A 115,343-nucleotide genomic window follows, 5' to 3' on the forward strand; every position below is an offset into this window, starting at 1 on the left:
ATGTTGCCAGATACATTGTTGCCAATCCGATAAGGGCTGGGTTGGTCAGCAGGGTGGGCGATTATCCGCATTGGGATGCGGTCTGGTTGTGAATGAATGATCGCGCGGGCGGCGCTCGGTCTCCCAGGCGCCACACATCCCACGTCGAACCCTGCGCTCACTTGTCCCAGGTCTCAGGGCACCCTTTGCATTCCTCCATATTGGCCTCCTGAAAATTCCCATAATGCTGCCGCGCCCCGCGCAAATCCGCACGCGCCAGGTTGCTCTGGCCAAACTTGGCTTCCTGCAGGTTGGCGTCGCCCAGGTTGGCCCCTTGCAGATCGGCCTTGCTCAACCAGGCCATCTCCAGGTCCGCCGCCTGCAAGTTGGCCTGTTCCAGCTTCGCCCCGGACAGCCTGGCAAACTGCAGGTAGGCTGCACTGAGGTCGGCCTTGGCAAACTGTGCCCCCTGGGCGAACAACCCCCAGCCCTGAATGGCCACCAGCTTGCTGTTGCTCAGGTCGGCCAGGCGCAGGTTGCTCTGTTGCAGGCTGGCGCGGGTCAGGTTGGCGCCTTGCAGCCGGGCCTTTTCCAGGTTGGCCAGGTCCAACTGGGCATGCCGCAGGTCGGCATCGCGCAGGTCGGCACCGGCCAGGTTCATCTTGCGCAGGTCCTGGTTGGCCAGGTTGGCGCCGCGCAGGTTGGCCCCTGGGCACTGGCTGGCCTCGGCAATCACGCAGCCGTTGATGGTCAAGGGCGTATCGTTGCCAGCGTCGTCGGCAGTCTCGGCCATGGCCGGAGACAGCACCAGCAGCAAGGCAAATGGCAAGTAGTTCATGGCGAAAGGCTCTCGGCAGAAAAAGGGCAGAAACGGGGAGGGGCGCAGGCCCGCTCCCCGCCGCAGGTCAACGCTGTGCAGTCTTGTTGTCCCAGCTAGGGATCTTGAACACCCAGAATGAGCCGCCCTGTGCCACGGGTTTGGTCAGCTCGGCCATGTCGCCGCCCCACAGCGGCACCGCGCCGCCATAGCCCACGGTCACACCGATGTACTGCTCGCCATCCTGCTCCCAGGTGATGGGCGGCGAAACGATGCCGCTGCCGGTCTGGAACTTCCACAGCTCCTTGCCCGTCTTGGCGTCGAAGGCCTTGAAGAAGCCGTCGCCGGTGCCGGTGAATACCAGGTTGCCCTTGGTGGCCAGCACGCCGGCCCACAGCGGCAGGTGCTCTTTGTGTTCCCACACCAGCTTGCCAGTAGTCGGGTCCATGGCGCGCAAGGTGCCGACGTGGTCGTCGTACATGCGCTTGATACGGAAGCCCATGCCCAGGTAGGCCGAGCCTTTCTTGTAGTTCACTTCTTCGGTCCAGTATTCCTCTTTCCACTGGTTGCCGGGGATATAGAACAGGCCGGTATCCTGGCTGTAGGCCATGGGGTTCCAGTTCTTGCCACCGAGGAACGGCGGCGAAACCTCCACCGGCTTGCCCTTGGTTTCACCCGGCAGTGGCTTGGCCGGGCGTTGGCCGGGGTTTTCCACCGGGCGCCCGGTCTTCAGGTCGATATGGCTGGCCCAGGTGATGTTGTCGACGAAAGGGAAGGCGTTCTGCAGCTTGCCGTTGTTGCGGTCGACCACGTAGAAGAAGCCGTTGCGGTCGGCGTGGGCGGTGGCCTTGACCACCTTGCCGTCCTTGTCTTTGTAGTCGAACAGCACCAGCTCGTTGTTGCCGGAGAAGTCCCAGGCATCGTTGGGGGTGTGCTGGTAGAACCATTTGACCTCGCCGGTGCTCGGGTCGACGCCGACCTGGCCGGAGGTGTACAGGCTGTCGAAGTCATGCGGGTTGCCGTCCTTCGACGTGCGCGCCCAGGTATTCCACGGGCCGGGGTTGCCCGCGCCAACGATGATGGTGTTGGTCTCGGGGTCGAAGCTGGCGCTTTGCCAAGGGGCGCCGCCGCCGTGGCTCCAGGCCTCGACCTTGCCGGTTTCGGTGGTCGGGTCGTCTGGCCAGGACGGCGCCTTGACGTCGCCGGTCGGGGTGCTGTCCTTGCCGTTCAGGCGGCCCATGTGGCCTTCGACGAAAGGCCGCATCCACACTTCTTCGCCGGTGTCCGGGTCGCGGGCGAACAGTTGGCCGACCACGCCGAATTCATCGCCGGAGCTGCCGTGAATCAACAGCACCTTGCCGCTGGTCTTGTCCTTGATCAGCACCGGTGCGCCGGTCATGGTGTAGCCGGCGCTGTGGTCGCCGAACTTCTTGTTCCACACCACTTTGCCGGTGTGCTTGTCGAGGGCGATGACCCGCGCGTCCAGGGTGCCGAAGTAGATCTTGTCGCCGTAGATCGCCGCCCCACGGTTGACCACGTCGCAGCACGGGCGAATGTTGTCGGGCAGGCGGTGGTTGTAGGTCCACAGGCGTTTGCCGGTCTTGGCATCGAGGGCGAATACCCGTGAGTACGAACCGGTGACATAGACCACGCCGTCGCTGACGATGGCCTGGGACTCCTGGCCGCGCTGTTTTTCGTCGCCGAACGAGTAGGACCAGGCCGGGGTCAGCTTGAACACGTTCTGGTCATTGACCTGAGCCAGCGGGCTCCAGCGCTGGGCGTTGGTGCCCATGCCGTACTGCAGCACGTCCTGGGTGGTCAGGTGGTCATTGGCGATGTCTTCCCAGGTCACGTTCTTGCTGGCAGGTGCCGCAGGGGCGGTGGCCGCTGTTGCCACATTGCCCAGGGCCAGGCTACCGGCCATCAGCAGGACGCGCACGCTCAGGGCCAGAGGGGAAAGGGCGGGTAGCGATCTTATTGTCATGGTTGCAGTTCCCAGTGGAGGTTTTGGCCTGCACAGGGTGGGGCGCGGTGGCGGTGGTGGGATACGGAAAATATCCCGCCCTTGCCGGGAAGAGTTCCCGTACGGCACCTCATTTGGCCCTTCGCCACAAGCCCTACTACCAAGGGAGTAAGGCCCGGCCACCAAAGCAGCATTCGGCCGCCCGTGGGCTGTTTCTAAGATGGCGGCACGGCCTCTGTGGTTGAGGCTTTGCGTGCAATGGTGAGGGCATAACAATGACAAAAAAACGCGATGTGTTGCTTGCTGCAGGGTTGCTGGCCGCGGCTGTGCTGACCGGCACGGCCTGGGCTCATGGCAACGTGGTGCCCCAGGCCGTGGAGACCAAGGGCCTGACCCCGATCAAGGACGCTGGCGTGAGCCTGGACGGCGACGGCTGGGCGGCAGTGAACCCTTACCGTAGCTCACCCGAGCACGACAAGGCGGTGGAAATCGGCGCCTCCGCCTACAACCAGAACTGCGCGGCCTGCCATGGCCTGGAAGCAAAATCCGGTGGTATCGCCCCCGACCTGCGCATGCTCGATGCCGGTGATGCCGGCGATGAATGGTTCGTCGAGCGGGTACGCCACGGCGCGGTGCGCGACGGCCGCGTGTACATGCCGAAGATGGCCGATTACCTCAGCCAGGAAGCCCTGTGGGCGGTGCGCACCTACCTGGACAGCGTGCACGTCGAGGAGTGACGGCCATGCGTCTGTGGGCGGTGCTGTTGAGTGGCCTGCTGCTGTGTTGCGCGGCGGCCCAGGCGCAGGTGCGCAACTACGACACGATCATCGCCGCCGGCGAGTTGAAGGTAGCGGTATACAAGGACTTCGCACCCTACAGTTTCGAGGACCACGGCCAACCGCGTGGCGTCGATGTGGAGCTGGCGCAGGCCCTGGCCACCGCCTTGGGGGTGCGCCTGCAACTGATCTGGGCACCGCCTGGCGAAAAGCTCGACGATGACTTGCGCGACTACATCTGGCGCGGCAGCCCGCTGCGCCACCAGCAGTTGGCCGACCTGATGATGCGGGTGCCCTACGACCACGATTACGCGCAGAAACGCAATGAACTGGGCGAGCTGGAAAACGCCCAGGTGGTGATGTTCGGCCCCTATCAGCAGGAGCGCTGGCAGGTGGCCTATGACCGCCGGCGGCTAGCCTCGGTGGCCAGTGTGGCGGTGTTCCAGCAGCACCCGATCGGGGTCGAGGTGGACAGCGTGCCGTCGTTCTACCTGACCTCGGTGTTCAAGGGCATGCTCAGCGCCAAGACCCACCATTACCCCAGCGTGCAGCAGGCATTCGGTGCAATGCAGGCCGGCCAGGTGGACGCTGTGATGGCGATGCGCGGCGAGGTCGACTGGCAGTTGCACCAAGCCGCCGACCCGCAATTGGCCCTGGCGGAAAACGCCTACCCAAACCTTGGCAAGCAAGCTTGGGAAATCGGCATGGCCGTGCATGAAAGCAACCGGCAGCTGGCTTATGCGGTGGAGGAGGCCCTTGAAGCGATGATCCGCGATGGTCGACTCAAGGCGATGTATGCCGCTTACGGCCTGCGTTACGAGGTCCCGGAGATGTATCAATAGCGGATCGCCAACCTGCCCTGTGGGAGCGGGCATGCCCGCGAAGAAGGCCACGCGGAGTCTGGCACCGGCTTTGCCGGTGTTCGCGGGCATGCCCGCTCCCACAGGATCCTGCCAAGTCAGTCGTTTATATGTTGTTCAATCAGGAGTAGGCCATGAACTGGCGAGCAACGTTCCTGCTGGCCTGCTGGATGCCCTGGGCAGCCCAGGCCGCTACGCAAGGCACCCACACGGACCCGGTGCCCTCGGTGATGTGGGACTTCTACCACAAACAGATACTGGGCCAGGCAGCGTTCGTCTTCGATGACCGTGTAAAACTGCTGGCGCCGCCCTTTGCCGAGGACGCGCGGCAGGTGCCGCTGGAGATCGACGCCCGGGCGTTCACCGGCGAAGTGGTGCGGATCATCGCCTGGGCCGAACTCAACCCGCTGCCGCGTATCGTCGACTTCCAGCCTGGCGAGCGCGTGCTGCCTTGGTTGTCGATCCGCATCCGTATCGAACAGGCCACGCCGCTGCGTGCCGCCGTGCTAACACGCGATGGCCTGTGGCACGTCGGCTCGACCCTGATCGATGCGGCGGGTGGCGGTTGTACCGCGCCTAGCGTGGTGCGCACCCAACCCGGCTGGGAGGAGCACCTCGGCGAAGTGCTGGGCGGGCGCTACCCACGTGGCGACAGCAGCCGCCTGCGCCTGCAGGTGGCCCACCCGATGGACAATGGCCTGGTCAGCGGCATTCCCGAGTTCTTCCTCAACCATGCCGAACTGCAAGACGCGGACGGCCAGCGCCTAGCCAGCCTGGAGCTGTACCCGGCGGTCAGCGAAAACCCCAACCTGGGCTTTGACATCCAGGGCTCCGGGCCCACCCGGCTGCTGTTGCAGGACAACAGCGGCAACCAGTTCGAGGCGGCGGTGCCCTGAGCGCATGCCCGACTTCCCCCAGACCAGAGGCGCCGTCATGCGTTGGATTCTGCTGTTGCTGCTGTGCCTGGGGCTGCCGGCCCAGGCTGACCTGGAATACCGGCTCACCCCCCGGCAGATCGCCGAGGGCACCTGGCTGCTGGAGGGCAGCACCGACAATTTCGCCAAGGCCAATGGCGGTAACGTGGTCAACACGGCGTTCATCGTCACCGACAGCGGTGTGGTGGTCATCGACAGTGGGCCGTCGAAGCGCTATGGCGAGGCGATGCGCCAGGCGATTGCCGCCGTCACCGACAAGCCGGTGCTGGAAGTGCTGCTGACTCATCATCACCCGGATCACGTGCTGGGCAACCAGGCTTTTGCCGATGTGCCGATTGGCGCCTTGGCCGGTACCCGTGACTTGCTGCGCCAGCAGGGCGATGCCATGGCCGAGAACATGTATCGCCTGGTGGGTGACTGGATGCGCGGTACCGAAGTGGTTCTGCCGACTCGGGTGCTGCAACCGGGTGTGCATGAGGTGGGCGGGCACCGCCTGCGGCTGCTGGGGCTTGGCGGGCACACCGGCGCCGACCTGGCGATTCTCGATGAAAGCACCGGCGTGCTGTTCGCCGGCGACCTGGTGTTCTACGAACGTGCCCTGACCACGCCCAACAGCCCGGGGTTGGATGTGTGGCTGAAGGACCTGGATAGCTTGCAGGCATTGCCCTGGAAGCAACTGGTGCCCGGGCATGGCCCGGTGGCCAGTGATGCGCGGCCGTTCGTGCAGATGCGTGACTACCTGGGCTGGTTGGATGGCCTGATGCGTGATGGCGCGGCGCGTGGCGACGACATGGCAGAGATGATTCGCAGGCCCATCCCTGAGAGGTTTGCCGGAATCAGCTTGACGCGGTATGAGCTGATTCGCAGTGTCAGCCATTTGTATCCGCGTTATGAGCGACAGCAGCTGCGGCGGGTGGATGGGGGCGGTGGGGTTTTTTAGGGTTTGTCGTGGCATTTTTTGCGCCTGTGAGATCGAGCGCCGCCCGCGCGGCGCATCGCGAGCGAAGCTCGCTCCTACATTTGTTTCGGGCCAGTATCGCCTGTGGCAGGCGCGCGCGACCGCCTTGTTTGTACGACGCGATATCGAGCCATGCGCCAAGGGGATCGCGCGCAAATCCCACAGGCATAATTGGCCCGAAACAAATGTAGGAGCGAGCTTCGCTCGCGATGCGCCGCGCGGGCGGCGCTCGATCTCTGCCCCCAAACAAATCCCAAGCCGATACCAAGGAACTAGAAATCTCCGCACTGCGGCCAATTGTTGGTAACCGGGTAGGCACCAAGAATTCTCGGCACACCGGGAAATTTTCCCGGGCACAACAAAAAAACCAAAGGTAGCCGTCATGACCCGATCCCCACGTCGCCCCTCGTTCGCCGTGAGCCTGGTGCTCAGCGCCATGCTGCTTGCCGGCGCGGCTCACGCCGCTGTCAGCAATGAAGAAATCCTCCAGGACCCGAAGAACCCGCAGCAGATCGTGACCAACGGCCTGGGCGTACAGGGCCAGCGCTACAGCCCGCTGGACCTGCTCAATGCCAACAACGTCAAGGAACTGCGGCCGGTCTGGGCGTTCTCCTTCGGCGGTGAAAAGCAGCGCGGCCAGCAGGCCCAACCGCTGATCAAGGACGGGGTGATGTACCTGACTGGCTCCTATTCGCGGGTGTTCGCCGTGGACGCGCGCACCGGCAAGAAACTGTGGCAATACGATGCTCGCCTGCCGGATGACATCCGCCCGTGCTGCGATGTCATCAACCGCGGCGTGGCCCTGTACGGCGACCTGGTGTTCTTCGGTACGCTGGACGCCAAGCTGGTGGCCTTGAACAAGGACACCGGCAAGGTGGTCTGGAGCAAGAAGGTGGCCGACCACAAGGAAGGCTACTCCATCAGCGCCGCGCCGATGATCGTCAACGGCAAGCTGATCACCGGCGTTGCCGGTGGCGAATTCGGCGTGGTGGGCAAGATCCAGGCCTACAACCCGGAAAACGGCGAGTTGCTGTGGATGCGCCCCACCGTGGAAGGGCACATGGGCTACGTGTACAAGGACGGCAAGGCGATCGAGAACGGCATTTCCGGCGGCGAGGCGGGCAAGACCTGGCCCGGCGACCTGTGGAAGACCGGCGGTGCGGCGCCATGGCTGGGCGGGTACTACGACCCGGAAACCAACCTGATCCTGTTTGGCACCGGCAACCCGGCACCGTGGAACTCGCACCTGCGCCCCGGTGACAACCTGTACTCCTCGTCGCGCCTGGCGCTCAACCCAGACGACGGCACCATCAAGTGGCACTTCCAGAGCACGCCCCATGACGGCTGGGACTTCGACGGCGTCAACGAGCTGATCTCGTTCAACTACAAAGACGGCGGCAAGGAGGTCAAGGCGGCCGCCACGGCCGACCGCAACGGCTTCTTCTACGTGCTGGACCGCACCAACGGCAAGTTCATCCGCGGCTTCCCCTTCGTCGACAAGATCACCTGGGCCACCGGCTTGGACAAGGACGGCCGACCGATCTACAACGACGCCAGCCGTCCGGGCGCACCGGGCAGCGAGGCCAAGGGCAGCTCGGTGTTCGTCGCCCCGGCCTTCCTCGGTGCCAAGAACTGGATGCCGATGGCCTACAACAAAGACACCGGGCTGTTCTACGTGCCGTCCAACGAGTGGGGCATGGACATCTGGAACGAAGGCATCGCCTACAAGAAGGGCGCGGCGTTCCTCGGCGCCGGCTTCACCATCAAACCGCTTAACGAAGACTATATCGGCGTGCTGCGCGCCATCGACCCGATCAGCGGCAAGGAAGTGTGGCGCCACAAGAACTACGCGCCGCTGTGGGGCGGGGTGCTGACCACCAAGGGCAACCTGGTGTTCACCGGCACACCGGAAGGCTTCCTGCAGGCCTTCAACGCCAAGACCGGCGACAAGGTCTGGGAATTCCAGACCGGCTCCGGCGTGCTCGGCTCGCCCGTCACCTGGGAAATGGACGGCGAGCAATACGTATCGGTGGTTTCCGGCTGGGGCGGCGCGGTGCCGCTGTGGGGCGGCGAAGTGGCCAAGCGGGTCAAGGACTTCAACCAGGGTGGCATGCTCTGGACCTTCAAATTGCCCAAGCAGTTGCAGCAAACGGCGAGCGCCCAGCCATAACGCCTGACCCTACTACCAAATGACGAGAGCCCCGCTGCCAACGATGCATTCGCCCGGCACGCGGGGCTTTTTACCATCGATCCATCGCCTGTCGTGGGACAGGCATCGACCCGCAGAGGCTCAGCATGATCTACGCACAACCCGGAACTCCAGGCGCCGTCGTGTCCTTCAAGCCACGTTATGGCAACTTCATCGATGGCGAGTTCGTGCCGCCGCTGGCCGGCCAGTACTTCACCAACAGCTCGCCGGTCAATGGCCAGCCGATTGCCGAATTCCCGCGTTCCACTGCCCAGGACATCGACCGCGCCCTGGACGCCGCGCATGCCGCCGCCGACGCTTGGGGCAAGACCTCGGTACAAGACCGCGCCCTGGTGCTGTTGAAGATTGCCGATCGCATCGAACAGAACCTGGAAGTGCTGGCCGTCACCGAAAGCTGGGACAACGGCAAGGCCGTACGCGAAACCTTGAATGCCGACGTGCCGCTGGCGGCGGACCACTTCCGCTATTTCGCCGGTTGCATCCGTGCACAAGAAGGTGGAGCGGCCGAGATCAACGAAGGCACCGTGGCCTATCACATCCACGAGCCGCTGGGCGTGGTCGGGCAGATCATCCCGTGGAACTTCCCGCTGCTGATGGCCGCCTGGAAGCTTGCCCCAGCCCTGGCCGCGGGCAACTGCGTGGTGCTCAAACCGGCTGAGCAAACGCCTCTGTCGATCACCATTTTTGCCGAGCTGATCGCCGATTTGCTGCCTGCCGGTGTGCTGAACATCGTCCAGGGCTTCGGCCGCGAGGCCGGCGAGGCCCTGGCGACCAGCAAGCGCATTGCCAAGATCGCCTTCACCGGCTCCACCCCGGTGGGTTCGCACATCATGAAATGCGCGGCCGAGAACATCATTCCGTCCACGGTCGAGCTGGGCGGTAAATCGCCGAACATCTTCTTCGAAGACATCATGCAGGCCGAGCCCGCGTTCATCGAAAAGGCCGCCGAAGGCCTGGTGCTGGCATTCTTCAACCAGGGCGAGGTGTGCACCTGCCCGTCGCGGGCGCTGATCCAGGAGTCGATCTACGAGCCGTTCATGGCCGAGGTGATGAAAAAAATCGCCAAGATCACGCGTGGCAACCCGCTGGATACCGAAACCATGGTCGGTGCCCAGGCTTCCGAGCAGCAGTACGACAAGATTCTCTCGTACCTGCAGATTGCCAAGGAGGAGGGCGCGCAGTTGCTTACCGGCGGCGGTGCCGAGCGGCTGCAGGGCGACTTGAGCAGCGGGTACTACATCCAGCCGACCCTGCTCAAGGGCCACAACCAGATGCGCGTGTTCCAGGAGGAAATCTTCGGCCCGGTGGTGGGCGTGACCACCTTCAAGGACGAAGCCGAAGCGCTGGCGATCGCCAACGACAGCGAGTTTGGCTTGGGTGCCGGCTTGTGGACCCGCGACATCAACCGTGCCTACCGCATGGGCCGTGGGATCAAGGCCGGGCGGGTGTGGACCAACTGCTATCACCTGTATCCGGCGCATGCGGCCTTTGGGGGCTACAAGAAGTCGGGGGTTGGGCGGGAGACGCACAAGATGATGCTTGACCACTATCAACAGACCAAGAACCTGCTGGTGAGCTACGACATCAACCCGCTGGGCTTCTTCTAGACCGCGTCGCTTGCTTCGCAGCACAAGGCTGCTCCTACAGGGACCGCACATCCCTGTAGGAGCAGCCTTGTGCTGCGAAGAGGCCGGCAAATCCCTACGACCAACGCACCCCGCAAGCTCGTTCCAAAGTAGCATTCGGCCCAGTCCGCCCCCGTGCATTAATGCATCTACCGGAATCCTCCGGCACAAGAAGAGGACTTGCCCTATGTGGAACAAACCCGCCTATACCGACCTGCGCATTGGCTTCGAAGTGACGATGTATTTCGCCAATCGCTGATGCCCGCCCGGCCACCGCTGCGGTGGCCGGCTCTTGATTGCCGATGCCCCCGTGAAGCTGATCGATCACGCGCAAACCCTGGCTTTGGGCAAAGGCTTTCGCCTGCGCTGGGAGCCGCTGCAGGCTTGCCATGTGCTGCTGTACCCCGGGGGCATCATCGAGCTCAACGCCAGTGCCGGCTGGGTGCTGGAGCTGCTGGACGGCCAGCGCAGCGTGGCAACCGTTATCGACCGCCTGGCACGGCGCTTCCCCGGCGTAGCGGGGCTCGAAGAAGACGTACTGGCGTTCCTGGAGGTGGCCCGCGCCAAGTCCTGGGTCGAATGAGCCGTGGCCCGCTTTGGTCTGGTTGCTTTCGCGGCGGGATGCTTTACGCTGGCGGTTACCTTCCAGAACAATAAGAACAGGCTTTCCGATGAGCCAGAGTTTCAGCCCACTTCGCAAGTTCGTTTCGCCTGAAATCATCTTCGGTGCCGGTTGCCGGCACAATGTCGCCAATTACGCCAAGACCTTCGGAGCACGCAAGGTACTGGTGGTCAGCGACCCCGGTGTGATCGCCGCCGGCTGGGTGGCGGATGTCGAGGCCAGCCTGCAGGCCCAGGGCATCGACTACTGCCTGTACACCGCCGTTTCACCCAACCCACGGGTCGAAGAAGTGATGCTCGGCGCCGAAATCTACCGGCAGCACCACTGTGACGTGATCGTCGCCGTCGGTGGTGGCAGCCCGATGGACTGCGGCAAGGCCATCGGGATCGTGGTCGCCCACGGGCGCAGCATCCTCGAATTCGAAGGCGTGGACATGATCCGCGTGCCCAGCCCGCCGCTGATTTTGATCCCGACCACCGCCGGCACCTCGGCGGACGTGTCGCAGTTCGTGATCATTTCCAACCAGCAGGAACGCATGAAGTTCTCCATCGTCAGCAAGGCGGTGGTACCGGACGTGTCGCTGATCGACCCGCAAACCACCCTGAGCATGGACCCGTTCCTGTCGGCCTGCACCGGCATCGATGCGTTGGTGCATGCCATCGAAGCCTTCGTGTCCACCGGCCACGGCCCGCTGACCGACCCCCATGCGCTGGAGGCCATGCGCCTGATCAATGGCAACCTGGTGGAGATGATCGCCAACCCCACCGACATCGCTCTGCGCGAGAAGATCATGCTCGGCAGCATGCAGGCGGGGCTGGCGTTCTCCAATGCGATTCTGGGTGCAGTGCACGCCATGTCGCACAGCCTGGGCGGGTTCCTCGACCTGCCCCATGGCTTGTGCAACGCGGTGCTGGTGGAGCACGTGGTGGCGTTCAACTACAGTTCGGCGCCGGAGCGCTTCAAGGTGATTGCCGAGGTCTTCGGCATCGACTGCCGTGGCCTCAACCACCGGCAGATCTGCGGGCGCCTGGTGGAGCACCTGATTGCCCTGAAGCACGCCATCGGCTTCCATGAAACCCTCGGGCTGCACGGGGTACGCACCGCGGACATCCCATTCCTGTCGCAGCATGCGATGGACGACCCGTGCATCCTCACCAACCCCCGCGCGTCGAGCCAGCGTGATGTCGAGGTGGTCTATGGCGAGGCCCTCTGACGAGCAGCAGCGGGCGCTGGCGGGGCTGCTGGGGCTGGGCGACCACTCAGCACGCAAAAGCCACTACCCGGAGCTTTCCGCCCGCCTGGACGAGCTGGAGGCTGAGCGCAACCGCTACAAGTGGCTGTTCGAAAACGCCGTGCACGGGATTTTCCAGGCCAGCCTGCAAGACGGCATGCGTGCCGCCAACCCGGCGCTGGCGCGCATGCTCGGCTACGACGACCCACAGGCGGTGCTGTTTTCCCTGACGGACCTGGCCGCCAACCTGTTTGACGGCGGTGCCGAGGAGTTGCAGGCGATAACCGCGATCCTCGCCCGCGAGCGCAGCCTGCACGGCTACGAAACCCGTTTGCGGCGCAAGGATGGCAGCCATCTCGATGTACTGATGAACCTGCTGCTCAAGCCCGGCCAGGAAGGGTTGGTGGAGGGGTTCGTCGCCGACATCACCGAGCGCAAGCTGGCTCAGCAGCGCCTGCAACAGCTCAATGACGAACTGGAGCAACGGGTTGCGGCGCGCACCGATGAACTGCTGGAGGCGCGTGATGCCGCAGAGGCTGCCAACCGCAGCAAGGACAAATACCTCGCCGCCGCCAGCCATGACCTGCTGCAACCGCTGAACGCCGCGCGCCTGCTGATCGCCACCTTGCGCGAGCGGCCCTTGCCAGAGGCCGAGCATGTGCTGGTGGAGCGTACCCACCAGGCCCTGGAGGGCGCCGAAGACCTGCTGACCGACCTGCTGGACATTTCTCGGCTCGACCAGGCCGCGGTCAAGCCGGACGTGGCTGTGTACCGGCTCGACGAGCTGTTCGCGCCGCTGGTCTCGGAGTTCAGCTCGGTCGCCGATGCGGCAGGCCTGAAGCTGCATGCACGCATAGCCGACTACGCCATCAGCACCGACCTGCGGTTGCTGACGCGCATCCTGCGCAATTTCCTCAGTAACGCTTGCCGTTACACGGACGAGGGGCGAATCCTGCTCGGGGCAAGGCGCCGCGGCGGCCATTTGCGGCTGGAGGTGTGGGATACCGGGCGGGGCATCGCACAGGATCGGCTGCAGGCCATTTTTCTCGAATTCAACCAACTGGACGTTGGCCGCGCCGCCGATCGCAAAGGCGTGGGGTTGGGGCTGGCCATCGTTGAAAGGATCGCCAAGATCCTCGGTTACCGGATCGAAGTGCGCTCGTGGCCGGGGCGTGGTTCGCTGTTCAGCATCGAGGTCCCGCTGGGCAAAGAGGTGCCGCTGGCCGTTCATCAGGCCGTGCCGCTGCCAAGCGTCGGCAACCCGCTGCCCGGCCGCCGCCTGCTGGTGCTGGACAACGAAGTGAGCATCCTTCAGAGCATGGGCGCGTTGCTAGGGCAGTGGGGCTGTGAAGTGGTGACCGCAACCGACCAGGAAGGTGCCTTGCTGGCCTTGCAGGAACGGGCCCCGGAACTGATCCTGGCCGACTACCACCTGGACCACGGCGTGGTGGGTTGCGAGGTGGTCAGGCATTTGCGTGAACACTTCGCCGCGCCGATACCGGCGGTGATCATCACCGCCGATCGCAGCGATCAATGCCGGCAGGCCTTGCACAAGCTCGGCGCGCCACTGCTGAACAAACCGGTAAAGCCGGGGAAACTGCGCGCAGTGTTGAGCCAGTTGCTGGGGTAGTTCGCCCAAGTAGCGGCGCGAGCTTGCAGCTACGGCTATTGATCGTTGGCCAGCAACTTGTAGGTACTGGGCGCCACGCGCAGGAATTTGGCGGCGGCGCCCTTGTTGACGTTGTAGCCGCCTGCGCCGCTGTGCGCGTCACGGGCATAGTTGGCGATGGTGGTGCCGATGGCTGTCTTCATGAAGAATTCGAAACCGATCCGATACTTTTCGACCAGCTCTGGCCCATCCGGGCACATGACCCGGCGGTGCTCGGAGGTGAGCTCCTGAAGCTCGAAAGTATCTCCCAGAGCGCCATTACGGGTTTCCAGGGCAAGCGATTCGTACAACGTCATAGGGGTTCCTTGGTAAAAGGGCGGCCTGCTCAGCCAGGCCGCCTGAGTCTATCTGCAAAAACCTTGCAAGTGGCCGGTATTCAGAACACGCGAACGGCACCGGCAGCCACGGGCAAGTACAGCCAGGCCTCTGTCACCGGCTTGCCTGAAGCTGCCTCCACCGCTTTGGCGTAGGCCTGCAACTGCCCAGTATGCGCTGCCGCCAGCCGTTGCCATTGTGCTTCCGGTGCCGGGTTGGATTTGTGGTCGATCAGTACCCAACCCTCCTGGGTGGCCAACAGCAGGTCCATACGGCCATCCAGCACCTGACCGGTCTCCAGCACCTGTTGTACCGGGTACTCGGCCATGGCCTCGGCTTGTGGCCAACGACTCGCAATCCAGGCATGCAAGGCCGTCACCTGGGCAAGTACCTGGCTGGCTTCGACATGTTCGTGTACTGCCAGGCCCTGCAGGAGCCGGTCGACCTGATCCCGGCTCACTGGGCGTTCCGGGTCGCTGAACGACAGGCCAAGGCTGGCATGGATCGCAGTGCCTAGCGCGCTCATGTCCGGGTTGCCTTGCAAGGTGATGCGGCTGCCGATTCGGCAGGTTTCCTGTGCACCCGCCAGCGCGCTGGCCTGGGTGGCCGAGGGTTGCACCCCGAGGGGCAAGCGGGGTACCACGCTGCCGGGGGCGGCAAACCAGTGCAGATGCTTGGCGGCGGCTGCAGCAAGGGCGGGTGCCGGGTTGGCGCTCAGCGTGCGATGCTCGGTGCGTACGGTCTTGCCACTGTTCAGCAGCAACTCCTGGGTACCCGCTTCGGTGGCCAGCCATGGCGCCTGAACGCAGTCCAGCCACGGCCCGGTCATTTTCTTGTTCGAGCGCGCTATCACCAGAAAATCGCGGGCGCGGGTCATACTCACGTACAGCAGGCGTTTGGCTTCCTCCACAGCCTCATCGCGGCACGCCTTGGCAACCGGGGTTTTGCCGATGGTTTCCGCCAGCGGCACGTTTTTCTGCTTGCCCAGTGGCCATGGCCAGTAACGGATAAAGCGGTCGCGCAACGGATCTTTCGGGTCCAGGGCACTTTCGGATCGCGCCGAAACCGACCACAGGCGCTCGCCAACGTCCCGCGCCAGGTCCATCAGGATGACCACGGGCCATTCCAGGCCCTTGCTGGCGTGGTGAGTCATTACCCGGACCGCGTCCAGGGCCGGGGTGGCCAGCGCATCGTTGCCCGCGTCGGCGGTTTGCCCCAGCCAGAGCACCAGCCCGGAAATCGATGCCGCCCCCAGCCCATTGCGGCAGAGGTCTTCGTAGCGCTGCGCCAGTTCGAGCAACGCGTCGAGATTGGCCAGGCGCTTCTGCGCCTGTGCCGGCGTGGTCGACCAGCCCGTTACGCAACTGGCCAAGTCGCATTCGGCGATCAAGCGCTGCAACGCCTCGACCGGGTTCAGCAAAGGCAGGTCGGCACGTAGCCGAGCCAGTTCGGCGACCAGCGGATGCGCTGCATGCGCATCGACCGCCTGTTCCCGCCATTGGTTTTGGGGGTGGCCGGCGTCCAGATAGCGCAAGCGCTCTGCAACCCAGCTTTCCGGTGCTTCGGCGCCGGTCATGGAGACGATCTGGGCGGTGGCCAGGGTATCCGTCGGGTCATTCAACCGGCGCAAGCAGGCTAGCGCCAGTGTCGCTTCTGGCGTTGCCAGCAGCCCGGGCTGGGCCGTGGAGCAGGGCAGGCCTGCGGCGGCCAAGGCCGCAGCCACCTTGGCCACATTGCTGTGGGAGTAGCAAAGTACGGTGATATCGCCAGCCTGCAGGTCACGGACCTGTTGGGTGGACTTGTCGAACACCTGGTAGCGGCTTTCGAGCAGTTGGCCGATCCCTTGGGCAAGTGCGCTGGTCTGCTGCTCGGCATTGCTGCCTTCGAGTATCCAGTTGGCAAAGGCGGGCCCGCCAAGCGGGTCTTGTCGAGTCGGCGTGAGCCGGACCTCGTCGGCGGACAAGCTATTGCCGAACGCCTGGGTGAACACTTCGTTGGTCAACTCGACAAGCTCGGGGCGCGAGCGCCAGGACTTGGGCAATACCTCCTTGACCCCACCCATGTCGGGCAAAGCGCCGAGGATGGCTTGCATCAATGCGCAGTCGCTGCCACGAAAACCGTAGATCGCCTGTTTGATATCGCCCACCCAGTAAACCCGCTTGGCGATGCGGGCAAGCTTGAGGAAAATCGCCAACTGCATGGGGCTGGTGTCCTGGAATTCGTCAACCATCACCAGGTCCAGTTCCTGTTCCAGCACCTCGATGACTGCAGGGTTGTCCAGCAATTTCAGCAATGCATGTTCCTGGTCGGCGAAGTCCAGCACGCCCAGTTCGATCTTGTTGCGGCTGTACAGTTGCAAGGCGTCGATGGCGAGGTCGAATAGCTGCGCCAGGTACTCCCTCAGGTCGGCGTGCAGGCGCGGATGTTCGGCATAACGCTGGACCGTTTCGGTGACGCCGGCCACCAACGGCGTCAGTTTGGCCTCCGGTGCCGTTTTCGCCAGCTTTGCCCAGTCACTCCAGCGGGCATTGCCTTGCTGCAGTTCACGCTGGAAGTCCTTGAGCAAGGTTATGTACGTTGCTGTTAGCTTGACCTTGCTGTTGGCGCCTTGCAGCAGCGCAAGCACCTCTGGCAGGGTGCGCAGCAGTTCACCGTCCAGATCGCTGCTGGTTGCGCTGGGGAAATGCGTAAGCAAGTCCTTGGCGTTTTGCGCAGCGAAATCGCGTGCGCGCTTAAGGTCGATGTCATTGCTGCGCAGTTGATCCAGCAGTCGGCGTAGTGCGTCTTGCCAGCTGTCACTCGGCAAGTCGCTCTGCTGCAGGGTAACCTCCAGGCCCAGGCGTCGGCTGATGGCAAGGAAAACCTCCATGCGCGCACCGTCAAGGACGCTATCGACGGCCTGGTTGAGCAGCACCTTCGCCTGGTCTTCTTCCAGCACGCGCTGTTGCGGTGGCATGCCGGCTTCAAAGGCGAAGTGTTCGAGCAACTGGCCACACAGGCTGTTTACCGTACCGATGCGTGCCTGCCCCATTGCGCTGGCCAGGCCGACCTGGCCCTGGTCGAGCAGGTGGCTGCGTACGCGCTCGCGCAGCTCGGCAGCAGCTTTGCGGGTGAACGTGGTGGCGATGATGCCCTCAGGCTGCACCTGTTGGCTGGTCAGTTCCTGGTACAAAAGCTCGGTAAGCCGGTAGGTCTTGCCGCTGCCAGCGCCTGCGCTGATGAAGGTGATGCGCGGGTTGTCGGACATGCTCATTGCTCCCATCCAGCCAAGGTCAGGTAGTCGTTGTAGGCTTCCTTGAGGTATTCCATCGCCAGCGCCTGCTCTGGAGGCTGGGACGCCTCGTCTTCCTCGATGCCTTGCAGCGCCAGTTCGAAGTGGCCATCGGCAATTTGCTCGTGCCGCCATTTCCAGGCTTTGACAAAGGCCTGCCATAGCTCGCGGGTGTTGCCTGGGGGGTTGGCAGGCACCTGTTGTGCATCGCGGAACACGCGGTCGTCCGGTGTCAGCAAGCGCGCAGGCTCCAGAATGAAATACGCCACGGATGGCAGCGAGCCCGTCTGCTGCCGCAGCAGCTCGGCATAGATCGCCAACTGCAGATGGCGGTTGGCCTGAAGTTGTTCGGGGTACTTCTTGCCACCGGCCCACTTCATATCGACTACCGCACGCTGCTCGTCCGTGGTGGTCACCACCAGGTCTGCCGAGCCTGCCAACGCACCACCCTCGAAGGTTCCGGCCAGTGGTTGCTCGGTCGTGACAGCCACGACCTTGGCCTTGGCGAAGTGACTGCGCAGTTGAATCATTGCGCGATGCACACGGTGGCGCAGCGTCGCCAGATCGGTGCCACGGCCGCCCATCAGCAGAACGGCCCCTTCCTCAAGCACCACCTGCTTGAAGTGCGTGGTGAACCAGGCATCGAACGCGTCAGCGGACATTGTCAGCGCGTCCGGCGCGTTGAACAAGCGCTCGGCCAGGCGGTGAGCGAGCGCGCCATTCAACCGATAGCTGTCGCTCAAGCTTGGGCTGTTGCCGGACTGGATCTTGGCACCGTACTGCAGCAGCCAGTGGTAAGGGTTGAACAGCAGCAGGTTCAGGCTTGTGTACGAGGCTTTTTCGGGGGCGGCCAGTGGGGTGCCAGCAGGCAATTTCCACCAGCGCTTGCGTGGCGGCAGCGCGTGCAGGGCTTGCGCCTGGCAGAGCGGGCCAGGCACGCGCATGAGGTCCTCCAATGCTTGCACCTGTGGCTGGTTGACGACGGTTTCGATCAGTTGCCAGAGCGGGTGGGCTTCTTCCTGGGGCGGTGCCAGCACCAGTGTCAGTTGCCGCCGTGCCGCCAGAACCGGACGTAGCCAGTCCTGGGCTGCCTGGGCCAGTTGCGCGGCGCCGTCGGGCAAGGCAACACCCAGGCCCGCCCATTGGCGGCGTTCAGCGTTGGACCACGGGGAGCGTGTCGGCAGCGCCGGCATGGCCAGGTTCCACCAGGTCACGGTGTCCACCGGTTCAATGGCTGCACCTGGGCGTGAAACCGTCAGATAGGCACCGGCCTGTGCCTTCAGCAGCGGGTTGTCCGAACCCGTTGCAGTCGCCTGCTCGATAACCTGTTGCAACTGCCGCGGGCGCAGGTATTCGACGCCTTGCCATTCAAGGGCGGCCAGTGCCTGCAGCGTCGCCTCGCATTGGCCATGGCCGGCCTGGGCTGCATGGCGCTGCGCGGGGTCCTGGTGCCCCAAGCGTGCTTGGAAGAACGCTTGCAAGCGCTGAACGCGCACTTGCACTTCGCTCAAGGCAGCGCCCTTGTCTGGGGCGAAGGTGGGGGCTTGCAGCCAATGTTCGATGGACGTGCGAACACTCTGCGCGTCAGGGCCGTAATATGCGCTGATGCGCTCTAGCATACGGTCCCATTCGGCCCCGACTATGCCGGGCATGCTGGATATCTTGCTTGCCAGCTGGCGGCGGGCAAACAACCGTACAGGGCTGATCGGATGGCTCAGGAACTGCAGCAGTGCCGGGTAATTGAGCGGTGCCCAGAGCAGTTCCATGGCCAGGGGCAACACCTGCAAGGCGGGCCGCAGCAGGCTGCTGCCGGTGAGGCCATGCCGGGCCTGGTTCGCACCTGCCAGGTGGCTGTCCAGGCAGCTACCGTCGGCCGTGGCCACCAGCAGCGTCTGCGGGCCCTGGGGCAATGTGCGGCTGAGCCAGGTAGCGGCCAGCGTGCGGGTCTGTGCTTGGACCAGCCGGACGCTACCGTCATCCTGCCAAGGCACGGGGCCTACGGGCGTGCCTGCCACACTGCTGCGCAACGCCGCCTGCAACTGCCCGAGAAAGCCGGGTGCGTCACCTGAAGGGGAGGGTAGCTGCGCGCGTGGCAGCCGTTGCAGCACCCGTTGCCAGGCCAGCGGGTACACCTCCCATGCATCGCTGAGGTACAGGTTGGTAATGCCGGTACGGCGCGTTGCCAACGCTTCGGCCACCCGCTGCAGGCGTTGCCCTGTGGACGCTGGCACGACCTCGCGAGCATCGGCTTCGACCTCGGCGAGGTCGTTGATCCGTTGGCTGGCAACGGCACATGGGCGCCCGTCCCAGCCGTGGAGGTACAAGTCGTCGCGCCATGCCAGCAAGGTGGCGGCCACGCCCAGTTGGTCGGCGCTGAAGCTGGCGTGATAGAAGCGTTGCCCGTTATCGCACTGTGCCAGGCAAGCACGGTACGCTGCTGCGCGCTGTGCCGCACAAGGGCGCAGGGCCAGCAGGCCCAGCTGGCCTTCGAGGATGTCCAGCAGCCCCTGTGGCCCGACCGTCAGGGCGCCTAGCCGATTGCCAGGCTGTGTGGCCCGCTGACCGTCGAGTTGCATTCCAAACGTGATGAGCATTTCAGGCACTTTGACGCTCCTTGTAGCCAGCGCACCACGTGGGCGGTAGTAACGTTGGCCGGTGGACAGGTTTGTTCCATTCTGTGAACCGGGGGCGACAACTTGTGTCGCAGCCCGCTCGCTGGCCGGCAGGTGATTGGCGTGACGGCTTGGTTGGCTGGGCGTCCGGGCTGGTGGTCAGGGGCTCAGCCGTTGACCACCGGGTAGCAGGCGTCGCCCCAGAGCGTGTCGGGGTTGTCGAGCATCAGCAGGATGATCACTGGCACCAATTTGCCCAGCAGCTTGGTGCAGTCGCGCAGCTGTGTGCGATTGACGCTGCCGTTCCAGGTCGCACCACCGTGCATCAGTTGATTGCGCAGGGTGTAGATGCGGTTGAACAGCACCCCCAGAACCTTGGCCGTATCACGCTCCGCCAGTGCCTGGTGGGCGGCGCGCTTGCCGTTGCGCAAGCGTTCCTCCCACTCGGCTTCGCTGATCTTGCCGTTCTGGAATTCCCAGAAGCTCTGGAACACATAAGGGTTGTCCAGCAAGGCGCGGATGCTGCCAGAAAATTCCGACCACACCAGCTTCTCGATGACATGCTCACTGTCCAGCACGCAGAGCTTGTGCAGGAAGGCCTTGAATGCCTCTTGCTCGGACAACCGATACTGCTCGTCGATATCCGTGGCATAGGCGGCGTTGAAGGCGATCCACAGGAAAACGAAGCGGCCATCGACGTCGTCGGCCTGCTCGGCGCGCTGCAGCCAGCTCAGGGCCCGGTGTATGCGAATCGCCAGGTTGGGGTGATGGGCGTCGCGTTCATTGCGCTGACGAGTCTTGAGCGACTGGTAGTCCATTGCGTTTGCTTCCTTGGCTTGGGGCAATGCTGGCTGGGAGGCCGTATTCGCAGGGCAGGGCCCATCAGGTAAGTTGTGGCTATAGGCTATCATTCATTGCGGCCATGGCTCTACTCGGTGGCCGGGCTACACCTCTTCGTCATCGGCGACACCGCCAATGATGCGTGTAATGGTCTGAAGCATTTGCTGTTTGAGTGTGCTGACGGCTTCTGCGCTGTCCTGGAGCAGATGCTGCTCATTGCGCAAACGTGCAATCTGCTGTTTGAGAGCGTTACGCCGCTGTTCAGGCAACCCCTGCGCGACCGGCACAAGCTCGTTCATGGCCGCCAGCAACTCCCGGTTAGTGGCCGCTGCAGCACTGTTGTGGGCAATGATCGCATCCAGTACCCGCGCGCACGCCAATCGCTTCTGGGTACGCTTGGGTTGCCTGTCCAGCGTATCGAGCCATGCGCGTGCGTCATCCCCAGCGATGAGCTGGCCATTGAGCTTGCCCAGCGGCGCAGCCCAGGCCATCAGGCCGGCGCGGGCGATGCCTGCGCGGTCGAGTGCTTGCGCTGTGCTGTTGAGGATTGCCTGGATGCGGAGCCGCGGCACCAGGTCCGCCTGGGTCACGACGAAGAAGATTGGCTTTGAATGCTTGAGGCTGCACAGAAACTCGATGTCATTGTGGCGAATCGAGCCATTCTTGGCGCTGAGCAGCCAGACCACATGATCGGCCTCGGCCAGCTGGCGACGGGCGACCTGTGCATCGCTGTTCACGTCGTTGTGGCCGTCGGCCTTGCTGTAGCCGGGGGTATCCAGGAAGGCCAGCCGTTGCCACAGACCAGGCAGCTGGATCATCAGCAGGCGCAGGATGTGGGCGAAACCGACTGCGATGTCGGCGGTTTTCTGGTAGCGCTGCTGAAACGCATGGGTGATTGCCTGCAACGCGCGGCGGTCGAGTGCCACTTCCTGGGTAAAGGCGTTCAGCGCAGTGATTTTCTCGCGCTCACCCCGCACGATGTAGCTGGGTATTGCAGTGGTGGGTTCGAGCGACTCCGGTAACAGGTCCACGCAGAGCAGGCTGTTGAGAAAGCGCGACTTGCCAGCACTGAAGCTACCACCGATGCCGATGACCGTCTTGTTGGCCAGGTCGGGGAACGCAACCAGGTCTTCCAGTGACTGCTCCAGTGCTATCAGCTCGCGATAGGCTTGTGCTTGAGCCGGATAGGCGTCACGCGCCACGAGGTCGACGAAGCGCTGGTGAATCAATTGATGCAGCTGGTCTAACTGCTGCAGCTGTTGGCTGGGGTGCTTGTGATGGGGTTGAGCGATGAGTCGGGCGATCAGTTGCAGGCCCAACGCTGAATCTGCCAGGTAAGGATTGGTCGCTGCGGCTTCGGCGGCCTTCAGTTCTTCGAGGGAGAAGCTGAAATCGAGGGACATTTGAATCTCTTCTTGTACCGGACGACCGACCCGGCCCCGGGCTTTTGCAAGGCATGCGCAGCGGTGTGGGCCGCTGCGCACATCAAGATCACAGCGAGGCCAATGCCTGGGTTACCGCCAGATGGGCTGCGCTGAGCTGCTCGATAGTCTGTTCCTTGTTGGCGATATCCTTGCGCAAGTGGGCCAGGCTTTGCTGGATATCGCGGCTCATGTTGCCGACAAAGGTCTGGCTGGTGCTTTCCAGGCTGCGTTCGATGGCGTCTACCTTGGCCTGCACTTCGTTTTCGAGGTCGCGAATGATCGCGCTCACAGCCTCGCGCTGGGCGTCCTTGAGGCCGTTGATTTGGCTTTCCGAGACGCGATCGCTGCCAAACGACTTGATGATCTTGCTGCCGTAGTCCTTGTTGCCGAAGTTGACGTTGGGAATGGTGATGCGGCGCAGGCTTTTGTTGACTTCGGCAAGCATCAGCTCGGCATCGAAGTCGGCACTGCCAGTGTCGAACAACGCCATGGCCGCAACCCCGACGTTACGACGCAGCTCATCGAGATCGACGCAGTCGATGATTGCCTTCTGCAGGGCCTTGGTGGTCTGCAAGGCAAAAATCTCTACCTGTTCGATGGCGTCCTGGGCGCTGGCGTAGACGGTCACCACATCGCGGTAGCGGGTTTCCCAATCGTGGCCGAACAAGCCACCGAACCACGAAGTATCGACTTGGTAGCTTTCGGTGGTCGTCTCTCTCACCACCTGGATGCGCGAATATTTCTGCGCTTGTTCTCGCATATCGGTACTGAGCAAGGCGAACTGTTGGCTGGCCTTGACCAACTGTTCATCGAACACGGCTTCGAGCCGTGCTTTGCCGCTTTGCAGACGACTGAGCATGTCCTGCTCGGTGAGTGCCAGCGCGCCCAGGTCACCGTTGCGCACTTGGTCGCTGCGCGCCTGCAGGGTGATCGCGATCTGTTGCAGGCGTTCTCGGGTACCGTTGCGCACACCCTCGATGAGCTCATGCTCCTTGTCGGCAAGTAGCTGATGCTTGCGTTGGTGCTGGGCGAGGATCTCCTCGCGCAGGGCGGGGATGTTGGACAATTGGCGCAGGCTGTCCGGCTCGAAGGCAAAACCGGTTGCGCTGCACAACTGGTCGAGTTGCTCCTGGTCTTCTTCGGACAGCGTGTCGAAATGCTCGGCCACCAGCCAAGCCCAGCTGGAAATGAAGCGAGGTGCGGCTTTTCTGACAGCACCCAGGATGTGCCGGGTCTTGTTGTCCTGGTCTGACTGGTTGATCTGCGCATCCAGCGTCAGGCTGGCCTGCTCGGTCATTTTCTTGTCCAGCAGCTGCAACATGGCCGCCGTGCGAGCCGCCGCGCGTTGTTCAGGCGCAAAGCGCTCGGCCAGCTTGCTGGCCGCCACGCCGATACTGCGGTCCTGGCGCAGGGCAAGATCGCGCTGCGAGCCCACCAGAAACACTGCCTTGCTGTCGATACCCGCTTCGGGCAACTGTTCGCGCAGCACGGACATGTCGGAGGACGTGAGGAACTGGCTGACTGCCGAGAGCAGGAAGATCACATCGCACTGGCCCAGGAAGCGGCGGGTGATCTGGCCGCGGGAAACCACCGGGTCGTTGAAACCAGGCGTATCGATGACCTCCAGACCCTGCAGGCGTTGGTCGTCGACATGCAGCACAGACATCTTGGTGATGGCGGTGAAGCGCCCGCCGCTGCCGACATAGGCTTGCAGCGCGAATGCCAGGTCTTGCGCACCGCCAGCGACTTCCAGTACCTCGGTTTTACCCAGGTACTGCTGCACATCGAGGCCCTGCCTGCGGGCCATTTCCACTAGCTCGCGTGAGGAGCGGATAGCTTCGGGGACCTGGCGATCGATTTCCTGTGCGGTGTAGACCCGTGGTGCCTGCAACGCCTTTGCGAAAGGGCTGTCTGACTTCGATGCCTCTTTCAGCTTGCGTTCTGCTTCGGCATAGGCGCTCGGATACTGGTTGGCACGTTGCTCGATGTCGGCCCAGTCGCTGGGGCTGTAGAACATGACTTCAGCCTTGGCCTGGGGCGCGTACACGATCTTGGTCAACGCGGCGGTCATCGGCGTGTCGGCCTTGGGTAGCAGATCGCGGCCGAAGAAGGCAGCGTTGAGGAACGACGATTTACCGGCTTTCATCTGGCCGACCACGGCGATACGCAGGGCGCGACCTTGCTCGCGGTTTGCAACGAGGTTTACTTCGAGCCCGTCGAGCAGCTCTTTCAAACTGCTGAATTGCTCGGCGTCGATGACTGCGGCATGCGGGGCCAGCGAAGCTGGCGAGAAGCGATTTGAGGTCATTTCGTATTACTCTTGAACAGAAAGTCCCACGCCCCGGTACTCAGGAAAGGGTTACTTTTGGCGTGATGCTCCTGGAGTAGCGTGGCCGCCTCGGCATGCTTTTGTGCTGCCGCCTTGGCAAGCCAACTGGTACCGTGCACGGAGTTTTTTCTCAGCCCATCACCGCTCAAATAACGGCGGCCAAGTTCGAACTGGGCATCTGCTTCACCGGCTTCGGCAGCTTTTCGGTATGCCTTTATGGCTTTGTCCAGGTTCTGAGCTACACCAAGCCCTTTTTCATACAGCACCCCCAGGGCGTACCGGGCGGCCGGGCTACCCCGTCGGGCTGCTTGGCGGATAACGTAGAAGCGTGCTTCAAGGTGACCTTGCGCGGTCGCCTTTTCGAACCAGCGCAATGCTTGCTGCTCGTCTTGCGCGACCCCCTCACCAAGCACATGGCAGAGCCCCAGGTTGTACTGGGCCTCGGCGTGCCCTTGCTCGGCGGCCATGAGGTAGCAGGCGACGGCGAGCTCCGGGTCCTGTTTCACACCTACACCGTTTTCATAGCAGACACCCAGGTAGAAATGCGCCTCGACATGACCCTGGTCGCTGGCCTTGCGGTACCACGCTGCCGCGAGGCGTTCGTTGGTACATACGCCCAGCCCTAGCTCGTAATAGGTGCCCAGGCGCAACTGTGCCGTGCCATTTCCCTGTTCAGCAGCCAGCAGGAAGCACTCGGCGGCTGCGTCGTACTCACCTTCTTCGTGCAGATGCAGGCCCTTGCTATACAGCTCATCGGTGCTCAGCGCATCGATCGCCAGGTCGCCGATGATCTGCGCGATGGTTTCGAGCATTTCGCCCTTCAAGGCGGTGAAGGCATCGACAAGCTCGGCAAAGACTTTCTGCTGGGTGCGCTGTTCCTGCAGCAGGACCTGCAACGTTGCCCGTTCGGCCTGCGGCAGGCTGCCCTGCAAGGGCAGCAGGTTGTTGAACAGCGTCAGTGTTCTGCGGCTGTTGGCCAGGTTGTCCTGGTTGTGGCGAATGTAGCCATCGAGCACACGTTCGCAGGTGCGTCGGTGCTGGGTGTACTTGGGCTCGTCGTCCAGTTGTCGAAGCCACGCGCGCACATCGTCGCCCGCCACTCGCGTACCGTGTTCGACGCCCAACGGCGCGGCCCAGGCCATCAGGCCGGCACAGGCGATGCCGGACGCCTCGATCGCTTGTGCGGTACTTTGCAGAATCGTGTCGATAGACGAGCTGCTGACCAGGTCTGCCTGGGTGATGACGAAAAAGATCGGCTTGGCATGATCGAGGCTGCGCAAGAACGCCAGGTCGTCCTGGCGGATCGAACCATTCTTGGCGGTGAGCAGCCACAGCACATGATCGGCTTCGCTTAGCTGCTTGAGGGCGATGCTTTCATCGGTTTGCGCGTTACCCTGGCCATCGGCTTTGCTGTAGCCCGGTGTATCCAGGAAGGCCAGGTTGTTCCAGGGAAAGCGCGAGCAGTGGAGCATCAACAGCTTGAGCACATGAGCAAACCCGAACGCCTCGTCGAGGCTTTCGCGGTAGTGGCTGCTGAATGCGTGGGAGATGGCCTGCAGCCCTTCGTGGTCCAGGCGAATCTGCTGGTTGAAGGTATTGAGCGCAATGATCCCGTCTTCGCCATGGCTGATGAAACTGGGAATCGCCGTGGTCGGCTCCAGAGCCTCAGGCAGCAGGTCGATGCCGAGTAGCGTGTTCAGCAGGCGCGACTTGCCAGCACTGAAACCGCCGCCGACGCCGATCACGGTCTTGTTGGCCAGATCGGGAAACAGGCACAGATCCTGGAGTGACGCTTCGAGTGCCTGCAGCTCGCGCAAGGCCATGGCTTCGCCAGGGTAACTGCCCTTGGCTGCCAGCTCGATAAAACGCTCATGGATAAGCCGATGCAACGCTGCCGGCAGTGCGGTTCGCCCCTGGTCGAGGCCGGGGTGTGCCTGAGCGACAAGGCTGGCAATCAGTTGCATGCCTTTGGCGGCATCGCTCAGGTAGGGGTTGGTGGCGGCCGATTGGGCAGCCTCCAACTCATCGTCGGGGAAGTTGAAATCAAGCAACATCAGCGCTGATCTCCTCTGGCTGGACATGTGGCTGGCTGCGTTGCTCGAGTAGACGTGCGACGCGGTCGAGCGCTTGCTCGGCCTTGTGTCGGGCCTGCTGTTTGCGCTCGCGGTCTGCGCAAAGCTGTTGTTCGATACGCGCCAGGTTTTCCCGTTGTGCGGCCAACTGCATGGCCAAGCGGTCGCGCATGGCGTCGACGAACTGCCGGGCATGCTGGTCAAGTGTGTCAGGGATCACTCCTTGCAGCTGGCCAATGACGGCTTCGATTGCATTATTGGCTTTGCTTTCGGCTTCGCTCTCCTTGTTGCTGCGCGATGCGAGCAGGCCGAGCAGGCCGCCAACCACCCCACCGACCAGGGTGCCGACCAATGGCACCATGGAGCCGATCGCCGCGCCCGCTGCAGCGCCGGCTGCGGAGGCCCCAAGGCCATCTCCGGGCGCCTGCCCGGTTGGGCCATCAGCGGACAGTTGCGGCCCTTCGAAGGCGCCGAACTCGATATGCTTACCCAGGCGCTGGCAGGCCTCTTTCAGGCGCGGAGTCAGGGTTTGTTCAATGGCCAACTGGCAAGCATTACGGGCATCGGCGCTGAGCAACGGCCCGATGCCTTGGCCAGCCAGCAGAATCTGCTTGTAGGCCTGGCGACGGCTGCGCAGATAGCTATTGACGGTCGCCAGCACTTGCTGGCTGATCGGCCCGCGGCAATCGCGCAACAGGCTGTCCTGTTCTTGCGCGTGGTTTTCCTCAAGACGGGCCATGCCCTTGTCGAGGTTCTTCTGTTGTTGGAGCAACTGCTCAGCGCCGGTGTCCATCGCCAGTTGCTGGCGAACAAGGCGTTCGGCCTGATGCAGCAGCCTCTCGATCTGCGCCGCGAAGCGATCGCGGAACAACGTTGCCTTCTGCGCTTCGAGGCTGGCGAGCAAGTCCTCGAAACCGCTCAAGTCGCCCTCGCGCGCAGAGCAACCACGCGCCGGCTGGTCCAGGCCGGCCTGCTGGGCGAGCGACTGGCGCAGCGCTTCGCGCTGTTGGCGGCTGTTCAACGCCTCCTGGCAGACCAGCAGGGAAAACGTCTGCCCGAGGGAGCGTTGCCGATCGATGAAGGCCAGCTCGTCGATACCCACCTGGCTGAGACGGTTGACACAGAGGATGCACGACACCGCCTCACCGATGTACTGCTCGAGCGCCCGCTCATGCTGGCCGTTACTGGAGCCCAACCCGGGCGTGTCGACCAGCACCACGTCCGGGTGGCGGGCGAGGGCGGCGTTGCTCAGGTGCAGTTCCACGAACAGCGGCGGGTGAGTGGCACTGCGTGAGTCGCTGAGCAGTGACGGGTAGGCACTCAGCGGTTTTTCCTCACAGCGAACGCGACCGGTCTGGCTATCGTCCAGCCAATGTATCAGCAGCTTTTCCTCGCCGGGTTCGGCGTAGTGGAATTCGGTGGCCAGGCTGGTGCAGGCGCCAAGGTCGTGCGGCTGAATCTCTTCGCCCAGCCAACAGTTGAGCAGGGTCGACTTGCCTACACTGAACTTGCCAATCAGCGGGACCTTGAGATGGAAGGCGCTGATGTGTTGGCGCAACGTATCGATCTCGCCTGCAAAACGCCTGGGCAGAATATTTTCGTCCAGCAGTGCGTCCAGCTCCTGCAGCTGCCCCAGCCAGTGGTCCTTGTACTGGCTCAGGTCACTGCTGCGCACCCTTGTAAACCCGGCGGCCTTCAGGTGGTAGAGCAGCTCGGCAAGGAAGTCCCAGGCAGGAAGCTGCGTGGCGGCGTCGTACCCCCAGTGAGCACGTACATCGACATCATCCGTTGGCGCCGTACCCGCGCGCAGGTCGAGCAGCCAGAGGGCTGTCGGGTTCACCTGTTCCGCCTGGGGCAAAGCGGCCAATTGCCGGGTGAGTGCCTGCAGGTTGGCTGGCTGCTCGGCCAGTTGGCTGCAGAATTCACCGACCTGTACGCTGCGAGCATCGACCTGCAGGCACATTTCCTTGAGGCTGTTCAGCTCGCGGACGCTCCACTGGCCGTCGGTGAGGCAGAAAAAATCGTTTGCCAGGCAGCTCAGGCGCAGCGCGACGGGCAGCTCGCAGAGTGCCTTGCCGTCGACCTGGCGCCTGTTGGGGTGCAGTAGCCAGTCATGCAGGCGGCTGCTGCGCTCCAGCGCATCAAGGCGGTCTTCATGAGCGCTCAGGCGGTCGCGGAGTTTGCAGTAGACACCGGCCAGCGAGCGGTAAACGCGGCGCAGATCCTGATTTTGACGCTCGCCCAGTCGCTGTACCTCGGTGAAGGCGCCGTTCAGGCGGTTCTGCAAGGTGCAGGCGAATTCCAGGGTTATTGCGCCCTTTTCCTGCACTGCCGCTACCAGGCGCAAAGCGGCGAATTGTGCCTGGGCCAAGTCGCGATCGTTCTGCGCCGCCAACTGCTGGTTCTTGCCGGTGATAGCGCCCATGAAGCGCGACAGCAAGCCCTGTTCGCGCAGGTGGGTGGCCCGTGCACCGACAGGCGAAAGGGTGGTAAGGGCGTCCAGCACCGTAGTCTCGACCGCCCGGCGATTATTGCGGTTCTGTGCCAGGAAATCGTCGACGGCCGTTTCCAGTTGGCGGCGTTCGATGTCTGCTAGCAGCGTAGCGTTGTCCAATGCCAGCTGTTCGAGTGCGTGAGGGGTGTCGTCGGCGGCGATGTCGAGTTTCTGCTTGAGGTCGTCTTTGCGCACTTGCTGATCGAAAGCCTGAACATCGCCCACGGTCTGGCTGTGTTTGCGCTGCGCCTGGTAAAGCGTGTCGTTGATTTTGCGTTCCTGCTCGGCGGCCAGGCGGGCGCGCTCCCACAGGGCTTCGTACTGGGCTTCGTTGTCAAGGAACAACTGCATGTGACGGAAGATTTGCAAGCCGTCGGCATAGCCCTGTTCCATGCGCCTTGCCGCGCCGTCATTGGAGAAGTCGAGGGTAGCGCTGATACCGCCCAGGCCGTTGGCGGGAATCACCGGCAAAATGCGCACGCCAGGATAGTGGCGTGGGTCGATGCTCAGGTCATCGGGTGACAGGTACACCACCACGATGGTGTCGCAGCCCGCTTCGATCAGTGGTCGAAGCGGCGTGTTATCGACGTGCTTGTGTGGCAGCCCCCAGTAGAATCCGCCATCGGTGTAGATGCTGTCACCTATGGCGACCTCATCGAAGATCAGGGGCAGGGCGGCAGTACCGAGCAGCATTTGCGCTGCAGTCTGGTTGTCGCGTACCGGAAGGTAGTCGACCCGGTTGGCAGTGCAATTGTGCAGTGCCACGGTCAGCGGCAGCGCGGAGCAGGCCAGCGCCCCGGCGTCCAGGCCTTCGGCAATCATGCTTTTCAGGCCATCTTGCTTGAACAGGCCCTTGGTGCTCAGGAAGTGGCTAAGTAGCGGTGAGATCACACCGCTGGCGGTAAGCAGTGCCAGGCGGGAAGTGAGGCCCGGCAAGTCCTGTATCGAGAGCATGTTGCGGCTTTCGATGTTCAGCCACATCGCTTTGGCCTGCTCGAATTTGTCCTGGGCAAACATGGCGCCGTTGAGCCCCCCTACCGAGGTGCCGGAGATGGCGCTCAACTGACTGTCCAGGCCCAAATCGCGCAAGGCCTGCCAAACGCCAATCTGATAGGCGCCTTTACCACCGCCGCCAGACAGGGTGAGGCCAAGTTTCCTGGGGGTCATGCTCTATTCCTTGAAGTTGTCAATGGCGCACCATGCGCTCAGGCCAAGCATTGCTCAGGTGCGTACGCGGCAGCGGCGCGGCGTAGCGTATCGCCGATCTGTTGGCGTAATTGCGCGGGTGCCTGTACCACCACAGCGTCACCTAGCGACAGCAGCCACCAGTGCAATTGCCAGGTGTTGTTGACCGTTGCCTCAAGGCGGAAGCCTTGCTCCCAGGGTTCGAGCGTCATGTCCGTGCTCAGTGGGGTTTCACGAATCAGGCGTGCCTGGCGCTCGCTCACCCAAGCTTCCAGGCAGATCTTCTCCGGATTGCCGAACTGCAAGGCATCCGTGGCAAGGTAACTGTGCAGTTCGAACGACTCCAGCCCCTGGCAGGGCGAGTCGAGCAGGGTCACCTCGCGGAAACGGTGCACCGCGAATTGGCGGACATCGGTGTAGGGGGCAGCAGTGGCAATGAGGTAGGTGATCAACCCGCGCTGAACGATCGCCAGCGGGTTGAGTGTGAGGTCGCTTTGCTTGTCATTGTGCGCCGAATAATACTGGCAACGGATCTGCTGCTCGCTGATCAAGGCCTGTTGCAGGGCTTCCAGCGTTTCTGCCTGAACCTGCGGCGCTTGCATGTTGAAATCCGGCCGCACGCTGGCCACTTTGTCTGGCCAGCGGGCGGCCGGGTTGCCGTCGCCCAACCCCTTGAGCTTTTGCCGTGCGTGCTCGAAGCGTGGTTCCAGCACACTCAACATGCTCCCTGGCAACAACGGGCGAACGGCATCCTCGACCAGCGCCAGGCTGACGGCTTCAGTCAAGGTGATACCTTGCAGCTCGACACTTACCCCTGGCTTCCAGTACCAGCCGGACGGCGTACCCCCTTCGTTGCGCTGCAACGGGAACACCAGGGACAGGTCATGCAGATCGCGCTCGATGCTGCGCCTGCTGATGACGTAGCCCGCATCGGTCAGGCGGGCCAGCAGTTCCGTCACCGTGCTGCCGGGGGCACGTTTTGGCAGCTGGCGCAGCAGCTCCCATTGGCGGCTCAGCGCGGTATGGGTCTTGGCTGAAGGCAAGAGTGTCTTCCTTGTGGTGGTAGGGCTGGCTTATGGCCAGCAATGGCGGCTAGTCTGCCTATCGGCGCCAAACCTGCAACCTTTAATTCGTCCACTGCGTAAAGCCGATGGGGCGTTGCTGCGCCGTGGCTTTCAAGCGGCATTCGGCAATCAACGCCGTGGCCAGTTCATTGGCGTTGGCAAAGGGTTTGAATCGGCCGCGTCGGGCAACCGCAGCGAAGTCACCGGGGGTCAGGCAGGCTTCGCCGCGCAGGCGAGCGGCGGCGGCATGCTGTGGATCCTTCAGCGCCAGCGCCTTGAGGTGTGCGCTGAACAGCGCCTGGATCTGGGCGCTTTTCAGGTAGCCGAAATGCACCTTGAGGTCGAAACGGCGCAACGAGGCTTCATCCAGATCGCTCATCAGGTTGGTCGAGGCGATGAACAGCCCTCGGTAGCTCTCCATTTGCGTGAGCATCTCGTTGACCGCCGTGACCTCCCAGCTCTGACGTGCCTTGCGCCGGTCCTGCAGGAAGCTGTCGACTTCGTCGAGCAGCAGAACGGCCTGTTCTTGTTGGGCCCGATCGAACGCTTGCGCCAGGTTCTGCTCGGTCGTGCCCACGTAGGGCGATACCAGGTCCGAGACACGCTTGACCATCAGCGGTTTGCCCAGTTGTTGCGCCAACCAGTGGCCAAACGCGGTTTTGCCGGTGCCTGGCGGGCCGTAAAAGCACAGCCGGGCCTCAGCGTCGGCGCGTAGCCCGTCGACCAGCCCGTCAAGGGGCTGGTCGGTGTTGATCCAGGCCGGGGAATAGAACGCGGGCAGAGATTGCTCGTTGCTTTGCAGCTTGTCGAAGCCTTGTGCTTTCAAGGTGGCGTTCACGACGCAACGAATGGTGTTGTCCAGCATCTTGCTGGCGCGCGGGGCCACGCTACGCCCCACACGTACCGCCCGGTCCAGCACGGCAGGAGTGACCTGCTCATGTGCGCTGAGGTGTTCCACCAAGGTATCGCCCAGCTTGCCCGCGCCACATTCGCGCAGTATCTGCTGGCGCTGCGCCAAGGGCGGGTTCGGCACCTCGATCACCAGGTCGAAGCGACGAATATGGGCAGCGTCTATGTCTTCGATGCTGTTGCTGAGCCAGAAGCACGGCAGCGTGTTTTCTTCCAGCATGCGGTTGATCCAACCCTTTTGCGAGCGCTTGCCGGTGTCTGCACTGGCGGCCTGGAAGATGTCTTCGATCTCATCCAGCACCAGCAGGGCGGATTGCGTTTGCAGCACACTGTTGGCCGCGCGCAGCGAGCACAGGCGCTGTTTTGCCGACACCGGGTCGCCGTGGCTGTCGGTGCAGGCCACTTCATAAAGCGCACAGCCCAAGGTGTGGGCGAGTAGCCTGCTCAGCTGGGTCTTGCCGGTACCAGGAGGGCCGTACAGCAGGATGTTCACGCCTGGGCGCGGTTTGGCCAGGACGCTGCCCAGGTAGCGCTCGGCGATCAGCAATTGCTGGCTGACATGGCCGTAGTGCTCAGCCGTCAAGCTGCCAGGCGGGCTCAAGCGAAACGCGTAGGCGAACAGTTCCAGTGGGGTACCCTGGTTGAAGCGCAACCGGCCAGGCAGCTCCTGGTTGCTCACCGACAACATCGAGCTCAGCGCCATTGCGGCGCGGTTGCTGGTGCTGATTTCCAGCAGGCCGGTGCGCAGCAGCGGGCTGTTGTGTGCCAGGCAGGCTTCCACGGTCGCAAGTGGCAAGCCGAGGAGCACAGACAGCACTTTCACTGCCTGCTTGAACCCCAGCATGCCCAACTGGTCGGTGGCATCGCTCAGGGTCGGGTCACAGTGCAGCAACACGCAGAAGCCGAGTACCTGAAGATCCGCTTCGGAAAAGCTCAGCAACGCCCCCAGGGCTTCGAGGTTGGCCGCCAGGTTATCCGGGTAACCTACCTGTGGATGCTCGGCGGTGAACGCCCGCGCGCTCCTGCGCAAGGCCGCCAAGGCAAGGGCAGGCTTGTAGTGGTCATCATCGACCCACTTTTCGATGCCCAGCTCATGCCCCAGGTCATCGTCGTTCAGCCCGTGGCGGCCGATGAACGTACGATGCGCCCCAAGGTCCAGGAGCAGTTGGAAACTCCACTTCAGGGACAGGGCGCAGGTATCGACAGTGCGACGGCTGTCGAAGGCGAAGGGGTGCAGTCGAGAACCCATGATGAACATCCTGATGCTGTGGGGGGCTCAGGGTCTGGGGGGCGATGGTCAGAATGTGTCGTCTTCGGCGCTGCGCACTCCACCACAGCCGACCGCAAACTAACCAAATAGAGCAATCGAACACGGGTGCGAAGTTTGGATCCATCGGCAAATAAAAATTTTCCATTCGGTCAGTTTGCATGAAGTTAGCAAACTAACTAAAGCGGCCTTAAATACCGCTAGTCGGTAGTTTCGCTCAAACAATGAACGATTTTCCGAGCCGTGGCTCTTATTTGCCAGCAGCGCTGCAGTTCTGTTGAATTGCACGTTGCGCCTTCCGGCTGTCGTCAAGGGACGTTCAAACCTCATCTGCATCGCAGGGATGCACATGGGGCTTTTTTTTACTTTTGACAATGGAGTAACGCCATGCCCAACCGAGGCTCAACGGTTGAGCCGCCGTGTGCAATGCAATCACCATCCGCTGTTTAAGTTAACGATATGAATTGGGTCTTGCCGTGCGACCACGCCATACGCACGCCTATTGCTAGGCCCTCTAGCGCTAATGCATTACGTGGAGAATTCGACGTGGAGTTTAATACAATTATTAGCCTGTTCGGGCAGAAAGAATCCATGGAATTGGTGCGGCTGTCGGTCATTTATGTCCATTTACTGGCCTGCTGCATCGCCATCGGCCTGGTATTTGCCAGTGATGCCGAAATGGTCAGGGACTTGTTGAAAGGCCGTCATCAGGCCGGCCATGACGGTCAGCACATGGCGCGTTTGCAGACGTCAGTGGCCAATGCCTTGATATTCTTGTGGCTCACCGGGGCTGCCGTAATTGGTATCGACTACCTGGAGAAAGGTATCAACTACTTTGCCAACCCCAAACTTCACGCAAAGATCATTATTGTTCTGTTGCTGACATTCAATGGCATGTTGTTGCACCGTTATGTATTGCCTGCCTTGCTCAAGGCCGGCTCTTTGCTTGACCTCAACGTCGGCGTGCGCATGTTCGCACTGTTCTCTGGTGCATTGTCAGGTGTGTCCTGGTTATATGCGGCGATGCTGGGTGTCGGTCGGCCGCTGGCCTGGAAGTACTCGCTGACCGAGTTGTTGCTGGCCTATCCGGTCATGATCCTGCTCGGCTTTGCCGTGATGGCTGCACTGACCCAATGGGCACGAAAACGCACGATTGCCAAAGCGACGCGAGCACCTGTCTGGCCGCTGGCGGGCATTCCTTGCTGATTGCCTGAGCAACCCTGTGAAGGCGCCGTGAATCGATTACAAGGTTCGCGGCGCCTTTGCAGTGATATAGGGTCAAGTCATGGGTTCGGGCCAGGTGACTGGGCGCATTCCACGAGCCAGTCGATCAACACCTGTAGGCGTTTGGGCATCGGGTCATGATGCGGGTAGACCAGGTAGTAGCCATAGTTGGGGGTGTCGACGAAACCACCGAACGGCAGGACCAGTTCACCTTGCGCAATGCGCTCTCTGACCAGTTGTTCCCGGCCGATCGCGACGCCTGTGTGATTCAACGCCGCGAGCGTGCAAAGGTCGGAGCGATCGAAGGTGAGGAAGCGGCGCGCAAGGCCGATACCCGCACCTGTGGTGTTGGCCCAGAGCTGCCATTCGGCATCGAATGCAGCGTTGTCCCAGGCTGCCACGTCATGCAGTGTGGTGCATTGAGCCAGCAGGTGCGGGCCACCGGCCAATGCATGAGTCTGCGCGTATTGGGGGGAGCACACGGGGGCGATCCGCTCGTTCATCAAGTGGATGCTCTGCAACCCAGGGTGATGGCCATCCGAATAACAGAGGACCAGGTCGATCTTGCGCGTGCGGTAATCGATGCTCTCGTTGCCTACCCTGATATCCAGCTGGATATCAGGGTAGCGGGCGGTGAATTGCGCCAGCCGCGGCACCAGCCAGCACTGCGCCACCGACGGGCGTACATACAACGTCAGTTGGCCGGCGATCTCGCTGTGAGCGCGTTCCTGCACGGCCTCGCTGAGCTCATCCATGGTCCGTTGCATGACCGCGAACAGGCGCTCGCCATCTTCGGTGAGGCTGACCTTGCGCGGCATGCGATGGAACAGCTTGAGCGCCAGCTCATCCTCCAGCCGGTTGATGCGATGGCTCACGGCACTGGCTGTCAGGCACAGTTCATTGGCCGCGCGCGAGAAGCTCAAGTGCCGTGCGGCCACCAGAAAGACATGCAGGCTGCCCAGGTGCGAGCCATTGAGCTTCACGGCGGCGCCGGGCTTTTTCATCGTTCGATCCTGCGCAGTTCGCTGATTGTGGTCACACGCTTGCCTGCATGCTGCGCCCTTTGGCCAGGTAGGCATTGAACTCATCTTCCGGCACCATGCTGCCACCGGTTCCCCAGACCAGGTGGGTGGCCTGTTGCAGCTGGGCGGGGGTGAAGCCCTGACGCGCCAGGTACTCGTCCGCTTGCAGGACCCGTAGCATACCGGGTACGCCGGCCAGGGCCGAAGGTTCCAGTTTGACCTTGTCCTGCTCATGGGCGATGACCATCAGGCGGTACAGTTCTTCGTCGGTCACGGTGTAGTAACCATCGATCAGCCGCTGCATGGCTTTGCCGACGAACCCTGATGGGCGCCCGACCGCCAGGCCGTCGGCGGCGGTGATGTTGTCGATGCCGAAGTCCTGCACGCTGGTTTCATCGTGCAGGCCGGTGTACACGCCCAGCAACATGCAAGGGGAGTGGGTGGGTTCGGCAAACACACAGTGCACCGCATCGCCGAATACCAGCTTCAACCCGAACGCTACGCCGCCAGGGCCGCCCCCGACACCGCAGGGCAGGTAGACGAACAACGGGTGCTCTGCGTCCACCTGGATGCCGGCCTGGCGGAACTGGCTGGCCAGCCGCTCGGCGGCGACGGCATAGCCCAGGAACAGCTGTGGCGAGTTCTCGTCATCGACGAAATAGCAGCTTGGGTCGGCTGCCGCCTGCTGGCGCCCTTGCTCGACCGCAACGCTGTAGTCGGATGCGTGCTCGACCACGGTTACGCCGTTGGCGCGCAGCTTGTCCTTTTTCCACTGCCTGGCGTCGGACGACATGTGCACGCTCACCTGGAAGCCCAGCTTCGCGCTCATGATGCCAATCGATAAACCCAGGTTACCGGTCGAGCCCACGGCAATCTTGTACTGGCCAAAGAAGGTGCGCGCCTGCTCGCTTGCCAGCTGGGCGTAGTCATCCGCGGGCGTGATCAGGCCGGCCGCCAGGGCCAGGTCTTCGGCATGCTTGAGTACCTCGTGAATACCCCCACGGGCCTTGATCGAGCCGGAAACAGGCAAGTCGCTGTCTGCCTTGAGCCACAGGCTGCCGGCGTTGTGCAATGCGCCTTGCTCGATCAGCCGCTGGCGCAGCTGCGGCAACGGAGCGATGTGCGACTCGATGATGCCGCCGGCTGGCGCCGTTTCGGGGAAGACGGTTGCCAGGTAGGGCGCAAACCGCTGCAAGCGTGCGCTCGCCGCTTGCACGTCGGCAGCCGTGAGGCCCACGTCGTGCAGGGCTTCCGAGGCCTTGGCGATACCTGGGTTGAACCAGCTGGTTTGTTTCAGGGCCACCAGGTCGGCGATGATCGGGTGGCTTTGTTGCCAGGCTTCCAGGGTTTTTCCGTGAATCATGATTTCACCTGTTGTGCAGTCTTTGCAGAGTAGATCAGACAATTTTCGAAAGGAGCAGGGTCAGGCACAGGGCGACGACCGAGGCCAGCACCGTAGCGGCTGTGAATTTCTTCAGCGCATCGCTCAGGGACAGGCCCAGGTACTCCTTGACCACCCAGAACGCCGAATCGGTGATGTGGGTCCAGCCGATGGCGCCGGCACCGATCGCGATCACCAGGATTTCCCGGTTGTATTCGGGGTGTTGGCCCAGTACTGGCATTACCATGCCGGCGGCGCTGATCATCGCCACCGTGGCCGAACCGACGGCGAAGTGCATGATCCCGGCGATCAGCCAGGCGAGGATGATCGGGTTGAGCTGGGTTTGGTTAAGCACGTCGGACAGCGCTTTGCCAATGCCGCTACCCACCAGCATGTCGTTGAAGGCGCCGCCGGCACCGATGATCAGCAGAATGCCTGCCAAGGGCGGGAAGCAACGCTGGGTCAGGTTGAGCAACTGCGCCATGTCCAGGCCACGACGCAGGCCCAATGCCCAGTAGGCGAACACCACCGACAGCGCCAGGGCGATCAAAGGGTTGCCAACGAAGGCCACCCACTCGTACAGCGCGGTGCCCTTGGTCAGCACCGTGATTGCCAAGGTTTTGCCGACCATCAGCAGCAGCGGCAGCAGTACGGTGGCCAAGGTGATAGCGAAGGCCGGCAGCGGTTGGTCATCGACCTGGGTATCGCTACGTGCCGACAGGAAGGCCTGTTGCGCTTGTGTTGCGCCACGCTGGCAGGCGAAGCGTACCCAGAGGGGGCCGGCGATGATGGCAGTGGGCAAGCCGACGATCAGACCGTACAGGATGACAGTACCGATGTCGGCATTGAGCATGCCGGTAATCGCCGTGGCGGCCGGGTGCGGTGGCAGAATGCAGTGCACCACCATCAGCGAGGTGGCCAGGGGCACGCCGAGGTACAGCATGCTGATGCGGGTTTGCCGGGCGACCACATAGATCAGCGGAATCAGCAGCACGAAGCCGACTTCGAAAAACACCGGGATCCCGGCGATGAAACCTACGAGCATCATTGCCCACGAAGCATTGCGTTCGCCCAGCAGGTTCAGCAGCGTGGTGGCGATGCGCCTGGCCCCACCCGACTCCTCCAGCAGTTTACCGAGGATACTGCCCAGGCCGATGATGCCGGCAAGAAAACCCAGCGTGCTGCCCATGCCTTTCTCGAAGGCGGCGACCATGGCCGTTGGCGGCATGCCGGTGCCGATGCCCACCACCAGGCTTGCGGCCAGCAGCGCCAGAAAAGGGTGGACCTTGAGTTTGCTGATCATGACCACGATCAGCAGTATTGCAGTGCCCAGGACGATTAATGAGAACGTTGGAGTCATGGTGTGGTTATCTCTATCGCTGATCGCTTCCGTGCGAGCTTCTTGTTGGTTTCCAACCATTAGATTTCAGCGACTTGATCGACTCAAACGATCACTCCTCACCGCACAGGTGAGCCCATGTCATGCATGGCGTCAGCGCTCAATGGCGCGCCGACCGGGCGCAATTCAAGGCGGCCAGCGCGATCGCCAGCGCCGCCCCGGCGTAGGCCCAGATGGCTGGCACCTGCGGCAGCAGCACACCCGCCAGCATCGGCCCGAGCCCCGCACCAATGTCACGCCATACGGCGTTGCCGGCCAGCGCCTGGATGCGTTGTTGCGGGTTGCGCAGGGCCACCAGCGTCATCACCAGCGGCAGTTGCAGGGCGCGTAGCACCAGCACGAAGAAGGCGCCGATGAACAGCCAGTGGCTGGCGAACAGCAGCAGTGCCAGCGAGGTTGCCAGTGACAGCGCAACCAGCATGCGCAGCGGCCCGAAGCGGTCGGCCAGGCGCCCGCCGAAGGGGCTGAAGAGCATTTCGCTCAGGTAGCGCACCGCCATCAGCACACCCGCTGCCAGCACGCCGGACTCACCCAGGTGGGTTTGTGCGTAAAGCGAGAGGCCGAAGATGAACAAGCCGTCCAGGGTCACCCCTTCGATGAAGGACCAGGTAGCGATGCTGTCGGGCAGGCGCAGGCGCCGGCCCCCGCGGCTGGCGATCGCGTGGCCAGTGCTGGGCAGGGCTCGCGCACGCCACAGCCCGAACAGAGCACCGATGCAGAGCACGAAGAACACGCTGCGCGGGCCGTAGGCCTGTGCCATCAGCGCACCCAGCGGCAAGGCCAGCATTGGCCCGATGGAGATGCTCGCCCGCGAGCGCCCCGCGCGGCGGGCCGCCCCCTGTGCCTCAGCGGTAGCGAGCGTTTGGGTGCTGAGGTTGAACGTGGCGAAGCACAGGCCCCAGACCAGGCGCAGCACCAGTAGCGCGGCGAAACCGGTCAGCATCGCATTGCCCAGTGCGCACACGGCGGCGGCGAAGGCTGCGAGGCTGCACGCTGCGCGGTCACCCTGGCGGGCATAGAAGCGCACGACCCAGCCGTAGCCAATGATGCGCACCAGGCGGTTGGCCGCCAGCAGCAAGCCAGCTTCGGCGAGCGTCACGCCGAAGTCGGCTGCGTACATCGGCAGCAGCAGGTAGAGCAGTACGTCACTGGGCAGGCACAGGCTGAGCACCTGGGCGGCGTTGCGCGAGTCTCGGTCGGCGCGGTGGGTTTGCACCGGAGTGGCAGCGGACGACATGACAGTCTCGTGACAGGGGTGAGCGCGCAGGATAACCCACTAAGTCTCGAAAATTGCACATTGGCGTAACGGGTGTATTGCCTGTACTGGCCTCTTCGCGGGCAAGCCCGCGAAGGGGCCGCTACAGGCAGTCGAGATTCAGAACAGCGCATTCAGCCATAAGGCGGCGCCGGCAGTTCAGCCAAGAGGGCCTTCAAGCCGTCGCTCCACTGCCTGCGAATCTGCTGGTAATAGGCATCGTCGCTGGTGATGCGTCTGCATGTGATGCTTTCCAGGCTGTTCTTGCGGTACACCAGCAAGTCCAGCGGCATGCCCACCGACAGGTTACTGCGGATGGTGGAGTCGAACGAAATCAGGCCGCAGCGCAACGCTTCATCGAGCGGCGTGCGGTAATCCAGGTTGCGGTCGAGTATTGGCCTGCCGTACTTGCTTTCACCCAGTTGCAAGAACGGGGTGTCCGCCGTGGCCTGGAAGAAATTGCCTTGTGCGTAGACGTTGTAGATGGCCATGGGGCCGCCGGCTATCTGGCCGCCGACAATGAATGAGCTGCTCAGGTCGATGCCGGCGGTAAGCTTGCTGCGGTCACGGCAGACCACCTCGCGCAGGGTGTCGGCGACCAGCACCGTCGCATCGTAGAGGGTGGCAACGTTGTGCAGGTGAGGGCCGCTGCCCTGGGTGCGCTGGCGCAGCAGGTTGACCACCGACTGCGAGGTCGCCAGGTTGCCGGCGGTCTGCAGCACGATCAACCGCTCGCCCGGCACGCGGAAGACGAACAGCTTGGCAAAGGTGGAGATCTGGTCGATGCCGGCATTGGTGCGTGAGTCGCTGATGAAGACAAGCCCGTCCTCCAGGTGCATGGCGACGCAGTAAGTCATGCGGTTTCCCTTGTATTACGTATGGAGTGGCCTTGCCGCAACCGCGCGGCAAGGCCGGCCTGCGGCAAACCTGTCACTGGCGATGCACGTGCACACTGGCCTGCATCGATTCGACGCCGCCGCCACGGCGCACGCCCCTGACCGGGCAGGCATCGAGGTAGTCCAGGCCTACTGCCAGCTTCAGGTGGCGCTCTGGGCGGGTCAGGCGGTTGGTGATGTCGAAGCTGTACCAGGCGTCGTCGATCCAGGCTTCGGCCCAGGCGTGGCTGGCCAGGTGTTGCTCGTCCTCGGTGCACAGGTAACCGGAAACGTAGCGCGCCGGCACCCCCAGGCTGCGTGCGCAAGCCAGGAAGGCGTGGGTGTGGTCCTGGCAAACCCCGGCGCCCCCGTAGAACGCTTCGATGGCGGTGGTGCCCACCGAAGTGGCCCCCGGGCTGTACGGCATGTGCTCGGCCAGGCCCTGCATCAGCCCGGTCAGTGCCGCCCGGTCGCGATGCTTGCCGCACTGCCGGGTGGCGAAGGCCTTGAGAGTGTCGTCGGCCTGAGTCAGCCGGCTGTCACGCAGGAAGGGCAGAGGTGACTGGCTCTCGGTCTCCTGCTCGCGATCCGGGTCGATTTCTACCTGGCCACTGGCTGTCAGCACAAGGTGGCCATGGGGTTTGTCCAGGGTCAGCACATGCAGGATGTTGCCATAGGGGTCGATCTGGCCCTTGACCTTGCAGGGCAGCTCCAGTTGCCATTCATCGATGCGCTGGCGTTCGCTGCTGCGCGGCGTCAAGCGCAGGAACTGAATGCTGTTGCACACATCGCTGGCATAGCTGTAGGTGGTGTCATGGCGGATGGACAGTTTCATACGACCTCCAGGTAGGAGTGATGGACGGCCTGGCCCAGTTGGTTGATGCGGCCGATGAAGTCGCTCAGCCATGGGTGCAGCCCGGCGTCGAGGATTTCGTCGATGGCGGTGTAGCGCAGGCGGGCGTTCAGTTCGGCGGCCATGCGTTGGGCGGCGCGCCCGCTGCTGCCGGGCAGGCCGGCCAGGATCAGGTCCAGTTCCTCGATGCAGGCATGCAGCGAGCGCGGCACGTCCACCCGCAACAGCAGCAGTTCGGACACTGGCCGGGCACTGGGCGCGGCGCGATAGAGCTCGTTGAAGGCTTCATACGAGGTCAGCGCGCGCAGCAAGGCGCTCCACTGGTAATAGCCACGGGCGGAATCGTCGCTGACTTCTTCGGAGGCTTCGCCGAACATTTCGTAGCGCGCATCGAGCAGGCGCAGGGTGTTGTCCGCCCGTTCCAGGAAGGTGCCCAGGCGGATGAAGCTGTAGGCGTCGTTGCGCATGATGGTGCCGGAGGTTGCGCCGCGGAACAGGTGCGAGCGCTCCTTGACCCAGTCGCAGAACTGGCTGATGCCGTAGCGGCCAAGGCCATTGCTGGCGATGTTGCGCATTTCGATCCAGGTGGCGTTGATGTTCTCCCACATGTCGGCGGTGATCCGCCCGCGCACTGCATGGGCGTTGGTCCTGGCGGCCTGCAGGCAGCAATAGATGCTGCTGGGGTTGGTCGCGTCGAGGGCGAAGAAGTGCAGCATGCGCTCGGTGTCGAGCTCGGTGTGCCGGCGGATGTAGTCGTCCAGCGTGCCAGAGGCCAGCAGTGACATCGCCAGCTCGGCATGGCCGTCGCTGCGCCCGGCCTGGGGCATGAGCGACAGCGAGTAGCTGACCTCGAGCATGCGCGCGAGGTTTTCCGCGCGTTCCAGGTAACGGGACATCCAGTACAGGTCGGAAGCGGTTCGCGAAAGCATGGTTCAGTCCTCCACCACCCAGGTGTCCTTGGTACCGCCGCCTTGCGACGAATTGACCACCAGCGAGCCCTCTGTCAGCGCCACGCGGGTCAGGCCGCCGGGCACCAGGCGCGTTTCGCTGCCCGATAGCACGAATGGGCGCAGATCGATATGGCGCGGCGCGATGCCGTTGTCGACGAAGGTTGGGCAGGTCGACAGGCACAAGGTGGGTTGGGCGATATAGGCATGCGGGCGCGCCTTGATGCGGGCACGGAAGTCCTCGATCTGGGCGGCAGTCGAAGCCGGCCCGACCAACATGCCATAGCCGCCGGAGCCTTGGGTTTCCTTGACCACCAGTTCGGGCAGGTGGGCCAGCACATGGGACAGGTCCGCAGGCTTGCGGCACTGCCAGGTCGGTACGTTGTTGAGGATCGGCGCTTCGCTCAGGTAGAAGCGGATCATGTCGTCGACATACGGGTAGATCGACTTGTCGTCGGCCACGCCCGTGCCGACGGCGTTGGCCAGTACCACATTGCCGGCGCGGTACACCGAGATCAGCCCGGGTACGCCCAGTGTCGATTCCGGGTTGAAAGACAGCGGGTCGAGGTAGTCGTCGTCCAGGCGCCGGTAGATCACGTCCACTTGCTGAGGGCCGGCCGTGGTGCGCATGTAGACATGCTCGTCACGCACGAACAGGTCGGCGCCTTCGACCAGCTCGATGCCCATTTCCCGGGCCAGGAAGGCATGCTCGAAGTAGGCGCTGTTGAAACGGCCAGGGGTGAGCAACACGGCAGTGGGGTTGTCCAGCGGGCTGGCGCTCTTGAGCGTGTCCAGCAGCAGGTTGGGGTAGTGGTCGATGGGCGCGATCCGCTGGGCGGCGAACAGTTCGGGGAACAGGCGCATCATCATCTTGCGGTCTTCGAGCATGTAGCTGACGCCGCTGGGGGTGCGCAGGTTGTCTTCCAGCACGAAATAGCTGCCATCGCCGTCACGCACCAGGTCGACACCGGCGATATGGGCATACAGCCCACGGTGCAAGTCCAGGCCCTGCATGGCGATCTGGTAGCCTTCGTTGGCCAGAACTTGTTCTGGCGGGATGATACCGGCCTTGAGGATGCGCTGGTCGTGGTAGATATCCTGCAGGAACAGGTTCAGCGCCTGGACCCGCTGGATACAGCCACGCTCGACCGTGCGCCACTCGCTGGCGCGGATGCTGCGCGGGATGATGTCGAAGGGGATCAGGCGCTCGGTGTCCTGCTTGTCGCCGTACAAGGTGAAGGTGATGCCGGCCCGGTGAAACAGCAGGTCGGCCTCGCGTCGTCGCTGCTCCAGCAGTTCCAGCGGGGTGTTGGCCAGCCAGCGGGCGAACTCCTGGTAATGCGGGCGGCAATTGCCGTTCGCTTCGTACATTTCATTGAAAAAAGCCCGGGACATACCCACTCCTTGCCGCCGTCGCCGGCAGCTTCATTGCGGTTCATCTGCGTTTTTCAGGGTGCTGCCTTGCTGGGGTAAGTGGGTGCTGTGTCTCGCGTGAGCCTCGGTTGCGGTTGCTTGCCTGTGTGTTGGGCACAAACAGCCTTTGCAATGAAAGTGCCGGAAATGCTTGGCGGCTCTGGGAGTGAGGAAAATGGGGGCACAGCGGCTGTGCGCTGTCTGGCCGACGCATCAAAAAAGGGCGGTTTTGAAGCGGGCAGGGATTTCGACCCAAGATGGGGCGGGTCAATGGTGGGCGGGAGACGGTGTGAAGTTTTCCAGGTGCATGTCTTGGGGTTGAAGGGGGGGCGTATATCGAGCGCCGCCCGCGCGGCGCATCGCGAGCAAGCTCGCTCCTACATTTGTTTCGGGCCAGTATCGCCTGTGCCAGGCGCGCGCGACCGCCTTGTTTGCACGACGCGATATCGAGCCATGCGCCAAGGCGTTCGCGCGCAAATCCCCCAGGAATAATTGGCCCGAAACAAATGTAGGAGCGAGCTTGCTCGCGATGCGCCGCGCGGGCGGCGCTCGATCGTATACGCGCTGAACATCTCAAGGCGAACGCCGCGGCCCTCAAAGGCAGGCGTAAACCACCAGTTCCACCAGCATCTCCTCGCGGGCCAACCCCGCCACCACGATCGCCGCGCGGTTAGGGTAAGGGGCCCGGAAGTAATCGGCATACAGGCTGTTGACGGTGGCCAGGTATTGCCGGTCGGTCACGTAGATCAGCACCTGGGTCACGGCATCCAGCGAGCTGCCGGCGGCTTCCAGGGTGTGGCGCAGGTTGTCAAGTGTCTGGCGGGCCTGAGCCTCGATCCCTCCGGCAACCACCTGGCCCTGTGCATCGATGGGGATCTGCGCGGTGTAGAGCGTACCGTTGCCGACCACCGCCCATTCCAGCGGCGCCCTGGAGGCGAACAGCTCGGTCTTTATTGCATGCTTCATAGGTTGGCTTCCTGGGTGTTGAGAGGTTTCAGTCGGCATCGTTGCCACCGCCTGCGCCATGCCGGCGTGAGGCATCACTGCTTTCGACGAGGATGTGCTCGGCCAACTGCTTGAGCCGCTGCCAGGTGTGTTCGTTGACGGTAAAACCCTGCTGCAGTGTGCGCTGCGGGCTGGCTATCGCGGCAACGGTCTGGCCCGGGCGGCTGAACAGCACCGTGACGCTTTGCTCGGCCGCGTCAACGCCGCCGAGCTGGGCCTCACTGCGCAGTTCCGGGCACTGCATGCCGGCGGTGAAGTCGGCCAGGTGGCATTGGCGGGCGTCCGCCCAGCGGGCTTGCACGTGCAGCCCCTGCACCGCGGCCCGGCTCAGGTAGCCCAGCAACAGCAAGCGGTTGTGACAGTGCTGGATGCGCAGCTCTGCCTGGCCACGGCGCATGGCCTTGGCTACCGCCAGTTCCACCACCGTGGCGGCGCAGCGCAACACGCTCTGGCCCTTGGCATCGATCACCAGCAGGGCACTTTCCTCATGGCACAGGGTATACGGCTGCGCAGCTTCGGCTTGCAGATAGAGCAGGGCCTTTTCCAGCGTACCGACGCCATCGAGGCCTTGCAGTTGCAACCAGCCCACCAGTTCGGCGGCATCCTCGCAGTCACCGATGGCAAAGCCCATGCCTTCGAAAGCCTTGCGGCACATGACCTGTATTTCGTTGAGCGATACGCGCATGGTCAAAGCTCCCCTTGCGGCATGACCGCGAAATTCCAGTCGTCGGCGAACGGCTGGCCGATGTCGCTGACCAGCGGTGCGCCCTGGAACAGCGTGATACGCACCCAGCGGCTCGACTTGGGGTCGAACTTGCCAGCGCCGAAAAACGCCAGCTTGCAGCGCAGCAGGTGAATCGGCAGCATGTCCCGCGCCAGCAGATTGGCGCGTATTTCACCGTAGGTTGTCTTGGCCATGGCTTGCAGGCGGCGCACCGTGCCTTTGAACGCGGGCTGGGCGATCAGGAAGTGCGCAGTCAACGCCTGGGGCTGTAGCTGCAGGTGCTGGAGCACGGCGGCGTGGCACTGCTGGAGGTTGCGGGCGATGCCCAGCTGCATTTCTTTTTCCGCCCCGGGCTCCTCGGCGCGCATGCCCAGGCGCGGCTCCTCCTTTTCGGCCGAGCGGTACCAGAAGAAGTGCTCGGCATCCACGGCGCTGAAGTCGTAGCCCAGCGCCCAGCCGTAGTGCTGTTCGATGAGCTGGCGCAATTGCCCAAGTGGCATCTGGGCGTCCAGCTGCCAGCTTTCATTGACGCCCATGTGCTCGGCCAGTGGGTTGACCTGCTCGGGGTACAGCTCCAGCAGCAGGCTGGCCAGCAGCTCCTGGCAGCCCACCCCGGTGTGTGCCTGCGCCCAGGCCAGCAGCTGTGGCCAAAGGTTTGTGCCGACGGTTTGCGCGCCGAGCCAAGTGGCCAATAAAGCAAGCTCGGCCAAGGTTTGCCGGTTCTGCTCGTGCTGGCGCTGGTCTTCGGTCTGGGACTGGCTCAGGTGCAGGCAGGCGCGTGCCAGTAGTTGTTGCAGGCGCGCCAGCCGGTCAGGTTGTGCCGGCTGCGCCAACACCAGGGCCAGGGCGGTTTCCCGCGTACGGAGCCAGCGCTCTACCAGTTGAGGGTGGTTGATCAGGAACGGGGCCATCCCCAGCCCGGTCGCGTTGCCGACCCCCAGGTAGCGTTGCAGGGCCGGGGCCAGCGGCACTGCCTGCTGCGGGTCGAGCGCCTGGGCCATGTGGTTGATCTGCTCGATGCTGAAGTGGCGCAGCAGGTAGACCGTGAACATTTGCGCGGCGAACGGCTGGTTGAAGTCAGGGTTGTCTTGCAGGCAGCCGAAGTCGGCAATGCCGAACTTGCCGTTGCCGTAAACCGCGGTGGTGCGATACAGGTAGCCGACCTCGGCCAGTTGCTGTGGATCAGGCTGGCGACCCTCCGCCAGCGCCGCCAGAAACCGGTCGAAATTGCGCAAGCTACGGTTGGCCCGCGACAGCACCAGCACGCGGGCATCGAAGCGGCCAGCTTCCTGCAGCGGCACATTGCGCTGCAGGTCGGCCAGTTGCAGCGCATCGACATCGCCATTGACCAGTACGAAGCTGACGTCCCATTGGTCGGCGATGACTCGGTCGCTGCGCTTCTCCGGCGGCAGGTAGGCCGAGAAGATCACGCAGTGGTAATGGCCATGCGGCGTGTCGATGCGGTAGATCGCGGTGCCGAAGCCTTGGGCGTCGAGGTCGAAACGGCTGCGTCGTATCTGCCAGTGCTGCAGCATCATCCGCCGCATGCTGCTGCGCACGAAGCTGAGCGGGCTCTGGAAGTGGCTGCCCAGCCGGGCCAGGTCCATGACCTGGCTGGCAGGGCGCAACGCGGGTGTTGCAGGCACGCTGTTGGGCATTGTTGTTGTACCTGGATGGATCATGTTCAGACGCCTTGTTCACGGGCCATGTGCCGGGCGATGCGTACGGCATCCCACAACGCTGGCAGGATCACCAGCGACACGGGCACCGCGGTGATGACAATGAAGGACTGCAGGGCCGTCACGCCGCCTGCGCCAATGGTGATCAGCACCACCGCCGCCAGGCCCATGCCGATGGCCCAGAAACCGCACAACCATTTCTTTGGTTTATCGTTGCTGGACATCGCCAGGGCAACGGTGAAGGCCATGGCATCGCCATTGGTGGCCACCGAGATGAAGCTCAGGAACAGGAACAGCGCACTGATCAGGCCGCCCAGTGGCAGGTTCTGCGTAACGCCCAGCAGCAGGTCCTCGGGCTGGGCGCCATGGGCGGTGACGATGCCTGGGGTTTGCAGTTCCATGCCGATACCGGTGCCGCCAACCACGGTGAACCAGAACATGGTCACCAGCGGCGCGATGATCGACAGGGTCATGATGATCTCGCGTATGGTGCGGCCCCGCGAGATCCGCGCGACGTACAGCGCCACCATGGGCGCGTAGCCGATGAACCAGCCCCAGTAGAACACTGTCCACCAGTCCAGCCACTTGGGGTCGGCGCGGAATAGCGTCATCGGGATGAAGTGTTCCACATGCAGGGCGAAGGCCGCCGGGAAACCGCCGAGGATGAACAGCGTCGGCCCGAACACCACCATGAACACGGCCAGGCCGATCATCAGCCAGACGTTGATTTCGCTGACGAAACGGATGCCTTTGAGGCCTACCAGGCAAGAGGCGGTGTACATCGCCGTGACCAGGACAATGGTTAGCGACTGGGTGACGATATCGTTGGGCAAGCCCCACACCGCATGCATGGCGCTGCTGATCTGCAGGCCGAGAAAGCCGATCGGGCCGATGGTGCCAGCCACCACGGCGATGATCGAGCTGGCATCGGCCAGGGTGCCGATCGGGCCTTTGAGCGCCCGCTCGCCGAACAGGGGGTACAGCAGGGTGCGCGGCGCCAGCGGCAGGCCTTTGTCGTAGTGCAGGTGCATCAGCACGATCGCCAGCAGGCTGCCTAGCACGGCCCAGGCCAGAAAGCCCCAGTGCACGAACGATTGCGCCAGTGCCGCGGTGGCCGCCGCTTCGCTGTGCGCTTGCAGGCCGGCGAAGAAGGGGGGTGGGCTGGCAAAGTGCATCAAGGGTTCGGCGGCGGCCCAGAAGGCACCGCCACCCGTCAGCAGGGCGCACATGATGACGGCGATCCAGTTGAAGGTGCTGATGTCCGGGCGCTGGGTGACGCCGCCCAGGCGCACGCGCCCGCATTTGGAAAAGCCGATGCACAGGCTGATGGCGAAGGTTGCCAGCATCAGCACTTGCCAGTAGAGGCCAAAGGCCTTGGTCGACCAGGCGAACAGGGTGTTGACCAGCGCCGACACGCTGTCGATGTCGATCAGCGCCGCCAGCAGGAATGCGCCGAGGAACCCGCCGCTGATCAGGAACAGTGGCCAGTCGATGTCGCGTGCCAGTGGCAGGCCCATGGCCTGGTCTTCAGCCTGCAGGGTGGTTGGGTTTTTCATGAAGCCTCCGGAACCTGCGATTGTTGTTATTGTTGATGCTGTCCGTGCAAGGGGCTAGGCCTGAGCCGTGGTGGCCGTCTCCAGCAGGCGCAACCAGTTCAGCCCCATGATGTTGGCCACGTCCTGTTCGGCAAAGCCACGGGCGCGCAGGCCCCGGGCGATGTTGCAAAAGTCGCGGCTGTCGCGGAACCACTGCAAGGGTGCCGGCCAGTTGGCGTTGTCCTTGGAGCCTTCGCCGTAGTCCTTGTCCTTGCTCCAGCGGCCGTTGCGCATCCACTCCAGCACAGCCAGCGGTTGCGCCTGGCACAGGTCGGTGCCGATGCCGATATGTTCCACACCCATCAGGTCGGCGGTGCGCGCGACCATGTCGCAGAAGCTTTCCAGGCTGCAGTCCGAGGCACCCTTGAGGTGGAACGGGTAGGTGCTGAAGCCCAGCAGCCCGCCGGACGCTGCGATCCCGCGGAGCACCGCATCGGACTTGTTGCGCTTGGCGGCGTGGAAGCTGGCCGGGTTGGCGTGGGAGATGATCACCGGTCGGCTCGACAGCTCGATGGCCTCCAGCGTGCTGCGCTCGGCGCTATGGGACATGTCGATGAGCATGCCGACGCGGTTCATTTCGGCGATCACCTGGCGGCCGAAGCGGCTGATGCCGTTGTCCTCACGCTCATAGCAGCCGCTGGCCAGCAGGCTTTGGTTGTTGTAGGTCAGTTGCATGACGAACACCCCGAGCTGGCGGAAGACTTCCACCAGGGCAATGTCGTCCTCGATCGGCGAGCAGTTCTGGAAGCCGAAGAAGATCCCCACGCGGCCTTCCTCGTGGGCCAGGCGGATGTCGCCGGCCGTGCGCACCGGGCGGATCAGCTCGGGCCAGGTCTCGAAGCGGCGGTTCCATTCGCCCAGGCGCGACAGGGTTTCGCGGGCGTTTTCGTGGTAGGCGATGGTGGCGTGTACCGCGCTCAGGCCACCGGCCTGCATCTGCCGGAATATTTCCGGGCTCCAGTTGGAGTACTGCAGGCCGTCGATCATCAAGAGGTCGTGCATGGCGGGTATTCCTTCAGGGCCGCAGGTAGGTGGTCTTGACCACGGTGTAGAAGTCGCGGGCGTACTGGCCCTGCTCCCGAGGGCCGAAGCTGGAGGCTTTGCGGCCGCCGAACGGCACGTGGTAATCGGTGCCGGCAGTGGGCAGGTTGACCATCACGCAGCCGGTCTGGGCGCGGCGCTTGAAGTGGCTGGCGTGGCGCAGCGACTGGGTAATGATGCCGGCGGTGAGGCCGTATTCGGTGTCGTTGAGCGTGGCCAGCGCCTCGTCGAAGTCGCGCACGCGGATCACGCAGGCGATGGGGCCAAACACTTCCTCGCGGTTGATGCGCATGTCGTTGCGGCTGTCGATGAACAGCGCAGGGCGCATGTAGTAGCCATCGGTGTCCAGGTGCAGGCGTTCGCCGCCCTCGATCAGGGTGGCGCCTTCGGCCTGTGCCAGTTGCAGGTAGGCCAGGTTCTGTTCCAGCTGGCGTGCATCGGCCACCGGGCCGATCTGCACGCCGGCCTCCAGGGCATGGCCGACTTTGAGCTGGCGCATGCGCAGGCGCAGGGCCTCGACGAATCGGTCGTGGATGGCGTCGCAGACGATCAGCCGCGAGGACGCCGTGCACTTCTGGCCAGTGCCAAAGAAGGCGCCGTTGAGCGCGCATTCCACGGCCAGTTCGAGGTCGGCGTCGTCCATGACCACCAGGGCATTCTTGCTGCCCATTTCCAGCTGGCAGCGCACCAGGTTACCGGCGGTGGCAACCGCTACGCGCCGGCCGGTCTGCAGCGAGCCGGTGAAGGTCAGGGCATCGATGTCGGCGGACTGCGCCAAGGCTTCGCCGACGTCGGCGCCGCTGCCCATTACCAGGTTGAAGGTGCCGTTGGGCAAGCCCTGGCGACTGATGATTTCGGTGAGTGCCCAGGCGCTGGCCGGCACCAGGTTGGCTGGTTTGAACACCACGGCGTTGCCGAAGGCTAGGGCCGGGGCGATTTTCCAGGCGGCGGTGGCCATGGGGAAATTCCATGGGGTAATGATGCCCACCACGCCCACCGGTTCGCGATGCACTTCAATGTCCACCCCAGGGCGCACCGAGGCAGCCGTCTCGCCCATCTGGCGCAGCACTTCGGCGGCGTAGTAGTGGAAGAACTGACCGCTGCGGTTGACCTCGCCAATGCCTTCGGCCAGGGGCTTGCCTTCCTCTCGCGCAAGCAGCGCGCCAAGTTCTTCCTTGCGGGCGATCAGTTCGTCGCCAATGGCCATCAGCACTTGCTGGCGGTATTCCAAGCCGCTGGCGGCCCACAGGGGTTGTGCGGCGCGTGCGGCCTGAATGGCCTGGCGGGCCTGTTCGGCACTGGCCTGATGGTACTCGCCGATTAGGTCGGTGGTGTCCGAAGGGCTGTAGTTGCCCAAGGTGGCGTGGCCTTCGCACCACTGGCCATCAATGTAGTTGTTGTAGGTCTTGTGTGACATGGATGAACGCCTCTGTTTGCATGGCAATCATCATGCGAGCAATATGCAGCAAATAAAAATTAATAAAAAAAATGCTTTGATAAGGAATGCTAACCATGTTGCCCGAGCTGAAGATCGCCCAGTTGCGCTACTTTGTGCTGGTCGCTGAACTCAAGAGCTTTCACGCGGCCGCTCGCCAGGCCTTTCGCACCCAGCCGGCGATTTCCCTGGCGGTGCGTGAGTTGGAGCAGAAGCTGGGCCAGGCGCTGGTGGAGAAGGGCGGTGGCCGGGTAGAGCTGACGCCATTCGGCGAGCACTGCCTGCCGTTGTTTCGCGGCTTGATCGAGCACCATGACCGAATCGCCCGTGAAGCCACGCTGCTGGCGCGTCATGAAATCGGCCAGGTCAGCATCGCCACCGTGCCGTCCGTGGCCAGCCGCATGCTGCCGGGGCCGCTGGCCCGCTTTGTGGCGGCGCACCCGAACGTGCAGGTGAGCATCCAGGACGGTACTGCCGAGCGCGTGCAGCAGCTGCTGACCCAGGGGCAAGTGGATTTCGGCATCAGCAGCCTGTGGGTGGAGGATGACCAGCTCGATTTCGACCCGATCGTCAACGATCAGGTGGGCGTGGTGTGCCGTAGCGACCACCCTCTGGCCCTGGCAGGTAAAGCCTTGCACTGGGCGCAGTTGCAGGGCGTGCCGATGGTTCGCAACGGCACCTCGCAGTTGCTTGCCGGCACCGAGGCCGAAGGTTTGCTGGCGCACAGCCGGCTGTTCGTATCCAACATGATTTCATTGATCGCCATGCTGGAGGAGGGCGTGGGGATCAGCACCTTGCCTTACCTGGCCTTTCCGCAGGAGAACGACAAGCTGGCTTTCGTGCCGCTGGTGGAGCCCAAGGTAGAGCGGCATATCGGCATGCTGACCCGCAGGGGCCGCAGCTTGTCACCTGCGGCGGGGGCGTTGATGGCGTTTCTTCGCGTGCAGTTGGCGAAGGCTTGACTGATCATGGCGCACCGGGCTGGCTGGTGCAGGCCGCCAGGTCTTCGAGGAAGGCCTGCAGGATGGGCGGCCGCGACACGCCGCGCCGGGTCACCACCTCGAAGGGTGAGCTAAGGTCCAGCGTGCTGGCCCCCAGGCGGCGCATTTCGCCGGTCTTGACCCATTGCTCGGCAAAGTGCACGGGCAAAAAGCCGATATACGCCCCGGAAATGATCAGGATCGCCGCCGCCTCGATGTTCTCCACCGTCGCATCGGCCTTGCTGATGCCCAACTGCTCCAGGTCGTACTGCTGCATGTAGCCGCGCACCACGATACGGCTCTGGCGCACGTCTTCCATCAACCGGCCGTTGCCCGCGTTGCTGGCGAACAGTGGGTGGCGCCGGCCGCAGTACAGGCCAAGCGCCTCGTCATACAGTGGTAGGTAGGACAGCCCGGCAACCCGCAAGGGAAAGTGGCCGATGGCCAGGTGCAGCCTGCCGTCCAGCACGCGTTCTTCGAGCTCCGCCGGGGCGCCGATGTAGATGTGCAGGGGGGCATCATGCCCGCGTGAAACGAAGCGTTGGGTGGTGCGCGGCAGCGGCGAGACGGGGTCGGTCAGGGTGGAGTCGATGATGCCCAGGTTGAGCTTGCCGCTGATGTGCTGCTTGAGCACGTCGGCGTCCAGGCAAAAGCTCTCCACGGCGCTGAGCAGGCGCAGGGTCGCTTCATGGATCGCCACCCCTTGCTCGGTCAGGCGAAAGCCGCTTCGCCCGCGCTGGCACAGCTTGACCCCCAGGCGGGTTTCCAGGTGCGACATCTGTTCGCTGATGGTCGATTGGCCGGCATTGAGCGCTGCTTGCGCCGCGGAAAAACCGCCGCACCGGACGATAGTGGTGAATACCCTGAGCAGCTTCAGGTCGACATCGTGGAGCTGTATCACCGTAGCCTCCCGGCCGAGCCTCACATCGCCAGTGCTGATATGAGCGCCCGTGTATTGTTCTTGTCGCGCAAGCTAAACATGAGTGCCTCGCCACTGCAATGCCTGGCCTCGCCTGGCCTCGCTGCTTGCCAATACATCGGGCCGGGGCGATGTATGTATCTGCACTTGCGCATTTTTCCCCGCCAACCCGGTTGCCATAGTGGCTGCAACGGTGGTCGAGCAGTCGCCCCGTCTCCTGACATAGAACAACAAGTGGAGAAAGCAGAACATGGCAAAGCACGGTTACGAGTCTGGCCGTCTGAACCTGCCCTTCGTCGGCCATTGCACCTTCGCCAAGGCGCCGGTGTGCACCGACTGGGCGGCAATCGACGCGGATGTGGCGATTTTGGGCGCACCCAACGACATGGGCACCCAGTGGCGTTCAGGGGCGCGTTTTGGGCCGCGCGGCATTCGCGAGGCATCGACCTTGTTTTCGTTTGGCCACGCCGGTGCATACGACTTCGAAGATGACGCCACTTACCTGACCGAAGACCAGGTGCGCATGGTCGATGTGGGCGACGCCGACATCGTGCATACCGACATGGCCAGCAGTAACGCCAACATCGAGTCGGCCGTGCGGCAGATTCTTGCGGCGGGGGCGATGCCGGTGGTGCTGGGCGGTGACCACTCGGTGCATGCCCCGGCGATCAAGGCGTTCGAAGGCCATGGGCCGATCCACATCGTGCATTTCGACGCCCACTTGGATTTCGTCGACGAGCGTCACGGCGTGCGCTACGGCCATGGCAGCCCGCTGCGCCGCGCATCGGAACTGGAGCACATTGTCGGCATGACCCAGATGGGCATTCGCAACGTGTCCTCATCCAACCGCGACGACTACGACGCCGCGCGTGACGCCGGTTCGCAGATTCTTTCCGTACGTGACGTCCGCCGGCTGGGCTGCGCGGGCGTGCTGGCGAAAATCCCGGAAGGGCGCAACTACTACATCACCATCGACATCGACGGCTTCGACCCGTCCATCGCCCCGGGCACTGGCACGCCGAGCCATGGCGGATTCTTGTACTACGAAGTGCTGGAGATCATCCAGGCCCTGGCCCGGCGCAGCCATGGCCGCATCGTCGGCATGGACCTGGTCGAAGTGGCCCCGGCTTACGACCCCACCGGCATGACCTCGATCCTCGCTGCGCAACTGCTGATGAACAGCATCGGCTTCATCTTCCACGCGCGCGCCAAAGCACGCTGACCCGGAGACTGTACTGTGGACAACAAGGTTAAAGCCTACTTGCAGGCCTTTGGTGTTTCCGAGGCGACCCAGCGTTTTCTCAGCAAGCCGCAGCGCATGTTCATCGGCGGTGCCTGGCTGGAGGCCAGCGACGGTGGCAGTGCCGAAGTGATCGAGCCCTCCACCGAAGGGGTGCTGACGCGCATCCCCATGGGCACCGCGGATGACCTAGACCGCGCGGTGCGTGCCGCACGCGCGCAGTACGATGGCGGCGCCTGGCGCCAGCTCAAACCGCTGGAGCGTGAGCGCCTGATCCATCGCCTGGCCGACCTGATTGAAACCCACGGCGACGAACTGGCGCAGATCGAAGCCATCGACATGGGCAAGTCGGTGGTGCAGGCGCGTGCCGTCGACATCCAGGGCACGGTCGATACCCTGCGCTATTTCGCGGGTTGGGCCAGCAAGATCCACGGCCGCACGGTCGAGCCTTCGCTGCCAGGCAACTACCTGGCGTACACCCGCAAGGAAGCGGTGGGGGTGGTCGGTGCCATCGTGCCGTGGAACTTCCCCCTGCAGACCATGGCCTGGAAGCTGGGCGCGGCGTTGGCCACCGGCTGCACCGTGGTGGTCAAGCCGGCAGAGCTGACCTCGCTGTCGGCGCTGCGCTTCGCCGAACTGGTACAGGCGGCGGGCATTCCAGATGGAGTGGTGAACATCGTGACTGGGCGCGGCAGCGTGGTCGGCCAGGCGATGTCGAGCCACCCAGGCATCGACAAGCTGAGCTTTACCGGCTCTACCCCAGTGGGTTGTGCGGTGGGCAAGACGGCAATGGACCAGATGAAGCGCCTTACCCTCGAACTGGGTGGCAAGTCGCCGGTGATCGTGTTTGCCGACGCGGATATCGAGGCGGCGGCGCAAGCCGTGGCCAATGGGGTGTTCTTCAACTCCGGGCAGGTGTGCGACGCCGGTACCCGTGCTTATGTCGAGCGCAGTGTCTACCCGGCATTTCTCGACGCGCTGGCACGCTACACGGCGACCTTGAAGATTGCCCCGGGGCTGGACCCCGACTGCTTCATCAGCCCCATGGTGTCGCAACAGCAGCAGCAACGGGTACTGGACTATATCGCCCTGGGCAAGGCCGAAGGCGCCCAGGTGCACTACGGTGGCGAGCCGCTCGACGGCCCGGGGTTCTACGTGCAGCCGACGATCTTCGCCCACTGCCGCAATGACATGCGCATCGTCAACGAGGAAATCTTCGGCCCGGTGCTGGTTACCCAGCCGTTCGATAGCCAGGAAGAGGCACTGCAGCTTGCCAACGACTCGCTGTTCGGCCTGGCAGCGGCGATCTATTCCAACGACCTTGGCAAGGTGCACGGGCTGATCCCGCAACTGCGCGCCGGTACCGTGTACGTCAATGCCCACAGCACCCTTGACCCGGCCATGCCGTTCGGTGGCTACAAGCAGTCGGGCTATGGCAAGGACCTGGGTGCGGAACAATTGGAGTTTCTGCTGGAGACCAAGGCAGTCTGGATCACCTTGCCCTGAGGTTCAGGGCCTACCTGCGTCGCTGAGGTTTGGCGAGCGACGCAGGTTCAATCAAGCATCGAATTTCAAGAACAAGAACCTGTAGAGGTGATGCCGATGAACAGCCAAGTGGATGTGGAGCGTGCGCAAGACCTGGAAAGGCGCTTGTGCGCCTATGAGGAACTGGAGCAGAGGGCGCAGTGGCCGGGCGCCTTGACGGCGGCTGATGTGGTCGCACTGGCCTTGCTGACGCTGGTGATGGTGGCAGGTGCGTACTACCTGGGAGGCCAGCCATGAGCGCTTCCCGTGAGCAGGAGTTTCGCCTGAGCGCGGAACGTGGCGACACCCCTTTGCTACCCAATGAGCGGGTGTGGGGTTTCTGGGGCTTCGCCTACGCCAACTCGGCGCTGGCGGTGGCCACCTGGGTGTTCCTGATCGGCGGCGCTACCGCGCTGTTCGTCGGGCCTTTGCAAGGGATTGCGGCGATCGTCATCGGCAACATCATCGGCGTGGTCCTGGCCGCCTCGTCCACCTGCCTGCCTTGCGGCAAGTACGGCGTCGAGCAGTTCACCTTCCTGCGCAGCATGTTCGGCCTCAATGGCAGCCGGCTGGTCTACTTCCTTTCGGTGGTGGTGCTGACCATGGGCTGGCTGGCGGTGCTGGGGCTGATGTGCGGGCGGGCGCTGGACAACCTGCAGACCCTGGTGCATCAAAGCCAGCCCGACGGCGACGGCTGGCTGGTGACCGCCGGGGCGTTGCTGGCCATCGTGCTGGCAGCGCTGGTCGCCATGCGCGGGCCAGACATGATCCGCCGCCTGAGCGCGGTGATCGCGCCTAGCCTGATCCTGATCATGCTGGCGCTGATGTACTTCATTTCGCGCCGCTACAGCCTCGACGAGCTGTTGGCCATGCCGCCTTTGCAGCCACCGTTCGAGAACCCGCACGTCAACTTCATGGTCGCGGTGGAAATCAACATTGCCGCGGGCTTTTCCTGGTGGCCCTACATCGGCAACCTGTCGCGGCTGTGCAGCAACCAGCGTACCGCCTTCTGGCCCAACCTGGTGGGCATCTTCGGCGCTGCCTCGCTGGGCGAGTCGGTCAGCCTGTTCGCCGCCACCACCCTGGGCAGCAGCGACCCTACCGCCTGGATGCGCCTGGCCGGTGGCATGGGCTTTGGCATCATCGCCCTGAGCTTCCTGGCGCTGGCCAACCTGACCGGCATGGTCAACATCCTCTACACGGCGGTGATCGGCTTGCGCCAGTTGGCTGGGGAGCGGTTGCGCAGCATGGGCTGGGGGCTATTGATCACGCTGTTCTGCATCATCCCGGTGGTGATCGTGGTGCTGCTGCCGGGTATCTACGATGGCTTCTTCATCTTCCTGGTGTGGACCTCCGCGCTCAACAGTGCCCTGGCCGGTATCGGCATCGCCGATTACTTCTTCCTGCGCAAGCAGCGCCTGAACCTGCGCCAGATCTACGCCGAGCCCAGCACGTCACCCCTGCGCTACTGCAAAGGCTTCAACCCCATCGCCCTGGTGGCGCTGGTGGCGGGCTTCGCGATCTACGTGGTGGTGTTCAACCCACAGACCTTGGCCCATACCGACTTCTTCACCTTCGCCACTGCCTCGCTACCGTCCTGCCTGCTGGCCGGGCTGGTGCATTACGGCCTGACCCGACTGCTGGCCGCGCGCCTGGGTTGGGGCGGCTACCCAAAGCGTAATGAACGCAACATCGAGGCCGTCGGCCTTCGCGCACAGGACTAGAACAATGACCAAGCGATACGACTACATCATCATCGGTGCGGGCTCTGCTGGCTGCGTGTTGGCCAACCGCCTCAGCGAAGACGCCGGCACCTCGGTGCTGGTACTGGAGTTCGGTGGCAGCGACCGTAGCGTGCTGATCCAGATGCCCAGTGCATTCTCCTTGCCGATGAACACCAAGAAGTACAACTGGCACTACGAGACCGTGGCCGAGCCGCACCTGGACAATCGGCGCCTGCATTGCCCTCGGGGCAAGGTGCTGGGTGGCTCGTCGTCGATCAATGGCCTGGTCTACATCCGTGGCCATGCCTGTGATTTCGATGAGTGGGAAAGCCTGGGCGCGAAGAACTGGAGCTACCGCAACTGCCTGCCGTACTTCAAACGTGCCGAGCAGTACAAGTTCGGTGGCGACGACTACCGCGGCGGCGCGGGCCCGCTGTCGACCAACAACGGCAACAACATGCAGAACCCGCTGTACGGCGCCTGGGTCGAGGCGGGCGCCGAAGCCGGCTACATCAAGACCAATGACTGCAACGGCTACATGCAGGAAGGCTTTGGCGCCATGCACATGACGGTGAAGGACGGCGTGCGCTGGTCCACCGCCAACGCCTACCTGCGCCCGGCCATGAGCCGGCCCAACCTGACCGTGGTCACCCACGCCATGACCCGGCGCATCCTGCTCGATGGCAAGCGGGCGGTGGGCGTGGAATATGACCAGGGCGGGCAGACGCACAAGGTCATGTGCAACCGTGAGGTGCTGGTGGCGTCCGGCCCGATCGGTTCGCCGCACTTGCTGCAGCGCTCGGGTATCGGCCCTGCGGCCGTGCTGAAAAGTGCCGGTATCGAGGTGCGCCACGACCTGCCAGGGGTGGGCGAGAACCTGCAGGACCACTCGGAAATCTACATCCAGTATGCGTGCAAGGAACCGGTGACACTCAACGGCAAGATGAACCTGCTGGGCAAGGCCATGATCGGCCTGCGCTGGCTGCTGTTCAAGGATGGGCTAGGGGCCAGCAACCACTTCGAAGCCGGTGGTTTCATCCGCTCGTCCAAGGGCCTGCGCTGGCCGGACATCCAGTTTCACTTCCTGCCGGCGGCCATGCGCTACGACGGCGACAAACCGTTCAAGGGGCATGGGTTCATGGTGCTGACCGGGCCCAACAAACCCAAAAGCCGGGGCCATGTGCGGGCGCTGTCGGCCGACCCTTACCAGCATCCGCAAATTCGCTTCAACTACCTGGAAAGCGAGGAGGACCGGGAGGGCTTCCGCCGCTGTGTACGGCTGACCCGCGAGATCATCGCCCAGCCGGCCATGGACCGCTACCGTGGCGAGGAACTGGCACCCGGGCCGCAGGTGCAGACCGACGAGGAAATCGACGCCTTCGTACGCGCCAACATGGAAAGCACCATGCACCCGTGCGGCTCCTGTCGCATGGGTGAGGATGACATGGCGGTGGTTGACTCGGCGCTGCGTGTGCGGGGCCTGCAGGGGTTGCGGGTGATCGACTCCTCGGTGTTCCCGAGCGAGCCCAATGGCAACCTCAACGCGCCGACCATCATGCTGGCCGAACGTGCTGCCGACCTGGTGCGCGGGCGCCAGCCGCTGGCGCCGGTCGATGTACCGGTGGGCCTGGTGGGGGGCTGGGAGGAAGAGCAGCGCAGCCGCAAGCCCGTGCGGGAAATGCCTATCCGTTGAATTTCCGGTTGGTGCGGTCAATGCGGGTTTACGCGCGATCACGGGCGTAGCCCGTGCCGCGCCATACTGCTTGCCCTTGTGCGGGCCGACCATAGTCCACGGTGCCGTAGGTGAGAGGTTCAGGGCATACCTAGTCTGACCTGACATTTTTGTCAGTTGTGTCCCATGACGTGTGGGAGTGGAATTTGTCTGTCCGCCAGCGCGCTTGGGGAAAGACCATGGCCTACACCGACGCAGACTTCACAAACCACCTTCACAACGGGGAATCGATTACCGTAGATGGCAGCGTCGTGACCTATGTCATCGCAGCGCACGGCGAGTTGGCGACCACCCCCCCTCAGGCGAGTCCGCTTGTTGTGGCAAACATCAAGTCGGTGCCCGAGCTTGATCGGAAAATGACCGAGGCTGCTGATGCGTTCCAGCGTTTGATCGCGGCCGGGGCCGTTCTGCTCGAGCGTGAAAAGTGGCAGACCCTCTCGCCCGCCAGTGGTCTGGTGCTGGCATGCATACCCGGAGGTGTCGAGGGACCTCAGAACGCGAACTTCCTTTACGGATCCCCGACCTTCATCGACAACCCCGAGTACCCCGGCATTCGGTTCGGGGTGGATGACAGCGGTATGAAGACCTATGACGCCATAAAGGCCATATACGATCCCCTTGGCAAGTGGAGCGTCTATGACGGGCAATGGAACTTTACCCGCTACATCGGCGACCTCTATCTGCTGAGTGCGGCGCTGGCCTCCAAGGAAGAAGTCCCGGCAGAACAGCCTGGCCCTGCAGATGTGCAGTCCGAGGTAGAAGGTACGGAGCAGGCATATGCTTACTTCGACAGCCCGTTGCCCGATTTCGTGGACATCGGTAGCGACGAAGACAACGACAAGCTACCGGACATGACTGGCTTCGAGCCGGACACGATCGGTGCGGCGGAGCACGTTTGGCGTAGCCCGGGATTCTTGTTGGCCGACCGGGATCTGGAGCTTGGCGAACAGGTGTGGGCATGGGTGGTGCGCAAGCAGGATGGACGCATCGTCAAGAGCGTTTCGCTGGCCGCGAATCAGAGCAACAGGGCCGTGGCGCAATGGCCGGTTCAATTCCTTGAGGCCGTCAATGCCGCACCCGCTGCGAGCGACGGCGGCAAGCTGCTGCTTGGCGGTCGACTGAGCGATACCGGTGCACTGGAGGTGGGCGCGAGCGACAGCCCACGGACCTCGGCAGTCGAATCGAAGTGGGCGGTCGAGAAAAGCGCCCTGAACCGGCTCTGGTGTTATGGCAATGACCACCGGTTGTTCACCAATGCGCCGTTCCGAACCAATCTGGCGATCGCCGGACGCCTGCCGGACATGGCCTTGCCCGCAGGCGAAAGTGTGGTGGTGCAGGTGCGTGACCGCACTACCCTGCACCTGTACGAGACGCACCTGTTCACCCCTGCCGATGAAGCCGAGCTGCCCTCCAGTGCATGGTCGCCAGCGCTCTGCACGGCCATCAATGCCATGCACGGAATGTTGCGTGCGGGGGTGCGAGCGGATGAACAGCCGTGCATAGCGCCAGCCGAAACAGGCAACGCGTTGTGGGTGCCGCAATGCTCCGACCTGTCGGTGGAGGTGGATCGCTTAGCCTGGCGCAGACATAAGGCGGTGGGAACGTTCAGCCCGGTTCAGGGGGCGACAGTGCAGTTGATGCTGTACGACCGATATTCCGGCGCGCAGTTGCCTGGTTCCCCGCTCGTTTACAAGGTCGGCGCAAGTGATGCTGACGCCGTTGCCTGCCTTGGGGCATTGAAAGCCGCGTTGAGCGCCTCGCCGCTCGGGAAGTACCTGCAGCTGGCTGGGCTGGATACGGTCGACAGCATACCGGGAGCGGCAACGGACTGGGCGTTGTGGGTGGTGTCGTTGCCCGTTCGGGTGGTGGTGCTCGGTGTGCCCGGGTTGGCCGGCGACTATGAAAAGGCCCTCGAAACACCGGCGGGGGAAGCGCTGACACTGGGGACGGTGTATGCCGATTATCCGAATGGCTTGAGCCTTGCGCTGCTTGACCGTTGGACTGGGCACGAAGTTGCTTCGTGGTCGTTCAGGCTCCAGGCAGATGCGGATTCGAGCTTGGCAGCTTGGGCTCGTGCACTGGACGAGTGCCTGGCGGCCAGCGGCGAAAGCGCCGCGTCCTTGATTGGGTGGGGGCAGGCGTCGGTGCAGAGGACGACACTCAAGGATGTGAGTGACGATCTTTCGGGGTGGACGCTGTGGTTGCCGCGGGATCTGGAGTGCCAACTCGCGACTGGTCCGTTGGCGCCGGAGGCGAAAGTGAAGGAGGCGCCGCCTCGTATAGGTAAGTACCTCACCTCTTTGCGTAATAGTATGGTGGTGGATGAGGCGTTTTCATATGTAGATGCGCGGAAGGGCGGATGGGGTAGTGCGAAGCTCTTGGCATGGGAGGGAGACGCGCTATCGACGGAAGATGTTGTAAGGCTTCATAGTTTTCTTGAAGAATACAATTATCGAAGTAGTTACGGTCGTGGTGACTCCGGTAGCTATTGGAATGGCCCAGGAAGTAGGGGTTTTATGGAGCTTGGTTTTCGGGTCGGGTCGGCAAATATTAGTGCTCTGTTGGCTTCTCGCATCACTCGACCTGACATAATAATCCCTCGCAAGGATAGTTGGATTTTTCAATTGCAAGCACCGTATTGGGCAGAAGGGATTCAGTGTTCGGATAGGCGGATGAATCTGCGTGTCGTACGCTGCGGGCGTACCAAGTTAGCTGTTTTGAAGGTATTGGGTATTATTGATTATTATAGATTTCTGTTTGCTGAGGGTAAGTTGTCGCAACCCCTTCAGAGGGTGGAGTTTTTTGATAGATGTTTTGAGTTTTTTCCAGGCTGCTCGCTGTGTGAAGTTTTAAATGTATTTAAGAAGGTTGGGATTTTTGTGGGTGTCAGTAATGAGCTGATTGCGCTTGCAAATTTTTCTGTTGTGTCGAGGTCGATAGGTTTTGGTTTTTCAAAACTTGAATATTATGCGTCTGACTATTATCAATATTCATTGCGTGATGGTTCTTTGCGCGAGAATTATTCGATCGTTTCTGTTGCGTTGAGTGAGCTTGAAAGGCTTGAAAAAGATGGAGATATGGGTGGCGCTTTAGGAGAGTCTGTTAATTTGGCTAAAAAAGTGTTTGGGCGTGGCGAGTGGTTGTTTCATGAGGTGGCGACATATATTGTAAATGGCGAAACTTATTGTAGTAGATCAATTATTTCAGTTAAAAAACTGTGGGTTGACAGTATTCGTAGTGATGAGCGTTGTTATAGTCGATACCCTGTAATTTCAGTATGGGTGATGATGTGTGCTTCAGAAGCATTTAGAAAGGAGATAAGTCGGTATTCGACAGGCTCGACAGGGGATAGGACTCTTAAATTACTTGAAGTTGTGGTGGAGCGCATGGAGAACTATATAGGTGGTTATATAGACGGTAGCATTCTCGAAGACCCGGGTTTCCGGCGCGAATTAGAGGATGCGCTAATCATACCTGAGCTGAAGGTCGATAAGGATACGTTGATTACAAATGACCTAAGGGCATTTGTTATGCGTGATTCGTGTTGCGTTCAGCTCACATTGAGCCCGCAAGCCATCGATAAGAGTATCCGGTTTTTGTTCTACACCTCAGATCTGATAGGCGATATGGTTCGGGATCTATCTATTAATGAGATGTCTTCGAAAAAACTTCGCCATAGTGGTGGGGTCAATTTTCATATTCCTGACGGCGTGCAGTTTGATAATGATTTTCCACTCTCCAGCGCCAGCTATATTGATGAAGCCGGCATCGTAGCCGCTTGTTATTTGCGAGATTATTTGCGAGACGTGGATCAGGCGTGTGCACTTTGCGTGTATCCGCTGATCAACGGCACAGCGTTCTTGCCCCCAGACACACTCTGCGCCGATTACGCGCAGACAGTTGCCTCGGAGGTCTACGACATCAGCGGGGCCAGCGAAAACGGCGTCGATCCCCGAACAGGCCTGTTCCACGCCCATTACCCCGTGGGCGTGATCCGTGGTTTGAATGGCAAAGGCCCGGAGCTCGACTTGACGCTGCACTACAGCCCTACCAGGGCCAACGAAAGTGCGCTGGGCGATGGCTGGGCCTTCCGTTTTTCCGCCTACGACAACTGCCTGCACCGGTTGACGCTCAGCACTGGCCAGACCATCACGCTGAAGGCCGAGCACATCGGAATTGCAGCCTCCACTCGGCGGCTGTTGATCAACGGCGTCTGCTTGACGGGGGCCAAAGGCTCCTACGCTGCCCTGACCGAACTGACCGTTATCTATCCTTCCGGGCGCCAGGAGCGATTGGCTAAACCAGACAGGCACGACGGTCTCGAGGCGAACGCAAGTTACAAGCAAACGCTGACAACCAAGCTCGACAAGATCAAGAGCAATCTGGAGCAATGGCTCAAGGAAGTCGGGGTTACCGACGAGCAGAAGAAGGCGATCAACGAGAAAATAACCAACATCGCAGCGCTCAGGAAGGACATGAGCCGCAAGGCCTTTGTTCTGGTGCCGAACAGCATCACTTCCCCGCAGGGCGGCACGTTGAGCCTGGCGTGGGAAAGCTTGAGAGGCCATGTACGGCTGCTGGCCATTCGCGACGGCGCCACCGATCTGCTTACCGGCCAGCACGGTGAGCCGGTGGCGGTGGGCGAGTACAACACCACCTTCACGGTCTGGCCGGGTAGCGATGAACAGTACCGGGTTGACCTGCAGATCAAGGACTGCCTGTTGATGCGGTTGAGCCGCCAGGGCAAGGACGCGCCAGCGCCAGTGCAGGTCGTGAAGTTCGGCTACGAAGGCGAGCCGGTGCTGGACCGGGTACTGTGCTTCATCGCCGAGGAGGATGGCTCGCTGGAACAGGTGAACTATGCCCCTGCCTGGAAGAACTGGGACACCAGCAACACTGTGATCCCCCTGTCACGGGTGATCCAGCACACCCTGGTACCCGGCGCCGGGCAGCAGACTGTCAGCCATCGGTGGCAGTTCGAGGGCTTGGACAATCTGGCGATGCAAGAGGGTGATCGCATCGTCGCCACCGAGATGCTCGACGATGGCAGCGGCCTGACCGGGCCCTTCACCCGTCGCACCTGGACGCTGAAGAACGGCTTCAGTGTGGAGACGGAGATTGTCGAGGAAACACCAGGGGTCATGCGCGAGACGACGACCCATATCTACCCCGATAGCGTCACCAGCACCGACGATACCGTGAGGTACCGCCTGGCCACCCAGCCGATCAGGACGGTCGTGACCACGGAAGACTTGCGCACATCCGGTGCCGATGATCCGCCACCCACCACTCCGTTCGAGTCTTCCACCGCGGAGAACCAGCCATGAGCCAAGACAGCACAGCTATTGCTTCCGAGTCTTTAGCAACATCTGGCTCGCAAAAAAAGCTGACGCAGACCACGTATTCGGTTTATGACCAAAGCTCGGGGCTGCTTACTCAGTTGACGGAGCATGATGGCCAGACCACGCACCTTTGCTACTACCAAGCCTCTGCCGACAACACCGACCGCAGCAACCAGGTGCCGTTGCTTGATACGCTGCTGCAACAGTTCAACCTTCAGGACGCAGGCAGCACATCGCTGAAGTCGGCTATGGCGCTGAGTTGCCCGAACCTGCCCGACGGCTTGTTACCGCCGCTGATGGCGCAATGTGAGTACCTGCAGTTCCCTGAACAGGACAGGCGTTCGGGCACGCTCTTGACGCTGTACGGCTACGCCAATAGCAGCAAGGACGCCAGTGGCGTACTTATTCCAGACACGGTACTGAGGCTCGAGGGGGTAGAGGTGGATACCGGCGTTACGCCCTGGGCTGTGAGAAAGGCCGAGGGGCGTGAAGGTATTGTCGTGGACCTGCAGCAAATCACTCATAGCCCAAGCACTGGCAAGTTCGTGGTTGAGACGATCTCGACCCGTTGGTACAAAAACAATGCAACCTGCCAATCGCGGGCAATGACGGAAACGATCACGATTAATACCGAGGCCGGTACGTTGCTCTCGAAAAGCACCTCACCGCTGCAAGAGGGTGGCCTCAACTTGACTGCCACTGTGTCGCAACAGCTGCGCTCGGCGCGCAGTGGCCGGGTGCTGCGAGAGACGCAGCAGGATGAGCTGGGGCGGCCCCAAACCATGCTGTACCAACATTACGATGCCCGTGATCGTTCGCTCGGCGGTACGAGTTACGCGTGGGATGAAGCGGACTTCACCACCGGGGGTAGCAACGGTATTGCCTTGGAGACCCAGCAGCTGGTTTGGCTGGATACGGGAGACGGTACTTGGGTGCGCACGTCAGGGCCGGATGGACGTCATGGGCGCACGTTACTCGATGGTCTGCAACGTCCGGTACGGCGTGAGCTGCAACGGGTGGCGGGCGACAACCATGACGATGCCAATTATGTCTGTCTTGAGGAGACTGCCTACGGTTCGGATGGCGAGATAGAGTATCAGTGTGTCTATGACTACCTTCCCGGTGGTTTGTGCCTGCGCAGCGAGGGCGTCGCCATATCGCAGAGCTTGCGTGACTGGTTCTGGCAGGCAGAAGCAAGTGAGTCAGTGCAGGATGGCCAAAATGGCGAGATCCTGACCACAAGGACCACGACTGGCACCTTGACGCAAGGTCCTTTGCGCCGCCTGTCGTCGATCCAGCGCAATCACACCGATGGCCAAGTCACTCAGACTCGTTTTTACGAGCGTTGGAATGTTCTGACCAAGACCATGGACAAAACCGGGTTGGCGGTGGTCCAGCAGTACACCGCCAAAGGGCAATTGGCCCGGGTGACGGAGCGCTATCTGGCTGGCCAGCAAACGGTCGAGCGAAGCTGGGCTTGCATCCACGACGAGCTGGGCAGGCGAGTGCGGATTACCACACCGGACGACAGCGAGGTGCAGTGGACATATCAAGGTTTTGGCACGACGCCTGTGAAGATTACGTTGAAGGCCAAGGGTGGCACGCAGCAAGTGATTGGCCAGCAGAGTCTTGGCGATGACGAGAAGCAGAGTGACAAACTCATCTCTCGCACGGTTGGAGGTGCGGGGTCGACGTTGAAGTTTTCCCTTGATGGTCAGATGTATCGACGCCCGGATGACACCCGCATCTGGAGCGAGCATAGCGACGATGGCAACACACTGAATTGGTACACTGACGTCGCCGGCGGTGGTGTAGCGGTGCCCAAACGTTTGGTGGCTTCGTTCAGCTACAACCAGGTCACCCAAGTGATGCTCAGCGAGCGCCCCGAGTCGGCCGAATTTGGGCAAGCGCGTGTCTATTGCGAAAGCACAGCGCCCCAGTTGTTGGGGGGGTATCTGTCGACACACCATGTGCGTGGTTTCAGGCAACAGCAACAGAGCCAGCGATCTCTACGCGGCAGCGACGGTCATGGACGACATGCCAGTGGCGTTACCAACCGCGCTTGGCGAGATGGGCAGCAGCGCCGCAAACGAGTACGGCGCGGCGGGCTGGAGTACCGGTATCGCTATGGGGCGCAGGGCGAACTCGAGCAACTGGTCGTACTCGACCTGCGCGGCGGGCGTACGCTGGCACTGAATATGGTGTACGACAGCTTCGGCCGCGAGACGCAGCGTACCTACCGCTTGAATGGCGTGGTCAGGAGCCGCTACGAGCAAAGCTGGTCACAGATTGGGCAATTGCTGACGAAAGTGTGGTACCGCAATGATGACCCTCAGCCCACTCGCAGCGAAACATTCAGCTACCACAGGCTGCGCAATGAACTGGAAGCCTGGACGGTCGAGGCCGTCGATGGTTTCGCCGTCGAGGATGCGCAGGGCCGAGCGCTCAAGCAGCAGGCATATACCTACAATGCACTGGGTAGTGTGTTGACCTGTATCACGACCTTCGCCGACGACCAGACCGAGGCCCGTACTTACACTTATGGTGATCAGACGCAACCTACTCGGTGTACCAGCGTCAGCGTGATGCAGCCTGGCAGTGATGATCCCCACGTCACCGAGCTAATTTGTGATGCCAATGGTAGCTTGGTGAGGAATGCCCAAGGGTACACCTTGGCTTACACCTATGATGGGAAACTGACGTCGGTCAAGAATGGGGAAAAGCTCGTCACCTCCTATGAGTATGACGAATCGGGGTACCTAGCCGCGCAGTGGGACGAAGGTCGCAATCAGCGCCGAGTGCTCGAATATGACGGGGAGCGGTTGTGCGGCGAGCGATGGCTGAATGCTGAGGGATTGGCATTGAGGCATCGCGTTTTGGATGAAGAAGCGGGATTGATCATCTATCACACGGAGTACGGTGAAAGCAGTGATAGCACACGGCTCTATTTCATCCTGGCAGATCCGCAGAGCGGTGGCGGCGAAGAATACGTGGTGGACGCCGAAGGCCAGTGGCAGAGCCAGTCGATCGGTTTCACCCCTTGGGGTGAAGCTCCCCTGGAGAGACTCAATGCGATGCACGGTGGGATGGGCTACAACTCACAGCGTGTCGATCCTGTAACCGGCCACTACCACCTTGGCAACGGCTATCGGGTGTACGACCCGCAGCATCAGGCGTTCTATCAGAGCGATAGCCTTAGCCCGTTCGGCGAAGGTGGATTGAACGACCGTGCTTATTGTGCCGGTCAAGACCCGGTGAACTGGCACGATCCCAGCGGGCATATCATGGTGAGTCGCCGTGAGCAGGAGGAGAATTTGGCGTCGCTGGACGAAATGATCCGCGACACCAAACCACCGTACCATCCACCGGCACCCTGGTGGGAATATGCGTTGATGGGTTACATGTTCGTTCTGAGCGTTGGTTTGGCAGTCATGACGGGGGGCGCGGCGGGTGCATTGATACTGGCGGTAGCGATGGCGTCTACGGCATTGGGTGTCGCGGCATTGGCAGTGCAACATACTAATCCTGCATTATCAATAAAACTAGGGTTGGCTTCCACAATCGTTGGTTTTGCAGATTTGGCTGTTTCAGCAGGTGTTAAGTTGGCGAAGTTTGCAGTCGAAGGGCTTTTGCTCCTGGCGAAAACTGTGCGTGGCTTGCGTAATCTGGCGTATCTCGCAAGGCTGAGGTCGCTGTGGAAACTTCCAGGAGGTTTGAAGGCTGGAGCCCCTGCCATGGTGAGGGGGAGCGCTCAGAAGGCGGTAAGGTTCGGCAGTGAGGCCAAATTTGACAATTCAATGATCACCTTGGGAGGCGCCATTGAGTCCCCCAGTTCTGTGTACTACAGCAGTAACCCTAATTATACCGCCAAGATATGGGTGGCTTATGATCTTTATAACGTCAGGCCGGCTTTGCAGCACAATATTTATGAGGCGCAGAAAGCCGCATCTGTGTTGTCTGACGTAGTGACAGAATCTGAAGGAGTGGTACGTGCAGCAAGCAGTGTTGGAGGAGGGGCGCTGAGTGATTTTAAGGCTGCACTGGCGAATGCAAAAACCGTTCAGACAGAGATCCGCACCATGGAGAGTGAGTTGGCAGCGCTGACTACTGACTTGGCTAGAAGTGAGAAGGCGTTACAGACCAAACTTGTAGATGTTGCCCGCTGGGATAAAGTGAAAGATGACTGGGATGCTTTACTGAAGTCGTTCAACGTTGGGCGTTTTAATGACCGTGTACAAAGGTTGATGCTGCTGGATTTTTTTGATGTGCGTAATATGAAGCCTACTGGCTACAGCGCCCTTAAGAGTCGTAGTTTGCTTAGCCCGAAAAACGAAATTGCTGTTGTAAAAGTTGAAGCTGAGCAGTTGATTACCAGCAGTAAAAATTCCGAACACACGATGAAGGATAGCTTGAGCTTGGCTCAAAAAAGCGATCAGGACAAAATTGGGCCGCTGTTGAATAGGCTGAAGGTCGCTAGTAAACAAGTTGATGATTCTCTTAAGGAGATTTCAATTAAAATGGTGGCTTATGCAGACTCTTTGCAAGATGTAGGTCTAAAGGCCAGTGCGAGTGCGGCGCATGGTCGTGTATTAGCTAAGTCATCCGGCGTTGTGTCGAATTTCAAACGCCCGTTGAGGCGTTTGAAGTTGATGTTTCACGGTGCGGCGCCGCAGCGAATTAACTATCCTGTTCCAACCTCTCGTGCAGTCGTGCAGATCCCTAGCTATCCAGGGGCGAACAATAAAAGCTATTGGGATGCCGGTACGATGTACGCTGAGCTTAGAGCCTTGGTCGGTAAGTCTGGTAGGCCATTGATAGACTTTCAAACGACAGATGTGATTCAACTGAACATGTGCTATGGTGCGGCCGGAGGTAAGCATTCATTTGCACAGCAGCTTTCCTTATTGACGGGTGCTCCAGTTAAAGGCTATGTGAACCCTCTGACAGCGTTGTACTCGGTGGATACTATCGACGATGCGGCTAGAAACACTTACAAGATGATCAATAAAGGGCAAAATCAAGGTGCACCAGGATGGGTGAATATGCCGGATGTGGTGGATTTTGTTACCGATCATCTAAGGGATACAGTCTATTTGCGAAGTGTGAAACTTCCTGCTGATCCTAAGTTGCATGATGTGGCATATGATCCGCAGTGGTTCTTCTCGCATAATCGAGCCAAGCCACAGTCGCATACCTCTTTAAAGCAGTGGTTGAACCCATTGTGAAACCTATCGAGATGTAGTGGATGTCGCCGCAGCCGGTGCAGTGCAGGCGTTCGTGGGTGTCGCCGTTGGGCACGCCTTGGGCCAATTGCGTGGTGCAGTGCGGGCAGTAGCGTGGGGTGGTGGGCATGCTCAGCGGCCTATGCGAGGGTCCTTGGGGGGCAGGGGAGCGACGATCTCGCGGACCATGGCGTTGTCGGCGCCGCGGATGTGCAACTTGTGCTCGTGGGGCCGGTTGAGCGCGGAAATCATGGCCAAGGTCTGCCGATGAATGTGGACTGAATACGCTCCATTGGAATGATTTCGATACACGGTGGGCAAGTACAGCACACACGGTGCCTGGGGGCATTTCAACAGCCTGCTTGGTTGGGTTATCTGGAGTGACTTCTTTACAGCCATTAAACCCAGTTTTCAATCAAACCCCCGCTAACTAGCGCTATTTGCGCTTGGCACAGACCTTGCTCCTTCACCTTGCACTCGATCGGTGTTGAAAGTTGTTCATCCGGTCTCGAGCGTTGAACTTGTGACGTTATAAAAACAATTAAACTAGCAAGGTACATGATAATGAATAACTTGCCGCACGGTCACTGCCCGCCCGAGGGCGATGCACACGAACTCAAGCGCAACCTGTCCAACCGCCATATCCAGCTGATCGCCATCGGCGGTGCCATCGGCACCGGCCTGTTCATGGGCTCTGGCAAGACCATCAGCCTGGCCGGGCCTTCCATCATCTTTGTCTACATGATCATCGGCTTCATGCTGTTCTTCGTCATGCGGGCAATGGGCGAGCTGTTGCTGTCCAACTTGAAGTACAAATCGTTCATCGACTTTTCGGCCGACCTGCTGGGGCCGTGGGCAGGCTTCTTTACGGGCTGGACTTACTGGTTCTGCTGGATTGTCACCGGCATTGCCGATGTGATCGCCATATCGGCCTACGCCCAGTTCTGGTTCCCCGACATGCCGTTGTGGATACCGGCGCTGGCGTGCGTTGGCCTGTTGCTCACGCTGAACTTGATGACGGTGAAAATGTTCGGCGAAATGGAGTTCTGGTTCGCCATGATCAAGATCGTGGCCATTTGCGCCCTGGTCTGTACCGGCTTCTACATGGTGGCGGCAGCCTACCAGTCGCCGGCAGGGCATGCTGCCGCGCTGGCCAACCTGTGGAACGACGGCGGGATGTTCCCCCATGGCGCCATGGGCTTCTTCGCCGGCTTCCAGATTGCCGTGTTCGCCTTCGTCGGCATCGAGCTGGTGGGCACCACCGCGGCCGAAACCAAGAACCCGGAACGCAACCTGCCACGGGCGATCAACTCGATTCCAGTGCGCATCATCGTGTTCTACGTGCTGGCGCTGGTCGCCATCATGGCCGTTACGCCTTGGCGCGAAGTGGTGGCCAACAAGAGCCCGTTCGTCGAGCTGTTCGTGCTGGCCGGCCTGCCAGCCGCCGCCGGCATCATCAACTTCGTGGTGCTGACCTCGGCCATGTCGTCGGCCAACAGCGGCGTGTTCTCGACCAGCCGCATGCTCTACGGCCTGGCGGTGGATGGCGATGCGCCCGGCACGTTCAGCGCGTTGTCGCGCCGTGCCGTGCCCTCCAATGGCCTGATCTTCTCGTGCCTGTGCCTGACCGGCGGGGCACTGGTCATTTACCTGGTACCCAACATGCTCGATGCCTTCACCCTGATCACCACGGTGTCGGCCCTGCTGTTCATGTTCGTCTGGTCGATCATCCTGCTGTCGTACCTGACCTACCGCAAGCAGCGCGACCCGCTGCACCAGGCGTCGAAGTACAAGATGCCGGGCGGCACCTTCATGTGCCGGGTGTGCCTGGCGTTCTTCGCCTTCATCCTGGCGTTGCTGGCCCTGGAAGCCGACACCCGCATGGCGTTGTACCTGGTGCCGGTGTGGTTCGCCGTGCTGGGGCTTGCGTACCGCTCGATCCGCCAGAAGAAACAGCAGACCGCGCAGTTGTCGTTCGACGCCGACTGACCGGCCCGTTCACGTTTTGCCCAAAGGGGGACGGCGCCGCTGCGCTGTCCCCCTGTTGTCTTTTTGCCAGGCAGGGCCTTGGATAAGGAGCTTTGATGAGAATCCACGTCACCTTCGTCGACCGTGTCGGTATCACTCAGGAAATCCTGTCGCTGCTTGGGGCGCGTAACCTCAACCTGGACGCGGTGGAAATGATCCCGCCCAACGTCTATATCGATGCGCCGACCTTGTCCCCGGTGGTGCTCGACGAACTTTACGCCGCCCTGCTGGGGGTGGATGGCGTGCAGGAGGTGTCGCTGGTCGACTTTCTGCCTGGCCACCGCCGGCGCTTGCAACTGGAGGCCTTGTTGGCGGCCATGAGTGACCCGGTACTGGCTGTGGACCCCGCCGGCCATGTGCTGCTGGCCAACCCGACGCTGGTCGGCCTGGTGGGCCGCGAGCCGGCAGGTGAGCCGTTGGGCAAGTTGTTTACCGAGCCAGACCTGGCCCGGACCCTGATCGACAAGGGCTTTCGCCTGCCGATGTGCGAGGTGAGCTTTCAAGACCAGTCGCTGCTGTTGGAGGCCACCCCGATCAGCGGGGGCGCCGATGGCCTGGTGGGTGGCCTGCTGACCCTGTACCCGCCGAGCCGCATTGGCGAGCGCCTGGCCTCGCTGCTGCATGACAACGGTGAAGGGCTGGGGGCGTTGCTGGGGGAGTCGGCCGTGCTGCAGTCGCTCAAGGCACGCTTGCACAAAGTGGCGAGCCTGGAGGCTCCCTTGCTGATCCAGGGCGAGACGGGCACCGGCAAGGAGCTGGTGGCTCGCGCCTGCCATGCGCTCAGTGCCCGGCGCGACACCTCTTTCCTGGCGTTGAACTGCGCGGCGCTGCCCGAAAGCCTGGCTGAAAGCGAACTGTTCGGCTATGCCGCTGGCGCCTTTACCGGCGCCCAGCGGGGCGGCAAACCAGGCCTGCTGGAGCTGGCTGATGGCGGTACGGTATTTCTCGATGAAGTGGGCGAGATGTCACCCTACCTGCAGGCCAAGCTGTTGCGCTTTCTCAATGACGGCAGTTTTCGCCGGGTAGGGGGTGGCAACGAAGTGCGGGTGAACGTGCGCGTGGTCTGCGCCACCCACCGCAATCTGGAGAGCATGGTGATGGAGGGCAGCTTTCGCGAAGACCTCTACTATCGGCTTAACGTGCTCAACCTGAAGGTGCCGCCACTGCGCGAACGGGGCAAGGACATCCTGCTGCTGGCCGAGCACTTTCTGCGTCAGGCCTGTGCGCAGATACAGCGTGCGCCATGCCGCCTGGCGCTGGCGACCCATCCGCTGCTGCTGGGCAATCGCTGGTCAGGCAATGTGCGCCAGTTGCAGAACGTGATTTTCCGCGCAGCGGCGATCAGCGAGGGCGAGGTGATCGACTGCGACGACCTGGAATTGGCCGGCACCGCGCTGAGTAGCCAGCAGGCAGAAGGGGCAGAAATCGTCAGCCTGGAAGCCGCCGTGCAGGGGTTTGAAAAGGCCTTGTTGGAGAAGTTGTACGAGAGCTATCCCTCGACCCGGCAATTGGCCGTGCGCCTGCAAACGTCCCACACCGCCATCGGCCAGCGCTTGCGCAAGTACGGGATCGCCAGCCGGGCCTTGTAACCGGCCTGGTGCGAATGCGCTCCACTGGAGTGATAGCGCTCCGTTGACGGTGGCGTGCGCATTCACTGGGCGGCCCCGCGAGGGAGACGCAGGGGGCTTGAAGCGTGGAGCGAATACGCTCCGACGCAGGTGCTTCAGGTATCCCTGTAAAACATTTTAAGTAATTGAAAAATATAGATAAAAAATGATTGGCATTGCTCTTGCTCTGGTATCTGGCAACCCCGTACAGGGGCCTACCTGATAACAAGAGAGGACATTCCATGAGCACTCTGCGTTTTACCCCCGAACACGAATGGCTGCGTCTGGAAGCAACTGGTGAGTTGACCGTCGGTATTACCAGCTATGCCCAGGCGGCCCTGGGGGACGTGGTGTTCGTACAACTGCCGGAACCTGGCGAGTACGGTGAGGGCAATGAGGTCGCGGTGCTCGAGTCGGTGAAGGCCGCCAGCAACATCACCATGCCTTTGACCGGCACCGTGGTGGCAGTCAACCAGGCGCTGGCCGACGACCCTGAACTGGTCAATGCCTCGCCGATGCAGGATGGCTGGTTTTTCCGCATCCAGGCCAGCAACCCTGCCGACCTCGACACCCTGATGGACCAGGACGGTTACGACCGTTTCCTGGCCGACAACGCCTGAGCCGGGTGGCCGCCATGAACAACCCGTGCATTGCGTTGGGCACCGACAATGAGTTCGTCGCCCGTCACATTGGCCCGCGCGAAGGCGATATCGCGACCATGCTGGCGCTGATCGGCCATGATTCGCTCGACGCGCTGATCGACCGCGTCATCCCGGCCAGCATCAAGGGCAGCAGTGTGCTCGAACTCACCCCGGGGCTGGGTGAAGTCGAAGCCCTGGCCGCACTCAAGGCCGTTGCCGCGAACAACCAGCTGTATCGCAACCATATTGGCCAGGGTTATTACCCTTGCCATACCCCGACACCGATCTTGCGCAACCTGCTGGAAAACCCGGCCTGGTACACGGCGTATACACCCTACCAGCCGGAAATCTCCCAGGGCCGCCTGGAAGCGCTGCTGAACTTCCAGACCCTGGTCAGCGACCTGAGCGGGATGGAAATCGCCAACGCCTCGTTGCTCGATGAAGCCACCGCTGCCGCCGAGGCCATGACCTTCTGCAAGCGCCTGGCGAAGAACAAGGCCCCGGCGTTTTTCGCGTCCCGCCATTGCCACCCGCAAACCCTCGATGTGTTGCGTACCCGTGCCGAGCCACTGGGTATCGAGGTGGTCATCGGTGATGAGGCGGCCTTGGCTGGCCAAGCGCTGGAGGGCTACTTCGGGTTGCTGCTGCAGTACCCGGCCAGTACCGGTGAAATCGTCGATCACCGCGCGCTGATCCAGCGCGCCCACGCGGCCGGCGCGCTGGTCTCGGTGTGCGCGGACCTGTTGGCGCTGACCTTGCTGACCCCACCGGGGGAGCTGGGGGCCGACGTGGTCATCGGCAGCGCCCAGCGCTTTGGCGTGCCGTTGGGGTTCGGCGGCCCGCATGCGGCGTACTTCGCTACCCGTGACGCATTCAAGCGCGACATGCCTGGTCGGCTGGTCGGGGTATCCATCGACCGTTTCGGCAAGCCGGCACTGCGCTTGGCCATGCAGACCCGCGAACAACATATCCGCCGCGAGAAGGCCACCAGCAACATCTGCACCGCGCAGGTGCTGCTGGCCAACATCGCCAGCATGTATGCGGTGTATCACGGCCCTCAGGGCCTGACTCAGATCGCCCGGCGTGTCCACCGCCTGACCACGATTCTGGTGCAGGGGTTGCGCCAGCTCGGGCACCAGGTCGAGCAGGCGCATTTCTTCGACACCGTCAGCGTGGTGACTGCCGGGCCAGTGGCCGATGTGCTTGCCGCTGCCCGGGGCGCAAGGCTGAACTTGCGATCGATCGACCCGATGCGGGTCGGCATTTCCCTGGATGAAACCTGTGAGCAGGACAGCGTCCAGGCGTTGTGGCAAGTGTTTGCGGCTGCCGGGCAGGCTCTGCCGGACTTTGCCGCCCTGGCGGCCGACAGCACCGACTGCCTGCCGTTGGCGCTGTTGCGCGACACGCCGTTCCTGCAACACCCGGTGTTCAACCGTCACCACTCTGAAACCGAGCTGATGCGCTACCTGCGGCGCCTGGGTGACAAGGACCTGGCCCTGGACCGCAGCATGATCGCCTTGGGCTCGTGCACCATGAAGCTCAACGCGGCCAGCGAGATGATCCCGATCACCTGGCCTGAGTTCGCGGCCCTGCACCCATTCGCCCCGGCCGAGCAAGCGCAGGGCTACCGCCAGCTGACCGATGAGCTGGAGGCCATGCTGTGTGCGGCCACCGGTTATGACGCCATGTCGCTGCAACCCAATGCGGGCTCGCAAGGCGAGTACGCTGGCCTGCTGGCCATTCGCGCCTACCACGCCAGCCGTGGCCAGGCGGGGCGCGATGTGTGCCTGATTCCGTCGTCGGCCCATGGCACCAACCCGGCCACGGCGCAGATGGCCGGCATGCGGGTGGTGGTGGTCAACTGCGATGCGCGCGGTAACGTCGATGTCGACGACCTGCAGCGCAAGGCCGCGCAGCACAAGGACACGCTGGCGGCCCTGATGATTACCTACCCCTCGACCCACGGCGTGTTCGAGGACGGCATCACGCGCATCTGCGACATCATTCATGAATGCGGCGGCCAGGTGTACCTGGATGGCGCCAACATGAACGCCATGGTTGGCCTGTGCGCACCGGGCAAATTCGGTGGCGACGTGTCGCACCTGAACCTGCACAAGACCTTCTGCATTCCCCATGGCGGCGGCGGCCCCGGCGTCGGTCCGATCGGGGTCAAGGCGCATCTGGCACCGTTTCTGCCGGGGCACGCCCACCTGCAGAAGCAGCAGGGCGCGGTCAGCGCGGCGCCATACGGCAGTGCCAGTATCTTGCCGATCACCTGGATGTACATCCGCATGATGGGCGGGGCAGGGCTCAAGCGTGCCTCGCAGCTGGCGATCCTGAGTGCCAACTACATTGCCCGGCGCCTGGAGGAGCACTACCCGGTGCTGTACACCGGCGACCACGGGCTGGTGGCGCACGAGTGCATTCTCGACCTGCGCCCGCTCAAGGAAAGCAGCGGCATCGGCGTCGAGGATGTGGCCAAGCGGCTGATCGATTTTGGTTTCCATGCCCCGACCATGTCGTTCCCGGTAGCTGGCACGCTGATGGTCGAGCCGACCGAGAGCGAGTCGAAAGAGGAGCTGGACCGCTTCTGCACCGCAATGATCTGCATCCGTGAAGAAATCCGCGCGGTGGAAAACGGCACGCTGGACAAGCTCGACAACCCGTTGAAGAACGCCCCGCATACCGCCAGCGAGCTGGCGGGTGAATGGCCGCACCGCTATAGCCGTGAGCTGGCGGTGTACCCGCTCGACGACCTGCGCGAGAGCAAGTACTGGCCGCCGGTGGGGCGCGTGGACAACGTCTACGGCGACCGCAACCTGGCCTGCGCCTGCCCGCCGCTGTCGAGTTATCAAGACGCCTGAATGTGTCGACCTCACAACAAGGAATCACACCCATGTTTCATAAAAGCCTGACCCTGTCCGATTTCGACCCTGCGCTGTTCGAGGCCATCCGCCGCGAAGTGCAGCGCCAGGAAGACCACATCGAGCTGATCGCCTCGGAAAACTACACCAGCCCGCAGGTGATGCAGGCCCAGGGGACCGAGCTGACCAACAAGTACGCCGAAGGCTACCCGGGCAAGCGTTATTACGGTGGCTGCGAGCATGTCGACGTGGTCGAGCAACTGGCCATCGAGCGCGCCAAGCAGCTGTTCGGCGCCGACTACGCCAACGTCCAGCCGCACTCCGGTTCGTCGGCCAACGGGGCGGTGTACCTGGCCCTGCTGCAGGCCGGTGACACGATCCTGGGCATGAGCCTGGCCCACGGTGGCCACCTGACCCACGGTGCGAAGGTGTCGTCCTCGGGCAAGCTGTACAACGCTGTGCAGTACGGCATCGACACCCACACCGGCCTGATCGACTACGACGAAGTCGAGCGCCTGGCGGTCGAGCACAAGCCGAAGATGATCGTCGCCGGCTTCTCGGCCTACTCCAAGACCCTCGACTTCCCGCGCTTCCGCGCCATCGCCGACAAAGTCGGTGCGCTGCTGTTCGTCGACATGGCCCACGTCGCTGGCCTGGTTGCCGCTGGCCTGTACCCGAACCCGATCCCGTTCGCCGACGTGGTCACCACCACCACCCACAAGACCCTGCGCGGTCCGCGTGGTGGCCTGATCCTGGCCAAGTCCAACGAAGAGATCGAGAAGAAGCTCAACGCCGCCGTATTCCCGGGCGCCCAGGGCGGCCCGCTGATGCACGTCATCGCCGCCAAGGCCGTGTGCTTCAAGGAAGCGCTGGAGCCGGGCTTCAAGGCCTACCAGCAACAAGTGATCGAAAACGCCCAGGCCATGGCCCAGGTGTTCATCGACCGTGGCTACGACGTGGTTTCCGGCGGCACCGACAACCACCTGTTCCTGGTCAGCCTGATTCGCCAGGGCCTCACCGGTAAAGACGCCGACGCCGCCCTGGGCCGCGCGCACATCACCGTCAACAAGAACGCCGTGCCGAACGACCCGCAGTCGCCGTTCGTCACCTCGGGCCTGCGCATCGGCACCCCGGCGGTGACGACCCGTGGTTTCAAGGCGGCGGAATGCCGCGCTCTGGCGACCTGGGTCTGCGACATCCTCGACCACCTCGGTGATGCCGATGTCGAGGCCCATGTGGCGGGGCAGGTGGCGCAGTTGTGCAAGCTGTTCCCGGTTTATCCGGCCTGAACGCAAAACGGGGCCGCTTTGCGGCCCTTCGCGGGCTCGCCCGCTCCCACAAGCCCGCGAAGGGCTGCAAAGCAGCCCCAGTCAAGAAGGCCAGGAGCCAGCCATGTCAACCGAACAACTGCAACACCAACCCGCGCGCGCCCAACCGCTGCAAGCCGGGGTGAAACTGCGCGGCGCCGAGAAGGTGGCGCGTATCCCGGTGAAGATCCTGCCCACTGAAGAGGTGCCACGCAAGCCCGACTGGATTCGCGTGGCAATTCCCACCACGCCGGAGGTGGCGCGGGTCAAGGCCCTGCTGCGCAAGCACAAGCTGCACAGCGTGTGCGAAGAAGCGGCTTGCCCGAACCTGGGTGAGTGCTTTTCTGGTGGTACGGCGACCTTCATGATCATGGGCGATATCTGCACCCGCCGTTGCCCGTTCTGCGATGTCGGCCATGGTCGGCCCAAACCACTGGACGTCGACGAACCGAAGAACCTGGCCATCGCCATCGCCGACCTGCGCTTGAAGTACGTGGTCATCACATCGGTGGACCGCGACGACCTGCGTGACGGCGGTGCCCAGCACTTTGCCGACTGCCTGCGCGAGATCCGTACGCTGTCGCCAGGCATCCAGTTGGAAACCCTGGTGCCGGATTACCGTGGACGCATGGACGTGGCGCTGGCGATCACCGAACAGCAGCCCCCAGACGTGTTCAACCACAACCTCGAAACCGTGCCGCGCCTGTACAAAGCGGCACGACCGGGCTCGGACTTCGACTGGTCACTGGACCTGCTGGAGCGCTTCAAGCAACGTGTGCCCACGGTGCCGACCAAGTCCGGGCTGATGCTGGGCCTGGGCGAAACCAATGAGGAAGTGCTCGAAGTGATGCAGCGCATGCGTGAGCATCAGGTTGACATGCTGACCTTGGGGCAATACCTGCAACCTTCGCGCAGCCACTTGCCGGTGCAGCGTTTCGTCCACCCGGACACGTTCGCCTGGCTTGCCGAGCAAGCCTTGGCGATGGGCTTCAAGAATGTGGCATCCGGCCCATTGGTGCGCTCGTCCTACCACGCTGACCTGCAGGCGCAGTCGGTGTAGGCGCAATGCCCGAGCAGCCTTCAGAGAGCTGGGCCAGCAGCCACGCTGACGCCCGCCAGCGTGGTGAAGGAGATGTCCTTGGCCGTGAGTAGAAAATCACTCACGTATGGCACCTCCAGCATGTCGCTGCGCAGCGCCGCGTAGAGGTTTGCCTGCAAGCCCCGTTCGCCAAGGCGCTTGGCGGTGACATAGCCGCGCGAGCTGTATTCATGCACGGCCCAGTTGGGCAGGCAGCAAACGCCGCGCCCAGACGCCACCAGTTGCATCATCATCACGGTCAGTTCCGAGGTGCGTAGCTGCGCTGGCTCGACGTCGGCGGGGTCGAGGAAGCGGGTGAAGATATCCAGGCGGCTGCGCTCGATCGGGTAGGTGATCAGCGTCTGGCTGGCGATATCGGCGGGTTCCAGGTAAGGCTTGTGACGCAAGGGGTGATGGTTGTCGACGGCCAGTACCGCCTCGTAGGCGAACAACGGCACGTAGCTGATTCCCGGCAGTGTCACCGGGTCGGAGGTCACCACCAGGTCCAGGTCGCCGCGCTCCAGGGCCGGCAGTGGCGCAAAGGAAAAACCAGAGGCGAGGTCCAGCTCCACCTCTGGCCAGGCGCCGCGAAACTCATCCACCGAAGGCATCAGCCACTGGTAGCAACTGTGGCATTCGATGGCGATGTGCAGCCGTCCGGCAGAGCCCCCGGCCAGTTTACCTAAGTCCCGTTCGGCACTGCGGATCTGCGGCAGCACCTGGTCGGCCAGTTGCAACAGCTTCAGCCCTGCGCTGGTGAAGCGCACAGGCCTCGACTTGCGCACGAACAACGGCATGCCGATGCGCTCCTCCATGTCGCGAAACTGGTGCGACAGGGCTGATTGGGTCAGGTGCAGGCGCTCGGCGGCTTCGTGCAGGCTGTCGGTTTCACGCAGCGCGTGGAGGGTTCGCAGGTGACGTAAATCAATCATGGCGTGCGTTGGCGAGTTCCTGGCGGACGATTGCCGCGCCAGCAGTCAAGGCCTTGAGCTTGCCGCTGGCTACCTGACGAGGGAGGGGCGCCATGCCGCAGTTGGTGCAAGGGTAGAGCTTGTCGGCCTCGACGAACTGCAGTGCCTTGCGCAGGGTGGCGGCGACCTGCTCGGGTGTTTCGATGGCATGGGTGGCCACATCGATGGCGCCGACCATGACTTTCTTGCCGCGAATCAGCTCGAGCAGGTCCATCGGAACATGCGAGTTATGGCATTCCAGCGAAATGATATCGAGGCTGGACTGTTGCAGCTTGGGGAAGGCCTGTTCATATTGCCGCCACTCCGAGCCCAAGGTTTTTTTCCAGTCGGTATTGGCTTTGATGCCATAGCCATAGCAAATATGTACGGCGGTTTCGCACTTCAGGCCTTCTATGGCTCTTTCCAGTGTGGCCACGCCCCAATCATTCACCTCGTCAAAGAAAACGTTGAAGGCGGGTTCGTCGAACTGAATGATGTCAACGCCCGCAGCCTCCAGTTCCCTGGCTTCCTGGTTGAGAATCTTGGCGAATTCCCAGGCCAGTTTTTCGCGGCTTTTGTAGTGGCTGTCATACAGCGTATCGATCATGGTCATGGGGCCAGGCAGCGCCCACTTGATCGGTTGCGTAGTCTGCTGGCGCAAGAACTTGGCATCTTCGACAAACACCGGTTTTTGCCGGGCGACAGCACCCACCACGGTGGGAACGCTGGCATCGTAGCGATCACGGATGCGAACGGTTTCACGCTGCTCGAAGTCAACGCCACTGAGGTGCTCGATAAAGGTGGTCACGAAGTGCTGGCGCGTTTGTTCACCATCACTGACGATGTCGATACCGGCGTGTTGCTGTTCTTGCAGGGCCAGGCGCAAGGCATCCTGTTTGCCTTCGCTCAGTTGTTCGTCCTGCAACTTCCAGGGCGACCAGAGTGTTTCCGGCTGAGCCAGCCAGGACGGTTTAGGCAGGCTGCCGGCAGTGGAGGTGGGTAGCAGTGTGTTCATGAACGGTGACCTTGTACTTTAAATGGATCAACGGGCGTATTGAGCGGACCATCGTTCGAGCGTGGCCTGGTAGGGTTTGACAAATTGCGCTTCGGCAAATTTGCCCTGCTCGATGGCCAGGCGGCTGCGCTCTTCGCGGTCATAGACAATGCGCGTCAGCGAGTAGTCCTGATGCTTCAGGCTGGGCTGGTAGGTCTTGCCGGCGGCCGAGTTGGCGTTGTAGATCTCGGGGCGATAGATCTTCTGGAACGTGTCCATGGTGCTGATGGTGCTGATCAACTCGAGGTTGGTGTAGTCGCTCAGCAAGTCACCAGCGTAATAGAAGGCCAGCGGCGCGGCACTGTTCGGTGGCATGAAGTAACGCACCTTCAACCCCATCTTCTTGAAGTACTCGTCGGTCAGCGAGTATTCATCCTGCTGGTACTCGAAACCCAATACCGGGTGTTGGTTTTCGCTGCGATGGTAGGTCTTGCTGCTCGATACGCTCAGGCAGATAACCGGCGGCTTGTTGAAGTGCTCTTTGTAGGTTTGCGAGTTGACGAAGCATTTGAACAGGTTGCCATGCAGCTCGCCAAAGTTGTCGGGCGTGCTGAAGGCAGGCCGATGCTTGTTGTGTTCGAGCAACAGCACGCTGAAGTCGTAATCGCGCACGTACGAAGAGAAATTGTTGCCTACCATGCCCTCCAAGCGGGTGTTGGTCTTGCGATCTACAATATGGGTTTTCAATATTTCGATCAGCGGCAGGGCATCGCCGAGCTGTTCGGCTTCAATGTTCAGTTCGACCGAGATGATTTCCAGTTCGACGCGGTAGCGATTATTTTCGGGGTTGTCCCAATGCGCCAGGGCGTTGAACCGATTGTCGATCATCGCCAAGGTGTTGCGCAGATTTTCCTGGCGGTTTTCACCCCGTGCCAGATTGGCGAAGTTGGTGGTGATGCGGGTATTTTCAGCGGGCTGGTAATGTTCGTCGAAGGCGATGCGCTTGACGGTAAATGTAGGCTCTTTATTCATGATGAGCAGTGTCCTGATACCTGAGATCAAGCTTGAATATGTTGTCTGGGATGAGGGCGTATTCTAGGTGGGGGCCTTGCATGAAGGGTATTGAAGATATTTCACCGTTTTTTTAGTACCGCTCATGATGTGCCGCCTGTGCGGGTACTGCCAGGCTGCCGCATGACCCTGTAGGAGCAGCCTTGTGCTGCGAAGAGGCCATTTCAGCCGAAGATAATCTTTAACCATACTGACCTTTTCGCAGCACAAGGCTGCTCCTACAGGGCGGGTTCACCTGCGAAGGGGCCAGCACAGGCCGTAGCGATTTCGGGAGCATTTAAAGTTGGCACGAAAATCTCATACCAATCGAACGCCATACTATTGTGCTGGCTTTGCTACCACCCTTCATGGAAGAAAAACAAAAGGGGGCTTACATGAGTTGTCTGATTTGCGCAGGACAGGCTGAGTCCATCGAATGCACGCACGGATGGGAAGAGAGGTGCTGTTCTCAGTGTGGTTGTTACCGAATGTCCCAAGCTCTCATCCTGGTCATGATGGAGGAGGGGCAGATTTTCGATACCGTGCGCATGCGTGAGTGGCTGGCGCTGCGGCGTGTCGCGGTACCCATTCCTAGCATCGACCAGTCCCAGGCGATATTGGCGCGTTGAACTGGCGATAACAGGCTTGAAGATGACCGCGCGTCATGCGCGGTGATGGCATAATAATATTATTCTGCACGCGGCGACGCATACGGGGCCAGATAAGCTATTGAATGGCGGGTCTTTGTCATGATTAAATCGCGCCGGTCCAAGGTATAGATTTACACACTCACTAAAGGGAATTAGTAAACCATGCTGTTTTCCAACGAACGCGAAATTATTGGCAGTTACAAGATGCTGCCTAGCAAAGACGCGGATGCCATCTACTCGCAGAAGAGCATGCTGCTCAAAGCTGCGAAGTTCCTCAAGCTGGTAGGCTGGTTTTGTATCATCCTCGGGTTGCCCATGCTGTTCCTGTTGGTACCCGGCATCATCATGATCGCGCTGGGTGGTTTTTTGCTGGTCCGTGCCAACAAGAATATCCAGGTGATCGAGCGGGCAACCGAGGCGTATTGCGCGGAAATCGGTGTAGCCGCGGTCTGAACTTAGCTACGACCGCCAGTGGCGCACCCACCAAAGCCGCAGCCCTTGTTCGTCGAGGGGCTGCGGCTTTTGCGTTGTAGCTGCCGCCCTGTACGGCATGCAACGACATTTCGACCCGACTGCGGCATCATGTTTCGCTCAATCATCACCTCACCCAGGATACCGCGATGATCAAGACTGGCGATCAACTGCCCGACGTTACCCTTTACCAGTACAACAACGACGCAGGCACCTGCGCGATCGGCCCGAATGCCTTTTCCATTCGCGAGCGTTGCCAGCAGAAGAAGGTGCTGATCTTCGCTTTGCCGGGCGCGTTCACGCCTACCTGTTCCGAACGCCACGTTCCCGGTTATGTCGCTGCGGCACCTGCGTTGCTCGCGGCTGGCATCGACGAAATCCTCTGTGTCTCGGTGAACGATGCGTTTGTCATGAATGCCTGGGGCAACAGCCTGCAGGTGGGTGATGCGGTCAAGATGATCGGCGATGGCAATGGTGATTTCAGCCAGGCGCTGGGCCTGATCCAGGACCTTTCGGCGCGCGGTTTGGGGCATCGTTCGCAGCGCTATGCCATGGTGGTCGACGACCTGGTGGTCAAGTACATCGCAGTGGAAGCCCCCGGCAAGTTCGAAGTCAGTGATGCCGCCAGCATGCTGGCTGCGTTGCGCTAGGTTGCAGCTCGCGTGCTTCGCGGGCAGGCCCGCTCTTGCAGGGGGCCTGCTAAATCGAAGACGTCTGAATCTCGAGCCAGGCACTGCGGGTCATCTCCCATATTTCGACCCGCATCTGCCCAGCGACAAAATGCCCGTCTCGGGTTGCCACCTTGCGCATACCCTCGTGTTCCGAGACCCTGCGTGAAGCATGGTTGGCAACGGCCTTGGGAACCTGCATGAGCGGGCGCGACAATGTTTCGAACCAGTATGCGTTGATGACCCGGCATGCTTCACGCATGTAGCCGTGCCCCCACCACTGTGGCGCGAGCCAGAAGCCTCGATTGTTTCCAGGCTGTTCATACAAGCTGATGCTGCCAATGGTTCGCTCGGCTTCGCTGCGCAGGTGGATCATCCAGTGCCATTCACGGCCCGCCGCCATGGCAGGCAGGGCGATATCGCGCACATAGACCAACGCGCCGTCTTCCGGGTACGGCCACGGCACACGACGGTCGAGGTAGCGGACCACCTCCCATTGCGGGAACAGTGCCTGAATGGCAGGGGCGTCCTGCAACTGCAGGGGCGTAAGAACAAGCCGGTCGGTGAACAGTGTTGGTAGGCAATCCATGGCTCGGTATTTTGCGTGGCTCAGTCTCAAGTGATTGCATTTAGTATCGCTCATCGGAATCGCCGTAAATAGATGCATCTACGCCAAGAAAGCCACAGTCGTACGAACACACAGGCTTTTCTGTGTGTGACTTGAGGTAATCGATCATGGCCAACAATCAAGACAAGGGCGGCAATCAGGGCAATACCAACGCAGGCCAGCAAGGCGGCCAAGGCTCGGGTGGTGGTATGCCAGACCAGCACCAGCAAGGCGCTAACCAGACAGGGCAGAAGCCTGACGACAAAATGAACAAGGAAGGGGACCGCACGCGTGACACTGGCAGCCAAGGAGGCAAGCCTGAACACAGTGAAACCGACAAGCAGAACATGACGGATAAAGGCCGCATGGGCGGCGAGCAGTCGCAAAGCGATAAGGTGCAGTGGGACAAAGACCGCTGATCGTCGCTCATGCACACCGGGGTGGGATGGCCACCCCGGTGCGAGCGGGCCTTCAGGCCTCAGATTGATCGCTGATTGACCCGGGCAGAAAGCTGCTCGGCGCTTTCCTTACGCTCCGAATACCGATCCACGAGAAACGCCTGGCGGTCGCGCAGCAGCAAGGTGAACTTCACCAGTTCCTCCATGACATCAACTACGCGGTCATAGTACGGCGAAGGCTTCATGCGCCCGGCGTCATCGAACTCCAGATAGGCCTTGGGTACCGACGACTGGTTGGGGATGGCGAACATGCGCATCCAGCGGCCCAGCACGCGCAACTGGTTGACCACGTTGAACGACTGCGAGCCGCCACACACCTGCATCACGGCCAGGGTCTTGCCCTGGGTGGGGCGCACCGCGCCCAGCGCGAGGGGAATCCAGTCGATCTGCGCCTTGAACACCGCGGACATCGCCCCGTGCCGTTCCGGCGAGCACCACACCTGGCCTTCCGACCACTGCACCAGCTCACGCAGTTCCTGCACCTTGGGGTGTTCCACCGGCACATCGTCCGGCAGGGGCAGGCCCGACGGATCGAACGTGCGGGTCTCGGCACCGAAGTGCTCCAGTAGACGCGCGGCTTCCTCTACCAGCAAGCGACTGAAGGAGCGTTCGCGGGTTGACCCATACAACAGCAAAATGCGTGGTTTATGCTCGCTGGTTCGCGTTGCCGCTGGCGGCAGGTCGAACAGAGTCAGGTCAAGGTTGGGCAGTTGCTCGGACATGTTTTCCTCCTGCTCAGAGCGTGCCGATGCGATCCAGCTCATGCTTGAGCTGCTCGCGGTCGAGGTTGGCGAAAGGCAGTGCGAAGAAGGCTTGGCAGCGCGACTCGATGCGCGCCAGTGTGGCGTGGAACGCAGCGTCGATCGATGCTTCGTCACCCACCACGTCGGACGGGTCCTCCAGCCCCCAATGCGCTTTCGGCGCAGGGCCGAAATACACCGGGCAGGTTTCGCCTGCCGCCTTGTCGCAAACGGTGATGACGATATCCGGTGGGTTGCCTTCGAACGCATCGTTGCCTTTGCTGCTCAGGCCCTTGGTCGAGATGTTGGCCTTCTGCAGTGTGCTCAGGCTGCGGGGCAGTACCTGGCCCTTGGGAAAGCTGCCGGCGCTGACTGCCTCGAAACCGGGCGGCGCCAAGTGGTTGAACAGCGCTTCGCTAAGGATGCTGCGACAGCTGTTGGCCGTGCACATGAACAGGACTCGCATGGAGGGTTCCTCTGTTTGATGGCGGACGTCAGAGGCTCAGGCGCAGGGCCAGGGCCGAAAGGGTGATCAGCAGAACCGGCAGGGTCAGCAGGATGCCGACAGCGAAGTAGTAACCCCAGGTGATGCGCATGCCTTTGCGCTCCAGCACATGCAGCCAGAGCAGCGTGGCGAGGCTGCCTATTGGGGTGATCTTCGGGCCGAGGTTGCAGCCGATGACGTTGGCGTAGATCATCGCCTCACGTACCAGGCCCTCTGCGCCGCTGGCCTGGATCGACAAGGCGCCGACCAGAACGCTGGGCATGTTGTTCATCACCGAAGACAACAGCGCCGAGACAAGGCCGGTGCCGATGGCGGCACTCCACAGCCCTTGTTGCGCAAGCCGGTCGAGCAGTTGGGTGAGCAAATCGGTGAGACCGGCGTTTTTCAGGCCATACACCACCAGGTACATCCCGAGCGAAAAGATCACCACCTGCCACGGTGCCTCTCGCAGCACGCGACGCGTTGAAATACGGTGACCGCAGGCTGCGACGGCGAAGAGGGCTGCGGCACAGACGGTGGCTACCGCGCTGATCGGGATACCCAGCGGCTCCAGGGCGAACAGGCCTGCAAGTAGTGCCACCAGTACCCACACGCCGACTTTGAAGGTGGCGCGGTCAGCAATCGCCTCGCTCGGTTTCTTCAACGCATCGAGTGCGTAGCGCCTTGGGATGTCACGGCGGAAAAACAGCAGGAGCACCAGCAGGGTGGCTGCCACGCTGGCGAGGTTCACCGGCACCATCACCGAGGCATATTCGCTGAAACCCAGGCCGAAGTAGTCGGCCGAGACGATGTTGACCAGGTTGGAGACCACCAGCGGCAGGCTCGCCGTGTCGGCAATGAAGCCCGCGGCCATGACAAAGGCCAGTGTCGCAGCCGGCGAGAAGCGCAATGCCAGCAGCATTGACATGACGATTGGGGTGAGAATCAGCGCCGCACCATCGTTGGCGAACAGCGCCGATACTGCGGCGCCGAGCAGCACACTGAAGGCGAACAGACGATAGCCGCTGCCGTTTGCCCAGCGCGCAACATGCAGCGCGGCCCATTCGAAGAAGCCGGCTTCATCGAGCAGCAGGCTGATGATGATGACGGCGATGAAGGTGGCAGTAGCGTTCCAGACAATGGCCCACACCGTTGGGATGTCGTGCAGGGAAACCGCCCCGGCGAGCAAGGCAATGACTGCACCCAGTGCGGCGCTCCAACCCACGCCAAGCCCCTTTGGCTGCCAGATGACGAGGGTGAGGGTGAGGACGAAGACAGCGATGGCGACCAGCATGAAAATCTCGCTTGGTGAGGATCAGCAGCAGGCGGAATCACGAACGGGGCGCCCGTCCATGTTCTTCAAACGAAGGGAGTTGTCTGCCAGCCACTGCGCATTGGCTTGCAGGGTAACCTGCAGCATTTCAAGTACCCAGGCGGGTAGCTGCGGATTCAGGCGGTAGTACACCCACTGACCCTGGCGGCGATCCAGCAACATGCCGCTGCTGCGCAATTGCGCCAGGTGGCGGCTGATCTTGGGTTGGCTGTCATCCAGGGCGCACATCAGTTCGCAGACGCACAGTTCGCCCAGACTGGCGATCAGCAGGGTGGCACGAACGCGGGTCTCGTCTGACAGGCTTTTGAACACTTCAGGTGGAGTCATCATGGCAGCACCGAACATATGGAAAGTCGAATATACGTATTTCCATATGTTTGATGCAAGCGCAATTTGCGCCAACAGCAGGGTAGGGTTACCCGCTGGCGCAGGGTAGCCTGCGCCAGTCGGTCATTTTGCTGCTGATATCAGGTTTTCCTGGCTTTGCTGCTCGACCGTACGCTGGATCTCCCGCGCCAGGGTTTTCACATCATGCTGCTCGATTTCCTTGGGCATCACTTCGAAGCCAACTGAGTTGTACAACCGCCCCCAGGCGGCCTGGGCATCGGAGTAGGCGGCCTCGCGCTGGTAGCGTGACAGCAGCAGGCGGCCTTCGGCGCGAATCAGCTCCAGTTCGCTACCCAATGCGGCGCTGCGCGAGGAGCGGGCATAGTCCAGCAGGCTCTGGTCGACGCGCAGGCTCTCGTCGGCAAAGTCCACTTCCTGGCGGGCCAGCTGGTAGCGCAGCAGGCCCACGCGGACTTGGGTCAGGATGGCCATCGACAACGCCGTGCGGCGCATGTCATCGGTTTTTTCCTGGCTTTTTTCCGCGGCGGTGATGTCGGGGTATTGCAGCAGGCGCAACAGGTTCAGCGAAACATTGATGCCGGTCTGGTTCCAGTCGCTGTTGTACAGGTATTTGTTGGAGTCGTACTCATAGCCGTAGTTGAAACTCACGTTCGGCCACAGTTGGGCCTTGGCGATCTTCAGGTCGTTCATGCTCACGCGCTTGCGGTACCACTCTTCCATGATTTCCGGGCGGCGCTCCAGCGACAGGCGCTCGAGTTTTTCCATGTTGCCGTTGAGCAGAGGCAGCGGTTGCTCGTTCGTGTCGGCCAGTACCATGCGGGTGTTCGGCGGTAGCGACATCAACGCCGCCAGCTCGGCGCGGGCGAACTCCAGGTCCTGACGGCGCACGGTCAGCATGTAGACCGAGTCGAGCAGGGCGCGCTGGTAGGCGAGGATGTCCTGGCGCGGCAGCAGGCCGCGCCCTTCGGCTTCGCGGGCGGAGGTCAGGGCGCGGTGGGTACGCATCAGCAGGCCGTCCACTTCAGGCAGCAGGCGCTGTGCCCCGAGGGCGCGCCAGTAGGCGTTGCGCACATCCTGCAAAACGTTCTGCGCGACCTTTTCCCGGCGTTCCTCGGCCATCAGCATCTGGTCGTTCTTCTGCTGGGTGCGGAAGTAGGCAACGCCGAAGTCCAGCAGGCTCCACGACAGGCCGAGGCTGTAAAGCGTGCGGTAGCGCTCCTCGGAGGTGGACGGGCGCAAGCTGACCTGGCGGTCCTCGATGCCGATCGAGGTGCCGCCGGAGTCGTTGTTGCGCCCGGCATAGCCGGCGGAGGCGACCAGGCGCGGTAGCATCTCGTGGCTGGAGACATCGCGCAGGTCCGAGGCCAGAGCGCTCTCCAGCAGTTTCAGGCGATAGTCCAGGTTGTATTTCAGCGCCCGCGCCGAAGCTTCGTAGAAGGTGATCGGCCCGTTGACCGGTTCCTGTTCCTTGTACATGCGTGCCTGGTCTTCGATGACCCGCTGACGCATTTCGTCCTCACTGTAGGGCTTGGGCTCGAAGGCCGAGCAGGCGCCGAGCAGCAGGCCGAGGGCGGTGACGGTGCTCAGGCTTTTCAATGTCGAAACGGGCATAGGCTGTCCTTGTTCAATCCGTGATGAGACATCGGCGTCATGGTGCGTTGCTACCGCGACGCTGTGCGGCTTCGCGCAATTGTGCGCGGAAGCCCTTCGCCGGCTGGGCGTGTTGTTCAGGCACCATATCGCGAGGCAGTGGTGCCCACAGTGACGGGTCTGGCAGCAGGCCATCGGCACTCAGGCCGATGACGCCTTGGCGGCCGTCGACCCAGTCCTTGTCCTCCTCGCTGGCCAGTCGGCTGGCGGCCACTGCCTTGGCGACGAACTGGCCGTTGACCTGGCCGAGCTGGGCACCGAGGGACTGGCTTTCGATTTCGGGTGTGGCAAACAACTGCACATTGCTGCCATCGGCTCCCCAGGCCGACAGGGTCAGGTTCTGGTTGATCTGTTCCACCACGGGCGTGACGTAGATCGCTGGCGTCACGTCCGGCAGCGGCAAGCCGCCCGACCTGTCCTGGCTGTCGCGGTCCAGGTACGGCCCTGGTGGAATGTAAGGCGTGGAAATATCCAGGGTGATGGTCAGTTGGGCCTGGTCGGTTGCACCGGCCAGGTCGCTGACCGTGTAGGTGAAGTAGTCCTGCAGCACTTGCCCCAGGCCCGCTGCTGCCAGCACTTCACGGTTGCTCAGGTCGATGGTGTAGGTGTAGCTGCCGTCGGCATTGAGCACCAAGGTGCCGTAGCGGCCGGCGATGGGTTGGCCGATGACACCGGCAGTGCCGCTGGCGCCTTCCTGGCCGCTGCGAATGCCGGTGACGGTGAGGCTGTCGCCGCCGTCCACGTCGCTGTCGTTGGGCAGCACGTTGCCGCTGGTGTGCGGGGCCGGTACCTGGTCGCTGGCGGTGTTGCTGTCATCGCGGGCCACCGGGTTGTCGTTGGCCCCCTGGACCGTCACGCTCAGGCGGGCCTCGGAGGTGGCGCCAGCGGTATCGCGCATGCGGTAGGTGAACACCTCGCGCAGCGTTTCGCTGGCGCTGCGCATGGCCTGCACAATGGGGTTGGCATTGTCGACGAGGTACTGGTAGCTGCCGTCGGCATTGATCAGCAATGTGCCGTACAGGCCTTGCAGCACTTGGCCGGCGCTGGCGGTCTGGCCGTTTTCGGCGCTGTACTGCAGCACGGTCTTGCTCTCGCCGTATTGCATGCCGTCCACGTCAGTGTCGTTGTCCAGCACATTACCGCGCGGGTCTACCCCGGCGCTGGTGTTGTTCACCCCGCCAGCTTCCACGGCGACGGCGGTATCGTCGTGGGCTATCGGAACGTCGTTGCGACCGTCGATGGTGATGCTCAGCAGGCCGTTGGCGGTACCACCCCAGAGGTCGGTGAGCAGGTAGGTGAAGTTGTCGACCAGGGTCTGGCCGCTGACACGCAGTGCCTGTACCGCCGCCAGGCTGTTGTCGAGCACGTAGCTCCAGCTGCCGTCGGCGTTCAGGGTCAGGTCGCCGTACTGGCCGCGCAGCGTCTGCCCGATTGCCGTCGGGCTGCTCGGCAGTGGCCCGTCACCACTCCAGAACGCCAGCACTTCGAGGGTTTCCGGCACGATGATGTTGATGGTGTCGGGGTCGGAGTCGTTGTCCATCACGTTGCCGGCCGGGTTGCTGCCCGGGATGGTGTTGTCCAGGCCGCCGGCCTCGATCGCCAGGCCCTGGTCGGGGTTGGCCACCGGAGGCTGGTTTTCACCGCGAATGAGCACGAAGAGGGTGGCCGTGTCGCTCAGGCCGCCGCCATCGGTGACCTGGTAGGTGTAGCGCTGGATGACGAAGCCCAACGGGCCGAGCGCGATGATATCGGGGTCGCTGGAATTGACCACGAAGCGGTAGCTGCCGTCGGCATTGAGGGTAAGGGTGCCGTAGTTGGTGGTGACGGAGGCGCTGCCGGTCAACGGGTCGAGCGTCGGGTTGCTGCTTTCGTCGCCCACACCCACGGCGGTGACGGTCTTGCTGTCGTTGGCATCCACGTCGGTGTCGTTGTTCAGCACGTTGCCGGTGGGGTTGCGCCCGCCATTGCCATCGTCATCGGTGGCCACCGCGTAGGCCAGGTCATCATGGGCCACCGGGGTGTCGTAGCGCCCTTCGATGGTGATGACGATTTGTGCCTGGGAGCTGGCGCCGTCGGTGTCGTGCATACGGTAGCTGAAGGTTTCCACCAGGCTTTCGCCGGCCTTGAGAGCCTGCACGGCCGCCAGGCTGTCGTTGACGGTGTAGACGTAATTGCCGTTGGCATCGATGCTCAAGGTGCCGTAGCTGCCCGCAACCTGCGTGGCGCCCGCGCTGACCTGGACGAAAGTACCGCCGGCGGCGAGGGTGCCCAGGTAGATACCATCCAGCGTCTTGCTGTCACCGGCGTCCACGTCAAGGTCATTGCCCAGGGCATTGCCGCTGCCGGCCTGGCCTGGCGTGCCGTTGTTCACGCCGCCGGCCTCCACGGCGATGGCGCTGTCATTGGCGGCGATCGGCGTGTCATTGCGGCCGTGAATGACCACGGTGAAGGTGGCGGAGACGGTCTTGCCGTTGCCATCGCTGACGCTGTACTGGAACACCTCGGTGAGCCGGTCGGCGTCGGTACGCAGGGCTTGCACGGCACTGTTGCTGTTGTCCACCACATAGCGATAGTTGCCCTGGCTATCCAGGATCAGGCTGCCGTAGTTGCCCGCCAGGGGTTGCCCGAGGATACCGGCCACGCCAGCCGGGCTGAGCACACCGCTGATACTCAGGGTGTCGCCGTCGGGGTCGCTGTAGGCAGCGCTGATGTTGCCACTGGGATCGACGCCGGCGATGGCATTGTTCAGGCCTCCGGCTTCGATGGCATCGATGCTGACGGCGTTGACCACGGGTGGGTCGTTGACCCCGGTGACGGTGATCACCAGTTGCGCCTGGTCAGTCAGCCCGCCGCTGTCGTGGATCTGGTAGGTGAAGATCACGTCCAGGCTTTGCCCTGCCGTCAAGGCGCGGATGGCAGGGTCGGCACTGTTGACGACGAAGGTGTAGGTGCCGTCCTGGTTGAGGATGAGCTGGCCGAAATTGCCGCTGATCAGGCTGTTGTCGGCCAGGCGGGCAACGCTGCCGTCGAGGGTTGCCGGGCTGCCGGCGCCGACCGGGCTGAGCGCACCCCCGGCGCTTTCCAGGCCGCTGCGCACGCCGTCGACCTTGAGTTGGGTGGCGGTCGGTTGGTCGAGGTTGTCGACGTCGGTGTCGGCGCCCACGCCACCGTTGCCGGTGATCACGTTGCCGCTGGCATTGACCGGTGCCGGGCTGCCATCGCTGGCACCGGCGCTGGCGGTGCCATGGTCGTCCACGGCCACCGGGGCATCATTGGCGCCCTGGATCGTGATGACCAGCACGCTGATGGAGCTCAGGCCATCAGTGTCGGCCATCTGGTAGCTGAACTGCTCGACCAGGGTTTGGCCAGGGGAGAGCGCCTGGACGGCGGCGTTGCTGTTGTCGACCACGTAGCGGTAACTGCCGTCGCTGTTGAGGGTCAGGGTGCCGAAGTTGGCCAGCATGGTGGTCGCCCCGCCGCTGGGCAGTGGGATGATGCGCCCGCCGCCCGGGCCGTCGAAGCGCAGGGTGGTGACATGCTTGGTTTCGCCCAGCGCTACCGAGTCGACGTCAGTGTCGTTGTCCAGCACGTTGCCGACCGCGTCCTGGCCCGGTGTGCCGTTGTTGGTGCCACCGGCTTCGATGGCGGTGCCGACGTCGCCGTGGGCGATCGGCGTGTCGTTGGCACCATGGATGTTGACCTGCAGCACCGCGCTGCTGCTCAGGCCGCCGGTGTCGACGATGTCGTAGCTGAAGAACTCGCTGATGAACTGGCCAGCGGTGCGCAGCGCCTGCACGGCTGGGTTGTCGTTGTCGACAATGTACTGGAAACCGCCATTGGGCCGCATGACCAGCGTGCCGTAGAGCCCCTGCAGGACCGTGACCACGTTGCCGCCCACCGCCACACCACCTGGCGTGAGGTTGTTGGCGATGCGAGTGACGGTGAGCACGTCGCCGTTGGTCTGGATATCGACATCGGTGTCGTTGAGCAGCACGTTGCCCGTGGGGTTCACGCCCGGGTCGCCGTTGTTGAAACCGCCTGCCTCCACCGCGATCGCCAGGTCGGGGTTGGCGATGGGGGCGTCGTTGACCGGGGTGATGACGATGTTCATCACGTCGGTGTCGCTCAGGGCATCGGCCGGGTTCTGCCCGGGAATGCCGTCGCCGTTGAGCGGATGGTCGCCATAGTTACCCTGGTCGTTGGTGACCATGGTCAGGGTTTCGGCGGTGCGGGCGGTGTTGAAGTCCTGGTCACCCTTGTAATAAAGCTGCGCAAGCAGTGCGTTCAGCTCGGCCAGGGTACCGGTCAGCACCAGGCTGCGACCGGCACCGGCCGGTGGCGTGGCGTTGGCCGCAGGCGGGGTGGCGCTTTGCCAAAGTACCCCGTGGAGTACCGACAGGGTAATGGTCATCACCCCGTCGGCATTACCGGCATTCACGTCCACGTCGCTGATGGCCAGGCCCGTGAGATGCAGCACCGTGTCCTCCAGCCCCTGTTGGTCGGCCACGGTGTTGACCGGTGCCTCGTTCAGGTGCACGTAGCCGGCATCGGCGGTGCCGGTCGAGCCTTCGCCCAGGGCCAGGTTGATGCCGCCAAGCCCGCTCGCTACGGTGCCGGTATCGCTGTCGATGCGCAGCCGGAAATTGTTGTTCGCCGCTGCCGAATGGTCCTGCGCCACGGCCACCAGGTAGCTGCCCGATGGCAACAGGGCGAATTGGTACAAGCCGCCATTGGCGGTAACGGTGGAGAAGGTGCGGTCGTCGGCGGTGCCGAACTGGCCGTCGTCGCCGGCCCAGGTCAGGGTCACGCCGATGCCGTCCAGGCCTGGGCCGTCGGGGGTGACGCTGTCGGTGGCGCTACGGGTGTCGTCCCACAGCGTGCCTTGGATCACGCCCATGCCAGCCCCTTCGCTGAGCACGTAGTTGTTCAGGCCGTTGGCGCCATCCTGGCCGTTGCGCTCACCCGTGGCGCCACCGGCGGTGGCGGGCAGTGAGCCGCCCCAGCCATTGTTTTCGAAGTCGGTGGGCAGGCTGGTCCAGGTCAGTACGGCGGAACTGGCGGCATTGTCGGCGATGGTGACGTTGGGTAGGGTTACCGTGTAGATCACCTGCACGGTGTCGCCGGGTGCCAGGCGGGCGAAGTCCAGCGCAATCGCCGTGCCGTCGCTGAAGCTGATGCCGGCTGGCAAGTTGGCCAGGTCCAGGGCCGCGCCGTTGACCAGGATGCTTTGTACCTGGTAATTGCTGCCGCTGGGGAACTGGTCGACCAGGTGGGTGTTGTAGGCGGGCACGTCGCCATTCTGGGTGAAGCTCACCGATACCGTGGCATTGGTGGTGCCGTTGCCTGGGCTGACGTCGATGACCGATTTGTCCAGGTTGCCGAAGCTGGGCTCGACCACGCGTTCGAACAGGGTGTCGCTCTTGCCGCGATCCACGCCACCATTGAGGCCGACGTGCTCATGGGCGGACACGCCGAGGTTGGCGCCGGCCTGGTTGCTGGCCACGTTGCTGACACGCACGTTGAATTCCAGCACCACGCCTTCGACATCGGGGTCGTTGATTTCGTTGTTGACCAGGTTGCCCAGGCTGAAGGTGACGGTCTGGCTGCCATCGGCATTGGTGGTAATGACCAGGCGCCCGTTGTTGATGTCGAACACCCCGGTCGGCACCGCGCCGGACAGGTCCGGGTTGATGCCTTGCGCCACGTCGCTGAGTTCGTTGCCCGGCATGCTCAGGGTGCCGCTGCTGATCAGGTTGGCGGCATCGGTGGTCAAGCCGGCAGGGGTGTTGGACAGGAACGCGATGAGGATGTTGTTGAGGCTGGCAGGAATGAACTCCAGCCCTGCGGCGAGCTCGATGCGGATCTGGTAGTCGGGGTTGTCGCCGGTGGGCACCAGCACAGCCACGCGATAACGCACGATTTCACCGACCACCACATTCTCGGAAACACCGCTGGTGTCGGTCACGCCGCTGCTGTTGGTGGCGGGGGGCGTGTCGGTGACACCGCCTACCCGAGAGATGCGCACACCGTTGCTGACCTGGAAGGTGAGCAACGATGCCAGTCGGTAATCGTTCAGGCTACCGCCATTGAGCACGCCATCTTCGCCGCTGCGTTCGCCATTGACCGTGTCGATCGCATTGCTGTTGCCGTCAAGGCTGGTCCAGCGCACCTCCACGGCGTTGGCAAAGGCCGCTTCACCGGCCGCGGTGGCATTCACGGTGCCCGTCAGTTGCAGCACGATACGCCCGCCGTTGGCGATGTCTATATTGGCCCCGCTGACGCTGATCAGCTGGCCGCCCTGGATGATGAAGTCCGCGCCGCCATTGTTGGTCGCACCGCCGCTGTAGGTAATACCGGTAATGCTGACGCCGCTCAGTTCGGTGGGCAGGCCGTCGAGCAGGCTGATATCGAAGGCGTTGGTGCCCGACGAGTTGCTGATGACGATTTCGAAGGTAACCACGTCGCCGTCTTCGTAACCACCGAACACCGGCGTGGAGGTGATCTGTTGCGTCACTGTCAGCGTCGGTTCGACGATGGTGACGCTCGGCTGCTGTGCACTGACCACATTGCGCTCCACCGGCGTGCCGCCATTGGGCGTATCGCCGTCGGGGTCGTTGTACACCAGTTGCGCACCGTTGTTCAGCGTGGTGCCTTGCTGGTTGCCAGTGACGTTACTGGCCACCAGTACCAGGCGGATGACGAAACTGTTGTTGCCGGTGACGTTGTCAGCGTTGGCACCGGCACTGCTGAACACCAGTTGCAGGTCGGCACCGTCGCTGCCGTCCAGTGTCACCGGGTTGACGCTGACGCTGCCATTGAAGTCCGCGGTCAGTGCCGCGCTGCCGGCCACCGTGGTAATCAGCTGGTAGCCGAGGTTGCCATTGAAGCGTGGGTCCAGGCGCAGGCCGGGTGGGATCAGGTCGTTCAGGCGCAGGTTGCTGGTTACGCCTTCGGGCAAGGTGATGACGATGTCGTAGGTCATGCTTTCGCCGACCACCAGGTTGCTGCCGGTGGTGTGCGAAGCACTGGAATCATCGTCGCTGAGGCTGCCGTTCTGGTAGGTCTTGCTGATGCCGGGAGCGGCCACCTGCTGGTTGGCGACTTCCACCAGGTCGGTGGGCGTGAAGTCCTGGCCGCCGTCGACGCTGGCGTAGTAGGTCAGCGCCGCGCTGCTTTGCAGGGTGCTGGAGGCGAGGATCGCGTCGTTGACGGTGACGTCGTAGGTGATGACCACCACGTTGGCACCGGACAGGTCGCTGGCGGTGCCTGCACGGCCAGCCAGCAGGGTGGCCTGGCCGTTGGCGTCGAGGAAGGTGATGGTGCTGCCGTTGACGCTGTAGTCGGTGCCGGCCACCAGCAATGTGCCGTCACCCCGGTAGATCTGCAGGTTGGCAGCCGCCAGGCTGCCGCCGACGAAGGCAAGCCCGTTGGGCAGGGTGATGCTGGTGCTGACATCGTAGGCACCGCCGCCACCGGTGTTCTTAAGGGCGGTGGCCAGGCGCAGGGTGTCGGCGCCGTCGATGCCACTGACGTTGCCGTCTACCGCCGCCAGGCTGGTGACGCTGCCGCCGAACGGCACGCCGCTGGTGCCGGGGGCGTTCCAGCTGCCCGTAGTGCCCGTCACTGTGCCGTTGCTGCTGGAGACAACCCCGTGCTTGATGTCCAGCACCGGTTCGGCCACCGATTCGATCACCGCCACGTCCGAGGAAACGAGCACGGTCTTGTCCACCGTGGTGGTCTGGCTCGACTGCGCCAGCACGTCGAGCTCGCGCTGGTCGGCGAACGGTTGGTCGCCGACCACCATGGTGAAGCGCACTTGCACCGTGCCGCCATTGAGGCCGCCGGAGGCGTAGTTGCCGAAGTCGAAGACGATCGAGTTGCCGGGGCCGGTGGTGACGCTGTCCGGCACGTCCAGGATGGTGTTGCCGCTGCCGATGGTCCACTGCCCGACACCGGTGCCTAAGCTCCAGCTGATGCCGGTGGCGTCGAGCAACGGCAGCGGCAGATAGGCGGTAAGCTTGAAGTTTTCGTAGTCGGCTATCAGCAGGTCGTAGGTGATGGTGAAGGTCACCACATCGCCTGGGCGCAGCTCACCGTTGGCGGGCGGGTTGCCGCCGTTGACCTGGGTGAGCTCGATATCGACATTGGAAGTTTCAATGGTGCTGAGGGTGCTGGAGCCATCTGTCTGGGTGCCGCCGATGTTCAGCGCATCGCGCAGCACGGTGGCGGCCACGATGGCATTGTTGCCTACGCTGTCGCCTTCGTTGAGTTGGTCGTGGGGCGGGTGATCGGTGGTGTAGGTGGTGTCGACGGTAGCGTCATAGACGATTCGCAGGCCGGTGGCACCGTTTTGCTCGGTATCGTCGTAGAGGTCGCCGAACAAGGCCGCCACACCGGGGCCGGCGATTGCCTGGCGGATGGATTCGGCGATGTCGAACACCAAGGTGGTGCTTCCGTCGGCATTCACCGTCTGGGTAAAGACCAAGGCGATGCTCAACGAGCTGCCGTTGCCCTGTACCAGCAGGGTGGGCGGGTTGGCCGAACTGAACGTCAGGCCGTCGCCAAGCTGGTCGGTGACGGTGAACTGGCCTTGTTCGAGGATGTTCTCGCCGAAGGCGAAGAAGTCGGAAATGGCCACGTCCATGGTGTAGCGCAGGGTGTCGCCGGGGGTGAGGCCGACGCTGCCGACGTCGTTCTGCAGGTCGACCTGCTTGAGCAAGGTGATCGACTTGGCGACGAAGGTCACGCCCTGGCCGTCGCCGGTTTCGCTGAACGGGTAGCCGTCCGGGTCAAGCGGGCGGTCGCGTGGGTCGAGCGGGTTCCAGTCGCCGGTGACGCTGGCGGTACCGAAGTTGATGGTGACCGGGTTGCCGCTGGTCGGGTCGAGCACCGGGCGGCCATTGGCGTCGATTTCCGGCACGTAGAAGCTGACCTGGGTTTCGCTGGCGGCGCTCAGGCTGTCGTAGTGGATGGCATAGCTGGCCACGAAGGCGTTGGGGTTGGCCAACGCTGCGGCGATCAGCGCAGGGTCGGTCAACACCGTGCCGTCGTGCAGGGTAACCGAAGTCAGTGTGCCGCCTGGGCCCGGGGTAATGGCGCTGACATGGACCTGGTCGGGCACCGTCTGGGTCACGGTGACGTTGGTCAGGGTCTGGCCGGGAGCCGGGGTCACGGTAACCGTCTGGGTGCGGGTGTAGTTGGGGCCGGTGACGGTTTCGCCCTCGGGCATGTTGACCGTTTGCGTGACCTTGAGCAGGGTGGGAGTGATGATGAAGCTGTGCAGCGAGGCTTCCACCAGGCTTGGGTCCTGAACCGGGTTGTTCAGCGAGTCGTTGCCATACTCGAAACCGGCCCTGGCATTGATGGTGAGGTTGGGCGCGCCATCGGAGTAACTGGTATCGGCCAGGTTGCTCAGCAGCCCGGTGACCTGGATATCGATGCTGGGCTGGCCATTGGTCACGCTGGCGTACGGCAGTTGCAGCACCACCATCTGGTCGCCGGCCTTCATGCCGACACTGGCGGCATTGATCACCAGGGCATTGCCATTGGCGTCCTTGGCCAGTGGGTGGCTGGCATTGCCGTTGGCATCGAAGGTGATCACGAAGCTGTTCACCGCCTGCCCCAGATAGGTGGCGGAGACGAACGTCGCGCCATCGTTGCCGTCGCGGCCGGTGGCTGGCATGAACAGGTCGAGATAGGGCGCGTAGCCTTCCTGGGTCGAGGGGTTGGTGAAACTGACGGTAAAGGTGAACTGTTCGCCCAGCTGCACCTCGGCACCGCCGCCGCCAATGCTGGCGGTGGGGCTGGCATCGGCCAGCAAGCCCTGGAAGCTGGTCAGCGTGGAGGCGGCCAGGGCGATGGACTTGTCCACATCGCCGTTGCTGACTTCCAGGCGCCAGTCACCACCGGCCAATTGACTGCCGGTGGCATTGTTCGAGGCGCCGACATCGGCGCCGGTCCAGCGCGCCAGTTCATCGACCAGCGCCTGGCCGCTGCTGCCGGCGCCGACGTCGCAGCCGTACAGCTGGATGTCTGCCCCGGCATTGAGTTCGCTGCGCCAGGCGCTGAGGCGGTCGCCCAACTGCTCGACGGTTTGCTGGGTGAACACTTGATTGCCCAGGGTGAACTGGCCGGCAGCGCCATGGGAGAACACCTGGATGGAGTCGACCTTGCCCAGTTGCGCCAGGGTATTGCCGATGGCCGCGATGGCATCCTGGCCCGTATCCACTACCAGTGCGGTAGTGCCGGTGGGCAGGTTGGCGACAAGCTGGTCGCGGTTTTCCACGCGGGCGTCGATCACCACCAGGTTGCGCGGCTGGGCGGCGGGCGCGGCGGTGGTTTGCGCCTCGCTGGCGGTGGGGGCGGGGTGGCTGGTGTCCTTGGCCTCGGCGTGAGCGGGGTCGCTGTGCTGCTGGTCGACAGCGGCAGCGGCAGCACCGTCGAACAGAATCCGTTGTTCAAGGGCCAGGGTTTGTGACCGGGGGCGCAAAGTAGCGGCGATACCGGCTCTGTTCTTCATGTCCATGATGAATACCTGCTCGTAAAACGACGCCAGAATCGAGATCTCAGCAAGCGTAGTCGCTTCCCATTTTGGTGCAAGCTGGGCCAGTGCCGGCGCTTAGAAACCGCTCTCGCGCAACGCGACCGACGCCAGCCAGGTGCCCAGTTCGCCCAGCACGCTGCGCCGCTGCCCTTCGATCTTCAGCCTGCCGCGCATTTCGTGCAGGCTCGCTGGCGGCTCGTCCAGCGCGATCAGTACCTGGAACACGGCATTGTTGGGCACCAGCGGTTGCGAGCCGGTCGGTACCGGCCCGCCGAAATGCGAAGACAGCATGCGGTGGGCCAGCTGGCTGGCGCGTGTGCTGCCGATGGCCAGCACTTTGCCGCGCAACGCATTGGCCTGTCCCTCTGGGTAGAAAAGCACCGGGTTGCCGATAGCCAAGTGGTGAACCTGGTCCTGCGCGACATAGGCATCGATCTGCCAGCGGCTGGGGTCGATCAGGATGCCCAGGGGCTCCTGGCGACTGACCCACTGGCCTGGGCGCAAGTCCTGGTCGCGATCCAGCCAGGTACCTGCGAACGGTGCCTGCAGGTTGAGGCGGGCGATTTCGTTGCGTGCGGCGCGCGCCTCTTCGTTCTGCACACCCAGGCGCTGTTGGGTGGCCGCGTCCACACTCAGCCCGGCCGGATCGGCCAGCAGGCCGGACAAGCGTGCCTGGTAACTGCGGGCGGTGGCTTGGCTGCTACGCAAGCGTGAGTCCAGGTCGGGCTCGTCGAGCACCGCCAGCACGTCGCCGGCCTTGACCGGGCCTTGCTCACGCAGGGTTTGCAGGCGCGCCGGGTAGGGTGTGTAGACACGCAACTGATGCTCGGCGCGGGCCACCCCTACGGCATCCACCTGGCTGCGCCAAGGGATCGCCAACGCCAGCAGGACCAGCCCCAGGCTCAGGTAGAACAGTTGCTTGCGCCGCCCCGGAATGCGCGTGCGCTGCTGCCACCAATGGTTCAGCTCGCGCTTCACCGGCAAGGCAATGAACCAGGCGATTTCAACCATGAACAGGACGATCCCCAGCAGTTTGAAGAAGAACAGGTACACCGCTACGGCGATGCCCAGGAACAGCACCAGGCGGTACAACCAGGTGGCGAAGGCGAAGGCCACCAGCAGGCGACGCTGCCCGACAGGGAAGGGCTCCGGCCACGCTTCCTGCAGCCCCAGCAGGTTGCGCCGCAGGGCAACCCGCGCCAGTGCCGAGGCGCGTTCGTGCAGGTTGGGGAAGTCGAGCAGGTCGCTGAGGATGAAATAGCCGTCGAAGCGCATGAATGGGCTGGCATTGAGCGCCAGTGACAACACCCAGCTGGTGGTCGCCAGGTACAGCAGGGCATTGCGCAGCGGGCCGTCGTCGCACAGCGCCCAGCCCAAGGTTGCCAGGCCTGCCAGGGACAGTTCGGTGGCGATGCCTGCCGAAGCGATCGCCAGCCGCTGGCGCGCGCGTTTGAGCTTCCAGCTTTCACCGGTATCGGTGTACAGCATCGGCCACAGCACGAGAAAGGCCACGCCCATGTGCCCGACTCGCAGCCCCAGGCGTGTGGCCACCAGCGCATGGCCCAGCTCATGCAAGGTCTTGGCGACGGCCAGCGCCAGGGCGAAACTCAGCAGCCCTGCGCTGGAGAACGACTCCACCACGGCATGGGTGAAGCTGTCCCACTGTTGCATCACCAGGATGATGCCCAGCAGGCTTAGCGCGACCACCGACAGGCCGGTCAGTGGATGGAACAGCCAGCCCAGGGCCTTGGCCAAATGCTGCAGCGCCACTTGCGGGCGCAGCAGCGGAATGCGAAAGAACAGGTAGTGATGCAACCACCAGCGCCAGCTCGACCAGGTGCGCGCTTCGCTCTGTGCCTGCAACCGGCCCAGTTGCTCGCTGCCGGGGCGCAGCAAATGGTGCTGTTCGAGAAAGGCACGCAGCTCCAGCACCTGTTCCACATCCGGGTTCAGCGCGCTGTCGCGGGAAACCTGTGCGCTGATCTGGCGTGGCGACTGGCCCCAGCGCAACAGGCACTCGAACTCCAGCCAGCCGATGCGGTAGAAGCGGTTGACCACCGTGTCGTGGATCATCCAGGCAGGCTCGCCGTCGCGGTTGTCGGCAGCCTCGCACAGGCGCAGGTCCTCGCGCAGCGGCGGCAATGGCAGGTCGGCAGGGTCTAGCATCACCAGCCGCTCCAGGCGCGCAAGCTGGCCAATGGCCGGCGCAGCAGGTAATAGCCGAGTATCACCCGGTCGCCGTACAGCTTGGCTGTGCCATGCAGGCCAAGGCGGGCATGCGCGGCATGCTCGTCGATGCTGGCCAGCAGGCGGTAGGCCACCACGCCGTCGTCGGCAGGCCTGGCCTGGTAGCTGGTTTCAAGGACCTTGCCCTTGAGCGGGCTGAGCGGATAGGCGGTGAGGAACAGCGTGACTTCCGCGCCCGGCTCCAGTGCGATGGCATCGGCCACGGCGAGCTGGATCTGCATCGCCGGTTGCGCAGGATCCGCGACTTGCATGATCCGCTCGCCGGTCGATACAGGCTTGCCAAGCCAGTCGTTGGGGTCGCTGAACACCGCCACACCGGCCCGCGGGGCCAGCACCTGGGTACGCTTGAGTTGCGCCTGCACGGCGGCAAGCTCCGCGCGCCGCTGTTGGGCCCGCCCTTGCAGCAAGGTCAGTTCGCCCTGGCTTTGCGGGTTGTCGAAGGCACGCTGGCTGGCGGCCACGAGCTCGGCATCGGCCACCGCCACTTCCTTGCCGAGCACATCGGCGCGGCTACGCAAGGTGGTTTCATCCAGGGCGAACAATGGCGTACCGGCTTCGACCGGCTGGTTGGGGCGCACCTGTACCTGGTTGATCACCCCGTCGATGGGTGACGTGACTATTTGCGCCTGTCGCGAAACGATCTGCGCCGGCGCCAGCGCGGTCTGGCGCACGGGTACCAGCAGCAGGGCGCCGAACAGCAATGCAGCCAGCAGCACCTGGCGACGGCTGGGGCGCCAGCGACCGAGGCGCTGGCGGCGGGTGAGGGCGCTCCAGCAGTAAGCCCAGGTACGGGTCAGGCCGTCCATGTGCTGGTACAGCGCCGCGGGCGGGGCCTCTTCCAGCAACAGCAGCAACATGCCCAGGCGCTCGCCGTCGGGGGTATGCAGCGGTACGCAGAGAAGACCAGCCGGCCACCACTCGGCCCAGCCTTCGGCAATGTCTGGCGGGGGCGTGGCCGTGGCCTGGGTCAGCCACGCAGGCGTTTGATCGCCCACCACCCCAGCCAGCCAGCGGCTGGCGCGCTTGAGCCAGACCAGGTAGGGCGAATCTTCGCTGGGGCGTGCCAGGCCCGATACGCACAGCAATTCGAGCGCGCCCTTGGCTTGCCTGAAAACCAGCGCCTGGTGAAACGGCAGCAGGGGGTAGAGATCGTTGGCCATGCTGAAGGCAAGGGCGTTCAACGACGTGGCGGCCATGGCCTTGTCGCGCAACGCGTCCAGTTGCAACAACAGCTGTGGATGGGGCAATGGTTGGTTCATGGTCATGGCGCGAACCGCGCCGTGCCGCTCATGCCTGCCATCAACTCAGGGAACGGCTGGTCGAAGCGTGCTTCCAGTTCCACGGTCTGAGCCACCGCGTCGACCCTGGCATTGATCACGCTGACTTTCGCTGGGTAGGTCTTGCCGGTTTCATGCACTTGCACTTCCAGTGGTTGGCCGGGGCTGAGCGTCTTCAGTTGGCTGGATGGCACATTCAAACGCACTTTCAGCGCGCCATCGCTGACCAGGTCGAACAGTGGCGTGCCGGCGCTGACGGTCTGGTAAGGCTTGACGTAGACCTTGGCGACATGCCCGGAGAAGGGCGCTTGCACCTGGCAGTAACTCATCTGTGCCTCGCCCATCGCGCGGGCTCCGTCAGCCTTCTGGACTTCGGTGTTGGCAGCGGCCACTTCGATATCACCCACGGCATCCAGTTTGCGCAGCTGTTTCTTGGCTTCCAGGTTCTGCCGGGCCATGGCCAGTTCGGCCACTGCCACCTTGCCCCGCGCCTGGGCTTCGCTGCAGTTGAAGCGGGCCAGGGTGGCGCCCTTGGTAACCCGTTCACCGAAGCTGGTTTTCAGTTCGCCTAGCGTGCCACTCATCTGGCTCGACAGGGTGGTTTCCAGCTCGGCGGCGAGCAGCACGCGGATCGGTTGCGCGCCCTCGGTTGATACGTCCTGTTCGGCGAGGGCGGTTAGGCTGGTCAACACCAGCAGCATGGGCAGGCAACGACGGGTAACGACGGGTATGGGCATTCTCGGTTCCTTGTCGAGAGGCGTCGGGACACGCAACAACAGTGCTGCAAAGCCTTCATCTTAGAAAGGAAAGTGAATTTTGCCCAATTACTGACACCCCTTGAGGAAGCTGAGTTGGCTGGCGTTCATGGGTCGCGTCGGCGGTCAGGAAACCTGCCGTCGTGGCGTTGAGGGGGAATGAATGCGCCTGTGGGCGTTACGTGCGCAAACCTCCACGTCATGTACTACGGTGAAGCCAGCGATTTCAGGGGCGTACAGGGCAGACCGTGGAGCTGATCGATGGGATGGCGCGCACAGGTGGTTCACGGCAAATGGACGGTTGTCAGGTGGATTGTCCTGCTGCTGTGGTTATGCGGGGCCGGTACTGGCATAGCGGCTGCAGGTGAGGGGCAGCTGCCGGCCCAGGCCAAGGACCGCGAGGGTTACGCCGATGCCGGCAGTTGTCAGGTCTGCCATGCCGAGCAGGCTGGGCAGTGGCAGCATTCCGATCATGCCTGGGCACTGCGCGACCCCAGTGCCGCCAACGTATTGGGCGATTTCAATGACGTGCACTACGACCAGGATGGGGTCAAGGCGCGCTTCTTCCGCAAAGGTGACGCGTACTTCGTCAACCTTGAAGGCGAGGATGGCAAGCCCGCCGACTTCCAGGTGCTGCATACCTTTGGCTACGCTCCGTTGCAGCAGTACCTGGTGGCGCTATCGCGCGGGCGGCTGCAAGCACTGACCATCGCCTGGGACAGCCGGCCGCTGGAGCAGGGCGGGCAACGCTGGTTTTCGCTGTACCCGGGGCAACGCTTCATGCCGGGCGACCCGCTGCACTGGACCGGTCGTTACCAGAACTGGAACGGCATGTGTGCCGATTGCCATTCGACACGGCTGGTTAAGCATTACGACGATGCCAAGGACAGTTTTGCCAGTACCTGGCAGGAGAAGACCGTCGGTTGCCAGGCTTGCCATGGTCCTGGCCAGGCCCATGTCGACTGGGCCCGCAAACACCCCGGCGCTTCGCCAGCCCAAGGCCTTGCCGTAGATCACAAGGCGCTGGGCAGCAAAGGCCTGGTGGAGCAATGCGCCTATTGCCACAGCCGCCGGCAGGGCCTTGGGACCGGCCAGATGCCCGGCCACCCGCAACTGGACCAAAGCTTGCCGGCCACTCTGCGCACCGGCTTGTACCATGACGACGGGCAGATCGATGGCGAGGTCTACGAGTACGGCTCCTTCACCCAGAGCAAGATGTTCGCCGCAGGTGTGGGCTGCACCGATTGCCACAACCCCCACACCACCAAGGTACGCATCGAAGGCAACGGCCTGTGCCTGCAATGCCACAACACCCAGCCCAACATCGCCCGCTTCGCGGGGCTGCAGGCCAAGGATTACGACAGCCCGGAACACCATCATCATGTCGCCGGTTCACCCGGGGCGCAGTGCGTCAACTGCCATATGCCGAGCAAGGACTACATGGTGATCGACCCCCGTCGAGACCACAGCTTGCGCATTCCACGGCCTGACCTGGCCGCCCAGGGCATCGGCCCGGATGCCTGCACTCGCTGTCATCAGGACCGCGAGCCGGCGTGGGCCGCCAGCGCCATCGACAGTTGGTTCACCACGCCCAAGCGTGCCGCCCATTACGGGCAAACGTTCCATGCCGTGCGTGAAGACCTAGGGACCCGCCTCAGCCGGCTGGGTTACCTTCTCGCCGACAAGCACAACCCAGCCATCGTTCGTGCGACGGCTGCCGACCAATTGGCTGACCTTGGGCCGGCAGCGACCAGCAACCTGCGCTGGGCCTTGCAGGACAATGACCCGCTGGTACGGGCCTATGCAGTGGGCGGTTTTACCGGTTTGCCTGCTGAACAGCGCATTGCGCCGTTGCTGCCATTGCTGCAGGACCCAACCCTGGCGGTACGCGACGAAGCTGTGCGAGCCCTGGCCGACGTGCCCGCCGCTCAGCTTCCCGAGGCCAGCCGTGCGCCATTGGGCGCCTTGCTCGACGACTATGAACAGCGCCTGCGCGGTAACGCCGACCTGCCGGGTGGGCGGCTCAACCTGGCGGTGCTGCTGCAGCGCCAGGGGCGCGACGAGCAGGCCATGGAGCAATACCGTCAGGCGCTGCGCATGGACCCGTATTTCACTCCGGCCAGGGTCAACCTGGTGACCTTGGCCAGTAGCCGGCAACGCCTGGATGATGCTGAACAACTGCTACGCGAGGGTGTGGCGTTGGACAAGGCACCGGCAGCGGATCGAGGCAACCTGGCCTATATGCTTGCCTTGCTGCTGGTCGAGCGCAGCAAGCCGGACGAAGCGATCGGTTGGATGGAGCAGGCGGCGGTGGCCTTGCCGGGCAATACACGCATCCGCTACAACCAAGGCCTACTGCTGTCGCGCATGAACCGCCGCGATGAAGCGCTGCAAGCCTTGCGCAGCGGCCTGCAGCAGGCGCCCGAGGACGCTGACCTGCTGTATACGCTGATCTACCTGCATGCCTTGGCCGGTGAGCGCGAACAGGCCTACCCGTACGTGCAGCGAATGCGCGAGGCGGCGCCGGACGACCCGCGGTTGCAGGCGATCGAGCCGTACTGGCGCAACAACCCGTGAAGGCTGCCATGTTCTCTTCACGACACGTCGTTGCAGCCTTGCCGTGCACGGCTAGATTTACCACACCGCCCATCCCACCGAAGGACCGTTGCCGTGAATACCCACGAACACGTCCAGGCACTGGAAGCATCGGTCGCGGAAAAGGTCCTCGGCCAGGCTGACACCATTCGCCATGTCCTGTTAGGCCTGCTGGCCAACGGCCATGTTCTGCTCGAAAGCCTTCCCGGCCTGGCCAAGACCCGTACGGTCAAGGCACTGGCCACGCACCTGGACGCGCAGATGCGGCGCATCCAGTTCACCCCCGACCTGTTGCCTTCGGACATCACCGGGGGCGAGATCCTGCAGCAGACCGCTGAAGGCAATACGATCAGCTTTCAGCCCGGCCCCTTGTTCGGCAATGTCATCCTGGCCGACGAAATAAACCGTGCCCCGGCCAAGGTCCAGGCGGCCTTGCTCGAGGCCATGGAAGAGCGCCAGATCACCGTGGCCGGGCAGAGCTACCCGATGCCAGGGCTGTTCATGGTCCTGGCGACGCAGAACCCGATCGAGCAGGAGGGTACCTACCCATTGCCCGAAGCGCAGATGGACCGCTTTCTCATGAAGCTGCAACTGGATTACCCGCGCCCCGACGACGAAACCCAGGTGCTGCGTTTGGTGCGTGCGGAGGACCAGGCCAGCCAAGAGGCGGCACAACCTGCGCGGCTGGCCCAGCAGGTGATCTTCGATGCGCGCCGCGAAGTGGCGCGGGTACACGTGTCGCAGGCCATCGACCGTTACCTCATCGACCTGATCAACGCCACGCGACATCCCGAAGGGCATGACCCTGAACTGGCGCGCTGGATCAGGATCGGCGCCAGCCCGCGTGGTGGCATCAGCCTGGACCGTGTGTCGCGTGCTCACGCCTGGCTCAATGGGCAGGATTTCGTCTCGCCCGACAACGTACGAGCCGTGGTTCACCCGGTATTGCGCCATCGTCTGCAGCTGTCCTATGACGCGGTCAGCGACGGCGTGGCGGCCGACCAGGTTATCGACCGGCTGTTGGACAAGGTGGCCATTCCCGCCTGACGGATCTGCCAATGGACGCGAACAAGGTGGTGGCGGACGGCTTCGTGTATGCCTCGCTCGCCGAACTGATGGCTTTGCAAGCCCGTGCCAGGGGGTTGAGTTTCGTGGCGCGGCAGCCGCTTTCGAGCATCCTTTCCGGCAGCCATGCCTCGCGCTTGCGCGGCCGCGGCTTGAGTTTCGAAGAGTTGCGCCATTACCTGCCCGGGGATGACCTGCGCCACCTCGACTGGCGTGCCTCGTTGCGCTACGGCAAGCCGTTCGTGCGCACCTTCAGCGAAGAGCGTGACCGGCCCACCCTGGTAGCGGTGGACCAGCGCATGAGCATGTACTTCGGCTCGCAACGTTACTTCAAGTCGGTCAGTGCCGCGCAGTTGGCCGCCATCTGTGCGTGGATGGCCTTTCATGCCGGTGACCGTGTCGGCGGCATGGTGTTCGACGGCCAGCAGGTGGAGTATGTCCGGCCCCTGCGTAGCCGGGCGCGGGTCGAGGCATTGTGCAGTGCAGTGGTCAAGGCCAACCATCGATTGTCGGCGTATGCCGCTGACCAGGAAAACGACGCACAACTGGACAAGGTGCTGCGCAGTTGCGCGGCCAGCGCGAGCCACGACCACCTGATCTGCATCATCAGCGATTTTGCCGGCACTACGGCCGAAACCTTGCCGTTGTTGCGCCGGCTGAGCCTGCACAATGATGTGATCGCCATCCAGGTCTACGACCCGATTGCCCTGCAGGTGCCGGACAAGGGGCGGTTGAATGTGACTCAAGGCGCCGAGCAGGTCGAGCTTGCGGTGGGTCAGCGCCGTATCAACCGGCCGTTGGCCGAGTTTCTCGCCGGGCGCCTGCAGGGTGTGGCCGAACTGCTGCGCCGTAGCCAGGTGCCGTTGATGCGGGTGAGCACCGCCGATGACAGCCTGCAGCAATTGCGCCGCGAGCTGGGCCGCCTGGCCCAGGTGCCGCGATGAACGCTGCCGCCCCCGCCATCGACCAGCTGCGCGAGCTGGCGCCGGGTGTGCCGCCGTTCAGCTACCTGCCGCAGACCTGGGCCTGGTTGGTGCTCGGCGTCCTGGTGCTGTTGCTGGGCTGCCTTTTTGGGGCGCTGCGCTGGCGCCGTTGGCGGCGCGACCGGTACCGCCGCGAAGCGCTGGCCCGGCTTGATGCATTGGCGGCGAGCCAGGGCGAACAACGGCTTGCGGCGCTGCGCGAGCTGCCCGAATTGCTCAAGCGCGTGGCGCTGTCGATGCCGGACGCGCCACCCGTGGCGAGCATGGCCGGTGCGCAATGGCAGGGTTTCCTCGACCAGCGCGCCCGGCATCCGCTGCCCTCGGGCTTTGCCGACACCCTGCAGGTGCTGGCCTACGCGCCGGAGGCGACCTTGCGCAGGCTGGATACGCAGCAGGTCAACGCGTTGTTCGGTGCCAGCCGTGGCTGGATCGAGGGGCACCATGTGGCGCTTTGACTACCCCTGGGTGTTTCTGCTGCTGCCGCTGGCGTGGCTGGCCTATCGTGCGCTGAGCCCGTACCAGGAAGGCCGCAGCGCGTTGCGGGTGCCGTTCTTCGCGGCCATGAGCCGTGCTGTCGGCAAGCAGCCCGGGAAAGCCAGCGGCGGGCGCGGGCAAGTGCTGCTCAACCTGCTGGTGTGGTGCCTGCTGGTGGCTGCTTGCGCAAGGCCTGTGCTGGTGGAGAAGCCGATCCAGCGCGAGCAGCCGATCCGTGACCTGATGCTGGCCATCGATATTTCCCAGTCCATGGAAGCGACGGACTATACCGACGCCAGTGGCGCCAAAAGCGACCGCCTGAGCGCGGTGAAGTCCGTGGTACGCGACTTCATCGCCAGGCGCAAGGACGACCGCATCGGCCTGATCGTGTTCGGTACCGGTGCCTATCCACAGGCGCCGTTGACCCTTGACCATGCCAGCCTGTTGCTGCTGCTCGATGAAGTGGGCATCGGCATGGCCGGCCCCAATACGGCGCTGGGCGATGCCATTGGCCTGACCATAAAAGCATTGCAGCACACCCAGGCGCAGGAGAAAGTGCTGATCCTGCTGACCGATGGCAACGACACCAGCAGTGCCATCACCCCTGACCATGCGGCCCGCTTGGCCCGAACCAACGGTATCGTGGTACATACCATCGGTATCGGCGACTCGCAGGCGACCGGTGATGCCAAGGTGGACCTGGCCACCCTGCAGGCGATCGCCCGCACCACCGGCGGGCAGTTCTTCCGTGCGGATGACCGCCAGGCGCTGCAGCAGGTGTATGCCACCCTCGACCGCCTGACCCCGCACAAGGTACGCACCTTCAGCCACCAGCCCAAGCGTGACCTGTTCGTCTGGCCGTTGGCCATGGCTGCGGGCCTGCTGCTGGCGGGGCAACTGCTGGCCCTGGTGCGGGCACGGTTGGCGGAGGCTCGGGCATGACCCTCGACCTTGCGGCCTTTCACTTCCTTCGTCCCTGGTGGTTGCTGCTGATCGTGCCGGGTATCGCGCTGCCCTTGCTGTGGCTGCGGCGACACGACCTGCGGCATCAGTTGAGCGGCATCATCGCCCCGCATCTGATCGGGCACCTGATGATTACCCCAGCGCATGCGCGGCGGCTGCGCCCAGTCCACCTGCTGGGTGCTGCACTGGTGTTGTGTGCCATCGCCGCTGCCGGGCCGACCTGGCAGCAGGACATCCCAGATTTTCTCGACGACCGCGCACCGCTGATCGTTGCCGTGGACCTGTCGCCCTCGATGGATGCCGACGATGTGCCGCCCAGCCGGCTGGCAGCGGCCCGACATACCCTGCACGACCTGGTCATGCGCCGTGGTGGCGCGCGTACTGGCCTGATCGCCTATGCCGGCACTGCGCATCTGGTGCTGCCGTCCACTGAGGACCCAGGCTTGCTGGATACCTTTATCCAGGCCTTGTCGACCGACTTGATGAACGCGCCCGGCAAGGACGCGTTGGGCGCGATCGACGAGGCCTTGAAGCTGCTGGAGGCGGAAAAGTCCCCAGGAACCCTGCTGCTGTTGACCGATGGCGCCGATGCCAGCCAGTTCGACGCCATCGCCAAGCGGCTGGCCGGCACGCAGCTGCAGGTGCTGGTACTGGCGGTCGGTAGCCAGCCCACCGGCCCGCTGCGCAATGCCCAGGGCATGCCGCGCCTGGATGCCCTGGGCCGGCCGGTGCAAGGGGATTTCGACGTCCAGGGCCTCAAGGGCCTGGCCAAGGCCGCCAGTGCGCCGTTGGGCAGCCTGTCGCTGAGCGACGACGACCTGGACTGGGTCGAGTTGCACGCCCAGCGGCACTTCAAGGCCGCCAGGGCCGAAGCCGACCAGGTGCACTGGAAAGATGCCGGTTACTGGCTGTGCTGGCCGTTGTTGCTGGTGGTGCTGTTCAGCGTGCGACGTGGCTGGCGGGTGAACTGGCTGCCGGGCCTGTTGTTGGCGGGGCTGCTGGGGGCAGGCGCCGAGCCGGCCCGGGCCGGGGGCTTGGCCGATGCGTTCTTCACGGCCGACCAGCAAGGGCGCTGGGCATTCGAGCATGGCCGTTACCCGCAGGCAGCCGCGCATTTTCGCGACCCTTACTGGAAGGGCGTTGCCGCCTACGAGGCGGCCGACTACCCGGCCGCGCTGGCGAACCTGGGCAAGCTCGACACGGCACCGGCCTGGTTCTATCAGGGCAACAGCTACGTGCGGCTCTTCAAGTTCCCACAGGCAATAGCGGCCTATCGTCAGGCGCTGCGCCTGCAGCCTGGCTTTGCCGAGGCCAAGGTCAACCTGGCGCTGGCCGAGGCGTTGCTCAAGGATTATGAAAGCCAGCAGCAAGCCGGCACGCCTGACGAAAAGGCCGACAAGGTGGTGGAGGACCAGACACCCGCCGCCGGCGGCCAGCAACAACAGCAGAAAACGGCGCAGGCGGCCTCGGACCAGCTGTGGCTGAACAACCTCACCACATCCCCTGCGCAGTTTCTCAAGCGCAAGTTCTCGATCCAGGATGCCGCGCAGCAAGCGGCCAAGGAGGCGCCATGATTCGCCTGGTCCTGCTGGTGCTGGCTGGCCTGGCAACCCTTGCCAGCGCCGCCGAGCCCGAAGTCCGGGTGCAGGCGCGCTTGGTGCCGGATACACCCGTCATGGTCGGGGCCACGGTAACACTCGAAGTGGATTTGCTGGTCGACACCTGGTTCACCGCGCCCCCGGAGTTGCCAGTGTTGCAGTTGGCCGGTGCCGTGGTCAGCCCGCCCGGTGGCGAAGCTGAGCACCTCAATCAGCGGCTCGATGGTAAAGCCTTCTTCGGCCTGCGCTACCGCTACCAGATCACGCCGAGCGCGGCGCAGTCATTCACGGTTCCAGCACTGACATTCCGTGTTCATCCTGGCCAGGCCAGCGCTGCGCAGACCGTGCAAAGCCAGCCTTTGTCGTTTGCCGTCAAAGGGCAGGCCGGTGGCGACGGCGAACAGCACTTGGTGGCGCAGGCGCTCGACGTCAGCCAGGCCATCGAGCGCTCACACACGCCGCTGCGCGCCGGGGACAGCATCACCCGCCGTTTGCACATCGTGGCCCGTGGGGGGCAGGCGATGCTGATCCCGCCGCCGACCTTCGTCGAGGTCGATGGCCTCAAGCGCTACGTGCAGACCCCCAGCGTGTCACCGGTCAGCGACGGGCGCGGCGGCACCCTGGGCGGCCAGCGCGAGGACAGCGTGACCTATGTGGCGACGACCGCAGGGCACTATCGGCTGCCTGCCATCGAAGTGACGTGGGTGGACGCTAACAGTGGCGAACCGCGCACGGCCTCGGTGCCAGCGCTGGACATTGAGGTGGGCAAGGGCAGTTACCAGGCACCGTTCTCCTTGAGCGAAGATTTGCGCGCACTTGGCCAAGGCGCGCAAATCAGCATCGCCAGCCATTGGCTAGTGCTGGCGCTGCTGGCGTTGCTGTTGGGCGGGCTGGGCTGGGCTGGCCGCGCTTGGGGGCAGGGCGCGTGGTTGCACTTCAAGCGCTGGCGGGCTGGCCGCCAGCAGGCCTGGCTGAATTCACCTGGCTATGCCTGGCGCCAGGCGCGCCAACAGTGTGCCAGCGAGCCGGCACGGCTGGACGCCATGTACCTGTGGCTGCGCCGGGCTACTGGCCAGTGCACGCTGTCGTCAAGTGAACATCCTCGCGGCGGGCAAAGCGAGGGGGCTTTGCTAGCCTTTCTGCAGGATTTCTATGCTGCCGGGCGCCTTCGGCCACCCCCCGCCGATGCCAGGCTGCGCCTGTTGCACAGCCTGCGGCAACAGGTAGAGGCGGCCCCTGCCAAGCCAGGCGGCAAGCACGCGCTCAAGCAACTCAACCCCTGACGCAAGCTGTCAGGTCGGCAACTTCAGCAGGGATGATTGGCCATGGGCAAGATCCAGGTGAGCACTGCTTCCATTCGCGCGCTGTTGTGTGTGCTGCTGCTGGTGCCGGCCCTGCAGGCGCTGGCGGCCGAGCCGTTGGCCTCGTGGCGTGACGGGCCGTCGCGCCAGGCTATCGTGGCTTTTGTCGGCGCGGTCACCCAGCAAGGTGGCCCCGACTATGTCGCCCCGGCCGAGCGCATCGCGGTGTTCGACAACGATGGCACGCTGTGGAGCGAGCAACCCTTGTATTTCGAAGTGCTGTTCGCCATGGACGAGGTCAAGCGCCTGGCGCCGCAGCACCCGCAATGGCGTAATCAGCAGCCGTTCAAGGCGGTACTGGAAAACGACCATCAGGCGCTGGCGGCGCAAGGCATGGACGGCATGCTCAAGATCGTCGCGGCGACCCATTCGGGCATGAGCAGTGAGGATTTCATCGCCCGCAGCCGCAGCTGGCTGGCCAGCGCCCGTCACCCGCGCACCGGCAAACCGTATACCGAAATGGTGTTCCAGCCGATGCTCGAACTGCTGGGCTACCTGCGTGACAACGGCTTCAAGACCTACATCGTGTCGGGTGGCGAGGTCGCCTTCATGCGCGCCTTTGCCGACGAGGTGTATGGCATCCCGCCAGAGCAGGTGATCGGCACGACCCTGGGGGCCTCGTTTCAGGACCAGCAGGGCAAGCTGAGCATCCAGCGTTTGCCCAAGGTGGTGCACAACGACGACGGCCCGGGCAAGCCGGTGAGCATCGATTCGATCATTGGCCGCCGGCCGCTGCTGGCGTTCGGCAATTCCGACGGCGACCTGCAGATGCTGCAGTGGACTCAAGCGGGCAAGGGCCGACGCTTTGCCGGGCTGGTCCACCACACCGATGCCCACCGCGAATGGGCCTATGACCGCAAGAGTTCGGTCGGGCGCCTGGACAAAGCCCTGGACCAAGCCACGGCCAAGGGCTGGACCGTGGTCGACATGGCCAGTGAGTGGCGCCGTGTCTACCCCTTTGAAACAGCGCAATGATTCATCAACCAGCCGCAGCAGCACGGTAGTCGCCGTGCCAGCAGTCGTGGACGACAGCAGTGACGTGAAACGGAGAGCGTAGCTATGAAGTCCAGTAGAGCATGGTTGTCGGCGGCCGCCCTCGCGGCAACGGCAACGTTCGGGGCGGGGCTGGCCAGTGCGGCGGACAAGCCGAATATCCTGGTCATCTTCGGTGACGACATCGGCCAGACCAATATCAGTGCCTATGGCAAGGGCGTGGTCGGTTACCAGACACCGAACATCGACCGCATTGCCAAGGAAGGCATGATGTTCACCGACTATTACGCGGAAAACAGCTGCACCGCCGGCCGGTCGACGTTCATCACCGGTCAGTCGGCGTTGCGCACCGGCCTGTCCAAGGTCGGTATGCCTGGCGTACCGGTGGGCCTGCAAGCACGCGACGTTACCATCGCTCAAGCGCTCAAGGCCCATGGCTATGCCACTGGCCAGTTCGGCAAGAACCACCTGGGGGACAAGGATGAGTACTTGCCGACCAACCATGGTTTCGACGAGTTCTTTGGCAACCTGTATCACTTGAACGCCGAGGAGGAGCCGGAGCGCCCTTACTGGCCCAAGGATGATGCCGAATTCGTCAAGGCCG

78 protein-coding genes and 3 pseudogenes (1 of these 81 running past the window's edge) are annotated in these 115,343 nt (G+C 62.8%); 39 read left to right on the forward strand and 42 right to left on the reverse strand.

Going from position 1 to position 115,343, the window contains the following annotated elements; translation table 11 throughout:
* A pseudogene (locus ACNFBR_RS16150) lies at positions 1-92 on the forward strand (transposase); the annotation flags it as partial.
* A gap of 65 nt (positions 93-157) precedes the next feature.
* Here ACNFBR_RS16150 and ACNFBR_RS16155 read toward each other — a convergent pair.
* Positions 158-817 (reverse strand): pentapeptide repeat-containing protein, encoded by a 660-nt coding sequence (locus ACNFBR_RS16155; RefSeq protein WP_416735839.1) that lies wholly within the window; start codon positions 815-817, stop codon positions 158-160.
* A 67-nt stretch (positions 818-884) separates the two neighbouring features.
* Positions 885-2,780, reverse strand: a complete 1,896-nt coding sequence (exaA, locus tag ACNFBR_RS16160) for a quinoprotein ethanol dehydrogenase (RefSeq protein ID WP_416735840.1) — start codon at positions 2,778-2,780, stop codon at positions 885-887.
* Between the two features lie 254 nt (positions 2,781-3,034).
* Here exaA and pedF point away from each other — a divergent pair, with 254 nt between their 5' ends.
* From pedF to ACNFBR_RS16210, 10 genes are all read left to right on the forward strand, one after another.
* On the forward strand, positions 3,035-3,496 hold the full coding sequence (pedF, locus tag ACNFBR_RS16165) for a cytochrome c-550 PedF (protein WP_416735841.1): 462 nt from the start codon (positions 3,035-3,037) through the stop codon (positions 3,494-3,496).
* 5 nt (positions 3,497-3,501) lie between these two features.
* Positions 3,502-4,377 (forward strand): substrate-binding periplasmic protein, encoded by an 876-nt coding sequence (locus tag ACNFBR_RS16170; protein WP_416735842.1) that lies wholly within the window; start codon positions 3,502-3,504, stop codon positions 4,375-4,377.
* Between the two features lie 152 nt (positions 4,378-4,529).
* Positions 4,530-5,291 carry a quinoprotein dehydrogenase-associated SoxYZ-like carrier gene (locus tag ACNFBR_RS16175; protein WP_416735843.1) on the forward strand — a complete coding sequence of 254 codons (762 nt, stop codon included), beginning with the start codon at positions 4,530-4,532 and terminating at the stop codon, positions 5,289-5,291.
* A gap of 37 nt (positions 5,292-5,328) precedes the next feature.
* Positions 5,329-6,270 carry a quinoprotein relay system zinc metallohydrolase 1 gene (locus ACNFBR_RS16180; RefSeq protein WP_416735844.1) on the forward strand — a complete coding sequence of 314 codons (942 nt, stop codon included), beginning with the start codon at positions 5,329-5,331 and terminating at the stop codon, positions 6,268-6,270.
* Between the two features lie 400 nt (positions 6,271-6,670).
* A complete protein-coding gene (pedH, locus tag ACNFBR_RS16185) occupies positions 6,671-8,458 on the forward strand; it encodes a PQQ-dependent alcohol dehydrogenase PedH (RefSeq protein ID WP_416735845.1) in 1,788 nt (595 codons plus the stop codon).
* A gap of 125 nt (positions 8,459-8,583) precedes the next feature.
* Positions 8,584-10,104: an aldehyde dehydrogenase family protein gene (locus ACNFBR_RS16190; RefSeq protein WP_416735846.1), complete on the forward strand. Its 1,521-nt coding sequence runs from the start codon at positions 8,584-8,586 to the stop codon at positions 10,102-10,104.
* Positions 10,105-10,309: 205 nt separating this feature from the next.
* On the forward strand, positions 10,310-10,381 hold the full coding sequence (pqqA, locus tag ACNFBR_RS16195; RefSeq protein WP_071984777.1) for a pyrroloquinoline quinone precursor peptide PqqA: 72 nt from the start codon (positions 10,310-10,312) through the stop codon (positions 10,379-10,381).
* A 51-nt stretch (positions 10,382-10,432) separates the two neighbouring features.
* Positions 10,433-10,705 carry a pyrroloquinoline quinone biosynthesis peptide chaperone PqqD gene (pqqD, locus tag ACNFBR_RS16200; protein ID WP_416735847.1) on the forward strand — a complete coding sequence of 91 codons (273 nt, stop codon included), beginning with the start codon at positions 10,433-10,435 and terminating at the stop codon, positions 10,703-10,705.
* A gap of 88 nt (positions 10,706-10,793) precedes the next feature.
* Positions 10,794-11,957, forward strand: a complete 1,164-nt coding sequence (gene ercA / locus ACNFBR_RS16205; protein WP_416735848.1) for an alcohol dehydrogenase-like regulatory protein ErcA — start codon at positions 10,794-10,796, stop codon at positions 11,955-11,957.
* Positions 11,941-13,605 (forward strand): NahK/ErcS family hybrid sensor histidine kinase/response regulator, encoded by a 1,665-nt coding sequence (locus tag ACNFBR_RS16210; RefSeq protein ID WP_416735849.1) that lies wholly within the window; start codon positions 11,941-11,943, stop codon positions 13,603-13,605. The genes ercA and ACNFBR_RS16210 overlap by 17 nt, the downstream gene beginning before the upstream one ends.
* Before the next feature lie 35 nt (positions 13,606-13,640).
* Here ACNFBR_RS16210 and ACNFBR_RS16215 read toward each other — a convergent pair whose 3' ends face one another.
* The 10 genes from ACNFBR_RS16215 to ACNFBR_RS16260 all read right to left on the reverse strand — a co-directional run bounded on the left by ACNFBR_RS16215 (position 13,641) and on the right by ACNFBR_RS16260 (position 33,408).
* Entirely contained in the window at positions 13,641-13,940 is a 300-nt protein-coding gene (locus ACNFBR_RS16215) for a hypothetical protein (protein ID WP_416735850.1), read from the reverse strand.
* A gap of 80 nt (positions 13,941-14,020) precedes the next feature.
* A complete protein-coding gene (locus ACNFBR_RS16220) occupies positions 14,021-17,212 on the reverse strand; it encodes a UvrD-helicase domain-containing protein (protein WP_416735851.1) in 3,192 nt (1,063 codons plus the stop codon).
* On the reverse strand, positions 17,209-19,824 hold the full coding sequence (locus ACNFBR_RS16225) for a PD-(D/E)XK nuclease family protein (RefSeq protein ID WP_416735852.1): 2,616 nt from the start codon (positions 19,822-19,824) through the stop codon (positions 17,209-17,211). The genes ACNFBR_RS16220 and ACNFBR_RS16225 overlap by 4 nt, the downstream gene beginning before the upstream one ends.
* Positions 19,825-20,009: 185 nt before the next feature.
* Complete coding sequence (locus ACNFBR_RS16230; protein WP_416735853.1) at positions 20,010-20,660, reverse strand: hypothetical protein; 651 nt, start codon at positions 20,658-20,660, stop codon at positions 20,010-20,012.
* A gap of 126 nt (positions 20,661-20,786) precedes the next feature.
* Entirely contained in the window at positions 20,787-22,085 is a 1,299-nt protein-coding gene (locus tag ACNFBR_RS16235; RefSeq protein ID WP_416735854.1) for a dynamin family protein, read from the reverse strand.
* A gap of 88 nt (positions 22,086-22,173) precedes the next feature.
* Positions 22,174-24,414 (reverse strand): dynamin family protein, encoded by a 2,241-nt coding sequence (locus ACNFBR_RS16240; protein WP_416735855.1) that lies wholly within the window; start codon positions 24,412-24,414, stop codon positions 22,174-22,176.
* The gene (locus ACNFBR_RS16245) at positions 24,411-26,489 is read right to left on the reverse strand and encodes a dynamin family protein (RefSeq protein WP_416735856.1); all 2,079 of its coding nucleotides are present in this window, start codon (positions 26,487-26,489) and stop codon (positions 24,411-24,413) included. Before ACNFBR_RS16245 ends, ACNFBR_RS16240 begins: the two co-directional genes overlap by 4 nt.
* Positions 26,479-30,168 (reverse strand): patatin-like phospholipase family protein, encoded by a 3,690-nt coding sequence (locus tag ACNFBR_RS16250; RefSeq protein WP_416735857.1) that lies wholly within the window; start codon positions 30,166-30,168, stop codon positions 26,479-26,481. Before ACNFBR_RS16250 ends, ACNFBR_RS16245 begins: the two co-directional genes overlap by 11 nt.
* A 38-nt stretch (positions 30,169-30,206) precedes the next feature.
* Complete coding sequence (locus ACNFBR_RS16255; RefSeq protein WP_416735858.1) at positions 30,207-31,229, reverse strand: helix-turn-helix transcriptional regulator; 1,023 nt, start codon at positions 31,227-31,229, stop codon at positions 30,207-30,209.
* Positions 31,230-31,311: 82 nt separating this feature from the next.
* Complete coding sequence (locus ACNFBR_RS16260; RefSeq protein ID WP_416735859.1) at positions 31,312-33,408, reverse strand: AAA family ATPase; 2,097 nt, start codon at positions 33,406-33,408, stop codon at positions 31,312-31,314.
* Between the two features lie 609 nt (positions 33,409-34,017).
* On the opposite strand from ACNFBR_RS16260, the gene ACNFBR_RS16265 reads away from it, so the two are divergent.
* Entirely contained in the window at positions 34,018-34,632 is a 615-nt protein-coding gene (locus ACNFBR_RS16265; protein WP_416736059.1) for a hypothetical protein, read from the forward strand.
* 77 nt (positions 34,633-34,709) lie between these two features.
* Here the strand turns inward: ACNFBR_RS16265 and dsdC are convergent, their stop codons facing one another.
* The 14 genes from dsdC to ACNFBR_RS16335 all read right to left on the reverse strand — a co-directional run bounded on the left by dsdC (position 34,710) and on the right by ACNFBR_RS16335 (position 51,256).
* On the reverse strand, positions 34,710-35,654 hold the full coding sequence (dsdC, locus tag ACNFBR_RS16270; protein WP_416735860.1) for a DNA-binding transcriptional regulator DsdC: 945 nt from the start codon (positions 35,652-35,654) through the stop codon (positions 34,710-34,712).
* Positions 35,655-35,685: 31 nt separating this feature from the next.
* Positions 35,686-37,035, reverse strand: a complete 1,350-nt coding sequence (locus ACNFBR_RS16275; RefSeq protein WP_416735861.1) for a D-serine ammonia-lyase — start codon at positions 37,033-37,035, stop codon at positions 35,686-35,688.
* A 34-nt stretch (positions 37,036-37,069) separates the two neighbouring features.
* The gene (locus tag ACNFBR_RS16280; RefSeq protein WP_416735862.1) at positions 37,070-38,413 is read right to left on the reverse strand and encodes a gluconate:H+ symporter; all 1,344 of its coding nucleotides are present in this window, start codon (positions 38,411-38,413) and stop codon (positions 37,070-37,072) included.
* 139 nt (positions 38,414-38,552) lie between these two features.
* Positions 38,553-39,689: an MFS transporter gene (locus tag ACNFBR_RS16285; RefSeq protein ID WP_416735863.1), complete on the reverse strand. Its 1,137-nt coding sequence runs from the start codon at positions 39,687-39,689 to the stop codon at positions 38,553-38,555.
* A gap of 152 nt (positions 39,690-39,841) precedes the next feature.
* Positions 39,842-40,564 carry a peptidase gene (locus ACNFBR_RS16290; protein ID WP_416735864.1) on the reverse strand — a complete coding sequence of 241 codons (723 nt, stop codon included), beginning with the start codon at positions 40,562-40,564 and terminating at the stop codon, positions 39,842-39,844.
* A 73-nt stretch (positions 40,565-40,637) separates the two neighbouring features.
* Positions 40,638-41,417 carry a transglutaminase family protein gene (locus tag ACNFBR_RS16295; RefSeq protein ID WP_416735865.1) on the reverse strand — a complete coding sequence of 260 codons (780 nt, stop codon included), beginning with the start codon at positions 41,415-41,417 and terminating at the stop codon, positions 40,638-40,640.
* Positions 41,414-42,364 (reverse strand): alpha-E domain-containing protein, encoded by a 951-nt coding sequence (locus ACNFBR_RS16300; RefSeq protein WP_416735866.1) that lies wholly within the window; start codon positions 42,362-42,364, stop codon positions 41,414-41,416. Before ACNFBR_RS16300 ends, ACNFBR_RS16295 begins: the two co-directional genes overlap by 4 nt.
* Before the next feature lie 3 nt (positions 42,365-42,367).
* Positions 42,368-43,777, reverse strand: coding sequence for a circularly permuted type 2 ATP-grasp protein (locus ACNFBR_RS16305; RefSeq protein ID WP_416735867.1), 1,410 nt, complete (start codon positions 43,775-43,777; stop codon positions 42,368-42,370).
* Positions 43,778-44,389: 612 nt separating this feature from the next.
* Positions 44,390-44,761 (reverse strand): RidA family protein, encoded by a 372-nt coding sequence (locus ACNFBR_RS16310; RefSeq protein WP_416735868.1) that lies wholly within the window; start codon positions 44,759-44,761, stop codon positions 44,390-44,392.
* Between the two features lie 28 nt (positions 44,762-44,789).
* The gene (locus ACNFBR_RS16315) at positions 44,790-45,485 is read right to left on the reverse strand and encodes a DUF3726 domain-containing protein (protein ID WP_416735869.1); all 696 of its coding nucleotides are present in this window, start codon (positions 45,483-45,485) and stop codon (positions 44,790-44,792) included.
* A gap of 2 nt (positions 45,486-45,487) precedes the next feature.
* A complete protein-coding gene (locus ACNFBR_RS16320; RefSeq protein ID WP_416735870.1) occupies positions 45,488-47,182 on the reverse strand; it encodes a hypothetical protein in 1,695 nt (564 codons plus the stop codon).
* A gap of 26 nt (positions 47,183-47,208) precedes the next feature.
* On the reverse strand, positions 47,209-48,759 hold the full coding sequence (locus ACNFBR_RS16325) for a BCCT family transporter (RefSeq protein ID WP_416735871.1): 1,551 nt from the start codon (positions 48,757-48,759) through the stop codon (positions 47,209-47,211).
* 54 nt (positions 48,760-48,813) lie between these two features.
* On the reverse strand, positions 48,814-49,800 hold the full coding sequence (locus ACNFBR_RS16330) for a dipeptidase (RefSeq protein ID WP_416735872.1): 987 nt from the start codon (positions 49,798-49,800) through the stop codon (positions 48,814-48,816).
* 13 nt (positions 49,801-49,813) lie between these two features.
* Positions 49,814-51,256, reverse strand: coding sequence for an aldehyde dehydrogenase family protein (locus ACNFBR_RS16335; RefSeq protein WP_416735873.1), 1,443 nt, complete (start codon positions 51,254-51,256; stop codon positions 49,814-49,816).
* 95 nt (positions 51,257-51,351) lie between these two features.
* On the opposite strand from ACNFBR_RS16335, the gene ACNFBR_RS16340 reads away from it, so the two are divergent.
* On the forward strand, positions 51,352-52,236 hold the full coding sequence (locus ACNFBR_RS16340) for a LysR substrate-binding domain-containing protein (protein WP_416735874.1): 885 nt from the start codon (positions 51,352-51,354) through the stop codon (positions 52,234-52,236).
* 4 nt (positions 52,237-52,240) lie between these two features.
* Here ACNFBR_RS16340 and ACNFBR_RS16345 read toward each other — a convergent pair whose 3' ends face one another.
* Positions 52,241-53,155: a LysR family transcriptional regulator gene (locus tag ACNFBR_RS16345; RefSeq protein WP_416735875.1), complete on the reverse strand. Its 915-nt coding sequence runs from the start codon at positions 53,153-53,155 to the stop codon at positions 52,241-52,243.
* A 268-nt stretch (positions 53,156-53,423) separates the two neighbouring features.
* On the opposite strand from ACNFBR_RS16345, the gene speB reads away from it, so the two are divergent.
* The 7 genes from speB (at position 53,424) to ACNFBR_RS16380 (ending at position 69,960) form a co-directional block, all read left to right on the forward strand.
* A complete protein-coding gene (gene speB, locus ACNFBR_RS16350) occupies positions 53,424-54,395 on the forward strand; it encodes an agmatinase (RefSeq protein WP_416735876.1) in 972 nt (323 codons plus the stop codon).
* A 15-nt stretch (positions 54,396-54,410) separates the two neighbouring features.
* Complete coding sequence (locus ACNFBR_RS16355) at positions 54,411-55,919, forward strand: aldehyde dehydrogenase family protein (RefSeq protein WP_416735877.1); 1,509 nt, start codon at positions 54,411-54,413, stop codon at positions 55,917-55,919.
* 96 nt (positions 55,920-56,015) lie between these two features.
* Positions 56,016-56,195 (forward strand): hypothetical protein, encoded by a 180-nt coding sequence (locus tag ACNFBR_RS16360; protein WP_416735878.1) that lies wholly within the window; start codon positions 56,016-56,018, stop codon positions 56,193-56,195.
* Positions 56,192-57,661 (forward strand): purine-cytosine permease family protein, encoded by a 1,470-nt coding sequence (locus tag ACNFBR_RS16365; protein ID WP_416735879.1) that lies wholly within the window; start codon positions 56,192-56,194, stop codon positions 57,659-57,661. Before ACNFBR_RS16360 ends, ACNFBR_RS16365 begins: the two co-directional genes overlap by 4 nt.
* A gap of 4 nt (positions 57,662-57,665) precedes the next feature.
* Positions 57,666-59,354 (forward strand): choline dehydrogenase, encoded by a 1,689-nt coding sequence (gene betA / locus ACNFBR_RS16370; RefSeq protein ID WP_416735880.1) that lies wholly within the window; start codon positions 57,666-57,668, stop codon positions 59,352-59,354.
* Positions 59,355-59,572: 218 nt separating this feature from the next.
* Entirely contained in the window at positions 59,573-64,720 is a 5,148-nt protein-coding gene (locus ACNFBR_RS16375; protein ID WP_416735881.1) for a hypothetical protein, read from the forward strand.
* Positions 64,717-69,960, forward strand: a complete 5,244-nt coding sequence (locus ACNFBR_RS16380; protein WP_416735882.1) for an RHS repeat-associated core domain-containing protein — start codon at positions 64,717-64,719, stop codon at positions 69,958-69,960. The genes ACNFBR_RS16375 and ACNFBR_RS16380 overlap by 4 nt, the downstream gene beginning before the upstream one ends.
* 7 nt (positions 69,961-69,967) lie before the next feature.
* On the opposite strand, the pseudogene ACNFBR_RS16385 reads toward ACNFBR_RS16380, so the two are convergent.
* Together ACNFBR_RS16385 and ACNFBR_RS16390 are read right to left on the reverse strand one after the other, a co-directional pair.
* Positions 69,968-70,087, reverse strand: a pseudogene (locus ACNFBR_RS16385) (zinc ribbon domain-containing protein); the annotation flags it as partial.
* A gap of 47 nt (positions 70,088-70,134) precedes the next feature.
* Positions 70,135-70,215 (reverse strand): annotated as a pseudogene (locus tag ACNFBR_RS16390) (4-carboxymuconolactone decarboxylase); the annotation flags it as partial.
* 306 nt (positions 70,216-70,521) lie between these two features.
* Between ACNFBR_RS16390 and cycA the strand changes: the two are divergent.
* The 6 genes from cycA to lipA all read left to right on the forward strand — a co-directional run bounded on the left by cycA (position 70,522) and on the right by lipA (position 79,464).
* A complete protein-coding gene (gene cycA / locus ACNFBR_RS16395; RefSeq protein WP_416735883.1) occupies positions 70,522-71,946 on the forward strand; it encodes a D-serine/D-alanine/glycine transporter in 1,425 nt (474 codons plus the stop codon).
* A 95-nt stretch (positions 71,947-72,041) separates the two neighbouring features.
* Positions 72,042-73,574, forward strand: a complete 1,533-nt coding sequence (locus ACNFBR_RS16400) for a sigma 54-interacting transcriptional regulator (protein ID WP_416735884.1) — start codon at positions 72,042-72,044, stop codon at positions 73,572-73,574.
* Positions 73,575-73,834: 260 nt separating this feature from the next.
* Positions 73,835-74,212 carry a glycine cleavage system protein GcvH gene (gcvH, locus tag ACNFBR_RS16405; protein WP_416735885.1) on the forward strand — a complete coding sequence of 126 codons (378 nt, stop codon included), beginning with the start codon at positions 73,835-73,837 and terminating at the stop codon, positions 74,210-74,212.
* 14 nt (positions 74,213-74,226) lie between these two features.
* A complete protein-coding gene (gene gcvP / locus ACNFBR_RS16410; RefSeq protein ID WP_416735886.1) occupies positions 74,227-77,097 on the forward strand; it encodes an aminomethyl-transferring glycine dehydrogenase in 2,871 nt (956 codons plus the stop codon).
* Between the two features lie 32 nt (positions 77,098-77,129).
* Positions 77,130-78,386, forward strand: coding sequence for a serine hydroxymethyltransferase (glyA, locus tag ACNFBR_RS16415; protein WP_416735887.1), 1,257 nt, complete (start codon positions 77,130-77,132; stop codon positions 78,384-78,386).
* 103 nt (positions 78,387-78,489) lie between these two features.
* A complete protein-coding gene (gene lipA / locus ACNFBR_RS16420) occupies positions 78,490-79,464 on the forward strand; it encodes a lipoyl synthase (RefSeq protein WP_416735888.1) in 975 nt (324 codons plus the stop codon).
* A 20-nt stretch (positions 79,465-79,484) separates the two neighbouring features.
* Here the strand turns inward: lipA and ACNFBR_RS16425 are convergent, their stop codons facing one another.
* Genes ACNFBR_RS16425 through ACNFBR_RS16435 form a run of 3 tightly spaced genes read right to left on the reverse strand, consistent with a single transcriptional unit; the run spans position 79,485 to position 82,458 of the window.
* Positions 79,485-80,414, reverse strand: a complete 930-nt coding sequence (locus ACNFBR_RS16425; protein WP_416735889.1) for a LysR family transcriptional regulator — start codon at positions 80,412-80,414, stop codon at positions 79,485-79,487.
* Positions 80,407-81,447, reverse strand: a complete 1,041-nt coding sequence (locus tag ACNFBR_RS16430; RefSeq protein WP_416735890.1) for a methionine synthase — start codon at positions 81,445-81,447, stop codon at positions 80,407-80,409. The genes ACNFBR_RS16425 and ACNFBR_RS16430 overlap by 8 nt, the downstream gene beginning before the upstream one ends.
* Before the next feature lie 27 nt (positions 81,448-81,474).
* Positions 81,475-82,458, reverse strand: coding sequence for a DUF1852 domain-containing protein (locus tag ACNFBR_RS16435; protein ID WP_416735891.1), 984 nt, complete (start codon positions 82,456-82,458; stop codon positions 81,475-81,477).
* 506 nt (positions 82,459-82,964) lie between these two features.
* Between ACNFBR_RS16435 and ACNFBR_RS16440 the strand changes: the two genes are divergently transcribed.
* From ACNFBR_RS16440 to ACNFBR_RS16450, 3 genes are all read left to right on the forward strand, one after another.
* Positions 82,965-83,105: a hypothetical protein gene (locus ACNFBR_RS16440; protein ID WP_416735892.1), complete on the forward strand. Its 141-nt coding sequence runs from the start codon at positions 82,965-82,967 to the stop codon at positions 83,103-83,105.
* Between the two features lie 183 nt (positions 83,106-83,288).
* Complete coding sequence (locus tag ACNFBR_RS16445; RefSeq protein ID WP_416735893.1) at positions 83,289-83,579, forward strand: hypothetical protein; 291 nt, start codon at positions 83,289-83,291, stop codon at positions 83,577-83,579.
* Between the two features lie 167 nt (positions 83,580-83,746).
* Entirely contained in the window at positions 83,747-84,247 is a 501-nt protein-coding gene (locus tag ACNFBR_RS16450; RefSeq protein ID WP_416735894.1) for a peroxiredoxin, read from the forward strand.
* A 49-nt stretch (positions 84,248-84,296) separates the two neighbouring features.
* Here ACNFBR_RS16450 and ACNFBR_RS16455 read toward each other — a convergent pair whose 3' ends face one another.
* Positions 84,297-84,854, reverse strand: a complete 558-nt coding sequence (locus tag ACNFBR_RS16455; RefSeq protein ID WP_416735895.1) for a GNAT family N-acetyltransferase — start codon at positions 84,852-84,854, stop codon at positions 84,297-84,299.
* Between the two features lie 146 nt (positions 84,855-85,000).
* Here ACNFBR_RS16455 and ACNFBR_RS16460 point away from each other — a divergent pair, with 146 nt between their 5' ends.
* Positions 85,001-85,291 carry a hypothetical protein gene (locus tag ACNFBR_RS16460; RefSeq protein WP_416735896.1) on the forward strand — a complete coding sequence of 97 codons (291 nt, stop codon included), beginning with the start codon at positions 85,001-85,003 and terminating at the stop codon, positions 85,289-85,291.
* Positions 85,292-85,350: 59 nt separating this feature from the next.
* Here ACNFBR_RS16460 and arsH read toward each other — a convergent pair whose 3' ends face one another.
* The 9 genes from arsH to ACNFBR_RS16505 all read right to left on the reverse strand — a co-directional run bounded on the left by arsH (position 85,351) and on the right by ACNFBR_RS16505 (position 104,689).
* On the reverse strand, positions 85,351-86,052 hold the full coding sequence (gene arsH, locus ACNFBR_RS16465; protein ID WP_416735897.1) for an arsenical resistance protein ArsH: 702 nt from the start codon (positions 86,050-86,052) through the stop codon (positions 85,351-85,353).
* A 13-nt stretch (positions 86,053-86,065) separates the two neighbouring features.
* Entirely contained in the window at positions 86,066-86,536 is a 471-nt protein-coding gene (locus ACNFBR_RS16470; protein ID WP_416735898.1) for an arsenate reductase ArsC, read from the reverse strand.
* Between the two features lie 28 nt (positions 86,537-86,564).
* Entirely contained in the window at positions 86,565-87,848 is a 1,284-nt protein-coding gene (locus tag ACNFBR_RS16475; protein ID WP_416735899.1) for an arsenic transporter, read from the reverse strand.
* A gap of 21 nt (positions 87,849-87,869) precedes the next feature.
* Positions 87,870-88,217 (reverse strand): metalloregulator ArsR/SmtB family transcription factor, encoded by a 348-nt coding sequence (locus ACNFBR_RS16480; protein ID WP_416735900.1) that lies wholly within the window; start codon positions 88,215-88,217, stop codon positions 87,870-87,872.
* Positions 88,218-88,337: 120 nt separating this feature from the next.
* Entirely contained in the window at positions 88,338-89,846 is a 1,509-nt protein-coding gene (locus ACNFBR_RS16485; RefSeq protein ID WP_012272698.1) for a TolC family protein, read from the reverse strand.
* Between the two features lie 37 nt (positions 89,847-89,883).
* Positions 89,884-100,410: a VCBS domain-containing protein gene (locus ACNFBR_RS16490; RefSeq protein ID WP_416735901.1), complete on the reverse strand. Its 10,527-nt coding sequence runs from the start codon at positions 100,408-100,410 to the stop codon at positions 89,884-89,886.
* Between the two features lie 93 nt (positions 100,411-100,503).
* Entirely contained in the window at positions 100,504-102,594 is a 2,091-nt protein-coding gene (locus tag ACNFBR_RS16495) for an HlyD family efflux transporter periplasmic adaptor subunit (protein ID WP_416736060.1), read from the reverse strand.
* Positions 102,594-103,940, reverse strand: a complete 1,347-nt coding sequence (locus ACNFBR_RS16500) for an efflux RND transporter periplasmic adaptor subunit (protein WP_416735902.1) — start codon at positions 103,938-103,940, stop codon at positions 102,594-102,596. The genes ACNFBR_RS16495 and ACNFBR_RS16500 overlap by 1 nt, the downstream gene beginning before the upstream one ends.
* Positions 103,937-104,689, reverse strand: a complete 753-nt coding sequence (locus ACNFBR_RS16505; protein ID WP_416735903.1) for an efflux RND transporter periplasmic adaptor subunit — start codon at positions 104,687-104,689, stop codon at positions 103,937-103,939. Before ACNFBR_RS16505 ends, ACNFBR_RS16500 begins: the two co-directional genes overlap by 4 nt.
* Positions 104,690-104,968: 279 nt before the next feature.
* Here ACNFBR_RS16505 and ACNFBR_RS16510 point away from each other — a divergent pair, with 279 nt between their 5' ends.
* From ACNFBR_RS16510 to ACNFBR_RS16550, 9 genes are all read left to right on the forward strand, one after another.
* Positions 104,969-107,284: a tetratricopeptide repeat protein gene (locus tag ACNFBR_RS16510; RefSeq protein ID WP_416735904.1), complete on the forward strand. Its 2,316-nt coding sequence runs from the start codon at positions 104,969-104,971 to the stop codon at positions 107,282-107,284.
* A 93-nt stretch (positions 107,285-107,377) separates the two neighbouring features.
* Positions 107,378-108,349: an AAA family ATPase gene (locus ACNFBR_RS16515; protein WP_416735905.1), complete on the forward strand. Its 972-nt coding sequence runs from the start codon at positions 107,378-107,380 to the stop codon at positions 108,347-108,349.
* 11 nt (positions 108,350-108,360) lie between these two features.
* Positions 108,361-109,311, forward strand: a complete 951-nt coding sequence (locus tag ACNFBR_RS16520) for a DUF58 domain-containing protein (RefSeq protein WP_416735906.1) — start codon at positions 108,361-108,363, stop codon at positions 109,309-109,311.
* The gene (locus ACNFBR_RS16525) at positions 109,308-109,805 is read left to right on the forward strand and encodes a DUF4381 domain-containing protein (protein ID WP_416735907.1); all 498 of its coding nucleotides are present in this window, start codon (positions 109,308-109,310) and stop codon (positions 109,803-109,805) included. The genes ACNFBR_RS16520 and ACNFBR_RS16525 overlap by 4 nt, the downstream gene beginning before the upstream one ends.
* A complete protein-coding gene (locus ACNFBR_RS16530) occupies positions 109,792-110,766 on the forward strand; it encodes a vWA domain-containing protein (protein ID WP_416735908.1) in 975 nt (324 codons plus the stop codon). Before ACNFBR_RS16525 ends, ACNFBR_RS16530 begins: the two co-directional genes overlap by 14 nt.
* Complete coding sequence (locus ACNFBR_RS16535; protein WP_416735909.1) at positions 110,763-112,361, forward strand: VWA domain-containing protein; 1,599 nt, start codon at positions 110,763-110,765, stop codon at positions 112,359-112,361. Before ACNFBR_RS16530 ends, ACNFBR_RS16535 begins: the two co-directional genes overlap by 4 nt.
* Positions 112,358-113,668 carry a hypothetical protein gene (locus ACNFBR_RS16540; protein WP_416735910.1) on the forward strand — a complete coding sequence of 437 codons (1,311 nt, stop codon included), beginning with the start codon at positions 112,358-112,360 and terminating at the stop codon, positions 113,666-113,668. The genes ACNFBR_RS16535 and ACNFBR_RS16540 overlap by 4 nt, the downstream gene beginning before the upstream one ends.
* Before the next feature lie 42 nt (positions 113,669-113,710).
* A complete protein-coding gene (locus ACNFBR_RS16545) occupies positions 113,711-114,721 on the forward strand; it encodes an HAD family hydrolase (RefSeq protein WP_416735911.1) in 1,011 nt (336 codons plus the stop codon).
* Between the two features lie 84 nt (positions 114,722-114,805).
* Positions 114,806-115,343 carry the 5' portion of an arylsulfatase gene (locus ACNFBR_RS16550; RefSeq protein WP_416735912.1) on the forward strand. It continues 1,031 nt past the right edge of the window, so the window shows 538 of its 1,569 coding nt (coding positions 1-538); its start codon is at positions 114,806-114,808; the stop codon falls past the right edge of the window.

Source organism: Pseudomonas sp. NY11955, from assembly GCF_048068035.1.
GTDB lineage: Bacteria > Pseudomonadota > Gammaproteobacteria > Pseudomonadales > Pseudomonadaceae > Aquipseudomonas.

Coding starts and splice junctions, on each gene's coding strand:
- ACNFBR_RS16450 (WP_416735894.1), top strand. CDS start 83,747: ATGATCAAGACTGGCGATCAACTGCCCGACGTTACCCTTTACCAGTAC.
- ACNFBR_RS16175 (WP_416735843.1), top strand. CDS start 4,530: ATGAACTGGCGAGCAACGTTCCTGCTGGCCTGCTGGATGCCCTGGGCA.
- ACNFBR_RS16490 (WP_416735901.1), bottom strand. CDS start 100,410: ATGGACATGAAGAACAGAGCCGGTATCGCCGCTACTTTGCGCCCCCGG.
- ACNFBR_RS16280 (WP_416735862.1), bottom strand. CDS start 38,413: ATGACTCCAACGTTCTCATTAATCGTCCTGGGCACTGCAATACTGCTG.
- ACNFBR_RS16425 (WP_416735889.1), bottom strand. CDS start 80,414: ATGATTGATTTACGTCACCTGCGAACCCTCCACGCGCTGCGTGAAACC.
- ACNFBR_RS16495 (WP_416736060.1), bottom strand. CDS start 102,594: ATGCTAGACCCTGCCGACCTGCCATTGCCGCCGCTGCGCGAGGACCTG.
- ACNFBR_RS16435 (WP_416735891.1), bottom strand. CDS start 82,458: ATGAATAAAGAGCCTACATTTACCGTCAAGCGCATCGCCTTCGACGAA.
- ACNFBR_RS16240 (WP_416735855.1), bottom strand. CDS start 24,414: ATGACCTCAAATCGCTTCTCGCCAGCTTCGCTGGCCCCGCATGCCGCA.
- ercA (WP_416735848.1), top strand. CDS start 10,794: ATGAGCCAGAGTTTCAGCCCACTTCGCAAGTTCGTTTCGCCTGAAATC.
- cycA (WP_416735883.1), top strand. CDS start 70,522: ATGAATAACTTGCCGCACGGTCACTGCCCGCCCGAGGGCGATGCACAC.
- ACNFBR_RS16225 (WP_416735852.1), bottom strand. CDS start 19,824: ATGCTCATCACGTTTGGAATGCAACTCGACGGTCAGCGGGCCACACAG.
- pedH (WP_416735845.1), top strand. CDS start 6,671: ATGACCCGATCCCCACGTCGCCCCTCGTTCGCCGTGAGCCTGGTGCTC.
- ACNFBR_RS16360 (WP_416735878.1), top strand. CDS start 56,016: ATGAACAGCCAAGTGGATGTGGAGCGTGCGCAAGACCTGGAAAGGCGC.
- ACNFBR_RS16470 (WP_416735898.1), bottom strand. CDS start 86,536: ATGCGAGTCCTGTTCATGTGCACGGCCAACAGCTGTCGCAGCATCCTT.
- ACNFBR_RS16265 (WP_416736059.1), top strand. CDS start 34,018: ATGGAATTGGTGCGGCTGTCGGTCATTTATGTCCATTTACTGGCCTGC.
- ACNFBR_RS16170 (WP_416735842.1), top strand. CDS start 3,502: ATGCGTCTGTGGGCGGTGCTGTTGAGTGGCCTGCTGCTGTGTTGCGCG.
- ACNFBR_RS16210 (WP_416735849.1), top strand. CDS start 11,941: ATGGCGAGGCCCTCTGACGAGCAGCAGCGGGCGCTGGCGGGGCTGCTG.
- ACNFBR_RS16320 (WP_416735870.1), bottom strand. CDS start 47,182: ATGCCCAACAGCGTGCCTGCAACACCCGCGTTGCGCCCTGCCAGCCAG.
- ACNFBR_RS16430 (WP_416735890.1), bottom strand. CDS start 81,447: ATGAACACACTGCTACCCACCTCCACTGCCGGCAGCCTGCCTAAACCG.
- ACNFBR_RS16250 (WP_416735857.1), bottom strand. CDS start 30,168: ATGACCCCCAGGAAACTTGGCCTCACCCTGTCTGGCGGCGGTGGTAAA.
- betA (WP_416735880.1), top strand. CDS start 57,666: ATGACCAAGCGATACGACTACATCATCATCGGTGCGGGCTCTGCTGGC.
- ACNFBR_RS16380 (WP_416735882.1), top strand. CDS start 64,717: ATGAGCCAAGACAGCACAGCTATTGCTTCCGAGTCTTTAGCAACATCT.
- ACNFBR_RS16190 (WP_416735846.1), top strand. CDS start 8,584: ATGATCTACGCACAACCCGGAACTCCAGGCGCCGTCGTGTCCTTCAAG.
- ACNFBR_RS16180 (WP_416735844.1), top strand. CDS start 5,329: ATGCGTTGGATTCTGCTGTTGCTGCTGTGCCTGGGGCTGCCGGCCCAG.
- ACNFBR_RS16285 (WP_416735863.1), bottom strand. CDS start 39,689: ATGTCGTCCGCTGCCACTCCGGTGCAAACCCACCGCGCCGACCGAGAC.
- exaA (WP_416735840.1), bottom strand. CDS start 2,780: ATGACAATAAGATCGCTACCCGCCCTTTCCCCTCTGGCCCTGAGCGTG.
- ACNFBR_RS16275 (WP_416735861.1), bottom strand. CDS start 37,035: ATGATTCACGGAAAAACCCTGGAAGCCTGGCAACAAAGCCACCCGATC.
- gcvH (WP_416735885.1), top strand. CDS start 73,835: ATGAGCACTCTGCGTTTTACCCCCGAACACGAATGGCTGCGTCTGGAA.
- pedF (WP_416735841.1), top strand. CDS start 3,035: ATGACAAAAAAACGCGATGTGTTGCTTGCTGCAGGGTTGCTGGCCGCG.
- ACNFBR_RS16455 (WP_416735895.1), bottom strand. CDS start 84,854: ATGGATTGCCTACCAACACTGTTCACCGACCGGCTTGTTCTTACGCCC.
- arsH (WP_416735897.1), bottom strand. CDS start 86,052: ATGTCCGAGCAACTGCCCAACCTTGACCTGACTCTGTTCGACCTGCCG.
- dsdC (WP_416735860.1), bottom strand. CDS start 35,654: ATGAAAAAGCCCGGCGCCGCCGTGAAGCTCAATGGCTCGCACCTGGGC.
- ACNFBR_RS16230 (WP_416735853.1), bottom strand. CDS start 20,660: ATGGACTACCAGTCGCTCAAGACTCGTCAGCGCAATGAACGCGACGCC.
- ACNFBR_RS16505 (WP_416735903.1), bottom strand. CDS start 104,689: ATGCCCATACCCGTCGTTACCCGTCGTTGCCTGCCCATGCTGCTGGTG.
- ACNFBR_RS16235 (WP_416735854.1), bottom strand. CDS start 22,085: ATGTCCCTCGATTTCAGCTTCTCCCTCGAAGAACTGAAGGCCGCCGAA.
- ACNFBR_RS16375 (WP_416735881.1), top strand. CDS start 59,573: ATGGCCTACACCGACGCAGACTTCACAAACCACCTTCACAACGGGGAA.
- ACNFBR_RS16325 (WP_416735871.1), bottom strand. CDS start 48,759: ATGAAAAACCCAACCACCCTGCAGGCTGAAGACCAGGCCATGGGCCTG.
- glyA (WP_416735887.1), top strand. CDS start 77,130: ATGTTTCATAAAAGCCTGACCCTGTCCGATTTCGACCCTGCGCTGTTC.
- speB (WP_416735876.1), top strand. CDS start 53,424: ATGGCAAAGCACGGTTACGAGTCTGGCCGTCTGAACCTGCCCTTCGTC.
- ACNFBR_RS16310 (WP_416735868.1), bottom strand. CDS start 44,761: ATGAAGCATGCAATAAAGACCGAGCTGTTCGCCTCCAGGGCGCCGCTG.
- ACNFBR_RS16215 (WP_416735850.1), bottom strand. CDS start 13,940: ATGACGTTGTACGAATCGCTTGCCCTGGAAACCCGTAATGGCGCTCTG.
- ACNFBR_RS16335 (WP_416735873.1), bottom strand. CDS start 51,256: ATGTCACACAAGACCTACAACAACTACATTGATGGCCAGTGGTGCGAA.
- ACNFBR_RS16330 (WP_416735872.1), bottom strand. CDS start 49,800: ATGCACGACCTCTTGATGATCGACGGCCTGCAGTACTCCAACTGGAGC.
- gcvP (WP_416735886.1), top strand. CDS start 74,227: ATGAACAACCCGTGCATTGCGTTGGGCACCGACAATGAGTTCGTCGCC.
- ACNFBR_RS16525 (WP_416735907.1), top strand. CDS start 109,308: ATGAACGCTGCCGCCCCCGCCATCGACCAGCTGCGCGAGCTGGCGCCG.
- ACNFBR_RS16485 (WP_012272698.1), bottom strand. CDS start 89,846: ATGCCCGTTTCGACATTGAAAAGCCTGAGCACCGTCACCGCCCTCGGC.
- ACNFBR_RS16445 (WP_416735893.1), top strand. CDS start 83,289: ATGCTGTTTTCCAACGAACGCGAAATTATTGGCAGTTACAAGATGCTG.
- ACNFBR_RS16540 (WP_416735910.1), top strand. CDS start 112,358: ATGATTCGCCTGGTCCTGCTGGTGCTGGCTGGCCTGGCAACCCTTGCC.
- ACNFBR_RS16300 (WP_416735866.1), bottom strand. CDS start 42,364: ATGCTTTCGCGAACCGCTTCCGACCTGTACTGGATGTCCCGTTACCTG.
- ACNFBR_RS16475 (WP_416735899.1), bottom strand. CDS start 87,848: ATGCTGGTCGCCATCGCTGTCTTCGTCCTCACCCTCACCCTCGTCATC.
- ACNFBR_RS16315 (WP_416735869.1), bottom strand. CDS start 45,485: ATGCGCGTATCGCTCAACGAAATACAGGTCATGTGCCGCAAGGCTTTC.
- ACNFBR_RS16260 (WP_416735859.1), bottom strand. CDS start 33,408: ATGGGTTCTCGACTGCACCCCTTCGCCTTCGACAGCCGTCGCACTGTC.
- ACNFBR_RS16305 (WP_416735867.1), bottom strand. CDS start 43,777: ATGTCCCGGGCTTTTTTCAATGAAATGTACGAAGCGAACGGCAATTGC.
- lipA (WP_416735888.1), top strand. CDS start 78,490: ATGTCAACCGAACAACTGCAACACCAACCCGCGCGCGCCCAACCGCTG.
- ACNFBR_RS16155 (WP_416735839.1), bottom strand. CDS start 817: ATGAACTACTTGCCATTTGCCTTGCTGCTGGTGCTGTCTCCGGCCATG.
- ACNFBR_RS16440 (WP_416735892.1), top strand. CDS start 82,965: ATGTCCCAAGCTCTCATCCTGGTCATGATGGAGGAGGGGCAGATTTTC.
- ACNFBR_RS16245 (WP_416735856.1), bottom strand. CDS start 26,489: ATGTTGCTTGATTTCAACTTCCCCGACGATGAGTTGGAGGCTGCCCAA.
- ACNFBR_RS16340 (WP_416735874.1), top strand. CDS start 51,352: ATGTTGCCCGAGCTGAAGATCGCCCAGTTGCGCTACTTTGTGCTGGTC.
- ACNFBR_RS16220 (WP_416735851.1), bottom strand. CDS start 17,212: ATGAGCATGTCCGACAACCCGCGCATCACCTTCATCAGCGCAGGCGCT.
- ACNFBR_RS16290 (WP_416735864.1), bottom strand. CDS start 40,564: ATGACTTACTGCGTCGCCATGCACCTGGAGGACGGGCTTGTCTTCATC.
- ACNFBR_RS16295 (WP_416735865.1), bottom strand. CDS start 41,417: ATGAAACTGTCCATCCGCCATGACACCACCTACAGCTATGCCAGCGAT.
- ACNFBR_RS16520 (WP_416735906.1), top strand. CDS start 108,361: ATGGACGCGAACAAGGTGGTGGCGGACGGCTTCGTGTATGCCTCGCTC.
- ACNFBR_RS16365 (WP_416735879.1), top strand. CDS start 56,192: ATGAGCGCTTCCCGTGAGCAGGAGTTTCGCCTGAGCGCGGAACGTGGC.
- ACNFBR_RS16530 (WP_416735908.1), top strand. CDS start 109,792: ATGTGGCGCTTTGACTACCCCTGGGTGTTTCTGCTGCTGCCGCTGGCG.
- ACNFBR_RS16400 (WP_416735884.1), top strand. CDS start 72,042: ATGAGAATCCACGTCACCTTCGTCGACCGTGTCGGTATCACTCAGGAA.
- ACNFBR_RS16460 (WP_416735896.1), top strand. CDS start 85,001: ATGGCCAACAATCAAGACAAGGGCGGCAATCAGGGCAATACCAACGCA.
- ACNFBR_RS16500 (WP_416735902.1), bottom strand. CDS start 103,940: ATGACCATGAACCAACCATTGCCCCATCCACAGCTGTTGTTGCAACTG.
- ACNFBR_RS16480 (WP_416735900.1), bottom strand. CDS start 88,217: ATGATGACTCCACCTGAAGTGTTCAAAAGCCTGTCAGACGAGACCCGC.
- ACNFBR_RS16510 (WP_416735904.1), top strand. CDS start 104,969: ATGGGATGGCGCGCACAGGTGGTTCACGGCAAATGGACGGTTGTCAGG.
- ACNFBR_RS16535 (WP_416735909.1), top strand. CDS start 110,763: ATGACCCTCGACCTTGCGGCCTTTCACTTCCTTCGTCCCTGGTGGTTG.
- ACNFBR_RS16545 (WP_416735911.1), top strand. CDS start 113,711: ATGGGCAAGATCCAGGTGAGCACTGCTTCCATTCGCGCGCTGTTGTGT.